The sequence below is a fragment of the Pantoea sp. Lu_F5_004 genome, from assembly GCF_051136245.1.
In the GTDB taxonomy this organism is placed as follows: domain Bacteria; phylum Pseudomonadota; class Gammaproteobacteria; order Enterobacterales; family Enterobacteriaceae; genus Pantoea; species Pantoea agglomerans.
In genome coordinates this window covers 626,383-741,725 of sequence record NZ_CP194946.1, presented here as the reverse complement: position 1 = coordinate 741,725, position 115,343 = coordinate 626,383, and the positions used below count along the sequence as shown (strand labels likewise).

Below are 115,343 nucleotides of genomic sequence, written 5' to 3'. Positions count from 1 at the left end.
GCCAGCCGTGGCTCTCGCCATCGTCATCAAACATTTCGCCTTGTGTCTGCACGCCTTCGGGGGCAGGCCATAGCTGCCATTGCCGCACCGTATCGCGCCGCGCATCGGTGGTGCTTTCGCACTCGCCCAGCGGGATCACCGCACCGGCCCGCACCAGTAGCGGCAACCGATCCAGCGGCGCATCCAGCGTGATGGTCTCACCGCCCGCAAATGCCTTGCCGCTGTGCCAGTCATACCAGCCGCCGCGGTTACGGGGCAGATAGACTTCACGACTGCGCGCGCCCTGCTCTACTACGCTGGCGACCAGCAGATCGCGCCCCAGCATAAAGTCATCACACTCCTGATAGGTCAGCGGATCCTGCTCGTGATCGAGGAAGGTCGGGCGCAGCATCGGCTCATCTTCCACGCTGGCCTGCCACGCCAGGTTATAGAGGTAGGGCATCAGGCGATAGCGCAGCCGGATCGCCTCGCGGATCATCGGTGTGACCTCCGGGTACATCCAGGGCTCATTCACCGTGTGATCGTCATTCCAGGAGTGGATAGTAAAGCGCGGGTGCATCACGCCATTCTGAACCCAGCGCACAAACAGCTCGGCATCCGGCTTATCGCCCGAGAAGCCGCCGACATCGTGCCCGACGTTAAACAGCCCGGAGAGGCTCATCCCCAGTCCCATGCGGATGTTGTAGCGCAGGGTTTGCCAGCTGGTGCGGTTATCGCCGCTCCAGGTCTGTACATAGCGCTGCATCCCGGCGCAGCCGGAACGGGAGATCAGATAAGGGCGTTTGTCCGGTGCAAACCGCTGCTGGGCTTCCATTGAGGCGCGCATCATCAGCAACGGCATTACCGGCCGGATATGCTTGATGGCGATCGGCTGACCAAAACCGTGACAGCGCGCTTCGCCATCCCACACCTCATATTCGTTGTTGTCATTCCAGGTAGAATCGATGCCCTTTTCCAGCAGCTGCCGGGTGACATTCTCCTGCCACCAGCGCACCGCCTGCGGATGAGTGAAGTCGAGGTGCGATCCCTCATCGTCCCAGAACACCGAACGCTCAGGACGATCCTGCTCAGAGTCACGAATAAATAGCCCCTGCGCGGCCACTTCCTGATAGCGCGGATGATCCTGCAGCAGGCAGGGCTTGATGTTGGCCGCCAGCTTCATTCCGGCAGTATGAAACGCGTCGCTCAGCGCATTGGGATTCGGGACTTTGTCGAAGTTCCAGTTGAAGACGTAGCGCTTGTTGTTAATCGAGGTGTAACCCGAAGAGAGCTGGAACGAGTCGCAGGGAATTTCATGCTCGCGACACAGACGGATAAAGGATTGCAGCTGTTGTTGTGCGTCGGGCGCGTCGGTGTAGTGCATGGTGGAGCCGCTGTAGCCCAGGCTCCACTTCGGCTGAAACAGGGTGCGACCGGTCAGACGCACAAAGGCTTTGGTGACGTCGAGCAGCGTCGGGCCCAGCATCATGTAGTAATCAAGATCGCCCGCTTCGGCGCGGTAGCGACGATAAGGGAGATGGTAGTTATCCAGCTCATTCCCCAGATCGAGCCAGCTGCTGCTCAGGTTGTCATAGAACAGGCCAAAACTGACGCCATCGCGCTGCGTCAGGGTAAACGGAATATGTTTATAGAGCGGATCGGTGCTGGCGGCGTTGTAGCCCATGGCATCCAGATTACGCATCTCAAAACGGCGGTTAACGCGGTTCAGGTCGCCACTCTTCTCGCCCAGGCCATAAACCCGATCCTGCGGCTGGCGACGCTGATAGTGCTCGACCCCGTCGCCGTGCGCATTGAGCAGATAGGCACCGGTGTGACGGTCGGCGGCCAGCGGCTGCCAGCTCTCACCCTCAAACTGTTCCCAGCTCAGGCAGAGCGGCTGATGCACCGTGACACGCAGCCGTTGCGTGCTGATGCGCAGCTGCTGCGCATCGTGTTCAACCTTAAATGCCGGCAGCGTAAAGCCATCCAGCGCCTCACGATCCCGCCCCTGCCAGGGCACGTCGCTGACAGGCGCAATGCTCCAGGTGCGGTTCAGCGCCAGCTCACCGTCGCGCTTCAGCAGCACGCGCATCAGCTTATCCTCCAGCACGTAAAGCCGCAGGAAGTGACGATCTTCGACCTTGAGTTCAACAAAGTGATCGGCCTGCTGATGCAGCGTCCAGTTCTTCAGGGTTTTCATCGCGATATCCTTATGGGTTAGCAGGGCGCTGGCGGCGTTCGGCGACCAGCATCACCAGGAAAACGGCACCAATCAGGTCAAAGAAGCCCATCGCCACAAACAGCGGATTGAAGCCGATGGTATCGGCGGTGACACCGATAATCAGCGAGAAGATAAAGCTGGCGATCCAGGCGCAGGAGCCGCGCATGCCGTTGACCGTGGCCATCTGGCGGCGATCAAAACGCTCCACCACCAGCGCGCTCAGCATGCAGGAGATCACCTGATGGCCGAAGCCACCGACGGAGATCAGGGCGATCGCCAGCCAGGGATCTTTTACCAGCGTCATCAGCGCCAGTGAGACCATCAGCAGTGCGCCAGTCACCGAACTGGCGACAATCGAATTGACGCGGGTGAGACCAAACCAGCGCACATAGATTTTGGTCAGATAGCCGCTGGCGACGCTGCCGAGGTCGGCGGCCAGAAACGGCAGCCAGGCAAACATCACGATCTGCTTGAGATCCATGCCGCGCTCATTGGCCAGATAGAGCGGCACCCAGAAGCTCAGTACCGCCCAGGCCGGTTCGGCCAGAAAAGCCGGGATGGCGATGCCGTAGAATTTCTTCTCTTTACCAATCACTTTCAGCGCGGTGAAGAACGGCAGTTTTTCCCCGATCGCTTCGTTGTCCTGATTAATAAAGGCCCGCTCCTCATCAGAGAGACGAGGATGGCTCTCAGGCGAGTGATAGCCCCACCACCAGAGTCCAACCCACAGCAGGCCCAGCCCGCCGGTCAGCAGAAAGGCGCCCTGCCAGCCAAACGTTATGTGTGCGACATAGATAATCGGTGGCGCCAGCATGGCACCAATCGAAAAGCCGACGCCCGCCCAGCCCGCCGCGACCGGGCGCTCTTTTTTCGGAAACCAGTCACCGATCGCTTTGGCGTTAGCGGGCGTTGCCGCCGCCTCAGAGGCGCCCATGACAAAGCGCAGCAATGCCAGATGCAGCCAGCTTCCCGCACCGGCGTGCAGCAGACAGGTCACCGACCAGATCAGCGCGCAGATCAGGAAGCCCATCTTCAGTCCGATCACATCGATCAGCCAGCCGCAGATTGGCTGAAACAGGGTATAGGCCAGCTGAAACGCCGCCACCACCCAGGAGTACTGTTCGGTCGTCATGTGCAGACTGTTTTTAAGTTCCGGTGCCAGAATGCCGAGCGAGTTGCGGGTGATGTAGTTGACGGTTACACCCAGCAGGAACATTCCCAGCATCCACCAGCGTAAATTTTTAATCACGCGCACCGTGCGGGATGCACTGATGGGTTTGGTTGTTGATTCGAGGCTCATTGTGCCACTCCTGATTGCCATTGATGACGCACACCGCCTGCTGGCGTACCGCGTGTCCTGTAACGAACTTAGAAAAGTGCGAAACGTGGGTACAGACACTTTTTTGCAACGCTTTTCATGGCAGGCTGAATCCCGGCAGAAAATGGCACTGAAACGCTTATATGACGCGATTCAGCAGGTTATGAAAAATTTTTTATCAGTGGATTTGAAGGCGATCACAGAATGAAACAAAGGCTGAAAGTAAGCGAAATTGCGGCACTCAGCGGCGTCTCCATCAGTACGGTGTCACGGGTGCTGGCGGGTAAAGCCAATACCCGGCCCGCCACCCGAGACAAAGTGCTGGCCGTGGCGCAGCAACAGGGCGTACTTAACAACCTGCACAGTGGTCGCCTGCTGTTGAATAACCTGATGGTCTTTGCCCCGCCTCGCGCCTTTGATGTACGCAGTGACATCTTCTACTACAAGGTCATTCAGGGGATCAGCCAGGCGGTGGAGCCGCATGAGGTGCGGCTGCGCTACTGCCCGCTGGAGGAGGTGGAAAGTGATGCCGCGCTGTTTATCGACAAGATGCAGCAGACCGAAGCGGCACTGCTGATCGGCATTGATGATGAGCATATTCATCAGCTGGCGGCGGAGATGAACAAACCCTGCGTGCTGATTAACGCCCGCGATCGCCGAATGCGCCTGCCTTCGGTCTCGCCCCATCATCAGCTGATTGGTGAATTCTCAGCGCGCTATCTGTTTGAGCAGGGACACCGGCAGATCCTGTCGCTACATTGCTTACGCCGCTACACCATGGAGCAGCGATTGCAGGGAGTGCGCGACGCCTGGCATGCCATGAACCTGCGGTTTGACAGCCGCCAGCATCTGCTGACCCTGAACAGCTTCAGCAGCAATGAAGCGGCGGAACGGCTGAGTGAATATCTGCGCCACTGCCCTGATGCGCTGCGCCCGACCGCAATTCTCGCCAGCGGTGATTACATTGCGGCGGGCGCCGTCACTGCGCTGGAGCAGGCTGGCCTGCGGGTGCCGCAGGATATTTCGGTGATGAGTATGGATGGCTTTAACCTGGCCGCTATCCACGATATTCCGCTGACCTCGGTGCAGGTGCCGCGTGATGAGCTGGGCGCAGCGGCAGTGAGAATGTTGCAGGAGATGCGACTGAATCCCGGCACGCCCACCGGCAGCCTGCTGCTGAATGGCAGGCTGGTGGTGCGCGAGTCGGTGCGGCGCATTCGCGATAATCTCAGCCATGCACCGGTCCAGCAGCATGGCCTCTATGATTAACACGGTATGGATTAACCCGGCGCGGATTAACCCAGCGTTTTCAGCCGCAGTTCCGACGGCTGAGGCCGTCCGAACAGGAAGCCCTGGAACAGGGTACAGCCCTCATCGCGCAGCTTAGCGAACTGCTCATCGCTCTCCACCCCTTCGGCGGTAATCTGGATATCCAGACTGCGACTCATGCCGGTGATGGCGCGGATAATCGCCAGCGCCTCGCGGCTGTCACCCATATCATTGATAAAGGATTTGTCGATTTTGATTTTGTCGAACGGGAAAGATCGCAGATAGCTCAGCGACGAATAGCCGGTGCCGAAATCATCCAGCGCAATCTGCACGCCCAGCGCCTTGAGGTTTTGCAGGGTACGGATATTACCCAGCGAATCATCCAGCAGCACCGATTCGGTGATCTCAACCTCCAGCCGCGCCGGATCGAGACCCGACTCTTTCAGCGCGCCTTCCACCACCGGCACCAGCGAGCTGTTTTTAAACTGCAGCGGTGAGAGGTTGACCGAGACCGACTGCTCCCCTTCCCAGCTCGCCGCTTCGCGACAGGCTTCATAGAGTGCAAACGCCCCCAGCATATGGATCAGCCCGGTCTCTTCAGCGATCGGGATGAAGTCGTTGGGCATGATCAGCCCACGAATCGGATGATGCCAGCGCATCAGCGCCTCATAGCCAATGATGGTACGGTTATCACCGTTGGTGATGGGCTGATAGTAGAGCCGCAGATGCCCGCCGCTAATCGCATCGCGCAGATCGTTTTCAATCAGGCGTCGACTGCGCGCCACATCGTCCATCTCCAGCGTGAAATGCTCATAGCGGTTGCGGCCGTTGCGTTTGGCTTCATACAGCGCCATGTCAGCACAGCGCAGCAGCTGTTCCGGCGTATTGGTGATGGTGGTGCTGAGCGCAATCCCCACGCTGAGCCCGACCGACAGATTATGGCCTTCAACGTTGACCGGCGGGCGAATCGCCTCAATCAGGCGCTGCGCGACAATGCTCGCTTCTTCATTACTGGCCACCGAAGGCAGCACGATGGCGAACTCATCGCCTCCGATACGCGCCAGGGTATCCTGATCGCGCAGCGCGTTACGCAGACGCTTAGCCACACTGCGCAGCAACTCGTCGCCAATCTGGTGGCCCAGCGCATCGTTCACATTTTTAAAGTTATCGAGATCAAGGCAGAGCGCGGCGGTCTGGCGCTGTATCTGACCGGCTGTGCGCAGGGCTTCACTCAGACGCTGGCGGAACAGAATGCGGTTCGGCAGGCTGGTGAGGTTATCGTGGTGCGCCATATGGTGAATACGGGCATCAGCAGCGCGCTGGTCAGTAACATCTTCCACCAGCAGCATCAGGTAGTTACGACGCGCATCCTGACCATTAATCGCGGTGGCGCGGGTATGCAGAATGCGTTCGCCGCTGGCGGTCATCAGCAACTGCTCACGCTCATGCATGCCCTCACTGCGCAGCGCAACATCCGCCAGATTATTAAAGTAATCGCTGAGTTCGGGCGACATACATTCGTGCGGGCGCTTGTTGACGATCAGCGCTTTCGACAGGCCAAACAGCTGCTGAGTGCGGTCGTTAACCAGCAGGATCTCGCGGGTGATCGCATCTTCCACAATCACACAGGAGGGAATGTTGGCGATAATGTTATCCAGAAATTTAGAGAGCGCGGTTTTCTGGGTGCTCTGGGCTTCAGCCAGATCCCTGGCGCGCAGCACCTGCTGCTCCTGCTCACGGCGTTCCGTGCGGTCGCGGGTGATCTTAGCGAAGCCGACCAGCTTACCGTCATCATCGTGGATCGCGTCGATGACCACATGCGCCCAGAAGGCGCTGCCATCTTTGCGGTAGCGCCAGCCCTCATCTTCAAAACGGCCGGTCTTAAACGCGATACCGAGATTCGCTTCCGGGATGCGGTTCAGCCGCTCCTGGGAACTGTAAAACAGCGAGAAGTGCTGCCCCACCACTTCATCCGCTTTGTACCCTTTGGCACGCTGCGCACCGGCATTCCAGTTCACCACCACGCCGTCGACATCGAGCATATAGATGGCGTAATCGGTGACCCCTTCAACCAGCAGACGGAAACGCTGCTCCTGCTCCCGTTGCTGGCTGCGGACGCGCTGCTGTTCGGTGCAGTCGCGGGTGATTTTAGCGTAGCCCAGCAGCTTGCCCTGATCGTCGCGGATCGTGTCGATCACCACATGCGCCCAGAAGGCGCTGCCATCTTTGCGGTAGCGCCAGCCCTCATCTTCAAAACGGCCGGTGCGATAAGCGGTTTGCAGGTTCTGCTCCGGGACACGGTTCAGGCGATCCTGGGCGCTGTAGAAGCGGGAAAAATGCTGGCCGACAATCTCTTCCGCCACATAGCCTTTGGCGCGCTGTGCGCCAGCATTCCAGTTCACCACATTGCCGTCATGATCGAGCATATAGATGGCATAATCGGTAACGCCCTCCACCAGCAGGCGGAAGCGCATCTCCTGCTCCCGCTCCTTGCGCTGCTGCTCCTGCTGCTGAGTGCAGTCGCGGGTAATACAGGCGTATCCCACCAGCAGACCGGCGTCATTGCGTATCGGATCGATCGTCTCATGCGCCCAGAAAGCACTGCCATCTTTGCGATAGCGCCAGCCTTCGCTTTCATGGTGTCCGGCTGTGGCAGCCATATCCAGTCCACGCTGCGGCAGGCCCCGGCGGCGATCTTCTTCGCTATACAACAGGGCGAAGCTGCAACCAATCATCTCGTCTGGCGTATAGCCTATCGTGCGCTGAGCACCCTGATTCCAGCTGCCGATGATACCGTCAGGTTTTAGCATAGTGATGGCGTAATCATTCACGCTTTGTACCAGCATGCGATAGATGACATCAGAGTTATTATCCATTGTGATTAGCCTGCTGCTCTGTAGCCGGATAACGGCTTAGGAATGTTCTCAATAGCGTGCGCAGACTACAGCCGAAAAGAGCTGAGATGACAAGCGCATTAAGAAGATTAATCAGTGTTTATAGGGGGTTTATCGGCAGCGGCGAGTAAATGTTCAATGACTCCGTCGTGGCGGCGCGTCAGACGACCCGCTCCCAGCGCGAGGAGAGCGAATAACGGAGCTGCCAGCAGAGCATTGCCGGACTTTGGCTCATCAGCTGCTGGCACTCTTGCGGCGCGACAAACGCCGGGATCACTTTCTGGGCCGCCGTCTGTCTGATCAGCGCCAGCTGATCGTCGAGCGGCGGATGCACATTCCACGGCAGCCAGCGCGCCATGCCGGATTGCAGCATCTCAAAGGCACGGGTGCCGCGGGAAACGTGGCTGCTGAAGATCAGACGAAAGTCGGGCTGATGGCTGAGCTGCGCCGCCAGGCCGCTGTCAGCCACCGCATCCGCCGCGACAATCACCGTATCCGGTCGCCAGCAGTCCGGCGTTGCGACGCGCAATAACCGGGCCAGCGCCAGCATCGCCGCGGCGGGCAGGCTGTTGAGCGCCAGCAACTGCGCCACCTCTTCGCGCACCTGGGGACACATCACCACCGGCAGCCCGCGAGCGCTGAGCTGCAGCGCCATCTCAGGGCCGCGACCGTGCAGCGGCGCGGTGACCACGGCGCCCCCTTGTGCAGCCAGGGCCAGCGCGTCGCTCTGCTGCGCCAGTCGCTGATTCCGGTCGCCATAGGAACCATCGGTAATCAACAGCCGTGCGCGTGGCGGGCAATCAAACGGCAACAGCAGCGATTCGCGACTCCAGTCGCCCATATAGGTGATGCCACCCGCAATCGGCAGATGGAACCAGATCGATCCCGGCGAATGTCCGCTGCGACCGGTAAAGAGATTCAGCGGCCCCAGCGCGCACTGGCCGCGCAATGGCAGGATGCGTCGTGCCTGAGCCGGCACGCCAGCCTCGCCCAGCTGCTGCCAGGTGATCTCACTGGCATAGACCGGCGGTGAACCGATGTCGGCCCAGCTATCCAGCGCCGCCGCGTGATCCACATGGGAATGGGTCAGGCAGAGCGCATCGACCTGGCCGATGGCGGCCACTGCGGGCCGGACGCCCGGCTCCGGCCCGGCACCTAAATCCCATAACAGACGGTACCCCTCTATCTCCAGCAGGAAAGCGGCCGGCAGTTTTCCGCCGACGCCGCTGATCACCGTCAGGCTTGCCATGGCAGGACTCCCTGCGGCAGACGACGCGTCAGCCGTGAGGCCAGCAGCATTAAGCCCAGCACGATCCCAATCATCAGGCATCCGACCGCCGCCGCCAGCGGCGCCGATCCGCCTTCATCCAGGAAAATAATGGTCGGACCAAGCGTCTGGGTTTGCGCGGTAACCAGCAGCACTGAAACCTGTATTTCATTCAGCGCGGTGAGGAACACCAGCAGCGCACCGGCCAGCACAGAAGGCGCCGCCAGCGGCAGCAGGATGTCAGTCATCCGCCGCATCAGACCTGCGCCGCATAAGCGCGCCGCCTCATCCAGTGACGGTTCGATTTGCGCGAACCCGGCCAGCGTCGGCCTTAACACCAGCGCCAGGAAATTGGCCAGATAGGCAGCGAGAATAATCCACACCGTTCCGTAAAGAGAAAATCCCAGCAGCGGCAGCGGCCGCAGGAAAAACAGCATCGCCGCTACACCAGTGACAATGCCGGGCAGCGCATAGGTCAGCTCGCTGGCGAATCCCAGCCCCCGCACCAGCCGGGTACGATGCCAGCTGAGAAAGAAAGCCAGGAACAGTGCCATGACGCTGAGCAGCAGCGCCGTCAGGCCGGTGAGCCACAGGCTGGTAAAGAACGCCTGCCGTATCGCCGGATAGCCCCACAGCGCCTGCTGAAAATTCTCCAGCGTCAGGGTTTGCCAGTTCAGAGCCTGACCGAAACCGCGGGTTAAGGCGGTGGTCAGCAAGGCGCTGAGCGGCAGCAGCAAGGTCATCACCATCCACAGCCAGGCGATGATTTCGCCCGGCAGTCGCGCGCGCCGCAGCGGCTGGTGCCAGGGTCGTGGCGATCCGCTGACCCGGACATCGCGTCGTCCGCCCAGCCAGCTGCTAATCAGCATCCCGGCGAGGGTGATCAGCGCAATCAGCATCGAGTAGACGGCGGTATTGGGCAGCGCACCGGGGCCGAGGGTATTGAGCTGCTGATAAACCAGCGTAATCAGCGTTGGCACCCGCGCCGGAATACCCAGCATCGCCTGGATACCGAAATTCCCGACCGCAGCGACAAACGCCAGTGCCGCCCCGGCGAAGATCGCGGGGCGCGCCAGCGGCAGGATCACCGTGAACAGAATCTGCCGGGGTGATGCGCCGCTGATACGGGCCGCCTCCACCAGTTCGGCGGGGAGTCGACGCAGGCCAGCCCGCACCGTGAGGAACACCAGCGGCGCATTGTGCAGACCCAGCAGCAGCACCATGCCGGTCGCGGAATAGAGCGGTTGCTGACCGGGTGCCAGCCACGTCCCGCCCAGCGCACTCACCGCATTGGCCAGCAGACTGCCCGGTGCCAGCGCCTGTATCCAGGCCAGCGCAGTCACCTGCGGCGGGATCATCAGCGGCAGGATAAAGGCGAATACCCAGGCCGCTTTGGCACGCAAATCGGTGAGCGCCACCAGCCAGGCGGCCACCGTTCCCAGCAGCAGCGACATCAGCGTTGCGCTGATGCCGATCGCCAGGGTATTCAGCGTGGCGCTGAGCACCCGGCGGCTGGTCAGCAATCTCAGCAGGCGATCGCTATCCAGTATGCCATCCGGTGCCAGCGCGGTTCCCATCAGCCGGGCAAAGGGTGCCACCGACAGCAGGCCGATCACCAGCACCAGTACGCCCAGCACCAGCGGTTCCGCCCGCCATCTGCGATGCCTGGCAGCCTGGCCTCTTCGGCATTCGTTGCCCAGCACGCTCACGATCAGCCGCCAAACAGTTCAGTAAAGGTTTCGCGGACCTGAGCATCCTCGGCCACCGCCTGGGCCACGTCCGGCGTCAGCAGCGTGATTTGCTCAATCGGCGCAAAGCCACCGGGTGCCGCCACGCGGGCATCGACCGGCCGGTTGCCCTGCTTCGCCACCAGTTGCTGCCCCGCTTCCGACAGCATGAAATCAACAAAGGCTTTGGCGGCCGGCAGATTATGCGCCGACTTCATGATCGCCACCGGCTCGGTCACATAGGAGACGCCCTCCTGCGGATAGACCAGATCGATGGGCGATCCCTGCTTTTTGGCGCGGATAATATCGGCATCCGTGATCACGCCATACTTATCCATGCCGCTGGCAACCGCTTTCAGCGCCGGTCCATTGCCACCCTGAGGCGCAATGCCGATGGCGGCCAGTTGCTGATAGAACGCCCAGCCAATCGACGGGGTATGGATATCGGTATGCAGCTTATAGAGCGCAGCACCGGAATAGAGGGGACTGGGGACCGCAATCTGGCCTCTGTTTGCTTCTACTGCCAGCGCTTTCCAGCTACTGACCGGCTTCGCACGCTGGGTGTTATAGGCGATCACCGTGGCGATAATTTTGGTACCAAAAAAGGTTTTATCCGCATCGTAATAGGCAGGCTTCAGGTGGCTGACCGGGGCGGCCGGGTAAGCATAGAGCTGCCCCTCTTTCTTGAGCGCGCCCAGATTGATCGCGTCGGCCACCAGCAGCACATCGGGTTTGACCTGGCCGCTCATCATCTCCGTGTGCAGCACGTTCATCAGTTGAGTGGTGCCGTTGCGGGTCCACTCCACCTCCACCGCCGGATACGCGGCCTTAAACGCATCGATGGTCTGTTGCGCAATTTCAGGTGCCTGCGACGTGTAAACCACCAGCTTGCCGCCGGGCGCGTCGGCCGCCTGCAGCAGGGTTGAGGCCGCGAGGCCCGATAGCAACAACAGCGCGTGAAGCGGAGTACGAAAAGCCGTTTTCATGGTTTCTGAAACCCTTTATGCAGGAAGAATCCAGCCGTCATCGACGGCGACGCCGACGGTGTCATCCACCGCCAGTAATGCAGCATCGTTAAGTGTCAGCGACAGGCTGACATCCGGTTGATTAAGCGGTCGAAGATTGATCTGATGGTAGCCACCGCGAAAGATGATGCGCTCAACGCGGGCGGCAAACTGCCGCTCTCCCTCAGCGGCGAGGTGAAAACTGACGCTGTGGAAGCTGGCTTTGCCGTATGGCAGCGGGCGCTGGTGAGGCGAGCAGCGCAGCAAAACCCGCAGCCCGCAGAGCGTGGCGGTCGCCTGACCCGGATCGAGTGGCTCAATGTCGCTGACCGGCAGCACCCGCCCCTCATCAATAAAGGCCGCCACCATCTCATTAGCCGGTTCGCGCCACAGGGTCTGCGGGCTGGCGAACTGCATCACTCTGCCGTGTTCGAGCACCACGATGCGGTCGGCCAGTGCCATCGCTTCGCGTTGATCGTGGGTGATATAGAGTAAGGTGGCGCCACTGTGACGATGGAAGCGGCGGAACTCCTCTTCCATGGTAGCGCGCAGATGGACATCGAGGTTAGCCAGCGGCTCATCCAGCAGCACCAGCGTAGGCCGTGCCACCAGGCAGCGAGCCAGCGCCACGCGCTGGCGCTGGCCGCCGGAGAGATCGGCGGGTCGGCGGTCGGCGAAGCGATCCAGCCCGACCAGCGTCAGGGCCTGGGTGGTGCGCAGTTCGCGTTCTGCGCGCGCCACACCGTTCACCTTCAGGCTGTAGGCGACGTTCTCCGCGACCGTCATATGCGGCCACAAAGCGTAGTTCTGGAACACCACGCCGAGCTCGCGGGCTTCCGGCGGCAGGTGCAGCCCGTCTGCGGCAACCTGACGATCACCGATGCGGATTTCACCGCTGTCGAGCGTTTCAAAGCCGGCCAGCAGGCGCAGCAGGGTGGTTTTGCCGCAGCCAGAAGGCCCAAGAACGGCGACAAACTCGCCCTGGTTAATCTGTAACGAAATCGCGTCCAGTACCGGCTGCGCGCCGAACGCTTTGCTCAGTCCGGTTAACGATATTGCCGCCATCTTACTCTGCCTTTGCCGTTAACATGCTGGGCAAAACGCTACGACAGTTTGATGACAGCCCGGTGACAGCCCGGCTTACGGGACGCGAAAGCCGGGCAGCATCGGGGCGTGCTCGCCCCGTGGCTTACTGCTGGGCGGTGAGCGCCGCAATCGGCTGCCAGATCTCGGTTAATGCGCCCTCTTTGCCGGTAAAGGGGTCCTGTGTCGGGAACGGCACTTTTTTCACCTGCTCCTGGGCCATTTTCAGCTTCGCGGGCTCATCGCGCAGCGTCTCCGGCGACATTCCGTGCGGATAGGCGCCAATCACCATAAAATCTTCGCTGGCGCTGACCTGCCGGTGGCCGACACCGGCCGGAATCAGGACTGCATCGCCTGCGCGCAGGGTCACCATCCGGCCACTGTCGCCGCCAAACAGCACTTCCGCCCAGCCTTCAGCGACGCCCAGCAGCTCATGGGTATTAGGATGATAATGGGTGTATGGGAAGATCGGATAGCGCCAGGCGGGTGGCCAGCCGTTCTCCTCGAAGGTTTTCTCAAACCACGCAGCGATCTCCTCCTCTTCCGGCACCACGCGCGGCCAGATAATCAGAGGTAACGGGTTATTGGGCACGCCGCCCGATGGGCTGGCGAGCATCAGATGCTGAGGATTGTCAGAAGCCCCGGCCGAGAAGGTGCCAGCGGCAAAGGACATCATTAATAGCAGACTGGAGGATGAGGCACGCATACAGGTTCTCCGATGTTTTTCTAAGTGTGGCAAACCCGCGACACAATGCAATGTGCGCCAGACGACACAATTGAGATAATTGACTGATATTGCTGACTAAAGCCAAATGTGTCGTTAACTATAGGGCCGGAGTGTGCCTGTGCGACAGAGGGTAGCGGTTCTTACTGCGGCAAAGTGTTGCAAAATGTCAGGCGGCAAGTCTAAAGGCGCAGCAGCCCGACGCCCCGGTTACTGTTGTATAAACTGTTATATAAAAAAAGCACAGATCTGTTTCTGATATGCTTGACTGTTATCTGTTGTAATAGCTAACAGATGACAGTGAGGTAACAAATGGACGCTATTAAACAAATCCTGATTGACGAGATCGCCCTGCTTAACCGCGAAGAACGTCGCGACAATTTGCCGCGTTTCAGCCTCTCGTTTCTGAAGAACCACCCTGGTCTCTGGGCAGTAATGTATCTCTGCTACGGCCTCTGCGTGGCGCTGATTTTCACTACCGAGATGCTCGGCTGGCCCGCCTTCTGGTTCGCCACCGTGTTTGTGCTGGTGATGAGTGTGCTGATGCTGCTGGATATCAACCCGAAATATCGCTTTGAAGATATCGATGCACTCGACCTGCGCGTTTGCTACAACGGCGAGTGGTATTACATTCAGCCGGTGCGCGAACAGGCAATCTCACGTATTCTGTCGCTGCCTGAGACACCAGAACGCGTGAAGAGCGGTATCCAGCGTCTGCTGACGCAAAAAGGGGAAGTGGACTTCTATGATGTCTACTACCTGACCTGGGGCCATCAGGAAGCGGCGCGGGTCTAATCCGCCAGTCCTTCCGCCATCAGCTGACCCAGCTTCACGATTGCCGCCTCGGCCCGACTATCCCACGGCCAGGCGGTATTTAACCTGAAGCAATGCCTGAACTGCTCACCTGCCGAAAATAGCTGCCCCGGTGCAATACTGATCCCCTGAGCCAGCGCCCGCTGATAGAGCCGGGTCGTGTTGATGCTTTCCGGCAGCGTCACCCAGAGAAAATAGCCGCCGCGTGCTTCGCTGACCGTGGCCTGTGGCGGCAGCACCTTCATTAACGCCTGGCGCACCATCTGCTGTCGCTTCGCCAGAATCTGCCGCAGCCGCTTCAGATGGGTGTCGTAACGCCGCGTGGCAAGAAAATCGGCCAGCGCCAGCTGCATCGGCGCACTGGTAGAGAGCGTGCTCATCAGTTGCAGCCGCTGAATACGCTGCGCATGCTGCCCCGCCGCGACCCAGCCGACGCGGAATCCTGCCACCAGCGACTTTGAAAATGAGCCGCAGTGCAGCACGTTCCCCTGGCGATCCCAGGCTTTCGCCGGCAGCGGCGGCGCATCACCCGCCCAGAGTTCGGCATAGACATCATCTTCAATCATCGGCACCTGATAACGCGCCAGCAGTGCGACCAGCTGCTGTTTGCGTTCCGGCGTTAAGGTTACGCTCAGCGGATTCTGCAGGGTGGTCATCAGCCAGCAGGCTTTCACCGGCCAGCGCTGCAGTGCCTCCTCCAGCTGGACGAGGTCGATGCCATTTCTGGCATCGACCGGAATCGCCAGCGCCTTGAGCTTAAGCCGCTCTATCGCCTGCAGCGCGCCATAAAAACTCGGCTGTTCAATCACCACATAATCGCCCGGCTCGGTCAGGGATTGCAGACTGAGGTTCAGCGCCTCCAGCGCCCCGCTGGTGATGACTATTTCATCCGGCGACAGGGTGATGCCCTGACGCGCATAGCGCTGCGCCAGCAGCTGTCGCAGCGTAGCGTTGCCGGGCGGCAGATTGTGCAGCGCATCGGTTGGGGTCAGATGATGAGAGACGTTAGCCAGCGAGCGCATCAGCTGGCGCTGCGGAAAGAGTGCGGGATCGGGAAAGGCGGAGCCAAACGGCACGATGGCCGGATCGCGCGTGGCCTGCAGAACATCAAACACAAAGTCGTTGATATCGACCTGTTCACTGATCGCCACGCTCAGCGGTGCGGGTGCTAAGGCACGCGGTGCAACGTAGTAACCCGACTGTGGACGGGAGACGATCCAGCCCTGACTCTCCAGCAATTCATAGGCATGCAGCACCGTCATCAGGCTGACGCCCTGCTGCGCGACCTGCTGACGCAACGACGGCAGACGTGTGCCTGGCAGCCAGATACCGGCCTCTATCTGCTGCTGAATCTCATCCATCAATCGCTGGTATTTCGCCACGGGTGACCGCTCCTTGTTATACCGTGAATAGTCTGACCGCGAGACTTTACCACGCACGGCGACCAATGACAGGCGGCGCGAATCGCTTTATCCGATTGCGCTGATTCTTCACGGCTTCAGGCAGGTCAGATCACAGCGACCTGCGGCGTCAGCGGCTGCCCGGCTTCGGCTTCGGCATTCAGACTCACTTCCGCAACCGCCTCTTTAATTTCCGCCACCACATAATCAGCCAGTTCCGGCACCCGCTCCGGGGGAACCGGCTTGCCCAGCAGATAACCCTGCAGCGTATTACAGCCCAGGCTGGTCAGGAAGGCCTGCTGCTCAGCGGTTTCAACGCCTTCGGCCACCACTTTCAATTGCAGCGACTGCGCCAGCGCCACTATCGCCGACACGATGGTGGCATCTTCTGTGTGATGCTGCAGTTCGTTCACAAAGGCCCGATCAATCTTGAGTTCACTGGCCGGTAGCCGTTTCAGATAGAGCAGGCTGGAGTAGCCAGTGCCAAAGTCATCAATTGAAGCTTTCACCCCGAGCTGAGTCAGCTCAGTCAGAATACGCACGCTCTCATCGGGATCGCGCATCGCGGTGGTTTCCGTCACCTCCAGCGTCAGCAGTTCGGCCGGAATCTGATGTTTTTCCAGCGCATCCACCACCGTCTTCACCAGATTCGATTGCTCAAACTGCAACGCCGACAGGTTCACCGCCACCGACCAGTCCGGATGGCCCTTCAGATGCCACTGGCGCAGCTGGCGACAGGCTTCATGGATTACCCAGTTGCCGATATTGACAATCATTCCGGTCTTTTCTGCCATTGGCAGAAATTTATCCGGCGACAGCAGGCCGCGCTGCGGATGCTGCCAGCGCAGCAGCGCCTCAAAACCGAGAATCGGACCGCTCGGCGCGCAATATTTTGGCTGATAGAACAGGCGCAGTTCATCATGATCCAGCGCCTGCCAGAGATCGTTATTCAGCTGAAGCTGGCTCTGGGCCTGAATGTTCATTGAAGGCTGAAAGAAGGTGTAGCCGTTGCGGCCATTATTTTTGGTGTGGTACATCGCCGCATCGGCGTTGAACATCAGTTCGCGCTCATCCACGCCATCGCCGGGATAGACTGCGATACCAAGACTCAGCGAGACCACCAGCTCATAGCGTGAGATATCAAACGGACGATCCACCGCTTTGACCAGCTTATCGGCGATGGCCGCCGCATCATTGGGATCGTGGATCTCCACCAGCAGCACAAACTCATCGCCGCCAAGCCGCGCCAGCGTGAAGTAGCCGGTCATCTGCTCGCTCATGCGCTCGGTCACGCCAATCAGCAGGCTGTCGCCAATGTGGTGCCCGAACGCGTCGTTGACCGCCTTAAACCCATCGAGATCCATAAACATCAGAGCAAACTGCCTCTGCTCACGGTTCGCTTTGTTGATCGCCTGCTCCAGCCGATCCTCCAGCAGGATGCGGTTGGGCAGCCGCGTCAGGTTGTCGTGCAGCGCCAGCTGTGCCAGCTCGCGATTGGCTTCAGCCAGCGAACTGGCGAGAATCGAGGTACGCGCCTGCATCCGCGCATCCAGCATCGACACCAGCAGAGTAATGCCCAGAATCGAAATAGTGACCACCGTGACCAGGATCGCCAGCCAGTTGCTGTTGACGCCCTGCCCGACCGGATGACTGTGGACGGGAAACTCTGCCGCCATCATGCCGGTGTAATGCATGCCGGCAATCGCACAGCCCATCACCACCGATGCGCCAATGCGCAGCAGGGTGACCCGGCTGGTCTGTCCTTCCCGCAGGTTAAACGCCAGCCACAGCGCGGTGCCAGAGGCGGCCAGGGCGATCGCCACCGACAGCGCCACCCAGCCCCATTTCCAGACGATACCGGGAGAGAACATCAGCGCCGCCATGCCGGTGTAGTGCATCGCGACTACGCCGCTGCCAAGGATCAGCGCGCCACCCGCCAGGCGCGGCAAAGGCAGATCGCCACTGCAGACCAGCCACAGCGCAAATATCGACGCACAGACCGCGATGGCCGCAGAGAAGGCGGTGAGCCCGGCGTTGTAGCTCATGACCATCTCCATGTTCATCGACAGCATGCCGATAAAGTGCATCGCCCAGATGCCGATGCCCATGGAAAAACCGCCGCCGAACAGCCAGACCAGCGCAACTTTGCCGGTTGAATGCACCACCCGTCCCGCCATATCTAAGGCGGTAAACGAAGCCAGCATCGCGACAAGAACGGAGACGATGACGATAAAAGAGTCGTATGAGGTCGCTAACATAGTGCATTCCCGCGAAAGCAGAGCTTGTGGTTGGGCAGAGGATTTTAAAATTATTCTCTTAGTTATCGGCACAGCCCGGCGGTTAATGAGCCGCGAACCCTGCATCCTTCCACTCATTCTGAGTGATGAAATCTATCGTTGCTGTCAACACAGTCAGCCGGGCAGTGACGCCACCGGCTGTCGCAGTGAGGGAAAACTCAGCGCCTCAACCCGGTCCGCTGGCGTCGGCTTACCCAGCAGATAGCCCTGCAACGCATCAAAGCCTAAGCTGGTGAGCAAATGCTGCTGCTCTTCAGTCTCCACCCCTTCCGCCACCATACGCAGATTGAGGCTCTGCGCCAGGGTGAGCATGGCACTGACCACGGTCGCATCTTCACTGCCGGGCCGCAGGCAGTTAATAAAGCTGCGATCAATTTTGAGCTCACTGGCATCCAGATCTTTGAGATGCAGCAGGTTGGCATAGCCGATGCCGAAGTTATCAATCGCGACGCTGACACCCGCCTGCTGCAATTCACGAATGCGCTGCTGGCTGAAAGCGGGATCGCGCATGGCAATCGCTTCAGTGATCTCCAGCATCAGCGCGCTGCCTGACAGCTGGTAACGCGCCAGGGTCTGCGTCAGGATAGTCAGCAAATCACGCTGGTGAAACTGCAACGCGGAGAGATTCACCGATACCGTCCAGTCACTGTGGCCCTGGTTGTGCCATATCCTGAGCTGACGGCAGGCCTCCCCGATCACCCAGTTACCCAGCGCAATAATCTGACCGGTTTTTTCGGCACGCGGCAGAAACAGCTCTGGCGTCAGTAAACCGCGCTGCGGATGCTGCCAGCGCAACAACGCTTCGAATCCCATTAACCTGGTGCCGCCGGAACAGAATTTGGGCTGATAAAACAGCCGCATCTGCTCGCGCTCTATCGCCTCCCACAGATCGTTCGCCAGCTCCAGCTGATGCTGCGTCGCGGCGCTCATGGCCGGTTCAAACAGGCACCAGCCGTTTCGTCCGCTGTGTTTGGTGTGATACATCGCAGCATCAGCATTAAACAATAGCTCCTGCCGGTTGCGACCGTGCAATGGAAAGATCGCAATGCCCGCACTGAGTGAAACGTGCAGCACATAGCGGTCAAGTTCAAACGGCGAACTGATAACTTTAACCAGTTTTTGCGCCAGCTGGCGGGCTGCGCTGATATCGCACTCAGCCATCAGCACAAATTCATCGCCCCCCAGACGCACCAGCAGCATCGTGTTGCTGAGCTGGCTGCGCAGCCGTTCCGCCACCGCCACCAGCAACCGGTCACCGACGTGATGTCCCCATGTGTCATTGACCGCTTTGAAGCCATCGAGATCCATATAGATCACGGCAAAGCGATGCTCATTAAGCATCGCCTGTTTAATGGCGAGATCGAGCTGCTGCTCCAGCATCACACGATTGGGCAGCGTGGTCAGGTTGTCATGCATCGCCAGCTGACGCAATTCCTGGTTAGCGCGATTGAGGCGGGTCGCCAGACGCGCGGCGCGCAGTTGCGCATCCAGCATCGAACTCAGCAGAGTGATACCCAGAATAGTCAGGGTAATCAGCGTTACCCACACCGCCAGGCCCGCATTACTGACGCCGTGCGGCTGCATCATACTGCTGTGGCTGAACTCTGCTGCCGCCATACCCACATAGTGCATACCGGCGATGGCGATACCCATGACCAGAGAGGCCAGCCCACGCATCAGCATCAGATGATGATCGCCCTGGCGCAGATGAAAGGCCAGCCACAGCGCCAGGCCAGAGGCCGCAAACGCAATCAGCACAGAGAGCGCCACCAGCAGCGCATTCCACTCCGGTTGCGGTTCAATCAGCAGGGCATACATACCAAGATAGTGCATTATCGCTACACCCGCGCCCAGGATCAGCGTGCCGCGCAGCAGCCGCTGGCGGGTGAGATGCAGGCCACCCACCGTCTGGCCAAAAGCCAGCACAGACGCCAGGATAGCCACCAGCAGCGAGAGGATCGTCAGCCGCGTGTCATAGCGCATCATCATCGGCAACATCATCGCCAGCATCCCGATAAAGTGCATTGCCCAGACGCCAATCCCCATTGCGATGCCGCCCACCAACAGCCAGAACCGGGCGCTCCAGCCACGGGTTACCGCCACCCGTCCGGCGGTATCCAGGGCTGTAAAAGAGGCAATGAACACCACGATCAGCGAAACGCAGATCAGGACGCTATCCCAGGTGACAGGCAACATGTGCAACTCCTCACCACCCGCAGAGAAACGGATGCTGTGTACAGTCTGAAAAGTGATCTGAAAACACCCGATGGGTGAAAGTAATTAAATTTCGGTATTTTCTGGTCCTGACGGCCAGGCAAAACGCGCCCGCCGACGCTGGCCATTTATAACCTGCATCTTATTAACCGCCCGCAGAGCAAGCCGGTAAACCGTTATTATGTCTGATTGGTACAGGAACATATCACCGAAGCAGAAAGCTTGCCAGAGCCCGAAAAAACTAAGAATTTTGTTTTATCGACTCGACTTCGCGCCTTGCTGTTACTGGGTTATCGGCCGGGGTGACGTTTTGATTAGTCAAAAATAAACAGCAATGCTTCGCGTAACGCTTTAGCTGATCTATAGTAAGTAAAACTGATATAAATCAGTATTCTTAAGTCTAAGATTTCTCTTAAGATAGCGGCACTGCACTGCCTTGTTATTTTTATTTCCTTATTCTGGATTGAATCGTTAATAAACACCGGGTGAAAAAGCACTGACTCTGGATAATCCGTAAGGAAATATTATGAAACTCAAGCTTTTTCTGTTTGCCGCTGCAGGATTAACTGTCGCTATTCCGTCATTAACCCAGGCGGCGACGACCTCGGGAACCATCAATGCCACGTTAACTCTGACCACCGGTTGTCTGGTGAACGGTCAGTCGGCTACGGCGGGCGTTAACTTCGGTACCCTGAACTTTGGTAGCAGCGCTGCCACTTTCGATACCCTGAACGCCACACTGGTCGGTGCGGCTGGTAACGGTATTTTTGTGCGCTGCACCACCGGTCAGGACTACAACGTGGTGGTCACCAGCAGCAATACTGCACCGGCGACCATCTATGGCACCGCCTCTGCATCGCCGCGTTATCTGGTGCTGGGATCGGATAATGCGCAGGGCATTGCCTATACCCTCTACAGTGACGCCTCCTTTACCACGGCGATCGCCAACAATACGCCTATCGCCGCCAGCGGTACCACCGATCCGACGCTGGGGACCAACTACGCCATCTATGGCCGGGTAGTCGGCGGCGGCTTTAACCCCCTGATCCCTGCCGGAACCTATACCGACACGATTAACGTTGCCGTGAACTATTAACTGCTGTCGCAGGTAAATACGGGTGGTTCTCTGGCGATCCTGCCTGACGATCGCATGCGGTCTGCCCCTGCTGACAGGGAGTATCAGCACCTGGAGTCTGCCAACCAGCACCTTCCAGGTTACCGCGTCGATTGTGGCAGGCTGCGTGATATCCGGTACCAATACCGGCGTCTTTGGCACGCTTAATTTCGGTACGCAGTCTGGCGTAGCGGCGAATACCGTCAACGCCAGCTTTCTGCAGAGCACCTCGATTAATCTCGCCTGTACGCCAGGCACAACGCTGAGCATGAGCATTAATCAGGGCAACAATTTCACCACGACCCGTAACCTGAAGCTGCCCAATTTCAGCAATACCGTTCCCTATACGCTCTTTAGCAACGCCAGCCGCACTACGGTGATCCCCGTGAACCAGGCGGTGCCGCTGAGTTATAGCAATGCCAATAACATTACGCTGCCGATCTACGGTCAGCTACAACTGCCCGGCACTGCGCGCGCCGGTGTTTATACCGACACGCTGACCGTCACCCTGAGCTGGTGAGGTGATAGAAAACAAGGATATGATCATGAAGCCACTGCGCGCCCTGTTGCTGCTGCTAAGTTCCACCCTGCTCTCCCCGGCCTTCGCCGCGAATTCGGTCATGATCTGGCCCATCGATCCCGCCATTAATCCCGAAGAGAAAGCCAGCGAACTCTGGCTGGAGAATCGCGGTAACAGCACTACCATGATGCAGATCCGCGTCTTCAGCTGGCAGCAGCACAATGGCCAGGAGCAGTATCAGACTCAGCAGCAGGTGGTCGCCAGCCCGCCAATGGTGCGCATGGAGCCAGGCCAGAAACAGCTGGTCAGGCTGATTAAACAGACGCCGCCTGCGGCCGGTAAAGAGCTGGCCTATCGGGTGGTGCTGGATGAGATCCCCACCCCGCGTAACCCCGGCGAGAATCAGGCCGGGCTGACCTTCCAGATGCGCTATTCGGTGCCGCTGTTTGTTTATGGTACCGGGCTGAACACAGACAGCGCTCGCCCGGCTCTGCGCTGGCAACAGATCAGCGAGGGCGGCAGGCGCTGGCTCCAGTTAACCAACAGCGGCAGCGGTCACGCCCGGCTGAGCAATGTGGCGATTGGCGGTCACAAACTGGGCGAAGGCTTATACGGCTATGTGCTGGCTGACAGCTATCACCGCTGGCCGCTTACCTCGCCAGTGAGCGGCGAACTCACCGCAGAGGTTAACAAGAGCCAGTGGCGCAGCGCTGCCCAGAAGTAAGCGCTGAATGAGACCGTTTTCCCTGCATCCCTGCGCGCTGGCCGTGGCCAGCGTCATTTACGCTTTTACGCCGGATCCTGTGCTGGCGGAGACTTACTCATCCCTGCCCCCGCCGCCCAGCCTGCAGACCAACAGCAACGGTCAGCAATATATGCTGGAGCTGGTGATTAACCAGCAGGAGAACGGCAATATTGTGCCGGCAGAGCAGCGCGATGGTCATTTCTGGATTCGCAGTGGCGATCTGCAGCGTGCCGGCCTGCCAGCGGATAAGCTGGGCCAGCAGCCGCAGGTCGATGTCAGCAGCCTGCAGCCCATCAAAGTAGAGTATGACGCTGCGCGACAGCGTCTGCTGCTGACCGTACCGCCTGAATGGCTGCCCGGTCAGGTGATTGGCGAGGCGAAGAACGGACCGCGCTATCCGGGCCGTACCAGCAGCGGCGCGCTGATTAATTATGATCTTTACGCCAGCCGCACGGATAACAGTGGCTCCCGCCTGTCCGCCTGGAACGAACTGCGGCTGTTTGGTGATGCCGGTCATTTCTCTACTAATGGCGTCTGGCAACAGCAGCTGGAAGGCAGTACCACTTATCAGGATGATGGCTATATCCGCTACGACACCTGGTGGAGCAATGAAGATGAGAATGCGGCGGTGAGCTGGCGGGTCGGCGATCTGGTTACCGACTCGCTGGCCTGGAGCAGCAGCGTTCGGCTCGGTGGCATCCGCATTGGCCGCGACTTCAGCGTCCGCCCCGATCTGGTGACCTATCCGCTGCCCGCCTTTTCCGGTCAGGCCGCCGTGCCTTCCACCGTTGATCTCTTTATCAACGGCTATCGCTCCAGCCAGGCGAACGTGCAGCCTGGCCCCTGGTCGATGACCAATGTGCCATTCGTTAACGGCGCGGGTGACGCCGTGATCACCACCACCGATGCGGTTGGCCGCCGCGTCACCACCACCATGCCGTTTTACGTCTCCAGTAACCTGCTGAAATCGGGGCTGTCGGACTACGCCTTCTCTGCCGGGGCAATCCGCGAAAACTACGGCATAAAGAACTTCGATTATGGTGAGGCAGCGGCCAGCGGCTCTTATCGTTACGGTATGACCGACTGGCTGACGCTGGAGAGCCACGCCGAAGGCAGCGAAACGCTGGCGATGGGCGGGCTGGGTGGTCAGCTGCGCGTCGGCAGCTGGGGCGTGGTCAACGGCGCGGTGGCGCAAAGTCAGCTCGATGGCGAGAGCGGCAGGCAATATAGCTGGGGATATCAGTACAACAACCGCTGGTTCAACATCGGCACTCAACAGACCCAGCGCAGCAGCGACTTCGGCAATCTGGCGCTGGTCGGCAGCCGTGCCGGTAGCCAGGCGGATAGCCGCTACGCACTCTCACGCCGCAGTGCTCAGTACAGCGCCAGCGTCTCGCTGAACCGCTTTGGCAGCGTCGGTGCCGCCTTCATCGACATCACCGACGGTCAGGGCGATCGCACCCGGCTGTGGAACCTCTCATGGAGTAAAAACCTGTGGGGTAACAGCAGCCTCTATGTCTCGGCCAGCCGCGATCAGCAGGAGAAAAGCTGGACCGGGGCGATTTCGCTGGTGATCCCGTTTGGTGAACAGGGCAGCGTGGCCCTCAGCACCGAACGCGATCAGCGTAGCCGCGACAGTCAGCGCGTTTATGCCTCACGCGCCATGCCCAGCGACGGCGGGTTCGCCTGGGATGCCTCCTGGGCGAATCAGAGCGGAGACAGCGGCGATTATCGTCAGGGCAGTCTGCGCTATCGCAATAACCAGATCGACACCTCAGCGGGCTTCTATGGCGACGATGACAACCTTACCCAGTGGGCCGATCTCTCGGGTGCGCTGGTGTTAATGGACAACAGCGTCTTTGCCGCTAACGAGATCAACGACGCCTTTGTACTGGTGAAGACCAACTATCCCGACGTAAACGTGCGCTACGAGAATCAGTCGATGGGACGCACCAATCAACAGGGCTATCTGCTGGTGCCCGCCATCAGCAGCTACTACCCGGCCAAATATGATATCGACACCCTCGACCTGCCGGCAGATATGACCACGCCACGGGTTGAGCAGCGCTTTGCGGTGAAACGCCAGAGCGGCTATCTGCTCAACTTCCCGGTGGAGAAACTGCGCTCCGCCAGCGTAATCCTGGTCGATGCGCAGGGCCAGCCGCTGCCGGTATCAAGCCTGGTACAGCGTCCCAGTCATCCCACCGAGTATGTCGGCTGGGATGGCATCGTCTGGATGGAAGATCTCACCGCCAGTAACCCGATGCAGGTGGTGACGCCCGATGGCCGCCAGTGCGAAGCCGAACTGCGCATCGCCAGCGGTCAGCCGCAGGCGCTGAAAACTTACGGCCCCCTGACCTGTGCGCTGCCCGCCCCTGCAGCAGGCAGCGCCCCCTCTCCCGCTGAATCTTTTACGTCCGGAAACCGACCATGATGAAATCTGTAATACTGGCTGGCCTGCTGCTGTTACTGCCGTCGCTGGGCTACGCCGCCTGCGCCCTGCCCGCATCGACCGCCAGTTTCGGTTCAGTTACGACCTTTGTGGCGAACACCACCGTCAGTTCCACCACCACGAATGCCAACGTCAACTGTGGCGCGGGTGCCGGGCTGTCGCTGCTGGGCAATAACCAGATCACCTTTCAGCTGACGGGCGCGACCAATAGCAACGGCACGCGCGGTACGCTGAAACGCAGCGGTGATACCGGCAGCGATAATGTGCCGGTGCGGCTCTGCACCGACACGGCCTGCGCGACTGAACTGACGATTGGCGGCACACCGTTTGTCTATGGTTCGCAGACCCTGATCAACCTGGCGGGCTTGCTGGGCAGCCTTAACTTCGCTATCCCGGTCTATCTGCGCACCGTTCCCGGTCAGGTGGTCGCCGCCGGGACGTACCAGCTGACGCTGAATATGGCCGTGACTTATCGCATCTGCACCAGCATTGCGATTGGCAATATCTGTTTAAGCGAGCAGAACGGCAGCGGTGTCATCCCGATTAATATCACCGCCATTCTTACCAATGACTGCACCACCATTACCGCGCCGAATATCAGCTTTGGCAGCGCGCCGCTGGTCGGCAGCTTCTCCGCCGTATCACAGACCATCAACGTGTTGTGCAGCAAAGGCAGCACCTATACCGTCGGGCTGAGCAACGGCAGTTATCCGGTGGGCAGCGTCAGGAATATGGCGAGCGGCGCGAATCGGCTGAGCTATGAAATTTATAAAAGCACCACCAGCAATCGCTGGGGATCGGCAGGCACTGAACGCTGGAGCAGTACCACCTCGACGGCGGTATCCACGGATGGACTGACGCGCGGTTTTAACTACACCGCGCGCATCCTGACCACGCAGAACACGCCGCCAGCCGGGAACTACAGCGACAGCGTGGTGGTCGATTTGTCGTTTTAGAGTGAAGCACTGACCGGCGTGCCGCTGTGACGGATCTGATACTGCTTCACCATCCGGCCAATCAGCAACGTGCCGATCAGCCCACAGACTGCGGCAAAGGTCAGCCAGACGCCCGGCATCGCTTTGTCACCGGTGGCATGGATCAGGTAGCTGGAGATGGCAGGCGTAAAGCCGCCAAACAGCGCCGTCGCCAGGCTGTAAGCCATAGAGAAACCGGCTGCGCGCACCTCAGCAGGCATGATCTCCGCCAGATAGACCACCATCGCACCGTTATAGCTGGCATAGAGAAACGACAGCCACAGTTCCGCTTCCAGCAGGTGGGCGAAGCTGGCCGATCCCACCAGCCAGTGCAGCACCGGCCAGGTGGTGACAATCATCAGCAGGGTAAAAATGATTAGCAGCGGACGGCGTCCGACGCGGTCTGACAGCGCCCCCATCAGCGGCAGCCAGAAGAGGTTTGAGACACCGACACAGAGCGTCACCAGGAACGCCTGCTTGTCACTCATCATCAACACCGTTTTACCAAAGGTCGGAGTAAAGGCGGTGATCATGTAGAACATCACCGTGGTGGTGACCACCATCAGCATCCCCGCCAGCACCAGCGCCCAGTTGCTGGCCACCGACCGCATGATTTCCGTCATGCTGGGATGATGTTTACGTTTGCTGAACGCTTCTGTCTCTTCCAGCATCCGGCGGATATAGAACAGGAATGGCACAATCAGACAACCGACCACAAACGGGATACGCCAGCCCCACTCCGTCACCGCCTCTTTCGCCAGCAGATGATTCAGCATCAGACCCAGCAGAGCAGCAAAGATCACCGCAATCTGCTGGCTGCCCGACTGCCAGCTGACGAAAAAGCCTTTGCGTCCTTTGGGTGCGACTTCGGCCAGATAGACCGACACGCCACCCAGCTCAACGCCCGCCGAGAAGCCCTGCAACAGCCGTCCCAGCAGGATCAGAATCGGCGCTGCCACGCCCAGGGTGGCGTAGCCCGGCACCAGCGCGATGGTCAGGGTGCCCATCGCCATTAAGCCCAGCGTCAGCAGCAGCCCTTTGCGACGACCATGATGGTCGATGTAGGCACCGAGGATGATCGCCCCCAGCGGGCGCATCAGGAAGCCGGCACCAAAGGTCATCAGGGTCAGCATCAGGGAAGCAAACGGGTCATCACCGGGAAAGAAGGTTTTTGAAATGGCGGTGGCGTAGTAGCCAAACACCATAAAATCGTACATCTCCAGGAAGTTACCACTGGTGACGGTGAAGATGGTTCGAGCGGCACTTTTCGGCGGCTTTTGTAAAGACGGGGTGTGACTCATAACGGCTTCCTGTTGTTTTTTAGCCGTTTTAGCCTGCCTGATGCGGGATTAATGTGACCTGGCTCACCATTGCACTTTACAAATATATGTACATAAGTAACAACAAATTAACAATTCAGCTCAGGCAGCATAAGTGATTAGCCTGGCCCTGATTTGCCTGATTTTATAGGGCTGGAGAGCAGCCATAAAAAAAGGCGACCTGAACAGTCGCCTTTTTCCTGAACCGGATAAACCGCTATTTCTTCACGGTTTCCATGCCCATCAGACCAATTTTCAGATAGCCCGCCGTGCGCAGCTTATCCATCACGCTCATCAGCGTTTCATAATCGACCGACTTATCCGCCTGGAGGAAAATGGTGGTCTCTTTGTTGCCCTGGGTCTGGTTAGTCAGCACGTTAACCAGCGACTCCGGCGTGACCTGATCGTTACCGACGTAAAGCTGCTTATCCGCTTTAATCGACAGGTAAACCGGCTTTTCCGGGCGCGGCTGCGGCGCGCTGGTTGAGGCGGGCAGATTGACGCGTACGTCGACCGTGGCCAGCGGCGCGGCCACCATAAAGATGATCAGCAGAACCAGCATGACGTCGATAAACGGCGTCACGTTGATCTCATGCATTTCACCATCGGTTTCCAGATCGTCGTTTAATCGCATTGCCATAAGAACTTACCCTAAGCGCAGTTTCTGAGCCGTCGCAGGACGCGGAACATCAGTCGCGACGGTGCCCAGATCGATATCACGGCTCTGCAGCAGCATCACCTGAGCGGCGACATCACCCAGCGAGGCTTTATAGTTGGCGATCATGCGGGCAAAGACATTGTAGATCACCACCGCCGGAATCGCAGCGATCAGGCCAATCGCCGTTGCCAGCAGCGCTTCGGCGATACCCGGTGCAACAACCGCAAGGTTCGTCGTCTGGGTTTTAGCGATGCCGATAAAGCTGTTCATGATGCCCCATACGGTGCCGAACAGGCCGATAAACGGCGCAACCGAACCGATGGTCGCCAGGAAGCCATTGCCCCGGCCTGCATGGCGGCTAAACGCAGCGACGCGGCGCTCAAGGCGGAAACTGGTGCGATCTTTAATCCCGTTGGTATCTTCCACGCCAGCCGACAGTTCAAGTTCATTCTGCGCATCATTCAGCAGCACCACACTGTGGCTGTGACCGGTAAACGACTGGGCAATGCGGGCGGCGTCGTTCAGATTGCGGGCTTCGCCCAGCGCCAGATGCTCGCGCTTCAGGCGGCGCTTAGCGGCGCTGAGTTCGGCATATTTGCCGAAGAAGATCGCCCAGGTCACCACTGAGGCCAATAACAGGCCAATCATGACCACCTTTACCACGATATCGGCATGTTGATACATGCCCCAAACGGAGAGGTCCGTTTGCATCAAATCACTGGCTACCACGCTGCTTCTCCAACTTCTGATTCAGGGATGCGAGACAAGCGCGAATAATAGCAAAATGACGGCGAATTGATAGTAGTTCTCATTAGTATTTACAAAGCTGATCGCCGCCATTTACCCGCAATTGACCAGGTTTAAACACTTTTAAGAAGGATGTTTCGAAAATGTGAAGTTGCATGAAAATTTATTAAAACATCGTTTCAAAATGTGATGGCATTCATTCAATCAGCATTGCCGTATTTTACTGGCGCGCGTTTTCACTATGCTGGCTCCACACGGTTCTCTCCGGTTAGCCCCCGACGCCGGACGCCGTCCTACCTCAGCGGGAGACAAAATAATGAGAATGACGAAAACATGCCTGGCCAGTGCCCTGGCGGCGATGATGATGAGCGCCACCGCCACGGCACAGGTGATCAAAGTGGCTGAAGTCCAGCCTGCCGGTTATCCGACCGTGGTCGCGCTGCAGCACATGGGCGATAAACTCAAACAGGCCACCGATGGACGGCTGGAGATGAAGCTCTATGCCGGTGGCGTGCTGGGGGACGAAGATCAGACGCTGCAACAGGTGCAGCTGGGCGCAATCGACATGATCCGTGTGTCGCTGGCGCCGGTCACCTCGATCGCCCCGGAAACCAGCGTGCTGACCCTGCCCTATATTTTCCGCGACATTGACCACATGCACAAAGTGCTGGATGGCGAGATAGGCCGCGAAATTGCCGACAAGTTCGATAAAGATCCCAACGCCCGCATGGTGTTTCTGGGCTGGACTGATGCTGGTGAGCGCAACATGATCACCAAGAAGCCGCTGGCAAAACCGGAAGATCTGAAAGGCATGAAGATCCGGGTGCAGAACAGCGCCATCTCGCTGGCGACCCTGAAAGCGATGGGCGCGAATCCGGTGGCGATGGGCGTCAGTGAAGTGTTCAGTGCGATGCAGACCGGTGTGGTCGATGGCACCGAGAACAACCCGCCTACTTTTGTCGCCCATAACTATATGCCGGTGGCGAAGTACTACACCCTCAGCGGCCACTTTATCCAGCCAGAGATGATCCTGTTTTCAAAACGCGCCTGGGATCGCCTGAAACCTGAGGATCAGGCGCTGCTGAAGAAGCTCGGCAAAGAGGCGCAGGATGAGGAGCGTCAGCTCTGGGCGACCTATACCGAGCAGTCGATCGCCAAAATGAAGGCAGGCGGCGTCACCTTCCAGCAGACCGACCGCGACTACTTCGTCAAAGCGACCCAGCCGGTGCGCGATCAGTTTGGCGGCAAATATCAGGATCTGATGACCCGGATCGCTGAGGTGAAATAACCCTTCCGCGCCACACTGCCGTGTGGCGTGCTTAATCAGGTATCAATTATGGCTGCTTATACACGTCTGATGGATGGGCTCTATCTGCTGTGCATGCTGATTGCCGCCGTGGCACTGATGATTATGGTGACGGTGATCCCGATTGGGATCTTCGCCCGCTACGTGATGAACGGTGCACTCTCCTGGCCGGAACCGGTAGCCATTATCTGCATGATTATTTTTACGTTTATTGGTGCACCGGTCGGACTGCGGGCCGGAACGCATATCTGCGTTTCCATGATGACCGATCGCCTGTCGCCGGTACGGCAACGGTTGCTGCTGCTGGTCTGCGATGTGCTGATGATCCTCACCTGCCTGGTGATCTTTCAGGCCAGCTACAGCCTGTGTGAAGCGATGTGGGTCCAGACCCTGGCCTCGCTGCCCGCCGTTACCTATGGCGAGATGTACCTGCCGATCCCGATTGGCGCGATCTTTACCCTGCTGTTTGTTATTGAGCGATTGCTGACAGGCGATCAGAGCCAGCGGCCGATTGTCACACTGGGTGGCACCCACTAATCCGGAGCAGAAGATGGATGCATTGATTTTGTTAGGCAGTTTGCTGGTACTGCTGCTGGTGGGGTTTCCGGTGGCATTTGCGGTCGGCCTGAGCGCATTTATTGGTGCATGGTGGATCGATCTGCCGCTGGAAGCCGTGGTGATTCAGATTACCAACGGCATTAACAAATTTTCGCTACTGACTATCCCGTTCTTTATTCTCGCCGGGGCGATCATGGCGGAGGGCGGCATTGCTCGCCGGCTGGTCAACTTCGCCTATATCTTTGTTGGTTTTATCCGCGGTGGCCTGTCGCTGGTGAACATTGTCGCCTCGACCTTCTTCGGCGCGATTTCTGGCTCATCGGTGGCGGATACCGCCTCGATTGGCTCGGTGATGATTCCGCAGATGGAGGAGAAAGGCTATCCGCGTGATTTCGCTGCCGCAGTAACGGCGAGCGGCTCAGTGCAGGCGGTGCTGACGCCACCCAGCCACAACTCGGTGATCTATTCGCTGGCGACCGGTGGGCTGGTAACTATCTCTTCCCTGTTCGTGGCGGGTATCCTGCCTGGCCTGATGCTGGGTGGCTGCCTGATGGTAATGTGCCTCGGCTTTGCCCATAAACGCGGCTATCCCAAAGGGGAGCGTATTCCGTTTCGTCAGGCGCTGAAAATCTTCTTCGACGCGTTCTGGGGACTGTTTACCGTAGTGATTATTATGGGTGGCATCCTCTCCGGCATCTTTACCGCCTCGGAGTCCGCCGCGATTGCCTGTATCTGGGCCTTTTTCGTCACCATGTTTATTTATCGAGACTTTAAATGGAACCAGCTGCATATCCTGCTGTTCCGCACCATTAAAACCGTCACCATCGTGATGGTGCTGATCGCCTTCGCGGCCGGATTCGGCGCGGTGATGACCTTCATGCAACTGCCAACGATTATCACTGAGGCGTTTACCAGCCTCTCCGATAACAAATATGTGATCCTGATGTGTATCAACATCCTGCTGCTGGTGGTGGGGACGCTGATGGATATGGCGCCGCTGATCCTGATCCTGACGCCGGTGCTGTTGCCGGTCGCTACCGCGCTTGGCGTCGATCCGGTTCACTTCGGCATGATCATGCTGACCAACCTCGGGATCGGCCTGATCACCCCGCCTGTCGGTACGGTACTGTTTGTCGCCAGTGCGGTCAGTAAGCAGAAAATCGAGCAGGTGGTGAGTGCCATGCTGCCGTTTTACGGCATGCTGTTTATCGTGCTGATGCTGATTACCTATATTCCGGCTATCTCCCTCTGGTTACCGCGCCTGATGGGCGTGATGTAGCGTCGGCAAAATCGGGTCCGGTAGCGGACCCGATTTTCATCCTGCGACGCACTCTGATAATCACCATTGAGTCTCAACCCTGCTGGTCGTTTCGTGGTAACGTGAGGGCTTAGTCAGAAGCGGCAAAGGCGACTCATGACCACCAGAAAAATTGATACCACGCTCGTCAGTGCAGGACGCAGCAAGCGTTATACCCAGGGCTCGGTGAACAGTGTAATTCAACGGGCCTCCTCGCTGGTTTTTGATACGGTCGCGGAGAAGAAACGCGCCACCGCCGGTCGGGCAAAAGGCGAACTCTTTTATGGCCGTCGTGGCACCCTGACGCACTTTGCGCTGCAGGATGCGATGACGGAGCTGGAAGGCGGCGCAGGCTGTGTGCTCTATCCCTGCGGCGCGGCTGCCGTGGCGAACGCGATTCTGGCGTTTGTCGAGGCGGGCGACCACGTGCTGATGAGTGGCGCAGTCTATGAACCGACCCAGGATTTCTGTACTAAAATCCTGACTAAGCTGCAGGTTTCAACGGGCTGGTTCGATCACTGCATCGGCAGTGAAATCGGTGAGCTGGTGCAGCCCAATACCCGGGTCGTTTTCCTGGAATCGCCAGCCTCTATTACGATGGAAGTTCAGGATATTCCGGCGATTGTGGCGGCGGTTCGCGCTAAAGCGCCCGAGGCGATCATCATGATCGACAACACCTGGGCGGCCGGTATCTTATTTGATGCGCTGGCGCACGGCATCGATATTTCGATTCAGGCGGGCACCAAATATCTGATTGGGCACAGCGATGCGATGATCGGCACGGCGGTCGCCAATGCGCGTTGTATCGATCAGCTGCGCGAGAACTCCTATCTGATGGGTCAGATGGTCGATGCCGATACCGCCTACATGGCGAGTCGGGGTCTCCGCACGCTGGGCACCCGTCTGCGTCAGCATGAAGAGAGCGCGATTCAGGTGGCAGAATGGCTGGCCGCGCGTCCCGAAGTGGCGCGGATTAATCACCCGGCGCTGGCGCAGAGCAAAGGTCATCAATTCTGGCAGCGTGATTTTAACGGCAGCAGCGGCCTGTTCTCTTTTATCCTGCAGGAAAAACTCAGCGCGCCCCAGCTGGCGGAATATCTCGATCACTTCCATCATTTCAGCATGGCCTACTCCTGGGGCGGCTATGAATCGCTGATCCTGGCGAATCAGCCGGAAGAGCTGGCCGCGATTCGTCCGGCGGGTGGAGTCGATTTCACCGGTACGCTGGTGCGACTGCATATTGGTCTGGAGCACGTTGACGATCTGCTGGCCGACCTGGACGCCGGTTTTGCGCGCCTGACGCGTTAATAAACTCAGGTAAAAGATAAACAGACGCTAAACAGAAGATGAACCGGGTAGCGGCCACCCGCAGAGTTTGCCGGGCTGCTGCTCATTTATTGTTAAAATTTATCCCAGACCGTTCAGGTCATCAGTGAGGTCGCTGCATTTATTGCGCAGCGCCGCGACCGATTGCCTGAATGCAGACGGATAGTTCCTTGTGACGTGATGGAATAGCAAATGGGTGTTTTACACGAGATTGTCCACGCGCTCTGGCATCAGGATTTTGCCGCGCTGGCAAATCCGGATGTGGTGTGGGTGGTGTACGGCGTGATGTTCCTGACGCTGTTTCTGGAAAATGGGCTGTTACCCGCCTCTTTCCTGCCGGGCGACAGCCTGCTGCTGCTGGCGGGTGCGATGGTGGCAAAAGGGGTAATGGATTTTGTGCCGACGATGGTGATCCTCACCACCGCCGCCAGCCTGGGCTGCTGGCTGAGCTATCTGCAGGGTCGCTGGCTGGGGAATACCCGGCTGGTGAAGAGCTGGCTGATGCATCTTCCGGCGCAGTATCACCAGCGCGCCTGGAATATGTTTAACCGTCACGGCCTGATGGCGCTGCTGGTCGGCCGTTTTCTGGCCTTCATCCGGACGATCCTGCCAACCATGGCGGGCATTGCGGGCTTACAGAATGGTCGTTTTCAGCTCTTCAACTGGCTCAGCGGCGTGCTGTGGGTTGGCATCGTCGTGACGTTTGGCTATGGCATCAGCCAGGTGCCGTTCATCAAGCGTCATGAAGATCAGGTGATGGCGATCCTGATGATACTGCCGATGGTGTTGCTGTTTCTCGGGCTGTTTGGCAGCATTCTGGTTATCTGGAAAAAGCGTCGGCAGAAACAGGCCTGACGTCAGCGTGTAGCATCAGGATCCGCCGCCACTCAGGCGGACGGATCCGCTACCGTCTGCCGCACACGATTCACCTCTTCCCCCGGTGTCACGCCAAAATAGCGCTTAAATTCCCGCGAAAACTGTGAGGGACTTTCATAGCCAACCCGCACCGCCGCCGCACTCGCTTTCAGTCCATCGTGCAGCATCAGCAATCGCGCCTGATGCAGGCGATATCGCTTGAGATATTGCAGGGGCGACGTCTGCGTAACCGCTTTAAAGTTATGGTGAAAGGCTGAAACGCTCATGTTCACTTCCGCCGCCAGCGCATCGACGCTGAGGTTTTCCGCATAGTGATTCTCAATCCGTCGCAGGGCACGCGCGATCAGGCTGAATTGCGTCTGTCGGCTTACCAGTGAGAGCAGCGCACCACCAATCGGGCCAGTCAGCACGTAGTAGATAATCTCCCGCACGATGTGCGGCCCCAGCACCCGCGCATCGCGCGGCTGGGTCATCACATCAAGCAGCCGCTCAGCAGCACACAGCATCGGTTCCGTCAGCCAGGCCGAGTGGATCCCCGAGGTCTGCGGCTGCGGCTGAAACTGATCGTCATCGCCGATTTCAATCAGCAGATCCTGCAGGCTGGCGGTATCGACATTAAGACACAGCCCGGCAATCGGCACCTCTGGCGAGGCCCAGGTTTCGCACTCCACCGGCAGCGGCACGGTGATCATCAGGTACTTGCTGGCGTCATACTGAAACACGGTGCTGCCGAGATAGCCGGTTTTGCTGCCCTGAAACAGGATCACAATGCCGGGCTGATACATCATCGGCGTACGGGGACGATATTGATTAGCGTAAATCAGCGACACATTTTCGACCGGGCAAAGACGGTCGTGACCGTGGGTCATTAACGTGACGACCTGCTGCGCCAGCCGGTGACACAGGGCATCGTGCGCCATAGCGACTCCTTTTACGGGCAAAAAGCCAGTGTGCCGTGCAAATGTCTGAATCACCAGTGAATTGGAGAATCAGGCGCTCGTTTACGTCACTGAAATGTTGCAAATCGTTTTTATCATGCAGCCCGATGCGTCTGTCCGCAAGCCGCTTCGATCAGAAGTTGTAGATAACTGAAACTAATAATACTTTAGGGTTTTCTAAGGTGCTTACAGTCACCATTTGCTGAGGTTCATTACCGATCCAACATACTGCTTCAATGTGACAATCCTTCTGCTTTTTATATCCCAGAGAAATCAAATAGGCGTCAATTTCGCCTGAATTATCTGTGTCATAATATTTTATTGCATAAACCTGTGAAGCTGGCCCCGTAATATTGGCAAAGTCAAAATTATATCGCGGAGAAATTCGTGGCATTTTTTTCAGGATATCGGGGGTATAGAATTCATATTCTCTCACATCCTGCTCGGTATAGCTTGCGCTTCCGGAGAATTCCATTTTTATATAAGGCCATATCCAGACCAGCACTGACATAATAACAATAATAATCATTGATACTATTTTAAATGACTTACGCATACGGTAATACCCCACCGGTTGCCTTATCTATATATGAACCATCAGTGCTGGCAATACCGACGATTCCCGAATGGAAGTCACTCCACGGTCTGACTGTCGTCATAAAATCCGGCAGAACACCTTTTCGGGGTTTCGCATTGGGGAATTTTTCAGGATCGGGGAATAAAAGTGGCGAAAAGGAGTCGTTCTTCCAGGAACCGATCTTACCGTAATAATCCCATCTTTTTAGCGCCTCTGCTTTGCTGACGGGACGCAGCAGCTCAAAGAGATCATACAGGGTGATTACACGGTAAAAACCCAGCAAATCTGACACCAGATCTTCTCCACTGAAACCACTGTCTGTAATGCTAGTGCTGGGAAATGATGCCTGCAATCCTTCAAACTTCCGGGCCAGAGACATCATCATGGCCAGCGCAATGCTTTTGCGTTCAAAATGGGAACGACCGTGTTTGATACGCCAGGTAATAAATTTACCCATCCTCATAGTTCTGGTCGGGTCAGTCATAGACTGCGAATAGGTAACATCGTAATATTTCTTGCTTGAAGCCTCTCCGGAATCAATACTTCTCAAAAGCGTTCTTATATCGCTACCCTGAGCATGTCCCAGATCAATCCAGCCCAGTACTTCCGTATAAACCAGTCCATAGGGGACTCTGGCAGCAGCAGTTCCATCAATGATATCACTTCGTTTACTCATCTTTTACTCTCCCTATTTAACTAATGAGTTTCAGCAAAGCGTAATCATGCCACAGGAGAGAAATCACTTTAAGAAAAATGCGCTGGATATTTTCTTATCTGGCCGGGAATGTTAATTATCATTAACCTGTCTTCTTATTTTGATATACATTAAGAGAGACGTGTTGTCTTATTCGGGATTCTGTGTCGTCTGAAATTACTGTGCTATCACCCTCGCGAGACTAACGATACCGCTTTATTGTTATGGCACTACGACTATGCCCGTATTGCCGCTCGCAAGCAGAATTTCCCGCTTCAGATATAAATGCTATGGGTCCCTGGCAAAACTGGACTATATCCTATAAGCAAGCCGGTTTAGTTCACGCCTGCAGAAAACCGGCATAAATACGATTCGGGCCAATTTCGAGCATGATTCGCTATAGCTAAGCAGGCTGAGAATTGTTGGCTAGACTTAAGCACAGTGAAATCTCACGGATTAACCGCAACGGAAAGGAGCAACTATGGCAGACCAACCCATTATCAAACTGCGCGATGGCAATATGATGCCGCAACTCGGACTCGGCGTGTGGCAGGCCAGCATTGAAGATGCACGTCATGCGGTGCTGAAAGCGCTGGAGGTCGGCTATCGCTCAATCGATACCGCCGCCGCCTATAAGAATGAAGAGGCGATTGGCCAGGCACTGCAGGAAACTGACGTGCCACGTGAAGAGATTTTCGTGACCACCAAACTCTGGAACGACGATCAGCAGAACGTTCAGCAGGCGATGGAAACCAGCCTGGAGAAACTGAAACTGGAGCAGGTCGATCTCTATCTGATGCACTGGCCGTGCCCGGAAAAAGACAATTATGTCGATGCCTGGAAGAAGATGATTGAACTGCAGCAGCAGGGGCTGACCAAAAGCATTGGCGTCTGTAACTTCCATGAGGCGCATCTGAAGCGACTGCTGGATGAAACCGGTGTCACGCCGGTGGTGAACCAGATTGAGCTGCACCCGATGCTACAGCAGCGCACGCTGCATGCGTGGAATGCACTGCATCAGATCCAGACCGAATCCTGGAGTCCGCTGGCGCAGGGCGGCAAAGGGGTCTTCGATCAGGAGATCATTAAGTCGCTGGCGAAGAAATATGGCAAGACGCCGGCACAGATCGTGATCCGCTGGCATCTGGATAGCGGCCTGGTGGTGATTCCGAAGTCGGTGACACCAGCCCGCATCGAAGAGAACTTTAAGGTATTCGACTTCCGTCTGGACAAGCATGAAGTGAGTGATATTGCGAAGCTGGACAGCGGCAATCGTCTGGGGCCGGATCCGGAAACCTTTAACTAAGGCCTGGCGTCATCGGATGACCTCACCTTATCTGCCCTGCGGCTGGGGCAGCTAACGATTAACGCGGTCAGGCGGGCTCTCCCTGCCTGACCGCGCTGTTATGCGCTGGGCTGCACCACCAGCTGACCGGCAGTACCGCGGTCGGCCAGTTCAAGCGTCTGACTGTAGTAGACGAACGGGAAGTGATCTGACGAACTTTGCGGGAAAGTGACCATCAGTTCCACGCTGCCATCGACCCACACCGTATCTTTCCAGCCACGATCTTCGCCCATCGGCTGCGCACCATTGACACTTTTAATCAGGAACATCACGCCCTGGATATGCAGCGACTGTGGCCGATCAGCATGCAGGATCCAGCGCTCAAAGGTGCCCTGCTGTGCCGTGGTGTCAATGCGGCTCATATCCCAGATCGCGCCGTTAATGCCCGGCATGCTGTCACCGATGCGGAATTCACGGGTGCGAACCGCCACGCCATCCAGAATCTGATCGGCCAGCAGCCGCATCGGCAGATTATCCGTCACCAGCGGCAGCAAGCCGGTTGGCCGCAGCGTCAGGATCAGGGTTGACGTCAGAATGGAGGATGGCTCAAAGAAGCCGCGCAGCCGATCCATAATGCCCGCCGCCGTACCTGCGGTAATCGACACTTCATCGCCCTGCGACATATCCACCAGCACCTCGCGGCGTTCGCCCGGCGCCAGTGACAGGCGCTGCACCGCCACCGGCGCAGGCAGATAGCCCTGATCGCTGGCGATGACCATAAACGGACGATTGTCGCTGAGCACCATCTCGTAACGGCGCGCATTCGACGCGTTCAGCAGACGCAGACGCACCCAGCCGCGTGATACCTCCACAAACGGATTGCGTACGCCATTCACCAGCAGCGTGTCGCCCAGGAAACCACCATCCTGCGGCGGGTCATAGACCGGCGTGGCAAAGTTATCGAGCCGCTTGTCCTGAATGATAATCGGGAAGTCATCGACGCCGTAATGCTTCGGCAACGGCAACTGCCTGCCAATATCATCTTCCACCAGCCACATCCCCGCCAGTCCGTTATAGATGTGCGGAGCCATGCGGTTCGGCGTGTTGGCGTGATACCAGCAGGTTGAGGCCGCCTGACGAATCGGCAGCACCGGCGACCAGTCAACACCGGCTGACATCATACGCGGCGCGCCGCCCATCAGCGCACCCGGCAACTGCAGGCCGCTGATAGTCATGGAGACCGGCTCGTTCAGACGGTTGCTGTAGATCAGCTTAACGTCATCGCCGCTGTAAACCCGGACGGTCGGGCCAAGATAGAGGCCATTAATGCCCCACACCGGCACTTTGTTGTTGTCGCCATTAAAAGACCAGTGGCTGCGCTGCATTGTCAGGAACAGCGGCTGGCCGCGACGGGATTCCAGCAACGGCGGAACCGGAAGTGGCGTGTCGCCATTAGCTGAAGAAGCGGCACGCGCCGCATGAGGTAGTACACTGGCGCTAAGCGCCGCTCCGGCAGAAAGCTGGATGAACTGACGTCTGCTGAAAGACATAAAACTTCTGACCCTTTACGCGTGGCGCTAAGCGCCGACCCTGTTTTTATTGATCTGTTTTTGCTGTGCTGCGTTCACGGCGGGCGGACGTGCCCCGCCGTGCGGCATCCCTGCAGGATAGTTCGGCGAATGGTTCGCCGGTCAGATATTTCCGTTTTTTTCGCGTTCTGCGACTTCGGCGTTCAGCTCTTCCAGCTTTGCCGCCATCAGTTCGCGACAGTGGGTCGCCAGCTTACGCACCGACGACGACTCGAAAGCCTTTACATCAATCGGGGGCAGCATCTCAACGATCACCAGCCCGTTTTTCCAGCGATTGAGGTTGATCTTGCCATGCGTGTTGGAGACCACAATCGGAATGATCGGCACACCCGCCGCCACAGCGGCGTGAAAGGCACCGGTTTTAAACGGTAGCAGGCCACGGCCACGGCTGCGCGTCCCTTCCGGGAACATCCAGATGGAGATGCGCTTACTGTTAAACTCATCCACCAGCTGACCGATCGTGCCGCGTGCTTTTGCACGGTCATCGCGATCGATCAACAGGTTACCGGTCAGCCAGTAGAGCAGGCCAAAAAACGGCACCCACAACAGGCTCTTCTTGCCCACCGTCACCGTGCAGGGCTGCACCATTTTAGCCGCAGTGACCATGTCGTAGTTGTTCTGATGGTTCGCGATGTAGATCGCATTACCATAGTTCTCAGCACCTTCCGGTCTGCGCAGTTCTACTTTGAGGCCAAACACCGTCGACAGTTTGCCGAACAGATGGCCAAATGTGGCGACGTGACGCGGATTGCGCGGTGAAAACAGACACCAGATACAGCCAGATATACAGACTAAGATCGAATAGATGACCACAATAATGGCACGCAGAATCAGTAACATAGTTCCCTCATTGAGCCACGGCTGACGCGGTGTCAGCCGGGTAGTTTACGCTTCGCTATCCGGGCTCGCCGGACGCGCAGGCGCATCCAGTTCAACACGATCAATTTTTTGCAGGCCGCGCGGTAACAGCGTGCCGCGACGTCCACGATCGGCGCGGAATTTTTGTAGCTCTTCACTGCGCAGCAGCATTTTACGCTTGCCCACGTGCAGCGTGATAGCGCTGCCCGGCGGCAAAATCATCAGCCAGGCCAGTTTGTCCTGACCGGCGGCCGCTTCCGCGGATGGAATCGAGATGATTTTGTTGCCCTTGCCTTTCGACATCTGCGGCAGCTCCCCGACCGGGAACATCAGCATCCGTCCCGCCTGGGTAATCGCCAGCAGCATGTCATCTTCATGATGGACGGCCATCGGCGTCATCACACGGGCGTTTTCCGGCAGCGTCAGCAGCGCTTTACCGGCGCGGTTGCGCGACACCAGATCGCTGAAGGTACAGATAAAGCCGTAACCCGCATCAGAGGCCATCAGCAGGCGCTGGTCATCCGGCTCCATCAGCACCTGTTCAACTACCGCACCCGGCGGTGGCGTCAGCTTGCCGGTCAGCGGCTCGCCCTGCCCGCGCGCTGAAGGCAGCGACGTCGGATCCAGAGTGTAGCTGCGGCCGGTGGAGTCGATAAAGGCCACCGGCTGATTGCTCTTGCCGCGTGCCGCAGCCAGATAGCTGTCGCCGGCTTTGTAGTTGAGTCCGGCTGGATCGATATCGTGGCCTTTGGCGCTACGCACCCAGCCCATCTGCGACAGCACAATGGTCACCGGTTCAGACGGCACCAGCTCGGTTTCGCTCAGGGCTTTGGCTTCTTCACGCTCACGCAGCGGCGAGCGACGATCGTCGCCGTAACTGGCGCTGTCAGCCTGTAACTCTTTTTTCAGCAGGGTGTTCATCTTGCGTTCAGAGGCCAGCGTGGCCTGCAGCTGATCGCGCTCTTTTTCCAGCTCCGCCTGCTCGCCACGGATCTTCATCTCTTCCAGTTTTGCCAGGTGGCGCAACTTCAGTTCGAGGATCGATTCGGCCTGGGTTTCGCTGATGCCAAAGCGTGACATCAGGACCGGCTTAGGCTCATCCTCAGTACGGATGATCTCGATCACTTCATCGATGTTCAGGAACGCAACCAGCAAACCTTCCAGGATATGCAGGCGGCGCAGCACGCGATCCAGGCGGTGATTCAGACGACGTTTGACCGTATCGCGGCGGAACACCAGCCATTCGGTCAGGATCTCATGCAGGTTTTTAACCGCCGGGCGGTTATCCAGCCCGATCATGTTGAGGTTAACGCGGTAGCTCTTTTCCAGATCGGTGGTGGCGAACAGATGGTTCATCACCTGATCGAGATCGACGCGGTTGGAGCGCGGAACGATCACCAGGCGGGTCGGGTTTTCGTGATCCGATTCATCACGCAGATCCTCCACCATCGGCAGCTTTTTATTGCGCATCTGGTTCGCAATCTGCTCCAGCACGCGCGCGCCCGACACCTGATGCGGCAGCGCGGTAATCACCGCCTCGCCCTCTTCCTTCTTCCAGACTGCACGCTGGCGAATCGAGCCGCGACCGGTCTGATAGATTTTGCGGATTTCGTCACGCGGCGTGATGATCTCCGCCTCTGTAGGATAATCAGGCCCCTGGACAATATCCAGCAGCTGTTCCAGCGTGGTTTTCGGCGAGTCGATCAGCGCGATGGCGGCCTGAGCCACTTCGCGCAGGTTGTGCGGCGGAATATCGGTCGCCATACCCACGGCAATCCCGGTGGTGCCGTTCAGCAGAATATTGGGCAGGCGCGCCGGTAACATCTTCGGCTCCTGCAGCGTGCCATCAAAGTTCGGCTGATAATCGACCGTCCCCTGACCCAGCTCACCCAGCAGCAGCTCGGCATATTTCGACAGGCGGGATTCGGTGTAACGCATCGCCGCGAATGACTTGGGATCATCCGGTGCACCCCAGTTACCCTGGCCATCGACCAGCGGATAACGGTAGGAGAACGGCTGCGCCATCAGCACCATCGCTTCATAGCAGGCGCTGTCGCCGTGCGGATGGTATTTACCCAGCACGTCACCTACGGTACGCGCCGATTTTTTGAATTTTGCGCTGGCGCTAAGTCCCAGTTCGGACATGGCGTAGACGATACGTCGCTGAACCGGCTTTAATCCGTCGCCAATGTAAGGCAGGGCGCGGTCCATGATGACGTACATCGAATAGTTTAAGTACGCATTCTCGGTGAATGTGTGCAGGGCAAGACGCTCTGCACCATCCTGAGTCAGTTCACTCATTAATTTCTCATCCTCACATCGTGGCCCACAACGGCGGGACACCCGGCGGTGGTTTGGCGAGGATAGTACCTTATTCGCTGGTGTTAGTCACAGGGGAAGCGCGGGAGAGCAGGCGTCCCGCCGCGCAATTTTATGTGTCAGAGACACGCCGGATTCAGACCGGCAAGTGTCTGACCTGTCTGCGGAAGTGGATCAGGGCTTTGCGCCCATCCACTGGCGGGCAATGTCACGATATTCGCCGGTGGCGGTGCTGAGATGCAGCCACTGATCGACATAGAGCTTCCAGCTGATATCGTCACGCGGAATCATGTAAGCCTTCTCGCCATACTGCAGCGGTTTGTCGGGATTGATCGCACAGAGCGTCGGGTAATGCTGCTGCTGAAAACGCGCTTCAGAGGCATCGGTGATCATCACATCCGCCTTGTTGTCCACCAGCTGCCGGAAGATGGTGACGTTATCGTGGAACAGCGTCAGTGAGGCCTGTGGCAGGTGGCTGTGCACAAAGGCTTCGTTGGTGCCGCCTGCCGGTTCAATCAGCCGCACGTCAGGCCGGTTGAGCTGTTCGATGGTCTGGAAGCGCTCTTTATCGCTGCAGCGCACCAGCGGGATTTTGCCATCCACATCCAGCGGCCGGGCAAACCAGGCGGTCTGCTGGCGTTTCAGCGTGACGGAGACGCCGCCGACGGCGATATCACACTGCTTTGCCAGAAAATCGGGCATCAGGTTTTTCCAGCTGGTTGGCACCCACTCCACTTTCGCGCCGAGCGAGGTAGCCAGCGCGTTCGCCATACTGATATCCAGCCCTTCATACTGACCATCGGGTCGCAGGTAGCTGTAAGGCTTGTAATCGCCGGTGGTGCAGACCTTAAGCGTTTTAGAACTGAGGATGGTGTCGAGATGAGATTGTGCCTGGACAGCACCGGTGGCCAGCAGCAAAGAGAGGACAATTTTTTTCATTTTGCGTTTTTCTATAATTGTTTTCACAGTGAGTTTGCCTGCCGATGGTGCCATAAACCGGCGCATTGTTGCTTCCACAGCAAAAGTGTTGTGATCAACCTCCCATTTTTCTGCGACCGCAGCGCGCGTAAGCTAAGCGCCATATTCAGGAAATGAGGCAAACGATTCATGAGCAAGATTTTAATTATCGATGGCGGCAAAACCTTTGCCCACTCTAAAGGTGAACTGAACCACACGCTGACCGACGTTGCGGCCAGCCAGTTGCGTGACATGGGGCATGAGGTGTCTGTGACCCTGGCTGACAGCGACTACGTGGTCGCCGATGAAGTGCAGAAATATGTCGATAGCGATGTGGTGATTTATCAGATGCCTGGCTGGTGGATGGGCGAGCCGTGGACGGTGAAGCGTTATATCGATGAAGTCTTTACCGAAGGCCACGGCTCACTCTACGCCAGCGATGGCCGTACCCGTTCTGATGCGGCGAAGAAATATGGTTCCGGCGGTCTGCTGCAGGGCAAAAAATATATGCTGTCGCTGACATGGAATGCGCCGCTGCAGGCCTTTACCGACCCGGAGCAGTTCTTTGAAGGCGTCGGCGTCGACGGTCTTTATCTGCACTTCCACAAAGCCAACCAGTTCCTGGGTATGGAAGCGCTGCCGACCTTTATCTGCAACGATGTGATTAAAGCGCCGGACGTGCCACGCGATATTGCCGCTTATCGGACCCATCTTAGTCGCGTTTTTGCGTAAGATGGCTGGGGGATACCCCCTATTTTCCCACGAAAGAGGAATTCGCGAATGTTAACAGTCGTTGCTGAAATTTGTGTCAAACCCGGTCGCCGTCAGGCCGTGCTGGATGCGGTGAAAAAACTGATCCCGCTGGTTTTAGAAGAAGATGGCTGCCATCAGTATGACGCGCTGCTGGACCATCAGGCGCAGGTGCCGTGGAAGCAGAACTCGCCGGACTCCATTTTTATGCTGGAACAGTGGGAAACGCTGCGTCATCTGGAGCAGCATCAGCAGATGCCGCATATGGATGCGCATCGCGCCATCATTAAAGATGATGTGGTGGATGTGAAGATTCTGGTGCTGGAACCCAGCGCCTGATTCGTGCTGAAGGCTTAACCCCTTTTCGGTAAAAGGGGTCAGGCTGCTGACAACCTCAAACCTGAGTGCCTCTGGCAGCAATGAATTAGCTCAACGCGAAGGGAACACGGTCAGAAGAGGAAAGCGTCCCGCGCCAGGGATGGCGCGGGTAGAGCGACCAGGGACTGGCTTGAGCGTCTTTCCGATCTGGCCGTGTTCCCTGTGCAAGCACAATCTCACAGCGAATCCGGCCAGACTTGCCAGCATCTCCAAACCCCTGCCCTATGACAGGGGTTTTTTATTATGCCAGGAGAGATCACAGCAGCTGACGCCGATCAATCTCGGTGCGGAGAAAATCCAGGAAGCAGCCGATACGCGAAGAGAGCGTGGTGTTACGGTAATAGACCGCATGCACCGGCAACCGCAGCTCGCGGGTTTCAGCGGGGAGAACCGGCACCAGCCGTCCTGTCGCGCAATCTTCCCGGCTGACAAAGTCGGAGAGGCGTGCGATCCCCTGTCCTGCCAGCGCCAGCTGCCGGATGGTTTCGCCGCTGGAGGCAGAGATTGTGGGCTTAATGCGCATGAAATCGCCATCAGGCTGCAGGACCGGCCAGACGTTGAGGGATTCAGGATGGCTGAAGCCGATGATTTGATGCTGCGCGAGATCGGCCACGCTCTGCGGGGTGCCCGCTTTCGCCAGATAGGCCGGACTGGCCATCAGCCGGATCGCACTGCTGCCAAGCATCCGGGCGCGTAGCGTAGAGTCGCGCAGTTCGCCGATGCGAATGGCAATGTCCGTTTGCTGCTCCAGCAGATCGATCAGGATATCGTCGGTATTTAGTTCAAGCTGGATCAGGGGATAGCGGGCGCGGAAATCGTCCACCAGCGGCACAATTACATGCAGCATAAAAGGGGTGGCGGCGTTTACCCGCAGCCGTCCTGACGGCATCTCGCGCCGCAGGGCTATCTGCTCTTCGGCCTGCTCAACCGAGGCCAGGATCTGGCGCGCATGCTCCAGAAAAACCTGTCCCTCTTCGGTCAGCGCCAGCCGTCGGGTGGTGCGATGCAGCAGGGTGGTCTGCAGCTTACTCTCCAGCCGGGACAACGCCCGGCTGATGCCCGAACTGGTCTGCGCCAGCTGGGATGCTGCCGCGGTAATGGAACCGCTGTCCACCACCGCCACCCAGGCGCGTAGCTCTTCCAGGGTAATTTTCACAAGGGTTACTGTCTCTGCTCTGAATCTGCCGGGTTCTCTGGGAATGTGCTGGCTGAAGCACAAAGAGAACAGGACGCTTTCGCGTCCTGTTTTTTTACACTTCGATATCGGCCTTGTCGCCTTTTTCCTGCAACCAGTTACGCCGGTCTTCGGAACGTTTCTTCGCCAGCAGCATATCCATCATACGCAGCGTCTGATCGATATCCTCTTCACTGATGGTCAGTTGTACCAGACGGCGGGTATTCGGATCCAGCGTCGTTTCGCGCAGCTGCAAAGGGTTCATCTCGCCCAGTCCTTTAAAGCGCTGAACGTTAGGTTTACCTTTTTTGCGTTTCAGCTGCTCAAGCACGCCCTCTTTCTCATCTTCATCCAGCGCGTAGTAGACCTCTTTACCGAGATCGATACGGTAGAGCGGCGGCATGGCAACGTAGACGTGTCCGTTTCTGACCAGTGAACGGAAATGTTTCACGAACAGGGCACACAGCAGCGTGGCGATGTGCAGACCATCGGAGTCCGCATCCGCCAGAATGCAGATCTTGCCGTAGCGCAGCTGTGAAAGATCTTCGCTGTCGGGATCGATGCCGATCGCCACGGAAATATCATGCACTTCCTGCGACGCCAGCACCTCATCGGAAGAGACTTCCCAGGTGTTCAGGATCTTGCCCTTAAGCGGCATGATCGCCTGATATTCACGATCGCGCGCCTGCTTGGCCGAGCCGCCTGCCGAGTCCCCTTCGACCAGGAACAGTTCTGTTTTATTCAGATCCTGCGCGGTGCAGTCCGCCAGTTTGCCCGGCAGAGCCGGACCGCTGGTGAGCTTTTTACGCACCACTTTTTTGGCTGCCCGCATACGTCGCTGGGCGCTGGAGATCGCCAGCTCAGCCAGCTGCTCTGCGATCTGGATATTCTGGTTCAGCCACAGGCTGAAGGCATCTTTTACCACGCCAGAGACAAAGGCTGCGCACTGACGTGAAGAGAGGCGCTCTTTGGTCTGCCCGGCGAACTGCGGATCCTGCATTTTTACCGACAGCACATAGGCGCAGCGATCCCAGATATCTTCAGCGGAGAGCTTCACGCCACGCGGCAGAATGTTGCGGTATTCGCAGAACTCGCGCATCGCATCCAGCAGCCCCTGACGCAGGCCGTTGACGTGAGTCCCGCCCTGCATGGTCGGGATCAGGTTAACGTAGCTTTCAGTTAACAGTTCACCGCCTTCCGGCAGCCACAACAGCGCCCAGTCAACCGCTTCCACATCGCCAGCAAAGCTGCCGACAAACGGTTTTTCCGGCAGCGTCGGTAAGCCATTCACCGCTTCGCACAGGTAGTCAGTCAGGCCATCTTCGTAGCACCAGGTCTGTTCGGTATTGTTCAGCTTGTCTTTAAAGACAATCTCAACGCCAGGACAGAGCACCGCTTTGGCTTTCAGCAGATGTGATAAGCGTGACACCGAAAAACGTGGGCTGTCGAAAAAGCTTTCATCGGGCCAGAAATGGACGCGCGTGCCGGTGTTGCGTTTAGCCACCGTGCCGGTGACCGTGAGATCCTGGACTTTGTCGCCATTCTCAAACGCCATGTCATAGATTTCACCATTACGGCGCACCGTGACTTCGACGCGTTTTGACAGGGCGTTCACCACCGAGATGCCAACGCCGTGCAGGCCGCCCGAGAACTGATAGTTTTTATTGGAGAACTTGCCGCCCGCGTGCAGACGACACAGGATCAGCTCGACGGCAGGCACGCCCTCTTCCGGGTGAATATCCACCGGCATGCCACGACCATCATCAATAACTTCCAGCGACTGGTCAGCGTGCAGAATCACTTCAACCCGCTTCGCGTGGCCGCCCAGCGCCTCATCGACGCTGTTATCAATCACTTCCTGACCCAAATGGTTGGGCCGCGTCGTATCGGTGTACATCCCCGGGCGACGGCGAACAGGCTCAAGGCCAGTCAGGACCTCAATGGCATCCGCGTTATAGTTAGATTGACTCATCGTAAATGTCTGATTAGAAGGGTGAAATGGGGTGCGATTTCCGCATTACTCAGGGATGATTCAGACCGAGAAAGTCCAGAATCTGCGGGAAATGGCGCTCGAATCCAGTAAATGCATGATTTCCGCCCTCTTCTACCGTGTGACGGCACGCGCTGTAATAGTCGAGCGCCTGACGGTAATCGAGAACTTCATCGCCGGTCTGTTGCAGCAGCCAGAGTAAATCGGGCGCTTCCAGCGGTTCAATCTGCATTACTTTCAGATCGTAAATGTGGCGTGACTCTAACACATATTGCTGGCCGGTGTAGGGATTCTGATTTTCGCCCAGGAAATCCGCCAGCAGCTCAAAAGGCCGTACCGCGGGATTGACGACCACAGCAGGCAGCATAAAGCATTGCGACAGCCAGGTGGCGTAATAACCGCCCAGCGAAGAGCCCACCAGCCCCAGCGTTTCGCCGCTGCGGCTCAGTACCAGATCTTCCAGCATTGCGGCGGCATCGGCCGGAAACGTCGGCAGCTGGGGCACGATCATTTCGATCTCCGGATGCTGCGCCTCTAACCATTGCCGGAACTGCGTCGCCTTTGCCGACTGCGGCGAGCTGTTAAAACCGTGCAGATAGAGTAATGCCGCCACGCGTCAGTATCCTTCTGAGTCTAAATCGGGACGAAAAGCGTCGGTGTCGAGCCGGTTAACCTCGGTCTCAAGGCCGCCATCCGGATACAGCGTGAACCAGCGCCAGCCTGGTGCCACGGTGTCAATCGTAAAGCTGGTGCAGTGCGGTTTGAACTGAACGCAGGTTGAAGGGGTGGCCAGCACACGACGACCGTGCCACTCAAGGTCCAGCTCCTGGTGAATATGACCACAGACCAGCGTCCGGGCTAACGGGTAATGCTGTAACACGGCATCGAGCTGATGTGAGTTGCGCAGGCTGTGCTGATCGAGCCAGGTACAGCCAGAGGCCAGCGGATGGTGGTGCAGCAGGACCAGCGTATGACGTTGCGGATAGCGGGCCAGCGCGTTATCGAGCCACTCCAGCTGATAATCGCTCAGCATGCCGTGCGGCACACCTGAGACCTGGCTGTCCAGCAACACAATCTGCCACTGCTCACCCACCAGCACCTGCTTGTGGGCATTGATATGAGCGGCTGCCAGCGTGTCGAACATCGCGGGCTGAAAATCGTGATTACCGGGCAGCCAGACGCAGGGCCGGGGCAAACGTGAGATGCCCTCAGCAAAATGCTGATAGGCTTCGATAGAGTGATCCTGGGCGAGATCGCCGGTGGCGATAATCAGGTCGTAGTCACGATGTTGCGCAATAATCGCATCCAGCACCGCTTTATAGCTCGACCAGGTGTTCACCCCAAGCAGCGATTCATGTTTTCCCGCGAACAGGTGGGTATCCGTGATTTGCAAAATCCTGATTTCGGAACCGTTCGCTGCAGGAAGAGTTAGCAGGCTATCCAAAGCGTTTCCTTCGTCTCCACGCCATTTACTGCATTATACGCATCAGCAGACCGGAACTGCCATCGCACCATGTGCAAGGCAGTAGCGCAGCCAGTCTGCGAGAAACTGGTTTATCTGATGTTTTTCATCGCGCTGGTGCAATTTTTTATTAGGATAATCATAGCGCGCTTTGAAACGATAGATCTGTTGAGTTGAACACACTTCGGCGACCATCGCATCGTGATAGAGCCTTACCGACATCGAGGGCAGACTCCAGTAACTCACGGCAGGCGCGACCTGGCGGATCTCCACCAGCGTGGTGTAGCGTGTCGACTCCTGAATCGTCAGCTGATAACGGGCGCCACTCACCTGATAGATCACCGATTCTCCCGCCTCATCGTTACGCGGCAGCAGGCGGCGTAACTGGGCGAAATTGGTTTCGCAGAGCCGCATCATTTCGGGAAAGTCAGGGGTATAGCGCTGTTTCATTTTTGTATCCACTCTTCGCGTAGTTTCTCATGGTGCAACGCCAGCCATTGCAGGGCGATGACAGACGCCGCATTGTCAATTATCCCCTCTTCCACCCAGCGGTAAGCCTGTTCGCGGCTCACCACATGGACAAGAATATCCTCATTCTCTTCCTCCAGACCATGGCATCCCTCTGCCTGGCTGGCATCCACTTCCCCAATCAGCACCGACAGACGTTCGCTGGTGCCGCCAGGGCTGGCCAAATAGCTAAGCATGGGCTTAATCCGGCCGACCTCTAATCCTGCTTCTTCAACGGCTTCACGGCGCACGACCTGCTCAACAGATTCACCGGGCTCAATAATGCCGGCGACCATCTCCAGCAGCCAGGGCGAAATACTGCTGTCATAAGCCGGGATGCGGATCTGTTCAATCAGCACCACTTCATCGCGTAAGGGATCATAAGGTAGCAGCACAGCGGCATGTCCGCGCTCAAAAACTTCGCGCTGTACTTCTCCACTCATTTCGCCGTTAAACTGGCGGTGGCGGAAGCGATAACGTACGACGGAAAAAAAACCATCATAGACGGTTTCGCGTGCAATAATTTCTACATCGTTTTTTGTGAAAGTCACAGGGGATTTTTTTTCTTCCGGCATCATCGGGTTCCTTATGCAGATTGAGGTGGAGCGAAAAAAGCCTGTAACCGTGCTCCATGTAAGTGGTTCTTTCTGAATTATTTACGTAAATTAGGGGGAGAAGGCACGTTCAGCCAACTTATCTCACAGTTGCCCTCTGCTAGAATCGGCGATAATTTTTTGGCTTACCCGGCAGCGCACCCACTGCAATTTGCTGCAACAAAAGGAATGCAAATGAAAAAACTGCTCCCATTTTTTATTGGGCTGAGCCTGGGCGGTTTCAGCTTCGCCAGCCAGGCCGAAGACCTGCTTCAGGTTTATCAACAAGCACGTCTGAGCAACCCGGATCTGCGCAGCGCCGCTGCCGATCGCGATTCTGCCTTTGAGAAAATCAACGAAGCGCGTAGCCCATTATTACCCCAGCTCGGCCTGGGTGCAGACTACACCTATAACGGCGGCTATCGCGACAGTAGCGGTCTCCATTCCAACACGACCAGCGGCTCGCTGCAATTAACCCAGACTATTTTCGACATGTCGAAATGGCGCGCGCTGACCCTGCAGGAAAAAGCTGCCGGTATCCAGGATGTGACCTATCAGGTGGCGCAGCAGGATCTGATTCTGAACACCGCGACCGCCTACTTCAACGTGCTGAAAGCGATTGATACCCTTTCTTACACCGAAGCGCAGAAACAGTCGATCTATCGCGAACTGGATCAAACCACTCAACGCTTTAACGTTGGACTGGTTGCCATCACTGACGTACAGAACGCCCGTGCGCAATATGACAGCGTGCTGGCTAACGAAGTGACCGCGCGTAATAACCTCGATAACAACGTGGAAACGCTGCGTCAGATTACCGGCATGGACTACATGTCGCTGGCTTCGCTGAGCATTGATCGCTTCAGAACCGATAAGCCCGAGCCGGTCAGCGCGCTGCTTAAGCAGGCGGAAAGCCGTAACCTTTCGCTGCTCTCTGCGCGTCTGAACCAGGATTTAGCCCGTGAGCAGATCCGTCAGATGGAAGCGGGTCATATGCCCACTATTGGTCTGACAGCCTCTACCGGCATGTCGAACAGCAAATATGGCGGCAGCCGTGCGAACCAGAGCCAGGGCTCTACTGACTCCATTAGCGGTACTAACCAGGTGGGTCTGAGCTTCTCACTGCCACTCTATAGCGGCGGCAGCGTCACCTCTCAGGTGAAACAGGCACAGTACAGCTTCGTCAGCGCCAGTGAATCGCTGGAAAGCGCGCACCGCTCTGCGGTTCAGACAGTCCGCTCATCGTTTAACAACGTGAATGCTTCTATCAGCAGCATCAACGCTTATAAACAGGCCGTGGTCTCTGCGCAAAGCTCTCTGGATGCGTCAGAAGCGGGCTATCAGGTTGGTACGCGTACTATCGTTGATGTGCTGGATGCAACCACCGTGCTCTACAACGCTAAGCAGCAGCTCTCCGATGCGCGCTATAGCTATCTGATTAACCAGCTGAATATCAGCTATGCGCTGGGTACGCTCAATGAGCAGAGCCTGCAGAAACTGAACAGCCAGCTGGGTAAAGAGATCCCGACGTCACCGGAAACGGTAGCACCGGAAAATGCACAGCAGACCGCGCGCGTGGATAGCGGTCCGGCAGCAACCGGCTCTTCTGAGGCAGCACGTCCTGCGGCTCGCCACAGCAGCGGTAATCCTTTCGGTAATTAATGAGCGGACGGGCTGCTTTGCGGCCCGTCTCTCTGTTGAACGTATAACTAAGTAAAGATCCCTGTTGTATCAGGCCTCCAGCTTCAATTTTACCCCCCATCCCCTATTCTATGCGCTACCTTTGGGCACAGGATAATCATAATGAAACGCACAAAATCTATTCGCTATGCCGCTTTTCGCAAAAGCTGGCAGGCACGCCATTTAACGCCCGTTGCTATCGCCGTTTCGGCGGTATTTATGCTGGCTGGCTGTGAACAGAACGACGAAACAGTTTCGATGTACCAGAACGCTGATGACTGTTCAAAAGCCAATCCGGGCCAGAGTGCGCAATGTACTACCGCATTCAATGAAGCCAAAAAAGAGGCGGAACGCACCGCGCCTAAATATGCCACGCGTGAAGATTGTGTCGCTGAATTTGGTGAAAACCAGTGTCAGCAGACACCGGCTCAGGCGGGCGTGGGCACCACTAATGCCGAATCGCAGCAGAGTGGCGGCAGCTTCTGGATGCCACTGATGGCAGGTTACATGATGGGTCGCATGATGGGCGGTGGTTCGGGCTTTGCACAGCAACCGCTCTTCTCACCGAAAAATGCCCGCAGCCCGGCCAATGGTCAGTTTGTTGATGCATCAGGCCGTAATTATGGTGCAGCAACATCCGGCAAAAGCATGACCGTGCCGAAAACGGCGCTGGCACCAAAACCGGCTACCACCTCCACCATTACCCGTGGTGGCTTTGGTGAAACCGTCGCGAAGCAGAACAGCATGCAGCGTAGCAGCGCCAGCGGCACTTCCAGCCGCTCAATGGGAGGCTAACGCCCCGATGGAACGCATTGCCATTTCAGAGCGCCCAGGCTGGCGCGAAAAAGCCACCGAGTTCGGTTTTCGTTTTCACACCATGCATGGTGAACCCTACTGGTGTGAAGATGCTTATTACCAGTTCACGCTGGCGCAAATCGAGCATCTGGAAGATGTGACCGCTGAATTACATCAAATGTGCCTGCAGGTGGTTGAAAAAGTGGTTAACAGCGAAGCGCTGCTGACTAAATTCCGCATCCCCAAACACACCTGGGACTTCGTGCGCGATTCATGGCATCAGCGTCAGCCTTCGCTTTACTCTCGTCTGGATCTCGCCTGGGATGGCAAAGGCGATGTAAAGCTGCTGGAGAACAATGCCGATACGCCGACCTCGCTGTATGAAGCGGCATTTTTCCAGTGGCTGTGGCTGGAGGACCAGCTCAACGCCGGTCAGCTCCCCGCAGGCAGCGATCAGTTTAATAGCCTGCAGGAAAAGCTGATTGAACGCTTTGCCGCGTTACATCAGCAGCACGGCTTCAACTGGCTGCACTTCGCCTGCTGCCGTGATACCGACGAAGATCGCGGCACCGTGCAATATCTTCAGGATTGCGCCACCGAAGCGGGACTGCCGAGTGAGTTTCTCTACATGGATGAAATTGGACTGGGCGAAAAAGGGGAATTTACCGACGCCCAGGATCAGGTGATTAGCAACCTGTTCAAGCTCTATCCGTGGGAATTCATGCTGCGTGAGATGTTCTCCACCAAGCTGGGCGATGCTGGCGTGCGCTGGCTGGAACCGGCCTGGAAAAGCATTATCTCGAATAAAGCCTTGCTGCCGTTGCTGTGGGAGATGTTCCCGAATCACCCTAACCTGCTGCCCGCCTGGTTCGCGGAAGATGACGTGCCGCACATGGACAAATATGTGGTGAAACCGCTGTTTTCACGTGAAGGTGCCAACATCCGCATCGTTGAAAATGGTCAGGAGATCGCCCGCGTCGATGGACCCTATGGCGAAGAGGGAATGATCGTCCAGCAGTTCCATCCGCTGCCTAAGTTTGGCGACAGCTATACGCTGATCGGCAGCTGGCTGATTGACGATCAACCGGCCGGTATCGGCCTGCGGGAAGATCGCGACCTGATCACGCAGGATCTTTCCCGTTTCTATCCGCACGCTTTTATCGGTTAATGCACCGCGATAATCTCCGTTTGGTTTAGCGGTTAGACCGAGCCTGCGCAAAGAACACGGTCAGATCGGAAAGACGCAAAAGCCGTCATCCATGACACGCTCGGCCCGCGCCGTCCCTGGCGCGGGACGCTTTCCTCTTCTGACCGTGTTCCCTGCACAATAAGCTCTTCTATGGCTGTCAGCTTCGCCCTAACCTACCTGAACCGACAACATGCTGATCGCCCCCATCTCCATGCCATCAACCGGAATGCTGATGGCGTCATCCGGCTGACGTGCGCCAAGTACATAGAGCAGCGGCAGATAGTGCTCAGGTGTCGGATTAGAAAGCGCCGCACCAGGATGATCCATAAAGTTAACCAGCGGATGAGAAGCAGCATCGCTCTGCACCGCCAGGTTATCGCGCACGAACTGTTCAAAACTGCTGGCCCATGGATAAACTTCGCTGTTGCCATCCCAGCGCACTTTACGCAGGTTATGTACCACGTTGCCGCTGGCGACAATCATCACACCCTGATCGCGCAGTGCAGCCAGTTTCTGGCCCATCTCAAAGTGCCATGCCGCGGGTTTGGTGCCATCAATGCTTAGCTGCACCACCGGAATATCGGCATCCGGATACATCTTGATCAGCACACCCCAGGAACCATGATCCAGTCCCCACTTGTGATCCAGCGTCACCGCAACGGGCGCTAACTGCTCCACCAGCTGCTGCGCCAGTTCAGGCGATCCCGGTGCCGGATAGCGCGTATCAAACAGCGCCTGCGGAAAGCCACCAAAATCATGAATGGTCTCAGGCTGTGCCATTGCCGTCACGGCGGTGCCACGCGTATACCAGTGCGCCGAAACCGCAATAATCGCGCGTGGACGTGGCAGAGTATCGCCCAGGTGACGCCATGCGGCGGTATAGCGATTCTCTTCAAGGGCATTCATCGGGCTGCCGTGACCCAAAAACAGCGCTGGCATTCGTAACTGGCTCATGTGATCCCCGGGATCGAGTATTTGATAGCCATTAAGATACGCGCATCCGCTGCTTTATCACGCGGATAACCATGATGGTGATCATCAGGAAATTTGAATGAAATTTTACGTGGCGGGTTTAACAGCGCTTTCGGCATGAAGGAGAGAGGAGAAGTCAGCGGTCAGGCCGCGCCATCCCGGGCGTCAGGAAGAAAAACAGGCCCGGGAGGGGCCTGTTTATCGCGGCAGCCAGATTAGCTGGCGTGGCGTGTTTCGTGCGCGCGACGCCAGGCGATCAGATCTTCGATGGTCACCACCGGCATGTTGTGCTGACGGGCGAACGCAATCGCTTCTGGCGCATGGGCCATGGTGCCATCATCGTTGGTCAGTTCGCACAGCACACCTGCGGGCTTAAAGCCGGCCAGGGTGACTAAATCAATAGTCGCTTCGGTATGCCCGCCACGGGTTAATACGCCGCCTTCACTGGCACGCAGCGGGAAGACGTGACCAGGGCGATGCAGATCGGTGGGTCTGGCATTGTCGGCAATGGCGGCGCGGATGGTGGTGATACGATCCTGCGCGGAGACGCCCGTAGTGACGCCTTCTGCGGCCTCAATGGTCACAGTGAAGCCAGTGCCGAAAGAGCTGGTATTGTTTTCCACCATCATTGGCAGATCGAGCTGCTGGCGACGCGCTTCGGTCAGGCAAAGGCAGACGATGCCGCTGCCGTGACGGATAGTCAGTGCCATCTGTTCAACGGTCATGGTTTCTGCGGCGAAGATCATGTCGCCTTCGTTTTCGCGATTTTCATCGTCGAGTACCATCACACCGCGTCCCTCACGCAGGGCGGCGATAGCACGTTCTACACGCTGTTCAGGCGTGCCAAATTCAGAAAGTAGCGTCTGATTCATGGTAATAAAAACCTTAAAATGTATGGGTTACCAGAATCAGGGCGTGCTTAGGAGTGACGTCAAAAAGACGTGGCAATAACGTGAAGCAGACACAATTGTCCGACAGATGTCGTTACCCTCTCCCATCCGGACTGTAACCGTCGGCCCCGGAATTACACCGGATCTGCTGACCTTTACCTCTCTTTTCATCAAGATAAAGCGCTCGCGGGCTTTCAGCCGAAGCTGATTTACCGCCGGTGGGGAATTGCGCCCCGCCCTGAGAATAAGCACTTTAACTATAACGCCGATCGTTTGAGGCGGCAATCATCAATAGCGCAATTGCTTTTGCATTTCCTGCGTTACCGATTTGAGGTTTATCCTTTTCATTTCTGGCATTACACTTAACACTTATTACGTTGGTAAACACGCTGACACAGCTCCCCGTAACCAGGAAATCATCATGATCGACACGAAAAAAATTGAACAACTTGCCCGTCAGGTTCACGAAGCGATGCCTAAAGGTGTTCGTGAGTTTGGTGATGATGTCGAAAAGAAAATTCGTCAGGTTCTTCAGGCGCAGCTGACCCGGATGGATCTGGTCAACCGTGAGGAGTTTGATGTGCAGACGCAGGTATTACTGCGTACACGTGAGAAGCTGGCGGCGCTGGAGCAGCGTCTGGCACAGCTGGAAAGTCAGGGTTCATCAGCCGGTACGCCGCCGACGGCAACCGCACCGGTAACGCCTGTTGCTGCGACCACACCATCAGCCGCCGTAGCGACCTCACCCGCAGCCTCGCCGTCACCGGTTGCGGACGTGGTGAAACCCGTCGCGGACAACAAGCCAGAATAAGCCTTTAAGCGGGAGCCCGGCTCCCGCTTACGCCGCGCTTTAGCTGCCGCGGATGGTTTTGATAATGTTGGTAGTAGAGATACCATCTTCGAAGTTCAGCACCTGAACGTCGCCGCCATTTGCCCACACTTCTTTGCTGCCCGCGATATCTTCCGGCTTATAATCTCCCCCTTTGACCAGCAGGTCAGGGAGAATGCCCGCAATCAGCCGCTGCGGCGTATCCTCTTCAAAGACCACCACCCAGTCGACCGCTTCCAGCGCGCCCAGCACGATCATCCGGTTTTCCTGTGGGTTCACCGGACGGCTTTCGCCTTTCAGACGTTTAGTCGACGCATCGCTGTTCACCGCGACAATCAGTCGATCGCCGAGCTTGCGGGCATTTGCCAGATAGGAGACATGACCGGCATGCAGAATGTCGAACACGCCGTTGGTCATTACCACTTTTTCGCCACGGCGGCGGGCCATCTCCACGGCGGCTTTTAACTGCGCTTCGGTCATGATGCCGAACCCCTGTTCCGGGCGGGCATGAATCGCATTTTCCAGCTCAACGGTGCTGACGGTAGACGTACCCAGTTTACCCACCACCACACCCGCAGCCGCGTTGGCCAGGAAACAGGCTTCTTCCAGCGAATCACCGGCCGCTAATGCCGCCGCCAGCACGCCAATCACCGTATCGCCGGCACCGGTCACGTCATAGACTTCCTGTGCCTGGGTGGGCAGATGCAGAGGCGCTTTGCCCGGCTGCAGCAGCGTCATGCCATTTTCTGAACGGGTCACCAGCAGCGCGGAGAGGTCAAAATCGGCGATCAGCTGGGTGCCACGCGCCACAATTTCCTCTTCGTTTTTGCATTTGCCGACCACGGCTTCAAATTCAGAGAGGTTCGGCGTCAGCAGCGTCGCGCCACGGTAGCGCGCAAAATCGGTGCCTTTCGGATCGATTAATACCGGTACGCCCGCTTCGCGCGCCAGAGTAATCATGGTCTGCACGCTGGAGAGCGCGCCTTTGGCGTAATCAGACAGCACCAGCGCACCCGCGGCGGCCAGTGAATCACGCATTTTCTGGTGAATCGGCTCCGGATCGACCTGATCAAAGCCCTCTTCAAAATCGAGACGGATCAGCTGCTGATTACGGGAAAGCACGCGCAGTTTGGTAATGGTCGGATGGCTTTTGACCGCCACGAAGTCACAATGCACGTTGACGTCTTTCAGCGTGTTACTCAACACTCGCGCCGCATCATCTTCGCCAGTCAGGCCAATCAGGCGCGACGCGGCACCGAGTGCTGCAATGTTCATCGCCACGTTTGCCGCGCCGCCAGGGCGCTCTTCAACCGTGTCCACTTTCACCACCGGAACCGGCGCTTCAGGGGAGATACGGCTGGTTGGGCCATACCAGTAACGATCCAACATTACATCGCCAACAACCAGCACTGAGGCTTGGCCGAACGCGGGCAGAGTCACTTTCATTCCAGACACTCCAGACTGCATTAAAAATAGTGCGCGGATGATAGCACAGTTGCGATTTGTGCTATCAGCATCACGCCAGGATAGACGCAGGCGTTATCAGCCAGCGCTGCCAGCTGCTCAGAACCGTCTGCCGCTCCGCTGCATAGGCCTCTGGCTCAACGTGACCGGGCTGTTCCTGCAGGGCGCGATGGTGCAATGCGTCGCGCAGCGTCACATAAGCCTGCGTCAGCGCCTGTGCTTCATCGGCGGGCATTTTATGGTACTTCGCCATCAATTCGAAAATGCGCACATTGTCAGACCAGCGCGTCAGTTCAGGCTGCTCAGCGGCGTAGCGTAAGACAAGATATTGGGCGATGAATTCAATATCGGTAATGCCGCCCGCGTCGGCTTTAATATCCCAGCGACCTTTATGTTTGTTGCTGAGGTGAGCGCGCATCTTTTCACGCATCTCACGCACTTCAGTTTGCAGCGCTTCCGCGGCACGTGGCAGCGACAGAATCGCCTGACGAATTACGCTGAAACGTTCACCCAGTGCCGCCTCGCCAAAGACGACGCGTGCCCGGACCAGCGCCTGATGCTCCCAGGTCCAGGCTTCACTGCGCTGATACTCTTCAAAGGCCTCAAAGGTACTGACCAGCATGCCCGCTGCGCCCGAAGGACGCAGGCGCGCATCCACTTCGTAGAGAATGCCGGAGGAGGTGCGGGTACTGAAGAGATGCATGATGCGCTGGGCGAGGCGCAGATAGAACTGACGGCCATCGATGCTACGCTCTCCTTCTGTCACCGCGTCTGCCGGGCAGTCATGCAGGAACACCAAATCGAGGTCAGAACTGTAACCCAGCTCCCAGCCCCCCAGTTTGCCGTAGCCCAGCACGGCAAAACCGCGTTCATGTTCATTACTCAGATGCGAAGGACGCCCGTAACGCTGCACCATCATATTCCACGCCTGGCGCACCACAGATTCGATAATCGCTTCTGCCAGCCAGGTGAGATGATCGCTGACTTTCATCACCGGCAGCGTTCCGGCGATGTCGGCGGCAGCAATACGCAGATGCTGTGCCTGCTTAAACTGCCGCACCGCTTCCAGCTGCTGCTCTTCGTCCTCGGTAGGGATGCGCAGCAGATACTGACGCAGCTCATCGCGATAAGCATCGGTGGCGGTTGGCTGATAGAGCGTGGCGGGATCGAGCAGTTCATCCAGCAATAAGGGGTGACGCGCCAGTTGACTGGCCACCATCGGTGAGGCGCCGCACAGGCGAATTAAGTGGCGCAGCGCACCGTGATATTCGGTCAGCAGCTCCAGATAGGTGCTGCGGGTCAGCACGCCGAGCAGCAGCGGCGTCAGGCGGCTGAGCGTCACCGCCGCATCTTCACGCGGGCAGACTTCGCTCAGCAGACGCGGCATCAGCTGGTCCAGCGCCTGACGACCACGCGGGCCGATGGTGCGCCGGTTGATATCCTGCCGAAACGCCTCCAGCGTCTGGTGCAGCGTAAGCCGCTGCTCGTCACTGAGCTGCGGCACCAGCGGCGCCAGTTCACTATCTTCCAATTGGTCCTGCCACAGCACCTGAAACTCCGCCAGCTCACGCTGGTCGCCAATTTCGGGGGTATCTTCGCCAATCAGCTCGTCGAAGATAGCGCGCACCGCCGCCATCTGGCCGTCGAGCCGGGTCATCAGAGCAGGCCAGTCGGCACAATCCATCGCCCACGCCAGCCGGGCACGATGCAGTTCATCCTCTGGCAGGGTCTGGGTCTGCTCGTCGCCCAGGCTTTGCAGCAGATTCTCCAGCCGCCGCAGGAACAGGTAGGCAACACGCAACGCATCGACCTGTTCCGCGGGTAGCAGGGCCAGGGTTTTGATCGCCTCCAGCGTCGGCAGCAGTGAACGCAGCTGTAATGAGCGCTCACGCCCGCCGCGAATCAGCTGGAATACCTGAACGATAAATTCGGTTTCACGGATGCCGCCCGCACCCAGTTTGATATTGTTTTTCAGCCCGCGTCGCCGCACTTCACGGCTGATCATCGCTTTCATGTTTCGCAGCGACTGGATCACGCTGAAGTCGATGTAGCGGCGATAAACGAATGGTCGCAGCATCTGCTGCAGTTCAAGGCTCCAGCGATCGTGGTCATCACCCATCAGCCGCGCCTTGACCATAGCGTAACGCTCCCAGTCGCGTCCCTGCTCCTGGTAATAATCTTCCAGCGCGGCAAAGCTCATCACCAGCGGGCCGCTGTCGCCAAACGGGCGCAGCCGCATATCCACCCGATAGACAAAGCCATCCATGGTGGGTTGATCCAGCACTTTGATCAGCCGCTGTCCCATGCGGGTAAAGAACTGAGCGTTATCGAGTTCACGCCGTCCGCCACGCGTTGTGCCGTTTTCCGGCCAGGCAAAGATCAGGTCAATATCAGAGGAGAAATTGAGTTCGCCGCCGCCCAGCTTGCCCATGCCCAGAATCAGCATCGGCTGCGCGTCGCCGTCCGCATTACAGGGCGTACCAAAATCACGACAGCAATCCTGATAAACCCAGTCACGCGCCCGGCTGATCAGCACTTCGGCTAATGCGCTGAGCTGTTGCAGGCTCTGTTCGGTTGTGGCGTGCTGCAGAGACTGCATCCAGGCGATGCGTACCAGCATACGGCGACGAAACAGCCGCAGTTCACGCATCAGGCTCGCTTCACTGTCGATGCCGCTAAGCGCCTGATTGAGCCACGCAGCATAGTGTTGCCACTCATCAGGCTGCGGCGGTTGGTCGAGCATCGCCTGCCACCAGTCGGGATGTTGTTGCAGGTTTTCCAGCACAAAATCGCTGAAAGCCAGTCCGGCAGCCTGCTCCGGGCTTAACGAAGCCAGCGGAACCCCAAGCTGTCGGGCGGCCTCTTCGGCCTGGTCGCGTAGCAACGCGGGAAGTGCTGACAACATAACTCCCTCCTTGATGGCGTGACGGAATGCCCGTTAGCGGCCAGCGCCGCTGGTGAGCCAGAACGGAGGCTGTTTCAGCGCCTGCATCGCCAGCCAGGCTAACCCGGACGTCTGTTTTTCATGAATTGCCGACAGCAGCTGTTGCCACGGGTCGAGCCAGCTGACGACCGCTTCAGACGGATAGAATCCCGCCAGCAGGTGGACGGTAAGCAATTGACGCGCCAGACGGGTGGCTTTGTCCTGATACTCGTTGGGTTGTTTTACCGTGATGAACGTTTCTCTCAGATCGGCATTGACGCGGCTCAGCATAATGTCGCTGAAGCGTTTATAGGACCCCTGCAGCTTGGCTTCCCCTTTGGCATCGATCCACTGACGCCACTGAGACTCAGCCAGCCAGTGTGTCAGCGCCAGCTGCGTCTCAACCGAGAGGGAAGATAAGCAGAAAGTGGCAGCATCCTGCTCTTCATTCACCAGCGTCTCTTCCAGCGTGGTCAGCTGCTGACGCAGCGCACTGCTGGCTTTACGCGGCACCAGCGCACCAAACAGGCTGAACGCCTGACGCAGCAGATCCAGCGCTTCGCGCACCGCATCCTGAGCCGCCGCGTTGCCGCGCAGCCAGACTTCTTCATGATATTGCCAGTGATGAAGTCCTGCTGACATCGCGGCCACCATGCCCTGCTCTACGGTGGCTTTGGCGCCCGCTTTCAGCAGCGGGAAAGACTGTATCTGGCGCGGCGGATTACCCTGCGCCAGCTGATAGCCGCGGGCGGCTTTGCTCAGGCTGCCCATACGCAGACCGCCCAGCGCCACCAGCTGCTGTGCGAAGGCCAGCAGATCCTGCCGTTCGCCACGTTTCAGCTCCAGCTCGATCTCGCACAGCGGTTCGCTGAGATCACCTGCCGTGACCTCGCCCTGATCAAACGCCACTTCAATTTCACTGTTGCCTGTGGTGATCAGCCAGATCTCGCGCTGGAAATGAGTGGTAAACAGGGGCTGCAAGCGCGGCTGCAGCGCCGCGACATCAGTGCCCTGCGGCCAGATCTCTGCTGGCAGGCGTGCAATGTCCAGAACCGGTTCGCTGAGCTCAACGTTGTATTCCGGGCGCTGATGCAGTCCGCCGAGCGTCTGCCCCGCCGCTTTCAGCGTCATTTCATAACGCTGGTCAACGCCGCGGATACGCAATCCCATATCCCAGCGTCGTAGCTGGTTGTCGTCGGTTTCAAAGTAGATGTTGGTCAGCTCGCGAGCAGCCTGATGCTGATGCGGCAGAGTGGAGAGCAGTTCAGCCAGTTTCCCGGCCGCCTGTGGAGTTGCAATGAACTTTAGTTCGATTTCGATGGTCATAATTTTTTATTCACTACGCCGCTGGCACTTAAGAGGGTGTTTCCTGCATATTTCAGGCGATTATCAGCAGGTTACTCAAGCTGTCGCCTGGAGGGCAAGGGGTTATCAGGCGAAGATTAATGCACAGAAGCCGCGCTGTCTCTGCTTTCTTTGCTCTTTCGCAGACCTTTTCGCACTCTCATGAGACCAGGATAGTTCTCATTCAGATTTATGCGAGGCCTCTCCAGACTGTGCCGGTAAATTTTTAGTCAGACTAAGCCAAACGAAATCGAATGAAAAAAATTACTCTCGCTGGACTCACTTTGCTGGCCCTTAGCACCCTTGCACCTGCCCATGCCGACGAAAAACGCTATGTTTCTGATGAACTTTCAACCTGGGTTCGTAGCGGACCGGGCGATCAGTTTCGCCTGCTCGGTAAGCTGAACGCCGGGGAAGAGGTGCAGCTGTTACAGACCAACAATGACACGCATTATGGCCAGATCCGTGATTCGGAAGGCCGTACTACCTGGATCCCGCTGTCGCAGCTCAGTGCTAATCCGAGCCTGCGCACCCGGGTGCCTCAGCTTGAGCAGCAGGTGAAAGATCTGACCGCCAAACTGGATAACATCGACAACAGCTGGAACCAGCGCACGGCTGAGATGCAGAACAAAGTCGCCAGCAGCGACGGCGTTATCAACGGGCTGAAAGGCGAGAATCAGAAGCTGAAAAATGAGCTGATCGTCGCGCAGAAGAAAGTCAGCGCCGCTAACGTTCAGCTGGATGATAAGCAGCGCACCATCATCATGCAGTGGTTTATGTATGGCGGCGGCGTGCTGGGCGTCGGACTGCTGCTGGGCCTGTTACTGCCGCACATGCTGCCGCGCCGTAAGAAAAGCGATCGCTGGATGAACTGACACCATTTAGCCGGATTTGAGCAGGGGATCGCAGGATCCCCCTTTTGGCATGTCTGCAATCCGGGGAATCTGTGCAACAATAAAATGAGATGCACCGCTGTTTTCAGGCGCGGGACGCGCCCGGCGTGCAGGTTATTTCTTTTTCTCTGGAGTTTTGCGTGAAGACGTTTCTTGTTGGCGGTGCGGTGCGTGATGCGCTGCTGAATCTGCCGGTTACAGACAAAGATTGGGTGGTGACAGGTTCCACGCCCGAAGCCATGCTTGAGCAGGGCTATCACCAGGTCGGTCGCGATTTTCCCGTTTTCCTGCATCCCGTCAGTCGCGAAGAGTATGCGCTGGCACGTACCGAGCGGAAAAACGGGAAAGGCTACACCGGCTTTGTCACCTGGTCCGCGCCCGACGTGACGCTGGAGCAGGACTTACAGCGCCGCGATCTGACCATCAATGCGATCGCGCAGGATGAAAACGGCGAGCTGGTCGATCCTTATAATGGCCAGCGTGATATTGCCCTGCGCCTGCTGCGTCACGTCTCCGACGCCTTCAGTGAAGATCCGCTGCGGGTACTGCGCGTTGCGCGCTTTGCGGCGCGTTTTGCCCATCTTAACTTTCGTATTGCCCCCGAAACCCAGCAGCTGATGCAGCAGATGACCGAAAGCGGCGAGCTGTCGAATCTCACTGCTGAGCGGGTGTGGAAAGAGACGGAAAAGGCGCTGAGTTCCCGTAATCCGCAGGTCTATTTTCAGGTCCTGCGCGACTGCGGTGCGTTGCAGGTGCTGTTTCCTGAACTGGATAATCTGTTTGGTATTCCTGCGCCGATTAAGTGGCACCCGGAGATCGACACCGGCGTCCATACGCTGATGACACTGGCGATGGCCGCCGCCCTCTCCAGTGAGATCGAGGTGCGCTTCGCCACGCTGTTCCATGACGTCGGCAAGGCGCTGACGCCGCCTGAGCTGTGGCCCAGCCACCACGGTCATGGCCTGGCGGGCGTTCCGCTGGTCGGGGCGCTGTGCCAGCGACTGCGGGTGCCAAACGCGATTCGCGATCTGGCGCTGATTGTGACCGAATTTCACGACGTGGTGCACACCATTGAACGGCAATCCGCCGCGTCACTGGTGGCACTGTTTGACCGGATCGATGCCTGGCGTAAGCCGCAGCGCGTTGAGCAGATGGCACTGACCAGTGAAGCGGATGCGCGCGGGCGAGCCGGACTGGAGAGCATGCCTTATCCGCAGGGCGACTATCTGCGTCGTGCTTTTGCGCTGGCGCAGGCGGTGCCGACTAAAGCGGTGGTCGAAGCGGGATTTAAAGGTGCAGAAGTGCGGGAAGAGTTGACGCGACGACGGATTGACGCCGTCGCGCAGGGTCTGGCGATTACGCAGCCTGACTAGCAGGCTGCGTGGGCTTTACATGAAGACCATGTAAACCGCGGCTGCCACAATAAAGCGGTAGATCGCGAACGAAACAAACGAGATGCGTTTGATCAGCTGAAGGAAAGCTTTAATCGCAATCAGCGCCACGATAAACGCCGTGACAAAGCCCACTGCGAACATCGGGAAATCCGCCATCGTCAGGAAGCCGATGCTCTTGTACATATCCAGTACGGTCGCACCCATCATCATTGGCACCGCCAGGATGAAGGAGAACTCAGACGCGGCATAGCGGCTCACGCCCATCAGCATGCCACCGGAGATGGTTGCACCGGAACGTGAGAAGCCCGGCCACAGCGCTAAGCACTGGAAACAGCCAATCATAAACGCCTGACGATAGGTAATATCATCGACGCCCACCGCTTTCGGCTGTTTTGGCTTAAGGAACTCTGCTGCCAGCAGCAGCACACCACCTACCACCAGGGCGTACATCACGTTGATCGGATTAAACAGCGTTTTAATCTGATCGTGCAGCACCAGACCCACGACCACCGCCGGTACCATACCCAGCAGGATATGGATCAGCGACAGACGGCCAGTACCGACGCCTTCATGTTTGACTTCGCCAAAGTGGATGCCGATCAGGCCAAACAGACGGCGCCAGAACATCACTACTACAGCCAGAATCGATCCTAACTGGATCACAACTTCAAAGGTCTCGGCTTTTTCACCCTCAAAGCCCAGCAGGTGACCCACTATAATCATGTGCCCTGTGGAAGAGACCGGTAAAAATTCGGTCAGTCCTTCCACAACGCCCAGGATTGCAGCTACCCAAAGCTGATGAATATCTGCCATCAAATGTTTCCTCTATCCGTTTCAAAACCATTAAAAAGGCGGTAGCGCGTGGCTATCGCCTGAAATCATGCCGCTATCAGCCTGAATTAAACCTTAAGGTCTACACCATTTCGCCTGCTGTAACGAAACGGTACACGCTATGACAGACAGTAATTTGGTTTGGTTTCATTGTGATGGCAATCACATCGTATTTATTTAGGAATAGTCCCGCGCTCAATTCGCACGCCAACCTGTGCTGCCTGGGCTACAGCCCCCGGTTTGCTTACCTTTATGCGGACGCCAGGTGAATTGAAACGGTTCATCAACAGATCCGCGATTTCTTCAGCAACCCGTTCAACCAGCGCAAAACGACTGCCGGTAAGATGCGTCAGAATCGCCGAGGAGACATCCGCATAGCTAAGACAATCTTTCACATCGTCGCTGCTTGCCGCCAGACGGTTATCCCAGGCCATTTCGACATCGAGCACCAGCTTCTGTTGTATGCCCTGTTCCCAGTCGTAAACGCCAATGGTGGTGAAAACCGTGAGTTGTTCTATAAATACGATATCCATGATGAGAGTCTCTGTTTTTGGCTAAGCCGGATACCACTTCCGGCTGATTATGCGTATTATCCACGGTTAAAGAGATCAAAACGACCCTAAAGGGAACGGTACGGTGTTATGAGTGCTTTCGCGCTTGGTATGATTATTTTCGCGTATCTTTGCGGTTCGATTTCCAGTGCGATTCTGGTTTGCAAACTCGCTGGCCTGCCCGATCCGCGCACACACGGTTCCGGCAATCCGGGTGCCACCAACGTCCTGCGTCTGGGCGGTAAAACCGCAGCAGCCAGCGTATTAGTGTTTGATGTGCTGAAAGGGATGGTGCCGGTCTGGCTGGCCTATCTGATGCACGTGACTCCGCTCTATCTCGGTCTGACCGCCATTGCCGCCTGTCTGGGTCATATCTATCCGGTGTTCTTTCACTTTCGCGGTGGCAAGGGTGTGGCGACGGCATTTGGCGCGATTGCGCCGATTGGCTGGGACTTAACCGGGCTGGTCACCGGCACCTGGCTGTTAACGGTCTTACTCAGCGGCTATTCCTCGCTGGGTGCCATCGTCAGCGCGCTGATCGCGCCTTTTTATGTGTGGTGGTTCAAACCGCAGTTCACCTTCCCGGTTTCTATGCTCTCCTGTCTGATCCTGCTGCGTCATCACGATAATATTCAGCGGCTGTGGCGGGGTCAGGAAGGCAAAATCTGGAAGCGCAAAAAGAAATCTCAGCCATAAAAAAAGCCGGCAAGCCGGCTTTTTTCACATCAGATGGCGGGCAGTTCCGCCAGCGGCCAGCGCGGTCGCACGCTGACGCTTAACTCTCCCCGCGTTCCGCCTTTTAACCGCACCATGCCCGCATACGCGATCATCGCACCGTTATCGGTACAGAACTCCGGGCGGGCGTAGAACACTTCGCCGCCGCGCTTTTGCATCATGATCGCCATCTGCTCGCGCAGTGTGCGGTTAGCGCTGACGCCACCGGCAATCACCAGACGCTTAAAGCCGGTCTGATCCAGCGCACGCTTACATTTGATCGACAGCGTATCCACCACCGCATCTTCAAAGGCGCGGGCGATGTCAGCACGGGTCTGAGCGTCATCATCATTGGCGCGGATGGTATTGGCGGCAAAGGTTTTCAGGCCGGAGAAGCTGAAATCCAGGCCCGGACGATCGGTCATCGGACGCGGGAAGGTAAAACGTCCCGCCGTGCCCTGCTGCGCCATCTTCGACAGCATTGGCCCGCCCGGATAATCCAGCCCAAGCAGCTTGGCCGTTTTGTCGAACGCTTCACCCGCGGCATCATCGATCGATTCACCCAGCAGCGCGTATTCACCAATGCCGGTGACGCTAATCAGCTGCGTATGCCCGCCCGACACCAGGAGTGCGACAAACGGAAATTCCGGCGGATTCTCTTCCAGCATCGGCGCCAGCAGGTGGCCTTCCATATGGTGGACCGGCACGGCGGGGACTTTCCAGGCAAACGCCAGGGCACGGCCAATGGTGGCACCGACCAGCAGCGCACCGACCAGTCCAGGGCCTGCTGTGTAAGCCACCGCGTCGATCTGCTGCGGCTCCAGACCGGCCTCTTTCAGCGCAGCCTGAATCAACGGCACGGTTTTACGCACGTGATCACGTGAGGCCAGTTCCGGCACCACACCGCCATAATCGGCGTGCAGTTTTACCTGGCTGTAGAGTTGGTTAGCCAGTAATCCGGCCTCGTCATCATAGATTGCGATGCCGGTTTCATCGCACGACGTTTCAATACCCAGAATTCGCATTGCATCACCTCATTCTTGCGGCGCGCAGTTTATCACAGCAATTGGATGTGCAGCGCGGGCATCCACCGTAAAAAGTCATTTTCTGTCGGCTAAAGAGTGCGCTATACTCCCGCCCCTGGAAAAACCGGCAGCCGCACAGGCAAACGCTCCTGTTGGTTTCAAATTATCCATGGTGCTTTACAAACCAACTTGAGTTGGAGTAAAATGCTGCACCATTTTGAAATGTGCTGGCGCCGCAGTCAGCAGCAAAAACCGAATTTTATCGAGGTGAGAGTTACATGCCGGTAATTAAAGTACGTGAAAACGAGCCATTTGACGTAGCACTGCGTCGCTTCAAGCGTTCATGCGAGAAAGCAGGCGTTCTGGCTGAAGTTCGTCGTCGTGAGTTCTATGAAAAACCGACTACCGAACGTAAGCGCGCTAAAGCGTCAGCAGTTAAGCGTCACGCCAAGAAACTGGCTCGCGAAAACGCACGCCGCACTCGTCTGTACTAAGTCGTTCCGGAGGTCCGCCTCCACCGCGTGATTCACGCAGACAGAGTCAAGTAAAAGGCCGTGCTTTCCGAAAGGAAGCGCGGCTTGTTGCCGTTTATGAGCTGAAAATCTGGGGCGTATGGCTGGACGAATTCCACGCGTATTTATCAACGATTTACTTGCCCGCACGGATATCGTGGATCTTATCGATGCCCGCGTTAAGCTGAAAAAGCAGGGTAAGAATTTCCATGCGTGCTGTCCTTTCCATAATGAAAAAACGCCCTCTTTCACCGTAAACGGCGAAAAGCAGTTCTATCACTGTTTCGGCTGTGGTGCACACGGCAACGCTATCGACTTTTTAATGAACTTTGATCGTCTGGAGTTTGTGGAAAGTATCGAAGAGTTAGCCACTTCCCACGGTTTAGACGTGCCTTACGAAGCAGGCAGCGGGCCCAGCCAGATGGAACGCCATCAGCGCCAGAGCCTGTATCAGCTGATGGAGAACCTGAACGGTTTTTATCAGCAGGGTCTGCAGCAATCCAGTGCGCAGCCAGCACGCGACTATCTTGATCGTCGTGGTCTGAGCGCCGAAATCATCAATCACTTCGCCATAGGTTACGCGCCAGCTGGCTGGGATAACGTTCTCAAGCGTTTTGGTAAGCAATCGGAAGATCGCGAGTCATTGATGGAAGCGGGCATGCTGGTCAGCAATGACAAAGGCCGTACTTATGACCGGTTTCGCGACCGCGTCATGTTTCCGATCCGCGATAAGCGTGGACGCGTCATAGGTTTTGGCGGACGCGTGCTGGGTAACGATACGCCGAAGTATCTGAACTCGCCGGAAACACCTATTTTCCATAAAGGCCGCCAGCTCTATGGCCTCTATGAAGCAGTTAAGAACCATCCTGAACCCGCCCGCCTGTTAGTGGTTGAGGGATACATGGACGTGGTTGCGTTGGCGCAGTACGGGATAGATTATGCCGTTGCGTCATTAGGCACCTCCACCACTGCTGAACACATTCAGTTGCTGTTTCGCAGTACCGACACCGTGATCTGCTGTTACGACGGCGACAGGGCTGGTCGTGAAGCGGCATGGCGTGCACTTGAAACCGCATTGCCTTACATGAATGATGGTCGTCAGCTACGCTTTATGTTTTTACCCGATGGTGAAGACCCGGATACGCTGGTACGCAAAGAGGGTAAAGACGCCTTTGAAGCGAGGATGGAGCAGGCGATGCCGCTCTCTTCGTTTTTATTTGATAGCCTGCTGCCGCAGGTGGATCTGAGCTCACGCGACGGAAAGGCGCGCCTGAGCACGCTGGCTTTACCGCTGATTACACAGATCCCTGGTGAGACCTTACGAATTTATATGCGTCAGGAACTGGGGAATAAGCTGGGTATTCTTGACGACAATCAGCTTGAAAAGCTGATGCCGAAGCTGGCCGCAAGCGGAACGATGCCGGTAGCGCCACCGCTCAAGCGTACCACTATGCGCGTGCTGATCGCGTTGCTGATTCAGAGTCCGCAGCTGGCCACCCTGGTGCCTTCGCTTGATGGGCTGTCTGAGTCAAAAATGCCGGGTTTACCGCTATTTATTGAATTAGTGGGCCGTTGTAATGAGAATCCTGGATTGACCACCGGTCAGCTACTAGAGTTATATCGCGGAACAAATTTTAGTCAGACGCTTGAAACACTGGCGATCTGGAACCACATGATAGTAGATGAGGAAGCCGAAGCGGTGTTTCAGGACTCGCTGGCCAGCATCTACGACTCTGCTCTTGAAGAGCGCCTGGAGTTTTTGATTGCGCGTGAACGCACCCAGGGACTGAGCGCCGATGAGCGCCGTGAACTCTGGACTCTCAGTCAGGCGTTTGCCAGAAAGTAACTGTTTTCAGCACGCTGCCCGTTCTGACAGAGGAAAGGGCAGATTGTCTGTTTTAGTGCTGCCAGCTGTTTCACTACCGTGAACAGTCCGGGATCGAAATGGCCCGCAGCACCAGGTTTAAAGGCCTCTGGCGTAGAGCCGGGTCATTAGCACACATTTTAAAGGCCAGGCGTCAAAGTCAGTCTGGTCACCGCCAGCGCACAGCTTCCGGAGCGTACTGAAGTACGTGAGGAAAGCGAGCACTGCCGGAGAGCAGAATGGCGAGTAAGCCAGGCCATTAGCACAGAGTTTATACAAGCGGCTTAAGTGCCGAATACTGATGGGCAAAGCCCACGCCGCGACGAAGGCAGCGGCAAGAATTAAATGCCTTTACTGCTATTGTTGGCTCGCTGCCGACCGACACCAATCTAATTTAACAGAAGTGTGGATACCGTCTTATGGAGCAAAACCCGCAGTCACAGCTCAAGCTTCTTGTCACCCGTGGTAAGGAGCAAGGCTATCTGACCTATGCTGAGGTCAATGACCATCTGCCGGAAGATATCGTCGACTCAGATCAGATCGAAGACATCATCCAGATGATTAACGACATGGGTATTCAGGTGGTTGAAGAAGCCCCGGATGCCGACGATCTGATGCTGAACGAAAACAGCTCCGATACTGACGAAGATGCCGCGGAAGCTGCCGCTCAGGTGTTATCCAGCGTTGAATCTGAAATCGGGCGTACCACTGACCCGGTCCGCATGTATATGCGTGAAATGGGTACCGTTGAACTGCTGACGCGCGAAGGCGAAATTGACATCGCTAAGCGTATTGAAGACGGTATCAACCAGGTTCAGTGTTCTGTAGCCGAATACCCTGAAGCGATTACGTATCTTCTGGATCAGTACGACAAAGTTGAAGCAGGCGAATCACGCCTCTCCGATCTGATCACCGGTTTCGTCGATCCTAACGCAGAAGAAGATATCGCCCCAACGGCAACGCACGTGGGCTCTGAACTTTCTGAAGCCGATCGTAAAGACGATGAAGAAGAAGATGAGGAGGATGATGACAGCTCCGACGACGATAACTCAATCGATCCGGAACTGGCGCGCGAGAAGTTTTCTGACCTGCGTAAGCAATATGAAACTACCCGCGCAGTGATTAAAAGCAAAGGTCGCAGTCATGCTGCCGCCGTTGCTGAAATCCAGAACCTCTCTGATGTCTTCAAGCAGTTCCGCCTGGTACCGAAGCAGTTCGATTACCTGGTAGGCAGCATGCGCACCATGATGGAACGCGTCCGTACGCAGGAACGTCTGATCATGAAGCTCTGTATTGAGCTGTGCAAAATGCCGAAGAAAAACTTCATCACGCTGTTTACCGGCAACGAAACCAATGAAACCTGGTTCAAAGCCGCACTGGCCATGAACAAGCCGTGGTCTGAAAAGCTGCTGGAAGTGCAGGATGACGTGACACGTTCCCTGCAGAAGCTGGCGCAGGTTGAAGAAGAGACCGGTCTGACCATTGAACAGGTCAAAGACATTAACCGTCGCATGTCGATCGGTGAAGCTAAAGCACGTCGCGCCAAGAAAGAGATGGTGGAAGCTAACCTGCGTCTGGTTATTTCGATTGCCAAGAAATATACCAACCGCGGTCTGCAGTTCCTTGACCTGATTCAGGAAGGTAATATCGGCCTGATGAAAGCGGTAGATAAGTTTGAATATCGCCGTGGTTACAAGTTCTCGACCTATGCGACCTGGTGGATCCGTCAGGCTATCACCCGCTCTATCGCCGACCAGGCGCGTACCATCCGTATTCCGGTGCATATGATTGAGACCATCAACAAGCTCAACCGTATTTCACGCCAGATGCTGCAGGAGATGGGCCGCGAACCTACGCCGGAAGAGCTGGCTGAACGTATGCTGATGCCAGAAGATAAAATCCGCAAGGTGCTGAAAATCGCTAAAGAGCCGATCTCTATGGAGACGCCGATTGGTGATGATGAAGATTCACATCTGGGCGATTTTATCGAAGACACCACGCTGGAGCTGCCGCTGGATTCTGCTACCTCAGAGAGCCTGCGTTCTGCGACCCATGACGTGCTGGCTGGCCTGACCGCGCGCGAAGCGAAAGTGCTGCGCATGCGTTTCGGTATCGATATGAACACTGACCATACGCTGGAAGAAGTGGGCAAACAGTTCGACGTTACGCGTGAACGTATTCGTCAGATTGAAGCCAAAGCTCTGCGTAAACTGCGCCATCCGAGCCGTTCGGAAGTGCTGCGCAGCTTCCTCGACGATTAAGTCAGACAAAACCCCGGTTCGCCGGGGTTTTTTATGCCTGCCTGTTACCGCCTCTCCCCTGCCCTGCCCTGCGCAGATTCATTCGTTCCCCGCATGCAGTTCCACATAGAGCTGACGATACGCCTCTACCATCTCTTCCAGAGATGAGCGATTAAGGCCGCTGGGATTCGGCAACACCCACACCTGCGTTTTCCCCATGTATATCGGCTGTTTGCCCCATTCGACTTTGCTCTGTTTAAAAGCACGACGAAACGCATCCTTACCCAGGATAGCCAGCGCAGCCGGCTGGTAATCCAGTACCTTTTCCATCAGCCGTTTGCCGCCATCGCGCAGCTCATCAGGCGCTAACTCACTCGCCTGTACCGTGGGCCGCTCAACCAGCATGGTGATGCCGCAGCCGGTCTCCGTTAAGCGCTGCTCCTCTTCCGGCTTCAGCTGCTGCTGGGTGAATCCCGCCAGATGGATCACTTTCCAGAACCGGTTGCCGGGATGCGCAAAGTGAAACCCCTGATGGGCCGTTGACTGACCCGGATTAATACCACAGAACAGCACATCAAGACCGGAGGTGATGATGTCGCGGATAGCGTGTTCACTCATGCCGCCACCTCCAGTGTGCGCTGCTTCAGCGCTTCGCGGCTGCGTTGCAGCATCTGGCTGGCCTGCTCAGCATCCGGACAGGCGCGCGCCAGCGCCAGCGCGCCAACCATCTCTGCGAGCATGCTGGAGGCCAGCGCTTCCGCATCGGGCAGCCTCAGCTCACGCAATATCTGCGCCAGACCGGCATGCATCGCGTTAAAGCCCTGTGCGAAGATCTGCCGCGTTGGCTGTGGAAGATGAGCTACTTCACTCACCAGAGCGGCTAATGGACAGCCCTGCGCCGGCGCATTGCGATGCGCCTCGGAAAGATAGCTATCAATAAAATCTGCCAGCTGCTGCGCTGGCTGGGTCACGGACTCCGCGGGCGTTAAGGTATCGGCTTCAGCAAACATATGCTTCAGCACCTCCTCAACCAGCTCCTCGCGTGAGGTAAAATGCGCATAAAAACCGCCGTGTGTCAGGCCGACCCGCTTCATCAGCGCCGCTACACCAATTCCTTCGGTGCCGGTTTCACGCATCACGCGCGCCGCCTCATCAAGGATACGCTGCCGCGTATGCGCTTTGCTGCTCTGCTTCTCCATCTCATCTCCTGCGGTGTCTGCTACGTAGCGTCTGGCTATTATAGTAATTATTACGGTCATCATATTCCAGCTTGACGACAGATATGATGGTCGTCATATTGATGGCTATTATGACGATCATCATACGAGGAAAAAAAGATGTCACAATCAGGCACAGCTTTAATCACCGGCGCATCCAGCGGTATCGGTGCGACCTATGCAAAACGACTGGCAGCACGCGGTTATGATTTGATTCTGGTCGCGCGCGATCAGGGGCGGCTCACCACCCTGGCTGACGCACTGGCAAAGCAGCACGATATTCGGGTGACGGTTATGGCGGCTGACTTAACGCACGAGCAGGATCTGCAACGCGTGGAGTCGGAACTCGCGAACAACGCACAGATTACGCTGCTGCTGAACAACGCGGGCATGGGCGTTGAGGGTGAGTTTCTGGAGGCGGACATCACACGCATAAAAACCATGCTGGCGTTAAATATTCTGGCACCCACCCGTCTGGCACAGGCAGCTGGCCGGGCTTTCAAAGCGCGCGGAAATGGCATCATTATCAATATCGCCTCAGTGCTGTCACTGGTGCACGAGATGTTCAACGGCGCTTATAACGCCACTAAGTCTTACGTACTGACTCTGACGCGTGCGATGCAGCGTGAACTTGCAGAGAGCGGCGTGCAGGTACAGGCGGTGTTGCCCGGTGCGACCCGTACGGAGATTTTCGACCGCGCAGGCCAGTCTATTAATGACATTCCGGCTGAAATGCTGATGGACGTTGATGAGATGGTGGACGCCGCGCTTGCCGGACTCGACAGCAAGGAGACGGTAACCATTCCGGCGCTGGAAGATCTGCAGATGTGGCACGACTACGATCAGGCACGTGGCACAATGGTTCCCCACCTTTCGCGGAATCAATCAGCATCACGTTATCGTCAGCGCTGAGTCAGCCGTCAGCCATAACGACTGAAGTCCGGTTTCACTAAAGGCACGGAGAAGCATGATCCGTGCCTGTTTGCGACTTCAGGATCGCGGTTCGCCAGATTTGTTATAGAAATCAGCAGGTAAATCACTGCTGCTTATTTCAGCAACCGATGGCTGAGTGCTGGATTGCCCTGAAGAGATACTTTATAATCCCCGCTCCGCTGGCCCCTTAGCTCAGTGGTTAGAGCAGGCGACTCATAATCGCTTGGTCGCTGGTTCAAGCCCAGCAGGGGCCACCAAATTTTTTTATTGATTTCATCTAGTTAAGCCACCTTATTGCAGGTGGCTTTTTAGTTTAAAGAAGCAAGTGTCGCACTAGTTTTGGCCCCCTCCCTTCTAATCGAGTTTTTTCAAACTAAGCAGGAAATGGCAAAGGCATGAAAATCCAAGGCGCAAAGGTCAAAGAGTTAATGCAAAATGCTCAATTTTTTTTCAGAACCAATCCGCATTTAGGCCCTTCTCTTTTCCTCTTTTGCTTAGGCATGATATTTCTTTCAACTACAAAGTACACCGCCGCATCCGGAGCATTATTCGGAGCTGGAGCATCATTATTAGGTGCATGGATTTCAGAGTTTAATTCAAGAAAAAAAGATGCGGCCTCTAAACAACTAAAGGAAGTTGAAGCTGTTAGTTATCTCAGTCCAGAATTGATTAGAACAATCAAACGGCTTATTTATATTCAACACAGAGCTATTGTTAACTACAGCATGAATGCATCTGAAAACAATAACAGAATAAAATCTGGCGGCTCACTTAGCTCAGGTCACCATGAACCCGTAGCATTAGGAGACCAAAAAGAAGACTTTCTTCCTTACTTACCCCTTCTTTATCCTCAGGCTCCGCAGCTTCAACACTTATCAGGCAACAAAGCCGTAAAGTTAGTCATTTACTATGATTCACTATTTGAGCTGGAAATGTTTGTTAAAGATTGGTGGAAAAGAGAGGGCCAATTAGCATCAAATATATTTAACATGATTAGTCACCAATCAGAGATAAGCCTGAAACTTGCCTCGGATTGCATAATTGAATTAGGTGTCGAGCAAAATGATAGTAACAACATCGATGAAAACTCTTTGCTTTCGCAAATTAATAAATCTCTTGAGAGTGCAATAAAAACCAGAGAGCGCTGTTATAAAGACTTTGAAGAAGCAACTAGCCATAAAAAGCTCACTAAATAGTTAGCTATTAAATTTTTATTTGATGGTAAACAGGCAGCTCATTCCAATGTGAATAAGCTGCCTGCCAAGCCTCTCCTTAATTCGCAATTGGTCCATCTGCAACGGGTAACCATTCCAGTTTTCCATTTTCAACTTTTTTAAATCGTACATCCCAAAACTCACCCCGCGGCCAAAACACGTATCTGTTATGCGGTCCCCATGCTTCATTCCAGATCGCATCTTCAGTTAGTTTTTCACCTCGCGCCATGCACAAAAAAAGCGCGCCGTTAATGGAAATTTTCTTCATTCTGTTATCCTCATACACAATTAATTACTGTATATAATAACAGTAATTTTATTTCGTGCTTTTCAGTTGCCCTTAGCGCTCTGTAATTCCCCAACCCCCTGCCACTGCTGGATTTTGTTGGATAATGGCTTTAACCAACTGAGATCTCTTAAAGATCCAATAGCGACACAAATAGACAATATCCTTAAATTTCAAGCTCATGCATTTTTATTTAGATCCATTCGAGATCCTTAAAACTGAAAAACACTGAAATCTCTTTCAAAGTTTTCAGTTGTCGAACTCCGGAATAAAGCCAGCAGCAGCGCGCTCTGCCATACCGGTTTGTAGAAAAATAAAACTGAAGAATTTTCATGATGCAAAACCTGCAGGCGGGAACGGTGTAGCGCCGATTTTGTCTGCGCAGCGATTATTTTGTCGGGGCTGACGCGTAGCCAGAGCCGCGCTATGCGGATGATCTTTTTATGGTTGTTGTGCGTGATGGGCGCGCCTTTGCGTGGCGCATCGTGCGTCTGAGGCGTTCTGGTGACGGGCAATAAAAAACTCGCTGCTTGCTGGCTGGCTTACTTGCCGATGACGGGTGAGTATTTCGTACTAAGCGCGGCGGCCTGCTGGCCACTCTGTGCGATGGCACTGCTGTTCGTGGGCTGGCCGGTTGAGGGGTACGTATAGCTGGTCAGCCAGCGGCTGCACAATCGCCACGGTATCGAGCATCAGCTGGGCCACATTAATCTTTGCTGAACCTATCCACCCCACCGGCGCGATAATTTCCTGACGCGCCCCGGCAATACTCTGGCGCAGCTGGCCAATTTTTTCAGTCAGTGCCTGACCAACATTTATCGTCACGCTGACGGTGACGTCCGTTTCCGCATTGCCGCCCACTGTAATCAGCTGATTCTGCTATGCAGCCACGCTGTAACTGCCGGTAGTTACGTGCTGAATTGCTCCGGCCATCAGTGACGCCGTTCCAATCACCGTGGCCCTGTCAGTGGCTTTGACTGTCGTATCCCTGCTGACCAGCTCACACGTTTCCGTATCGGCTTTAACTTCCCTGCTCATGGACGTTTCACGGATAGCCTGGTCGGTCTGGCGCTCCCAGTATCCGACCTTGCCGCTGAAGGTGAGTATGTCGGTTAACAGTACCGGGCGGTTTAGCGAAAAGGTGGCCGCGTCGCCGCCGCCGGTACAGATCAGCCCGACAATCGCGGTGCTAGCGGTGGTGATGGTTCGCGTGCCTTCGTTGATTTCCTCAACGCGCATGCCGTGGTGATAATCCTGTGACATGTGGCGGTTCTCCTGTGAAGGGGTTCCGCGATGGTCAGATTTTAGGGAAGGGAAATCATGCTGTTGTCACTGTGTGGCAGCTGACACAACGGACAAACCTGCTGCCCGCAGACAGTGACTAAAAGAGCCAGCGACCGGCAACAGCTGACTCAATAAACATGCGTATAGTCAGGGGGGCTTTACCCTGCTTTACTGGCGCGCGCGTGAAAAAAGAACGGGTTTTCCAGGGGAAATAAGTGGCGAGCGTAAAACCTGCTGGCTGTACGTTAAAATCACGAAAAAATTTCTCCGATACCTCTGCAATATCTTCTGCTTCAAAAAGTTCCTGCAAAACATCATCGTCACCGATTTCAATCTTTTTTAAAAGAAGCGTGGTTACCAGCGGCAGTTCGCGCAGGATATATTTGCGCACCAGGTCAGGAGTAGTCGTCATATCATTCACCAGATTTTATCCTCCGGCCTCACAATCATGTTATAGCGATGTACGGTGCGAAAACTGATTTGCGCAACATCATTTGCCAAGATAACCCACCCTACAACCGGCACGGCCCTGCCCACAAAGGCTCCCAGATTATTCACCCAGAAAATTTTCAGCCCGCGCAGGCTGAAGGATTTTAAGGTCAGAGTCGGGAGAATGCGCCGCCGGAATCTATAGGACATATACCTGCGGAAAAAGAGTGACACAACCGACGTGCCTGGCGTTGACGTGAGCGGTTTCCCCGGCACGTCGATATTATTGTTACCGAGAATGATGCTTGCAACGGCTACAATATCCTGCACGCCCAACTGTTCCTGGGTTTCATCCAGCAGCACCCAGAATAATAATTCCTGCGGTGTCAGGTTCGGCACGCCGTGGTAAAAATAGGTTCCGTTCAGTTGCTCAGTCGTATCCATCGCCTCAGATCCCTCTCATTGGATGGTCAACAAATTTTAACTCTAACATCTGCGCGACAGCTTGTTAATCCGTTACCGCTTTGCCCGTCAGACGGGCTTTTCCGGCCAACTGATATCCGGCGCGCCCGACACGTCGATGGCCGGTACCACCTTCCTGCACTTCATCCAGACACTGTGCCGCCATTTGAACGTGTTTCAAAGCACTATGGCTAACCGCATAATGCGTGGGAACTTTCCTGCTGATTGGGTTTTGATTTGCTCTATGGAAACCTGTACTTCGCTGGAGTGGCTAACGTATGGCCGCGGTGATTCAAACATCACAAACCAGGAAGCTTGATCAACCAAAATCGAACTCAGAAAAATCACAGATGGGAACTTTTCATCATCTGATTGGGTTAAATATGATGCGCAATTCTACCCAGTAATGTTAAACCTCCTCTGTTATTACATTTTGAGAAGCAGAACTACCTGGTTGATATGACCGCCGCAGAGATCACCGATGGGGTGTGGCTAATCGAGATCGATAAGCTCATCAGCGTTAAGGAGCTATATCGTTTTCCTGGAGGACGTATTCGTGTTGAGAACGGAAAAACCTCATTCGAATGCAAAGCAGATGACATCAGGGTTTTGGGCAAAGTCGTTGCCCGCACTGAGTACCTTTGAAGGCTAAGCATGGCGATAAATAAATTACCCAGCGGGAAATGGCAGGTGCAGGTTTTTCCCAATGGCCGAGACGGCAAAAGGATTCGCCGACAGTTTGCGACGAAGGGCGAAGCACAATCCTATGAGAAGTTCGTAAAAGATCAGGCTCAGGATAAGCCCTGGCTTGGAGAGAAAACAGATAAGCGCCGGGTAATCGAGCTGGTTGAATTATGGTTCAACACACATGGCATCACCTTGGCGGATGGCGAGAAGCGGCGAACTACAATGGCATTCGCCTGCGAAGCGATGGGAAATCCACTGGCTACCGAATTCAACGCGAAAATTTTGGCGTCTTATCGTGAGCAGCGATTAAGCGGGAAGATCACCCGTTCCATCCGAGTGAAGACGGTTACGCCGCGCACTGTTAATTTAGAGCTGGCGTATTTCAGGGCGATGTTTAACGAACTACGCCGGTTAGATGAATGGACGGCACCGAACCCATTAGAGAACGTGCGCGAGTTTAAAATCAGTGAATCAGAAATGGCGTATCTCACCATTGAGGAAATTAGAACCCTCCTCGCCGAATGTGAGAACAGCCGATCTAAAGATTTGACGACCATTGTGAAAATCTGCCTGGCAACAGGTGCACGATGGAGTGAAGCCGAAGGCTTGAAGGGCAACCAAATCCGCGCCGGTCAGATCATCTACGTGAAAACTAAAAGCAAGAAAAACCGAGCGGTGCCGATAACTGAAAAATTACAGGCTGATCTGCCTTTGAGCAGGAAAGCGCAGTTGCTCTTTAGACAATGCTATTCAGCTTTTAGAAAGGCCATGCAACGCGCCGGTATCGAGACATCTGCAGGGCAGCTGACGCATCTTTTGCGTCACACCTTCGCGTCTCGCTTCATGATAAACGGAGGAAACATCCTTGTGCTTCAGCGAATTTTAGGGCATACAGATATTAAGGTGACGATGCGATACGCGCATTTCGCGCCAGACCATTTAGCTGAAGCGACACGGCTTAATCCTATTAATTATATCTAACTCTTCCATATGAAAAATTGATATAATCAATATCATTACTGCCATTAAACGCCTCAAACTAATAACCAAATTTTCAAGAGAAAATGTGAATTTAAATTAGGATAACGCATGGATGATTTTTTAGTTACTCCAAAAGGTGAATTACACGTACATTTCAATGGAGCTTTGCCTCCAGAAATAGTTGATAGAATTATTGTAGAAAATAATTCTGCTGATAGATTGATTGAAATTAATTACCATTGCAGTAAATTGTTAGTTAATAAAAAATCTTCAGGGCTGATAGAGTATCTTAAGCCTTGGGAATTTCTTCGGCTTATCCCTATAAACAAAGATCAATTAAATACTATGATTGAGGCTTTTTTTATAGCCATGGTAGAAACAAACATAAAATTTGTTGAGATCAGGCACACGGTAATCCATTTAGCTAGAAATTGTGGGATTACTTATCTCGAGGCATTAGATTGGCTTCTAGAAGGCATTACAATTTATAGCTGCAAATATCAGATAAAAGCTGGGTTAATTATTACAATTGGGAGAGGCGAAGAGGCCATGTACCATATTAAACTCGCCATCACTAACATTCCTTTATCAAGCTCACAGAATAATATCGTTGGCATTGATCTGGCTGGAGATGAGGATGCTGAACTGGACAATAACATCTACAACCTGTTTAAGGAATGCAAATATGATTTAGGATTAGGAATTACAATTCATGCAGGCGAGACTGGCAATGTCGATAATATTAAAAAAGCCATAACTCATTTCGATGCAGATAGAATAGGCCACGGAACTTGCGCTAAAAACGATAGATATGTATTAGAAATGCTAAGTAAGAATCAAGTTTGTGTTGAAGTATGCCCTTTAAGCAACGTGATGACAGGTGCTACAAATATAGCCAAAGGACATTCTCTTCAAGAGTTTTTGAATTTCGAAGTTCCCTTTGTTGTTTGCTCAGACAATCCGGGGATACAAGAGACAAGCCTTATTGATGATTACGATTATTGCAATAAAGAAATTACAATCCCTAACTTCTCTAAAAAGATGTATGAATATCAAAAACAATTTACCTTTATTAAAGGAATACTATGAGACTACATTTCCTGAGTAACAATCCGAATAAAATCAAGGAAATAAATGATATCTTAGGTGATCGAGTGGAGGTAGTGAGTGCCAATATAAAAATTGAAGAAATACAGAGTAAAGATACGCAGGATTTAGTTAGAGATAAATTATTAAAAGCTTTTAAGCAGATCGGAAGGCCAGTATTTGTAGAACATACTGGTTTATATTTAAAATCATTAAAAGAGTTACCTGGCGGGTTAACTCAAATATTTTGGGATGATCTTGAAGCGGAAGGGTTCATATCACTACTCAACTCTCATCAAGATAAGGCTGCAATTGCTAAAACAGTAATTGGCTATTGCGATGGAAAGAAAATACATTTTTTTGAAGGCGAAGTTGAAGGAACGATATCAGATTCACCATTAGGAAACCGAGATTTTCAGTGGGACTGTATATTTATACCAAATGGTTACCAAGAAAGCTTTGCTGAGATGGGCGATAAAAAAAATGAAATATCCATGAGGAAATTAGCATTGGATAAGTTTTCGTCACATTTACTGGAGGAAAAGTGATGTTAGATCAAGAGTTATTGGATGCTTATAAAAATGATAATCTCATTCTTTTTATTGGAGCTGGCGTTTCAAAAAACCTTAATCTTCCAGACTGGAAGGAACTGATTAGTGAAATCGCAAATGAACTTGAGTTCGACGACGATGTATTCCTTACATACGGTGATTACTTAAGTCTAGCTGAATATTACTTATTGAATAATAACAATAAGATCGGGAAATTAAGAAGTTGGATGGATACAAAGTGGCATAGTGGTGATATAAAAATCGAAGACTCTAAAATCCATAGACATATTGCAACCGGTAATTTTCCAATAATCTATACAACTAATTACGACAGATGGATTGAGCATTCACTTAAACACTATAATAAAAAACATAAAGTTATCGTTGATGTGTCTGATATAGCAGATATAAAAAGCGATGTAACACAAGTAGTCAAGCTTCATGGGGATTTTTCGGATGACTCATCGATTGTGCTTGGTGAATCAAGCTATTTTGATCGTTTAGATTTTGATAGCCCATTAGACATAAAATTTAGAAGCGACATGTTAGGTAAATCAGTTCTTTTTATTGGTTATAGCCTTTCAGATTGGAATATAAAGCTATTATTTTATAAGTTAGATAAGCTATGGAAAAAGAATAGCAACACTTCAACATCCAGACCAAAGTCTTTCGTTTTCTCAACAAGACCAAACCCTGTTCAAGAGAAAATATTAGATGCAAGAGGAGTGAAAATGATTGTCAGTGATGTTCATGAACCATCAGAGGCATTGCAATCTTTTTTAAGTGAACTAGTTAAGAATTCATAAATTTATTATCCCCCGTAAGTGGCAGCAGAGCGCAACGCTATGTGCCACTTTTCATCACCACTCGGCGAAAATAAAGCATAACAATCATTAACTTACTGATTTTACCCTCTTCAAAATGGGACTCATAATCGCTTTATCGCTGGTTCAAACCCAGCAGGAGCCACCAATTTAAGCGGTTAAATCAGCAGATTAAGGTCATCTTGATCCTCATTTTTAAAGCTACTGCATGGGTCTTTCAAAACCCCGATAGAACTAACATTGAAGAAGATCCAGACGGATAATCCACACTTACAAACCATGCGCCAGTTGCATTCATGGTTTTCCTGGGTGAAGAAGAGCTATAAAGAAGATGTTAGTTCTATGGAATACTCCTTCTCATTCAAGTACCTAATGAGACGCCGAATGAAGATATCAAGCCATTAATGAGTAGCCCCCCCCAGCAGTCCTGCATAAACTCACTGCCATAGCGCGCTATTAGTAGCGCTCATATCGATAGCAACCTCTGTATAGTCAGTAGTTTTAACTACTTTCCATTTTCCTCTTTTAATTTTCTACCTAACTTTCTTTATTTTTTATAAAAAACGAACAATCTTTTCAACTGCATCACATTTTAGTAAAGCCACTCCCCCGCCTCAGCGGAATTAATCAGCATCTGAACAGTTAAAGGCTCAGGCTGATGATGATCGGTGCGCAGATATTTTGGCAAAATAGCGTTCGCCAAAAAAGGGATTCCTGAAGCAGGGAAATAGAGACGAAAATCAAATCGCTTCATATCAACACTAAATAGTTCAGCATATTCTTCAAAAAAATCAAAAGCCTCTTCAGGCAAAACGCAATTTTTACCTGTACTCAGGGATGCATCATCTCGCATTTCCCAAAAGTATTTCTTTATCAGACGATGAACATCTTCAACTTTACTCATAACCAGCCTTATCCTTTATCACCTGTAATCAGCATATATCGATGAACAACATTGCGGGTAATAATCGAAAGATCATATGCAGTTAACACAGCGCCAATCCAGGGCACCCAACGTCCAACATATGCCCCGACACTTGTTGTATATGCCCATTCACCGCGCAGCATTTTTTTCCATGTAATAGTACGACGTTTTTTCTGAAAACACTGGCGAATACGCATTCGGCTTGCGAAAGAAAGCGGGCTGGTTCCACGTGTGGTTTGTGGCTTGGTGGTCCGGTTTGCCTCATCGGTCGCGGCGGCGAGTCAGGTGATAGCTTTCAGCACTGCATTTTCAGCTTCCAGTACCTGCACTAAGGTTTCACCTCTCCCTTCCCCCGATTAACCTCACACTCTCTTACCCACTATTTTCCCTGTAAAAGACACCGCTAATCCTCACTCTGATGACCCGACTAATACTCCGGAGTCACTTTTTAACCCTGCAGAGGGTGTATCAGATTATTTTCATAAACCCGCTATATTTACGGATATGAACAAATGCAGTCAAAACGGGCCAATTGAAATCTGCACAACGTGTGCGCTGAGGTCAGATCCACAATTCTGCAGATTAATTTATTGAACAGAAGAGTATGAATAGATTAGAGGTTTATCATGAAAAGTTCATCGAGTGCTGAACTCTGCTGCCGGGTAATTCGTGGAAGAACCATCATGCCGTTGAAGAAAGTTGCGTTGTATCAGGTCGAATTTGAAAATGGCAGATTTGCTGTGTTACGCATTAATAATCTTCTGACGCTTCAGGAAGGCGATATTATCTCAAGAGTTAATGAAGTGTGGTCTGCAGGACCAGATATTATTCAACTTTCACCATTCGAATTTCTCGACCAGGGTGAATCAAAGCGTTATTTCACCGAGTACGAAAGATAATGCAGAATTATCAGCACATTGAAATTAATGTTACGGATAAATTGCCTCAATGAGGGATAAGGTTAAACAGTATGACCTGCTGCTGCCTGCTGTTCGCAACATAAAAATACGACGGACTTTATATAACATACAATGACTTACAGTGAGGGCATAAGACTGCCTGTCCTTTATTCTTTTTAGCTACAGACTGTCTGGAAAACTTTTTACACACCGGGCACTGTGTATTGGTTTCGCTGCTGTGTAGCGCGTCGAAGAGAAAGCTCAACCAGGTCATGTCGTTATCCTCTGAAATATTTTCCTCAGCGTAACACAGTGCAGGTAAATTAATTTTTTTATCTGTCGGCTCTGATGTTAAACAGGGCTAAGGTGAGGAGAAGGCAGCTGTTTATTTTTTTAACTTTATTTTATCGCCATAAAGGAACGCCAGCCGGTTAATCAGGATAGCTACGAATAACGGAAACAGGACTATAATCAATACCATCTACACCTGTTTATCACCTCCAGCCCTTCTTTTGGCTCCTTTTTTGTCATCCTTTCTTTTTTTCCGGATCCAGCTGCTGCGCAAGCGCAAGGAAATGAGTGTGAAAATAAAACTGACGACGTGGTTCAGCCGGGAAAGTGAATTACCCGATGAGCATTTTCCTTTGTTCCCGACTGAAGGTATTTATCAGGCCCACCGGCCAGATATTTTTTCGGCTGAACAAATGGATAACTACGGCGAAAAATTAGCGAAAACGCATAATCTGTCGGGTGGAAAATGGTCCTACCGACTGTTGCAGCAGCTGGCAGATAATGAATTGTCACTGACGCGCAGCGCAGAGATCCTGAGTGAAGGCGATAAACGCAGCCAGACACCGGCGGCCGTCTGGATACTGGATAATTTTTACATCATTGAAGAGCAGATCCGCCTGGTCCGGCACCTGTTACCGGCCAAATTCGGTAAAGGACTGCCCATGCTGGAGGAGTCGGCTCATTACCTGCGCATCCAGGCTATCGCCGAGGAGATGATTAAGCACAGTGATGGCCGCCTGGAAACCAGCGTTCTGCATCCTTTTATCGCTGCCTACCAGCGCGTTACGCCCCTGCTGCTCGGCGAACTGTGGGCCATGCCTGCCATGTTACGGTTTGCGCTTATCAACAATCTGGCCCGGATTGCGGCTGACGTCGCCAGGGTACATCAGGAACGTAATAAAGCGGAGCAGTGGATCAGCGATATCCTCTCCACAGCCGCCGAAGATGCATCAAAAGTTATTCTGGTCATCGCTGATATGGCCCGCCAGAACCCGCAGGTTTCCGGCGCTTTCGTCGCTGAACTTGAACGGCGATTAAGTGGCCAGAACAATACTCTGGCGTTAACCTGGGTCGAACAACAGCTGGAAAATACCGGCCGGAAAACCTCGGAAGTCATTGAGCAGTTCAACCGGCAGCTGGCCCTGAGTCAGCTCTCTGTCAGCAACAGTATTACCGGCCTGCGGCAACTCGGCGAAATTGACTGGCAGGCTTTTGTCGAATCCGTCAGCCTGGTTGAGAAAGTCCTGCAGCAGGATCCCACCGGGACATACCCGCTGATGCATTTTGACAGTCGCGATGACTACCGCCACGTGATTGAACGTCTGGCACGGCACAGTCGCTTTGATGAACGTGAAGTCGCCCAGGCTGTGCTGACGCTAGCCAGCCAGCCTGATCTTCCCCTGCGTCAGCAGCATGTCGGCTATTACCTGCTGGATAAAGGATTTCAGCAGCTGGAACAGCAGCTTGACGTTAAAGTAACGTGGCTGAACAGGAGCCGGCAGCATCTGAGCCAGACTCCTTTACTCTCCTGGTTAGGCAGCCTTTTACTGCTGACAACCGCGTTTACCGCCGAGATGCTCTACAGCACCCATCAGGCGGGCATGGCATCTTTATTGTGGTTGCTGGTGCTGCCCGCCATCATTGTCAGCAGCCAGCTAGCCTTGCAGATGCTGAGCGAGTTAACCACCCGTAGCCGCCATCCCCTTCCCCTGCCCCGACTCGATTATTCTCTGGCGGTACCGGAGCATGACCGCACACTGGTAGTTATCCCCTGTTTACTCAGCAGCAATGAGGGAACAGACGCCCTGCTGCGCTCTCTGGAAATCTGCTATCTCGGTAACGCCTTAGCGAATATCAGTTTTGCGTTGCTGACCGACTTTACCGATAGCGCCGAACAGGACCATCATCATGACGCCGCGCTTATCCGTTACGCCGTGCTGAAAACGGAAGCGCTGAATCGGCGCTACAGCGGGGGTAAATCGGATATTGCGCTGTTCTCCCTGTTACACCGTGACCGCACCCATAATATTTCTCAGGGCGTCTGGATGGGGTATGAACGCAAGCGCGGTAAGATCCATGCCCTGAATCGCTGGCTTCAGGGTGAAGAAAACGCCTTCAGCGTCACGGTAGGTGCCACGCAGACGCAGCTGCACAGCGTTAAATATGTGATTACTCTCGACAGCGACACAATACTGCCGCGTGAGACAGCGCATAAGCTGATTGGCGTCATGGCCCACCCGCTCAATGCGCCGGTATTCGACGATATCAAAAATCGGGTGGTTGAAGGCTATGCCATCCTGCAGCCTCGTCTGGCTGAAGAGATACCGGTTAACGGTCAGAGCCGCTATGCCCGGCTGTGCAGCAGCATTCCGGGGAATGATGCTTACTCCTCACTCTCATCCGATATTTATCAGGATCTGTTTGGTGAAGGCTCATTTGTCGGCAAGGGTATTTACGATGTCGCTGCCTTTAGCCGGGCGATACGCAATACCTGTCCGGAAAATCTGGTGCTGAGCCATGACCTGCTTGAGGGGTGCTATGCCCGCTCCGGTGTGGTCAGTAACGTCGTCCTGTATGAACAATATCCGGATAGTTACCTGAGCGATGTTGCCCGCCGTTTTCGCTGGGTGCGGGGCGACTGGCAGCTCCTTAACTGGCTACGGTTGCAGGTGCGGCAGGAAGATTGCAGTCGTCAAAAGAACCCGCTCAGTGCGCTTTCCCGCTGGAAATTAACAGACAATCTGCGCCGCAGCCTGGTGGCGCCAGCCCTGCTGATGCTGGTGTTTATGCTGTGTACGATAGTACCGAACCCGGTATTCTGGGTCGGATGCATCATGCTCTTTCTGCTGCTTCCGGGGCTGCCAGCGTTGGTAATCGATGGGGTGACGAAAAGTAAAAAGCGTGCCTGGCGGCAGCATTTATCCATGCTTGTCACCGATGCCTTTAACCGCCTCTCCCGCGCTGGCCTGGCGCTGGCCATTCTGCCTCACGAGAGTTACTGGTCGCTGAAGGCGATTATCGTAACCTTATGGCGCCTGACTATCAGCCATCGCTTTCTGAACGAGTGGAAAAGCGCTTCATCACAGAAACCTGTCGAGCCTGATGTGCGCCATTTCTACCGCCGCATGTGGATTAATCCGGTAGCAGGCGCGGTTCTGGTATTTCTGACCAGCCTGAGCATGCCGTCGATGACGCATGTCGCACTGGCGCTCGCATTATTGTGGGCCGTCGCCCCCGCGTTACTGAGCCGCATGAGCCAGCCTAAACGCGCTCAGCCAGGCAGCCTTTCAGCGGAACAGCGCATCTTTTTGCGTCGCACCGCGCGTAAAACCTGGGCCTGGTTTAACGAATTTGCCAGCAGTGATAACAACCATTTGCCGCCGGATAATCTGCAGGAGATTCCGGAGTCGCGGGTGGCCAACCGGACCTCACCGACCAACATTGGCCTGTCGCTGCTGGCAAACCTGACCGCCTGGGATTTTGGTTATATCAGCCAGAATCGGGTCATCAGCCGGACGCTCGACACCCTCGATACCCTTGATCGAATGGAGCATTTCAGAGGTCATCTTTATAACTGGTATGACACCCAGACGTTAAAACCGCTGAACCCACGCTACGTCTCAACCGTAGACAGCGGTAATATGGCGGCTCACCTTGTGACCCTTCAGGCTGGCCTGGCGCAGTGGAAATACCAGCCGGTGATGTCTCTTCCCTGTATCCTGGAAGGTCTCAGCGACACCTTCTCACTGCTTAAAGACCAACTGAGCGACACCCGCAGCGACATAGTGGAACAAATCGATGCGCATTTAAGCCAGATGCAGCGCGCTTCGCCCGCCGATTTTCACGCCGGGATGCAGGCTCTGCTGGCGTTAAGCGTGGTGGCAGAACAGGCGTATCTTCCGACAACGCAGGTGAACTGGCCGGCGCTTTTCCACCAGCAGCTGGTCGATTTTACTCAGGAGTGGGCCCTCCTTTTCAGCTGGGTTAGCCCGGATGCACCACTGCCTGCCGAGATTCCGTCATTGCTGTGGCTCGCTGAGTTGAACCTGAACCGCCCCGGACTCCCGGAAAAACAGGCAGAGACTGCGATATGGGCCGCCCGCGAACGGATGGCTGCCCTGCTGGAGCTGGACAGCCGCCTTAGCGATCACGCCAGTATGGACTTCCGCTTTCTCTATTATCCGGCCACGTCTTTACTCAGCGTGGGCTACAACATGGACAGCGGTCTGCTGGACGCCAGCAAATATGACCTTTTCCCTTCAGAAGTCCGCCTGACGCACTACTTTGCAATCTCCACCAGTCAGCTTCCTGCCAAGAGCTGGTTTGTACTGGGTCGCTTATTTACTCAGCTTAATAACCAGCCCGCCGTGATGTCATGGAGCGGCTCAATGTTTGAATACCTGATGCCGCACCTGGTCATGCCGGTTTACCCCGACACGCTGCTGGAAAAGATGGCGTTATCGGCGGTCAGGCAACAGATTGCCTCGGGTAACAGTACTGATACGCCCTGGGGTGTTTCGGAATCGGGTTACGCTGCGTTTGACGTCAATCATAACTACCAGTATCGGGCATTTGGCACGCCAGAACTGGGGCTGAAACGCGGCCTGAATGACAATCATGTTGTTGCGCCCTATGCGACGCTGCTGGCGCTGATGGTGCTGCCGCATGAGGCGACGGCTAATCTGATAAGACTTAAAAAAATGGGTGCCAGCGGTGACTACGGTTATTACGAAGCGCTGGATTTCACTGCGGATCGACTGGCTCCCGGTCAGCCATTTGCGATCGTCAAATCGTATATGGCTCATCATCAGGCGATGGGATTGCTTGCGCTCTCTCACCAGCTGCTGGATGCGCCCATGGTCGCGCGCTTTATGTCCAGCGCACTGTTTCAGTCGTCGCGTTTGCTGCTTCAGGAAAAAGTGCCTGATGATATTGAGCTCTATACCCCACGCCGCAGTTTTGTCGAAAACAGTGACCCTAAACAGCAGCGCAGCATTCCCGACCAGCGTGAATTCAGTGGTTCAGATCCGCGCCAGCCACAACTTCAGCTGCTTTCCAATGCAGATTATCATCTGATGGTGACGCACGCGGGGACAGGCTACAGCCAGTGGAAGGGGCTGGCACTCACCCGCTGGCGTGCGGATAGCACCAGCAACAACTACGGAACGTTCTGCTACGTTACCGATCAGCAATCCGCCGAAGTGATTGCTCACAGCTATCAGCCGACCTGCTGCGAGCGTCCGCATTATAAAACCCGTTTCAATGATGCCGGGATTGAGTTTGACGCTTCAGGCACCACCTTCAGCATTCACACGCATATTGTGGTCTCCCCGGAAGATGATGTGGAGATCAGACGCATCACGGTCACTAACCGTTCCCGTCAGACCCGCCCGTTTGATATCACCAGCTACACCGAAGTGGTACTGGCGCCAGCAGCCAGCGATATGGCCCACGCTGCGTTCAGTAATCTGTTCGTCCAGACTGAGATCGTTGACAGGCTGGAAGCGATTCTGGCTCACCGTCGGCCACGTGAAGAGAAAGAAGTGACGGCATGGATGTTTCACGCGATGGCGATACATGGCAATACCGGCCGCCAGACCTCATTTGAAACCGACCGGGCTCGTTTTCTCGGGCGCGGCAGGACTCCAGCCGATGCTCAGGCGCTGATGCCGGGCAGTGAATTAACGGGTCAGCAGGGAGCGGTGTTAGATCCCGTGTTATCAATTCGCCAGTCAGTGACGTTAAAAGCGGGAGAGACCGTCACCATCGATATGCTTTACGGTGTGACACTTCAGCGTGACACCACTATTGCGCTGATTGAGAAGTACCGTAACCACATCAGCGCCGATCGGGTGTTTGAACTGGCGTGGTCTCATAGTCAGGTCGCCTTGCGTCAGTTGAATATCCGCACCGAAGATACCAGCCTGTTTAATCAACTGGCCAGTGCCGTACTGTTTTCCAGTGCCGAAATGCGTGGCGAATCAGACGCGCTGATGCAGAACCGGCTGGGCCAGGAGTCATTGTGGCGCCATGCGATTTCGGGTGATCTGCCGATTCTTTTGGTTCGGATAGAAAACGATAATCAGCTCGACCTGGTCACCACGCTCATTCAGGCGCACCAGTACTGGCGACAAAAAGGGCTGACGGTCGATCTGCTCATCCTGAACAGCGATCAGGGCGGCTACCAGCAGAACCTGTTCAATCAGCTCACGACCCTGATCCCCGCCGGAGATGAACGACAGCAGGCGGACAAACCTGGCGGCATATTTATCCGCAAAAGCGAAAGTTTTTCTGCTGACGATCTGCAACTGTTGCTGAGCGTCGCGGCGGTCGTGCTGGAAGGCCGGAACGGCAGCCTCGCCGATCAGCTCAGCACGCTGTTAAAACCGGTGCGCACCCCGCCTGCTTTTGCGTTTCCATCGGTCAGTAAGACGCCGCCGCCTGCAGCCGTCACCATTTCGCCGGAGCGGTTGCAGTTTTTCAATGGTACCGGTGGCTTCAACGAGGACGGTAGCGAATATCACATCATTCTTTCCGGCCAGCAGCAGACGCCTGCGCCGTGGTGCAATGTGCTGGCCAACAGCCAGTTGGGCACCGTCATTTCCGAGAGTGGCCAGGGCTATAGCTGGTATGAAAACGCGCATGAATATCGTCTGACGCCCTGGCACAACGATCCCGTCAGTGACAGCTCTGGCGAAGCGCTTTATCTGCGTGATGAAGAGACGGGTGATGTCTGGTCGCCGACGCCGCTTCCGGTTCGCGGCAAGGGCGATTATCTGACCCGTCATGGCTTCGGTTACAGCAGTTTTGAACACACGGAGTATGGTATCAGCAGCACGTTAACGGTGTTCGTGGCAGAAGAGGCGCCGGTCAGACTTTCCCTGCTGACGCTGAGTAACCTCTCTGGCAAAACGCGTAATCTGTCGATTACCGGATACGTCGAATGGGTTCTGGGTGAGCTGGCGAGCCGCTCCGCAAGGCATGTGGTGACCTCCCCTGCCGCTATCGCCACAGGCAGCGCGGTTCTGGCCAGAAACTTTTATAACAGCACGGGCTCTGCGCGGACCGCTTTTTTTGCCGTCACAGGTACCCGGATTGCGTACAGCGGCAACCGGCTTGAGTGTCTGGGTCGTAACGGCACCACACGGCAGCCCGCGATGATGAATGTTCGTGGTCTTTCGGGTAACACCGGGGCAGGAATGGATCCCTGCGCCGCGCTGCAGACGCTGACGACACTGATTGACGGCGACAGCCGCAGCTTTGTTTTTGCCCTCGGCGTCGGGGAAGATGAGGGTGCAGTGACCGCGCTGATGCAGCAGTTCCTCTCCACCGGGGAGGCACAGAACGAGCTGACCAGGGTTAAACAGCACTGGCAGCAGCTACTGACTAAAGTGCAAATCCAGACACCGGCAGCGGAGGTCGATTTACTGGCAAACGGCTGGCTGCTGTACCAGACGCTGGCCAGCCGTTTGCTGGCGCGCAGCGGATATTACCAATCCGGTGGTGCCTTTGGTTTCCGCGATCAGTTGCAGGATACGCTGGCGCTGACCCACGCTGCCCCGCAGCGGCTGCGCGATCAGCTGTTGTTGTGTGCATCCCGCCAGTTTATCGAGGGAGATGTACAGCACTGGTGGCATCCGCCTGCTGGCCGTGGCGTCAGAACCCGCTGCTCCGACGACTACCTGTGGTTGCCCTATGCGCTGTGCCGCTATGTGCAGGCAACCGATGATATGGCGCTGCTGTCACAGCCAGTAAGTTACCTTGAAGGTCGCCTGCTGGCAGAGGACGAAGAGTCTGTCTATGAGCTTCCGGGCGTCAGTAAGATTAATGAAACGCTATGGCAGCACTGCGTACGCGCGGTTAACCACGCCCTTAATTTCGGCCAGCACGGCCTCCCGCTGATGGGCTCCGGGGACTGGAACGATGGTATGAGTACCGTCGGGATTGCCGGCAAGGGTGAAAGCGTCTGGCTCGGCTTCTTCCTCTATACGGTTCTGGACCGCTTTGCCGCGCTGGCTGCGCGGTTCGGCGATACCGATACCGCCCGCCACTGTCAGGAGCACGCGCAGACGCTCAAGACCGCGCTTAACCATGCGGCCTGGGATGGCGAATGGTATCTGCGCGGCTTTTTTGACAGTGGCCAGACGCTCGGTTCACATGCTGACAGTGAGTGCCGGATAGACGCCATTGCCCAGAGCTGGTCGGTACTCTCTGGCGCAGGCGAGGACGCCAGATGCCGGTCAGCGATGGCGGCGCTTTATCAGCATCTGGTTGATAAGGATAACCGGCTGATTAAATTGCTCACTCCGCCTTTCGATGGTGCAGGGCCAAATCCAGGCTACATTCGCGGTTATTTACCGGGCGTCAGGGAAAATGGCGGTCAGTACACCCATGGGGCTCTATGGGCGATTATGGCCTTTGCGGCGATGGGTGAGACAGAGCGCGCCTGGTCCCTGCTCTCCATGATTAATCCGATTAATCATAGTGGCAATCAACAGGATATGGCGATCTACAAAGCGGAACCTTATGTGATGGCTGCGGATGTGTATGCGGCCGAAGGCCACAGCGGGCGAGGCGGCTGGACCTGGTATACTGGTTCATCAGGCTGGGCCTATCAGCTTATCAGTGAGAGTCTGCTTGGGATAAGCCGGCGCGGCAACGCGCTGTCTCTTCGCCCACAGCTGCCCGCTGACTGGTCAGAGATAAAAATTGTCTACCGTGAGGGGGAAGGGATCTACAACATCCGGGTTACTCGCGGTGACAGCACCTATCAGCTGTGGCTGGATGGCAAACGGTGTGACGGCGACGAAATAGCGCTGGAAAGCCATAGCCAGGAACATCAGGTTGAAGTCTGGCTGGGCTCTGCGTCAGATTAAGTTAAACCTGACACTCCGCCTGCATCAGGTGAAAGAGGAGATTCAGTGACCTTTGCGAGCGAGCCGTTGAGCTGCCACCGGCGTCAGCACGGGCAGTTCAACGGCAGCGTTCTGGTGAATGGCGAGGGTTCAACCTGCCCACAATTATCTGTCGCCCTGCCCTGTTTTCCCGCGCGAAGCCCATGCTATCTTGTGGTTTTGATTTTTTCAGTGGGCAAAATTGATGACAAAGTTGCGGGTAGGGATCGTGTTTGGCGGGAAATCGGCTGAGCATGAGGTGTCGTTACAGTCGGCCAAAAATATCCTTGAGGCGATCGACAAAACCAGGTTTGACGTGGTGTTGCTTGGCATCGATAAGCAGGGACACTGGCGTCTTAACGATGCTTCAAACTTCTTACTGAACGCTGAAAATCCGGCGCTGATCGCGCTGAATCACGCCGCTGAAGATGTGGCGCTGGTGCCTGGTACGACTCAGCAGCAGATCATTACCCGTCATAACGCCCATCCGCTGTCGCAGATCGACGTTATCTTCCCGATCGTGCACGGTACGCTGGGTGAAGATGGCTCCCTGCAGGGCCTGTTGCGTATGGCCTCGTTACCTTTTGTCGGTTCCGACGTGCTGGGTTCTGCGGTCAGCATGGATAAAGATTTTACCAAACGCCTGCTGCGCGACGCCGGCCTCAACGTCGCGCCGTGGGTGAGCGTCACCCAGGCCCAGCGCGCACAGCTGGATGCCAGCGCAGTCATTGCCCGCTTTGGCCTGCCGCTGTTTATCAAACCCGCCAACCAGGGTTCATCAGTGGGCGTCAGCAAAGTGGACAGCATTGAAGAGTTTGATGCCGCGCTGGCGCTGGCCTTCTCCTTTGACCGCAAAGTGCTGATTGAGCAGGGTATCAAAGGCCGCGAGATCGAGTGTGCGGTGCTGGGCAACGATGCCCCCGAAGCCAGCCCCTGCGGTGAAGTGGTGGTGCATGACACCTTCTACTCGTATGACACCAAATATATCTCCGAGAGCGGTGCGCAGACGGTGGTCCCGGCGGCTATTACACCGGAAACCAGCGATGCGATTCGTGAGGTCGCCATCAAGGCCTTTACCGCGCTGGAGTGCTTTGGCATGGCGCGCGTCGATGTGTTTTTGACTGACGATGGCGAAATTATCGTCAACGAAGTGAATACCCTGCCCGGCTTCACCAATATCAGCATGTACCCGAAACTGTGGCAGGCGGCCGGACTCAGCTATCAGGATCTGATCAGTCGCCTGATCGACCTGGCGCTTGAACGCCACCAGCAGGCCAGTACCCTGAAAAGCAGCGTCAGCTGACAGAACCCGGCGGCGTGGCGTTATGCCACGTCGCTGGTGATGGCACGGTAGTTAACCGGCGAGGTCTGATTGCGGCCATTGCGTTTCGACAGATAGAGGTTTTTATCGGCTGCGGAGATCAGCCGGTTGATCACGCGGTGCCACTCCGGCGCCTCACCGGCACTGCCATGCGCCAGCCCCAGACTGACAGTGACCGTGGCCGTACTGCCCTGCAGCCAGAACTTCTCTTTCGCCATCTTCTGCCGGATGCTCTCAGCAAGAAAGTAGAGCTTTTCCGGATTCTGGTCGAACAGCACCACCACAAACTCTTCGCCGCCAAAACGGCAGATGCGCCCCTCTTTACCCACGACGCGCTGCATACGGCGGGCGATCTCTTCCAGCACACTGTCACCCGCATCATGACCAAAATTGTCGTTAATCGCTTTGAAGTAGTCGACATCCAGCAGGATCACCCCCGCCCGGCGGTCCGGAAAGATCGGCTCAGCACGCAGACTTTCATAGAGGCCGGAACGCGACAGCAGCCGGGTCAGGAAGTCATAGTTGGCGCGCAACGCCAGACGCTGGTTGAGCTGGCGAATCGCATCCATGCTCACCGCCACAATCAGCGGGCTGATCGCAATGGTCGCCACGCCCAGCCGTGCCGAGGTCAGATGGGTGATCGGCAGCATATTGTCATCGCCCTGGATATTCATCACGCCATGCGAAACCAGAATGATTTCGCTAATGCCGGTGAGCAAAATCACCAGGCTGGTGAGCGGCATCGGCAGCACGATGGCGCACCAGACCAGCGCCGGAACCGGGAACGTCAGGCTGCCTGCGCCGCCCATCATCGCGCCAATCATCAGCGAAAAAATCACGGCGACAACCGGTGCCAGTTTGCGCATCTGCATAAACTGCCGGGGCGACAGCGACGCCCAGTCGCGCGTCAGCAAAAAGGGCAGCAGCATCAGTCCGGTTGAGAACTGTTCGCTGAACCATTCGCCCCAGGCCGTCACCAGCCCGCTGTTGAAATCGGCCTGCTGCGCCAGTGCCCCCCAGCTGGCGCAGGCCAGTCCGGCCAGCAAACAGGCCGGAAAAATGCGCAGCACGCTGGTTATACGCTCGCTGCCGGAGTCGTGCTGAAGATGTTTTACCAGCAGCGTCACCGCCACCAGCACAAACAGAAGATTCGCCATATTGAGGGTAAAAGCAGAGAGCGCCCAGCCTGAAAAAACGGTGTCGTTAAACACCATCGCAGCAAAGGTGGCCAGGTAATAGCGGGTCTGATGCAGAAAAGGATTCCGGACGATCACGCCAGTGACGATCGCGTTGACCGGCCAGAACAGCGACAGCTCCTGTGGAAAGCGCAGGTGTCCGCCGATAAAGCAAAACAGCAACGTGATTAAAAACAGTGAAAATGCGTTCTTCTTAACGTTGTGCTCTTCAAACAGCTGTATGCGCATACATCCGGACCTTGTCACAGAGAGGCTGGCTGTCCACGCCAGCCTGGACAGGCGCGTGGTGTCAGAATGATTAAATCCTGAATATCCTCAATGTCATCCGGCGATAAAACCTCGTTTCATGGGCTAACTAAGAAAAGTTACCGTTTTGAGGCTAAACCCATCAGATGACAGCAGAAACTGGGGCTCTATTATGCATCGCAAATAAAAAAATCGGATATCCGAGATATCCGATTTTTGCTGTTCTGACGACTTTACCGTTGCGCTAACGCTATTTTACGGCAACCGGCCACTGACTCAGGCGAATGCCGCGTTTGTCGGCGTTATCGCCAAAATCTTTCAGCACCGCTTTGACGTCGGGATCGATATATTCCGCATTGTCATTATCAACGATGACTACGCTGTTCTCCGGGATCTCATCCAGCAATCCCTGCAGCTTTGGATTGTGCATAAAGGTCAGGTTCTGCTGAAAGCGCAGCACGTAGTGGTCGTCATAGCGGGTAAGCTGCAGCGCGTTGCGATGGCTTTTATAGATGCTATAGAGGATCTGCGTGGCGATGCCGATACCAATCCCGACCAGCATGCCAAGCGTGATAATACCGACGATGGTGGCCAGAAACGGCACATACTGCTGGGCGCCCATCCGGAACTGCTCAATAAACAGTTTGGGTGTTGCCAGCTTGTAGCCGGTATAGAGCAGTACGGCAGCGAGGCTGGCCAGCGGAATGGCGTTCAGCATCTCGCTGAACCACATACCGCAAATAAGCAGCAGCACACCGTGAATGAAGATCGACAGTTTGGTCTGCGCGCCCGCACTGACGTTAACCGAACTGCGCACAATCACCGCCGTGATCGGCATCGCGCCAAGGAAACCGGCCGCCAGGTTACCGATACCCTGCGCGAACATCTCTTTGTTGGGCGACGGCGCGGGCGTCTGAGGACGCAGTTTTTTCAGCGCTTCCTGACTCAGCAGCGTTTCCAGACTGGCGACCAGGGCTAAGGTCACCGCAACGACCCAGACCTGCGGATTCTTCCAGGCCATCCAGTCGGGCGTTTCCAGCTCTGCCACCAGCGCGGAAATGCTGTCAAAAGCGGGCAGCGAAATGCGCGCCAGACCGCTGGTCATCTCCGGGAACAGCCGTCCACCCACCACGGTAGCAAGGCAGCCTATCAGCACGGCAATCAGCGGCCCAGGGATCCAGGCCAGCGCTTTGATCCGTTTCACCGGTGCGGTGGTCCAGAGACATAAAATGGCCAGCCCGACACCCGCTACCAGAATCGCGGGCAGCGAGAAGGTCATCTCACCGGTCACCAGTGAAACCAGCTCCGCATCGCCCGCGGCACCCAGCGCCACCGGGATCTGCTGCATGATGAGCAGCAAACCGATCGCCGCCAGCATCCCTTTGATGACGCTGCCCGGCACCAGCGAAATAAATCGTCCGGCACGCAGCAGGCCAAACAGACATTGCAGTGCTCCAGCGATAATCAGCGCGGTGAGAAAGGCAGAGAAGCTGCCCAGTGATGCCATTGAGGCGACGACGATGGTGACCAGGCCTGCCGCCGGGCCGCTGACGGCAAACCGGGACGGACTCAGTGATGTGACCACCAGGCCGCCAATCACACCGGTCAGCAGACCGGCAAACGGCGGTAATCCGCTGGCCTGTGCGATGCCAAGACAGAGCGGTAAGGCGACCAGAAACACCACCAGACCCGCAGGAATGTCGCGACGCAGGGTATCGAGGTTCATAATGAAGGTTCCTCTGCAGATTGATGAATCAGCTCTTTAAGATGGCCGGAGCGCAGGTCATAAACACAACCAAACACCTCCAGTTCCTGGCCCGATTGCCAGATTTGCCGGACCGGTTCAGATTTCACCAGTCTGGCGAATTGCGCCTTAACGTTGGCCTCAACCAGCCGATCGAGCTGTTCACCCGGCTCCGCGTCTGAAGGGGGGCTTTCCGCCAGGCCATGCTGAATATCATGACGCAGCGTCTGAATGCGTCTCGCCAGCGCGCTCTCCTGCCCGTCCAGCACGCTGCCCGGCAGATTCTGCGCGGCTTCCACTCCACCGCAGCCATAGTGACCGCTTAATACAATGCGTTTTACACCGAGAAAAAAGAGCGCGTATTGCAGCACGCTCAGTAAATTGTCATCGTCCTCAATCACCATGTTGGCGATATTACGATGCACAAAGAGTTCGCCAGGATGGGAGCCGGTTAAGACTTCTGCCGGAACGCGACTATCAGAACAACCTATCCAGAGTGAGTGCGGCTTTTGCTGATGAAGGAATTTTTTAAAGTAGTCTGGATTACGCTGGCGGCGCTGTAATGCCCAACTGCGATTTTTCGCTAATAAGGGTTTAAGTGTCGTCACAATCATCTTCTCTCTACTACCGGGATGTCGCATCCTGGCTAACCACAAAGTGTATCGGCTCACAAATAAAGCATGAGCCGCCAGGTAAATAAGAACTGAGTCACAGAAAAAGGTTATAGCCGCTAACCATTACCAATGCACGAGCAATATTTCACAGCACTTTAACATCATGCTATTTGTCAATCCGGCGTCAGTAAGAGTCAGGGTTAAGTAAATTTAATTAAGCAGAAGAGAAGTGAAATAATTAGCGGTAATCATTTTAAATCTAACAATATCAATACATTAAAATATAAAAGATAATAAACTAAAGTTACTGCTGACAAAAAAATACAATCATTAAACAAGGGGATATTCACTGCCATACCAAACGCCCTGCTTTTTACCAGGAATACTCTTAATTAAAAAATTAACCATTAGCACGATCAACCGGCTTAATTGCTGATAGCCAGTCAGATATGCCTGATTTCAGATAAGAATGAAGCAAGAGATAATTAATTTAATTTGCAGCAAAATAGTGACGGGAGAAAGTAAATCAGGACCACGATTTAACAGAGCCTGACCCGGTCAGGCTCTTTTTCTTGACGAATTATTTACCGTTCCAGCTTTGCAGGCGCGATTCCCGCACTGACAGCTGCTGTTCCGGTGTCAGTTTATTGTAGTTTTCCGCCATTCCGCTCTCCCAGTCGCCGTAGAGCGGATTCGGCAGCACGATGAACTGCGTTCCAAACTGCTGATGGTTAAGATTCACAAAATCACGACGCGTCTGATTGCCCTGATGCCAGGTCGCGCCACCAAAATCGTTGAGGTTATCGCCTACGTAGAGCACCACGTTATAGCCGGCATTTTTAATGGCATCGAAACGCGCCTGCTTATTGGAGCTGTCAGTATTCAGACGTACCGTTTTATCGCTGACGTTGGGGAAGCCGAGCTGCTGCATATTAGCAACCGTGGCCGCGTAATCTTTCTGATCGCGGTTCGACACATAGAACAGCGTGCCGCCATTCTGTGTGACATGACGCGCAAACTCTATCGCGCCCGGCACCGCTTTCGCCTGCCGCGCCTGCGTCCAGGCTGACCAGGTTTTGCTGCTGAACGGCTGGCCGTTCTTCGCCTGCCACGCGCTGTAGGCGCTGTTATCCAGCATCGTTTCATCCAGATCGACAATCACCGCTTTGGGTTTGCCGGTCAGCGAGGGGGCCTGATCAAACGCCATACGCGCGGTATTAAATGCCTGCCAGGTCAGCGCCTGATATTCACCAGACTGCTGGAACCAGTTTACCGCCAGCACCGATTGCTGGCCGAGTTGCTGTTGCGCGGTCTGATGTGACGACGAGGCGCAGCCGGTAAGCAGCAGCGCGACCAGTCCGGATGCAGCCAGTTTTGCGGAGGTTTTCATCATTTCATCCTTAAGGTGAGAAAGGTCTGAGGAGAAGCTTCAAAAATGTAGCAGTTAACGTAAGCTGTGGGCAGCCCAACGCACGCTGTTATAACAGGAGATTCCTATGGCCGTGATCCCGCGCTCGCCATTGCTCGATTCGCTGGAGTGGCTCGAATATGCGTTTCAGCCAGCCGGAGAGCCACCACCCGCTGAGGCCGCCTATGGACATCAGCGCCACAGCGCGACCGTGGTCACCGATATCGAGAACATCCCACCCAAAAGCTGCGAGTCTGACGGCGTGATCGGCAGCGGGACGCGCCCGGTGGCGGTCTACACCGCCGACTGCCTGCCAGTGCTGTTCGCCGATCGCCAGCAGCGGATCGTGGCCGCGGTTCATGCCGGACTCAAAGGTACGCTGGCGGGTGTGCTGATCCGCGCGGTTGAAAAACTCTGCGAACAGGGCTGCGAGCCGCAGAACCTGATGGTGGCGATCGGTCCGGCGATGGGCCCCTGCTGTTATGAACTGGCCGAACCGCAGCTGGCGGAGATTACTCAGAACCCGGCATTGGCCAGCGGGCTGCGCTGGCACCAGAACCAGCCGGTTAATCCTCTGGCGCAACGTCCACAGGCCGCTGCCCGCCAGCAGGGTGTCTGGTTCGATCTGCCTGCGCTGGCAACACATTTGCTGGTGCAGGCGGGTGTGCCGGCTGCGCAGATCGATAACGTCAATGTCTGCACCTACTGCATGGCCGAGAGCGGTTCAAGCTACCGCTTCAATACTCACCACGGCAGCGGCTATCGCTCGCGCTATTCGTGGATCCGTCGACGTTAATGGGTTTTCTGGCATCGCGCTGACAGCAGATAGCGGAACCTGCACTGAGACGGGCGCTGACGCCTGTCGCAAAGCCACGCGGGCCATGGATGGCGGTCTTCACCTCTTTGCGCCAGGCACGGGCTAGCTCCGCCCACTCTTTGTCACTCACCTCACTCGCCTGCCGTTGTTTATGATTTCACTCACACCCTGACATTCTTTCACTTTTTTTTAACGCAGAAGTGGCTAGAGTGAACTCATCCGACCACTTTACCGTGAGTGATTATCATGTCCGTCAATCCTGACTATCCTGCGCTATTTACGCCGCTGGACCTTGGCTTTACCCGACTGAAAAACCGCTTTCTGATGGGGTCGATGCACACCGGACTGGAAGAACATCCGGATGGTGCAGCCCGGCTGGCGGCTTTTTACGGCGAGCGGGCGCGTGAAGGTGTCGCGCTGATCGTCACCGGCGGCATCGCCCCCAATGCGCAGGGTGTCACCACCGCGCATGGCGCGATGCTCACCGACGAGACGCAATGTGACTGGCACCGGCAGATCACGGAGGCGGTGCATCAGCACCAAGGCAAAATCGCCCTGCAGATCCTGCATACCGGCCGTTACAGCTATCAGCCCGATCTGGTTGCGCCCTCGGCACGCCAGGCGCCGATTAACCCGTTTACGCCACAGGCGATGAGCGAGGCGGCGATTGAACAGACCATTGATGACTTTGCCCGCTGCGCCCGACTGGCACAGCAGGCGGGCTACGATGGCGTGGAAATCATGGGTTCCGAAGGCTACCTGATTAATCAGTTTCTGGTGAAGCACACCAATCAGCGCACCGACCGCTGGGGTGGCGACTTCCGGCAGCGGATGCAGTTTGCGCTGGCGATTACCCGCGCCGTTCGCGCCGCGACCGGCGACGCCTTTATCATCATCTTCCGGCTGTCGATGCTCGACCTGATCGAAGAGGGCAGCACGCTGGAGGAGACGCTGTTGCTGGCGGGCGAGCTGGAGCAGTACGGCGTCACGCTGTTCAATACCGGCATTGGCTGGCACGAGGCGCGCATCCCGACCATCGCCACCTGCGTGCCGCGTGCGGCCTTTGCGTGGGTGACGCAGCGCCTGCGTGAACAGGTGAAGGTGCCGGTCATCGCTACTAATCGCATCAACCATCCCGCCGTCGCCGAGCAGCTGTTGCAGTCGGGCTGCGCCGATATGGTGTCGATGGCGCGCCCTTTTCTCGCCGATCCCGCCTTTGTCACTAAAGCCCAGCGCGGTGAACCGGACAGCATCAACACCTGCATTGCCTGTAATCAGGCCTGCCTCGATCAGGTGTTCGCCGGTAAAATCACCTCCTGCCTGGTCAATCCGCGCGCCTGCCACGAGTCGCTGATGCCGGTCATCGCCAGCACCGCCCCGCGCAGGCTGGCCGTAGTGGGTGCCGGTCCGGCCGGCATGGCGTTTGCGCTGCAGGCGGCCCAGCGCGGCCATCAGGTAACACTCTATGAGGCCGCGCCGGAGATAGGCGGCCAGTTCAATCTTGCCCGGCTGATCCCCGGCAAATCGGAGTTCAGCGAAACGCTGCGCTATTTCCGGCATGAGCTGGCGGCCGCAGGCGTGACGGTTCAGACGGGCAGTCGGGTGACGGCGGATCAGCTGAGTGACGCCGATGAAGTGGTACTGGCGACCGGCATTCAGCCGCGTACGCCTGACATTCCGGGCATCGACCACCCCAGCGTGCTGAGCTACCTGGAGGTGCTGCGCGATAAGCGCCCGGTGGGTAAACGGGTAGCGATTATCGGCGCCGGCGGGATTGGCTTCGATGTGGCGGAGTATCTGTCACAGCCATCCCATGACGAAGATCTGGCGGCGTTTTATGCCGAATGGGGCATCGACCACAGCCTGACGCAGCGTGGCGGTGTGATGAAACCCGAGCCGCCTGCCGCGTTACGGCAAATCTGGCTGCTGCAACGCCGATCGGGAAAACCGGGTGCCGGGCTGGCAAAAACCACCGGCTGGATCCATCGCGCCAGTCTGCAGGCGCAGGGCGTTGAGATGTGGGGCAGCGTTGAGTATCTGGCGATTGATGACAGCGGCCTGCATCTGCGGCGCAACGGCGAAACGCTGTTGCTGGAGGTCGATAACGTGATTATCTGTGCCGGACAGGAGCCGCAGCGCGAACTGGAAGCCGCGCTGCGTGCAAAAGGACAGAGGGTAACAGTCATCGGCGGTGCGGATGTGGCGCAGGAGCTGGATGCGCGCCGTGCGATTGCGCAGGCGACGCAACTGGCATTAACCGTCTGACTAGCGCATTTTCACCGCGCGCAGCACCACGAACTTCTGGTTAGAGGCGATCAGCGTACAGTTACCAAACAGCTTCTTCAGCTTGTGGTGATAATCGAGGTGGCGGTTGCCGACAATGCGCAACTCGCCGCCATACTGAAGGCAGCGTTTGGCATCGCGGAACATCTGCCATGCCAGGTGATCGGTCACCGCGTGCTGCTGGTGGAACGGCGGGTTGCACAGCACCGCGTGCAGCCGATCCGACGGATAGCCACTCAGCACATTGTTCACCAGGAACTGACAGCGTGACAGATCCTCAGGACGGTTCACTTCCACATTAAGCTTGCTGGAGGCGACCGCCATGTAAGACTCATCAAGGAAATGCACTTCGGCCTGCGGGTTCTGCTCCAGCGCCACCAGCCCCACCACGCCGTTACCACAGCCGAGATCGACAATCTCGCCCTCAATGTTTTCCGGCAGATGCTGCACAAAGAGCCGTGCACCGATATCCAGCGAAGCGCGCGAGAAGACGTTGGCGTAGTTGTGAATCTGATAAGGGGTACCATCCAGCGGCCAGACCAGCGTCGGCGTGGCCTCACGCAGTTCAGGCTTGCTGAACTGGCTGTAGATCAGACGCGCTTTTTTCCACGCCAGTGAGGTTTTGGTTTCACCAATGATCTGTTCGAACAGCTGCAGGGTAGAGTTATGGATCTCTTTGGCGCGCGCCGCCGCCAGAATCACCGTATCAGGCGTGACGACTTCGCGAATGGCGCGCAGCTGGTGCTCAAGCAGCGCCAGGGTTTTAGGCACCTTGATCAGCACAGCCGCAGGTGAAGCAGGCAGTTCAGCCAGGCTATCAACAAAGTGAACGTCGCTGTCATCCAGCCCATTAAAGGTCAGATTCTGACGGGCGGCCTGCTGGCTCAGCCAGGAGTCGCTGACGTGCCAGACGGTACGCGGATTCAGGGCGCAGGTTAATGCCCCGAAACTGTCGTTGAAGACCAGCACCGGCCCCTCTGGCAGCGCCTGCTGTAACAGATATTCATCAGCCGCATCCCAGGCTTGTAATGGACTTTCGTCACGCATCTGCGGGAAGCGATGCAGGATCAGTGTGCGATCGTTCAGTTCAAGTTGGCTCATGAATTCTCCGGCGTGGTACACTTTGGTTGATTTTCGCCCCAAAATCGGGGGCGCAGTATACTGTCTTTCGCCTGGAATCCCTAATGTCCTCACTGATCTACCTTCAGGGTTATCCTGCACCCCTTCTTGAGCAGGTTCAGTCGCTGATCGCCCATCAGCGCTTAGGTGCGTTCCTGCAGGAACGTTATCCCGACACCCACGACGTGATGAGTGATAAAGCGCTGTATGACTACACGCAGGCGCTGAAAAATCGCTATATGCGCAATGCGCCGCCGATCAGCAAAGTGATGTGGGATAACAAGATTAAGGTGATGAAGCATGCACTCGGGCTGCACACAGCCATCTCACGGATTCAGGGCGGTAAGCTTAAGGCGAAAGCGGAAATTCGTATCTCGACCTTTTTCCGCCTCGCGCCAGAGCCGTTTCTGCGGATGATCGTGGTGCATGAGCTGGCACACCTTAAAGAGAAAGATCACGATAAGGCGTTCTACCAGCTCTGCTGCCATATGGAGCCGGATTATCACCAGCTCGAATTTGATGCGCGACTGTGGATGACGGACCAGGCGATGCGCGGCAACGCGGCTTAAAGAAACTCCTGCGCTTTCTGAATCAGGCTGGTTTTGGTCAGCGCGCCCAGAAAGCGCCGTTCCTGCGGATTGTTGAGCACCGGCAACCGCTCCAGCGTCACCGCCGCAAAGGCTTCCCATCCCTCACGCATACTCTGATTCTGATACACCACCGGGAAATCCTGATCCATCACGCACTCCACCGGTGAGTCGAGGGTGATCTCCTGTGCCAGCACCCGGCGCGAAATTTCATGAATCGAGACCACGCCGAGGAAAGCGCCCGCGGCGTTGATCACATAAACATAGCGTTCACGCTTCAGGGAGCTGACCGCCAGCGCCTGCCCCACCGACTCCTCCGGCTGCAACGCCGCACCCGCAATAATCAGCTCGGCAATGCGCATATTATCGAAATCATATTTCGCTTCTGAACGGCTGAAGTGATGACTCACGATCGGATAGGTACTGGCGGATTGCAGGCGATAGACCACCATCGACGCCAGCACGGTAGCGATCATCAGCGGAAACAGCAGGCTGCTGTTGAGCGTCATCTCCAGCACCATCAGCATCGCCATCAACGGCGCCTGACTGACCGCCGCCAGCACCGCCGCCATACCAATCGCGGCATAGAGCAGCACATTGCCAAGCGGCAGATGCAGCGCCGCCCCCACCGTCGCGATGATCACCCCCAGCAGCGCGCCAATCAGCAGCGAAGGGGTAAAGAGTCCGCCGACGGCGTTCGAGCCTACCGACAGGCTGGTAGCAAGGGTTTTCAGCACCAGCAATAGCAGCAGACCCGGCAGCAGGTAGTGCCCTGCCATCACTTTGACGATCACCTCGTAGCCGTTGCCGAGGATATCAGTGGAGATCAGCGCCAGTAAGCCGACCGCAAAGCCGCCCGCCCCGAGGCGCAGCGGCAGTGAGGCGACCCGGCTGAACAGCACTTTGCTGCGGGCGATGCATTTAATCACGATCCAGCCCGCCAGCCCGGCGCACAGACCAATCACCACCGTCATCAGCAGGCTGCTGAGATCCATAGCGAAGTTCGCGTCTGCCAGCGGATAGAGCGCGCTGCGAAAACCCAGCGTCCACATGGTCATCACTGCCGTGGCGGCTGCGATGATCAGGGGGATCAGCCGCTGCAACGCAGAAATGCCGAAGGCGATTTCCGCCACAAAAATCGCCGACGCCAGCGGCGCATGGTAAACCGAGGCGAGGCCCGCCGCCGCCGCCATCGCCACCACGTCACTGTTTTTCAGGTTAAGTGAGGCCGGTAACAGGCGACCAATCGCACTGCCGCACAGTGCCGAGAGCTGCACCATCGGCCCCTCTTTACCTATCGACGCGCCGCTGCCAATACTGGCAATCGACGATAAGGCGCGGAACAGTGAGGTCCGGGTCGGCACCGCATCGAGCCGGGCGTTGATCACTTCAAGGTAATCCGTTTTCACCGTCTGCTGCTGCTCAATGGCAACGGCATAACGCAGAAAATAGCCTGCCAGAACGCCGCCCGCCCCCACCAGCAGGGGCCAGAAGATCCACGGCCAGAGATGCAGGGATTCGGTTATTTCGCCACTGCGGGCAAACAGCAGATGGTTGATCAGTTCAATCACGCCGCGGAAAGCCAGCGTCACCAGCGACGCCGCACACCCGACCGGAATGGCGATCAGAAGTGTGGTCCAGTTTAATGCGTGCTTACTTGCTTTCACCTGCGCTCCCTGGTTGGTACATAAACATCATCGCTTCCGCATATTATTGGAATGCGGATCGCAGGATCAATCCCTGCCCGCCCGGCACCATTGCACAGCGTGGGTGAGATGTTACTCTGCCGCTTTACAGTTGCCGGAGAGATGACGTGATTCGTTTTGCCATTGTGGGAACAAACTGGATTACACGCCAGTTTATTGATGCCGCTCATGAAACCGGAGCGATGAAGCTCTGTGCGGTCTATTCACGCAGTCAGCAGCAGGCTGAAGCCTTTATCGCCGATTATCCCTGCAAACAGGCCTTTACCTCACTGGAAGCGCTGGCCGCCAGCCCGGAGATCGATGCGGTCTATCTGGCCAGCCCCAACGCCCTGCACTGCCAGCAGGCGCTGCTGTTTATGTCGCACGGCAAGCATGTGATTTGCGAAAAACCGCTGGCCTCTAACCTGGCAGAAGTGGAGCAGATGATCGCCTGCGCCCGTGAGCATCAGGTGGTGCTGTTTGAGGCATTTAAAACTGCCAGCCTGCCGAATTTCCTGCGGCTGCAGCAGGCACTGCCTGACGTGGGTAAACTGCGAAAAGCGCTGCTGAATTACTGCCAGTACTCCTCACGTTACCCACGCTATCTCAACGGCGAGAACCCCAATACCTTTGATCCGCGCTGGTCGAATGGCTCAATTATGGATATCGGTTATTACTGCCTGGCCTCGGCGGTGACGCTGTGGGGCGAGCCAGATCGCGTGCAGGCCAGCGCGACTTTGCTTGCAAGCGGCGTGGACGCGCACGGCGTGGTGGTGCTGAGTTACGGTGATTTCGACGTGACGATTCTGCATTCGAAGGTGAGTGATTCCAGCCTCCCCAGCGAGATTCAGGGTGAAGCGGGCGCGCTGGTGATAGAGAAGTTATCGGAGTGCCAGCAGCTGACTTTTGTGCCACGGGGCGCGGAAAAGCAGACGCTGAACCAGCCGCAGCATATCAATACCATGCTGTATGAGGCCGCCGCTTTTGCCCGGCTGGTTGAGCAGCGCCAGGTGGACCACCCTTCGCTTGAGGTTTCGCGGATTACTGCATCGCTGCTGACTGAGATACGCCGCCAGACCGGCGTGATCTTCCCGGCCGACCAGGCTGCTGTGTAAATATTTCTAAATATGTCTGAGAGGTGTTGCTTCCTGTGCAGCTAAACCGTAACTTACCCTCCTGCAAAGGGGAGTAACTTGTAAGCTGATTGATCGTCATTACGATGCGAAAGCATCCGGTCATCAGGCAACCCGGAATCAATTTCTGTGTTGTAAGTGAGACCTTGCCGGAAGGCGAGGTTTGCTTACACAAAAATAAGCGGCTGACGTCTTCTGACTTCAGCCGTTTTTTTTTATTTTTCGGACAGGATACGAATATGCAAACTGTGGGTACGCCTTTACTGTGGGGCAGCTTTGCGGTTGTGGTGCTTATCATGCTGGCTATCGACCTGCTGTTGCAGGGACGCCGTGGCGCGCAGACCATGTCTTTCAAGCAGGCGGCTATCTGGTCGCTGATCTGGGTTTCAGTCTCACTGCTGTTCAGCGCCGCCTTCTGGTGGTATCTGGAGGGCAGCGCAGGACGTGAAGTTGCTAACACGCAGACGCTCGCCTTCCTGACCGGTTACGTGCTGGAAAAAGCGCTGGCGGTGGATAACGTCTTCGTCTGGCTGATGCTGTTCAGTTACTTCTCTATTCCGGCCAATCTGCAGCGCCGGGTGCTGATCTATGGAGTATTAGGCGCTATCGTGCTGCGTACCATCATGATCTTCGCCGGTAGCTGGCTGGTCACGCAGTTCAGCTGGATCCTCTATGTGTTCGGTGCCTTCCTGCTGTTCACCGGTGTGAAAATGGCGCTGGCGAAAGAGGATGACGGCGCGGTGGGCGAAAAACCTGTGGTGCGCTGGCTGCGTAAGCATCTGCGCATGACTGACGATCTCGACGGCGAGAAGTTCTTCACCCGCAAAAACGGCGTGCTGTTTGCGACGCCACTGCTGCTGGTGCTAATCATGGTGGAAATCAGCGACGTGATCTTTGCGGTCGACAGTATCCCGGCGATCTTCGCCGTGACAACCGACCCGTTTATTGTGCTGACCTCAAACCTGTTCGCTATCCTGGGTTTGCGTGCCATGTACTTCCTGCTGGCAAACGTGGCGGAACGGTTCTCAATGCTGAAGTATGGCCTGGCGATTGTGCTGGTGTTCATCGGCTTTAAGATGCTGATTGTCGACCTCTACCATATCCCGGTCGGTATCTCGCTGGGTGTGGTCGGTGCCATTCTGGCATCAACTCTGCTGATTAATGCCTGGGTTAACCGCTAAAGAGACCAGAAAAAGCTCGCACCATAATTACCTGCAGGGGCAGCGGATGCCCCTGTTTTATTTTGTGGCAGCCTGTCACGCCATTTCATCCCTCTGTCACACTTCCACTATCCAGCATAATAAAAATCTGACCTGCTCCACAGTGACAGAACTTTCTCTTTTCTCGTCCGATCTTTTCCTTATACTCCGCCGGGCAAACCGTTTTAGCCGATGCAAAACATCGCGTCTGAAACTACATCCGCGACAAAATATAGAAAATATTATGCAGAAAACTCTCTCCGCACGTCTGGGTACGCTGCTCGCCGGTAGCCTGGTGAAGCAAATCATGATTGGGCTGATCGCCGGTGTGGCGCTCGCCTGGATTTCACACGATGCCGCGATCGCGGTCGGTCTGCTGGGTGAACTGTTTGTCAGTGCGCTGAAAGCGGTCGCGCCATTGCTGGTACTGATGCTGGTGATCGCCTCGATTGCCAACCACCAGCAGGGCCAGAAGAGCAATATCCGGCCGATTATTATGCTTTATCTGCTGAGCACCTTTTTCGCGGCGGTGGTCGCGGTGGTCTTCAGCCATCTGATCCCGCAGACGCTGACGCTGGCGGTGGGCACCACGGAAATCACACCACCATCCGGCATTACCGAAGTATTACGCGGACTGCTGATGAGCATGGTGTCGAATCCCATCACGGCCCTGATGAACGCCAACTACATCGGCATTCTGGTGTGGGCAATTGGGCTCGGGCTGGCGTTCCGTCACAGCAGTGACACTACCCGCGCCTTTCTCAATGATGCCTCGCATGCGGTGACCTGGCTGGTACGCTGCGTGATTCGCTGCGCGCCGATCGGTATTTTCGGTCTGGTGGCCTCGATCCTCGCGTCTACCGGCTTTGGCGCGCTGTGGCAATATGCCCATCTGCTGACGTTACTGATCGGCTGTATGCTGCTGATGGCGCTGGTGGTGAACCCGCTACTGGTGTTCTATAAAATCCGTCGCAACCCCTACCCACTGGTCTTCACCTGCCTGCGCGAAAGCGGCGTGACCGCCTTCTTTACCCGCAGTTCTGCCGCCAACATTCCGGTAAATATGGCACTGGCGAAACGTCTGGATCTGGATGAGGATACCTATTCGGTGTCGATTCCGCTGGGCGCAACCATCAGTATGGCGGGGGCATCGATTACCATTACCGTGCTGACGCTGGCCGCGGTGCATACGCTGGGGATCAGCATTGATGTGCCGACGGCAATTCTGCTGAGTCTGGTGGCGTCACTCTGTGCCTGTGGTGCATCTGGCGTGGCGGGCGGTTCGCTGCTGCTGATCCCGGTGGCCTGTAACATGTTCGGCATTCCGAATGATCTGGCAATGCAGGTGGTGGCGGTCGGCTTTATTATCGGCGTCCTGCAGGATTCGGCGGAAACCGCGCTGAACTCTTCAACCGATATTCTGTTTACCGCAGCTGTCTGTCAGGCAGAAGCGGAGCGCGAAACCAGCCGGGCTTAACCTTTCAGATAGCTCAAAAGCTCAAAGAGTGGGTGGTAGAGTCCGAAGAGCAAAGCGTCCCGCGCCAGGGAAGGCGCGGGCCGAGCGAGCAGGGATGCTTTAAGCGACTTTGCGATCGGACTCTGCCACCCACGAAGGGCACAGGATTAACCGACGGTAATGACAATATCAGGATCGCCATTGTTTGCCTGACAAACTATAGCGTCACACCGCTTTTGAAAATCGCCAGCTCGCGGAAATCGTTCTTCTCGTTGTTGGTCGGCTGACCGCTGGCAATCGCCACAATGCTGTCGACAAAGTCTTCCAGCATCGCATCCATACTCATTCCCTCGATCAACCGTCCGGCATTAAAGTCGATCCAGTGCGGCTTCTTCTCCGCCAGCGGTGTGTTGGTGGCCAGCTTAACCGTCGGCACAAAACCGCCATAAGGCGTGCCGCGTCCGGTACTGAACAGCACCATGTGGCAACCGGCACCTGCCAGCGCACTGGTGGCGACCGCATCATTGCCCGGCGCACTCAGCAGATTCAGCCCCGGCGTTTTTAACCGTTCGCCATACTTCAGCACATCGACCACCTGGCTCTGCCCCGCTTTCTGAGTACAGCCCAGCGACTTCTCCTCCAGCGTGGTGATACCGCCCGCTTTGTTGCCTGGCGACGGGTTTTCGTAGATCGGCTGCTGGTGATCGATAAAATACTGTTTGAAGTCGTTGATCATCGCCACCGTTTTGCTGAAGGTCTCCTCGTCGCGACAGCGACTCATCAGAATCCGTTCTGCGCCAAACATTTCCGGTACTTCGGTCAGTACGGTGGTGCCGCCATTAGCGATCATCTGGTCCGAGAAACGTCCCAGCAACGGATTGGCGGTGATGCCAGACAAACCATCTGAACCGCCGCACTCCAGACCAAACTTCAGCTCGCTGAGTTTGCCCGGCTCGCGCTGGTCGTGACGCATTTTTTCATACAATGCGTGCAGCCGCTCCAGCCCGGCTTCCACCTCATCGTCATGCTGCTGGCACACCATAAACTCGACCCGGTCGCTTTCAAACGCGCCGAGGGTGTCACGGAAAGCATCAACCTGATTGTTTTCGCAGCCGAGACCAATCACCAGCACCGCGCCAGCATTAGGATGGCGCACCATATTCTGCAGCATGGTGCGGGTGTTTTCGTGATCCTGCCCCAGCTGCGAACAACCGAAGGTATGGCTGAACAGGAACGCGCCATCGATATCTTCTGCATCCTGCGTCTCCTTCAGAAAGCGCTGCAGGATCTGACGCGCAATGCCGTTGACGCAGCCGACGGTCGGCAGGATCCACAGCTCATTGCGGATGCCAACCTCGCCGTTAGCACGACGGTAGATCTGCACCTCACGGTCACCCGGCTGCGGCGGCAGCGTCACAAACTCGGGCTGATACGCATATTGATCCAGATCGCTGAGATTGGTGCGGGCGTTCTGCGAATGGATTAACTCACCGGCGGCCACAGGCTGCGTGGCATGGGCAATCGGCAGCCCATATTTGATCACCAGCTCATCCTGCGCGATAGGCTGCAGGGCAAATTTATGCCCGCGTCCGACCGCCTGTTGCACCGCCACACGCAGTGGCGGCAGCTCTATCGTGGCGCCCGCGTCTAAATCACGTAACGCCACGGCGACATTGTCGCGGGGATCAATTTTGATTGCGTCTTGCATAGCGTTATCTCAGTTGGCTCAGCGCCTCACGCATTCCGTGGGCGATGATATTTTGCAGGTGTTGGGTGACAGCCGCAGCCAGTCCGGGCTGACGGGTTAAATCTTCACCCCAGTGTTGCGCGTCGCTGAGTACGCCGTTCACCAGCTGTTGCGGTGACAGCTGATCCGCATCAAGTGCTTTCCAGGCGTCGGCGTAGCGCTGTAACCACTGCGGCTCGTCCTGCAATGGCCAGCTCTTGCCAGCTGACTCGCCGCGATAAAAAGCGATCAGTGCGGCCAGCGCAAAGGTGATGTGTGTCGGCCACTCGCCGGTTTGCTGATGCGCGGCAAGGAGTGGCGTCAGCAGACGGGTGCGGAATTTAGTCATGCCATTAAGGGCAATCGACAGCAGCGCGTGGCGAATAAACGGATTGCGGAAACGACGCTGTACCGCATCGGCAAACGCGTGCAGTTCATCGGCAGGCAGATCCAGCGTCGGGATCACTTCGTGACGCAGCAGGTTATCCACAAATCCGGCGATAGCCGGATCGGCCATCGCCTCTCCCACACTCTCAATACCGGCCAGAAACGCGACCGGCACCATTGCAGTGTGCGCGCCATTGAGAATGGCCACTTTCTGCGCTTTATAGGGCGCGATGTCATCCACATGCCGAACCTGCGGCGACAGTGCCGCCAGCTTCAGTTCATTAAACAGCGCCGACGGCCCCTGAATCACAAACTGATAGTAGACTTCGCCCGCCACCAGATAGCGATCTTCATAACCCAGCTCGCGTTGCAGCTGCTCGCTTTCCGCCGGGAAGCCGGTGACGATGCGGTCGACCAGAGTGTTATAGAACGCGCAGTGCTGATGAACCCAGGTTTTAAATTCTGAGGGCAGATGCCACTGATCGGCGTAGCGCAGCACCAGATCGCGCAGCGTGTCGCCGTTATGGTCAATCAGCTCGCACGGCACCACCAGCCAGCCCCGGTCGCTGGCGCCATTGAAGTGGGAATAGCGCGCCCACAGCAGTTGCGTCAGTTTGCCAGGGAAACTGCTGGCGGGCTGATCGGTAAGCTGATCCTTGCCGACAAAGGCGATGCCCGCTTCGGTGGTATTGGAGAAGACCATGCGCAGATCAGGATTACGGGCCAGCGCCATAAATTCGCCGAACTGCTGCCAGGGCTGGATTTCACGGTTGAGGCTGCGGATCAGCCGGGTTTCGCTGACCTGCTCGCCCTGATCGTTCAGCCCGCGGATCAGCGTGGTGTAGAGTCCATCCTGCTGATTCAGGCTGTCGCTGACTTCACGGTTGCGCGGCCGCACCACCACGATCCCGGCATCGGTGCCCTGATGTTCATTCAGCCAGTCGATCTGCCAGTCAATAAAGGCGCGCAGGAAGTTGCCTTCGCCGAACTGGATCACCCGGTCGCGATAGACGGCGCCCGGGAAGTCGTGACGGTTTAGCCTTTTCATTATCAGGCTCCCAGCTCGATGCCGAAGTAATCGCGGGCATTGTTGAAGCAGATGTTCTGTACCATCTGGCCTAACAGTGCTTCATCGGCTGGCGCTTCACCCTGCTCCACCCAGCGTCCCATCATCTGGCACAGCAGGCGGCGGAAATATTCGTGGCGGGTGTAGGAGAGGAAGCTGCGGCTGTCGGTCAGCATGCCGACGAAACGGCTCAGCAGACCAATCTGCGCCAGCTGCGTCATCTGACGCTGCATACCATCCAGCTGGTCGTTGAACCACCAGGCTGAACCGAACTGCATCTTGCCCGCCTGACCTTCGCCCTGGAAGTTGCCCGCCATGGTGGCCAGCACTTCGTTGTCGCGCGGGTTCAGGCAGTAGAGAATGGTTTTAGGCAGCGCATTATTGAGATTCTGCGCGCCCAGCAGGCGTGCCAGCGGTTCCGCCAGCGGCTGGTCGTTGATCGAATCGAAGCCGACATCAGGCCCCAGCAGCTGGTACTGGCGCGGATTGGTGTTGCGGAGTGCGCCAATGTGATACTGCTGGACCCAGCCACGGCGGGCATATTCGCTGCCCAGCCAGACCAGCACCGCCGTTTTAAACTGTGCCGTTTCCTGCGGGTTGGGCGCGGCGCCGCTTCGACGACGCGCCAGAATCGCATCCAGCGTGGCGTCATCCGCCTCGGCGTAGCAGACCACATCCAGCGCGTGATCGGAGACTTTACAGCCGTGCGCCGCGAAGTGATCCAGCCGCTGATGCAGTGCGCTGCGCAGATCGTCAAAACGCTGCACGCTGATGTCCGTCAGCTGCTCCAGCGTCTCGATCCACGGCAGGAAGGTTTCCGCTTCGATATTAAACGCTTTGTCCGGACGCCAGCTCGGCAGCACTTTAACGCTGAAGCTGGCATCGTCTGCCAGCGCGCGGTGATGGCGCAGGTCATCCAGCGGATCGTCAGTGGTGCCCACCATCTTCACCTTCATCTGCTGCATGATGCCGCGCGTGGTAAAGCTATCCTGCGCCAGCAGTTCATTGCAGCGATGCCAGATGCTATCAGCCGTTTTCTCAGAAAGCAGCGTATCGGTGATACCGAAAGGCCGGCGTAACTCCAGGTGGGTCCAGTGATAAAGCGGGTTGCCGATAGTGTGTGGCACGGTGCGCGCCCAGGCGTCAAATTTTTCACGATCGCTGGCGTTACCGGTACAGAACGCCTCAGCCACACCGTTGGCGCGCATGGCCCGCCACTTATAGTGATCGCCCTTCAGCCAGATGTCATAAAGGTTGGCGAAGCGATAATTTTCGGCAATCTGCTGCGGCGGCAAGTGGCAGTGATAGTCGAAAATCGGCTGATCCTTTGCATAGTCGTGATAGAGACGACGGGCGAATTCGGTATCCAGCAAAAAATCTTCGGTCATGAAACGTGACATACATGCTTCCTCATCGACTGAACCACTGATGGCCCAAAGTTATCATACCAATTTTAGTGCGTTACGGATTTATTTGCGATCCTGCTCACATAAACGGCGGTAGCTGGCTGCCGTTATGGACGTTTTTGTCGCCCGTATCGCGCTAAATGGCTGTCATTACGCAGGTTTCCAGTATCCCACAGTGCAGAAAGGGTTTTTGTGATGGCTCTCAACTTTTAAAGTTGTATAACAAGTTAGGCTCTCGCCCCATCGTGAGGTCGTTAGCGACTCACAAATGGCAAGGTTATAACAGGGTTGCTTTTACAGAACCTGCGGGCGTGAGCAGAGCTGCATCACGTGCTGTCCCGCTCCAGATAACAACAGCGGCAAGACCGCATACAGAACTGGAAGAGGTAGAGGATGCGTAAGATCAAAGGGTTACGCTGGTACATGATTGGACTGGTGACGCTCGGTACGGTGTTGGGGTATCTGACCCGTAACACCATTGCCGTGGCGGCCCCGACATTAATGTCAGAGCTGCATATCACCACGCAGCAGTACTCCTACATAATTGCGGCCTATTCAGCCTGCTACACGCTGATGCAACCGGTGGCAGGTTATGTACTGGATCTGCTCGGCACCAAGGTCGGCTACGCGGTGTTTGCTATTATGTGGGCGATTTTCTGTGCCGCTACGGCGATGGCGGGCAGCTGGGGCGGACTGGCGCTGGC

At 55.9% G+C, this 115,343-nt stretch carries 98 protein-coding genes, 1 tRNA gene, 2 pseudogenes and 1 riboswitch (2 of these 102 only partly in view); of the genes and pseudogenes, 45 read left to right on the top strand and 56 right to left on the bottom strand.

Features of this window, described 5'->3' with window-relative positions; all coding sequences use genetic code 11:
* Positions 1 to 2,179, bottom strand: partial view of a TIM-barrel domain-containing protein gene (locus tag ACR8BN_RS03550; protein WP_434747338.1) — the 5' portion only. The gene continues 185 nt to the left of window position 1, outside the view; the window shows 2,179 of its 2,364 coding nt (coding positions 1-2,179); its start codon is at positions 2,177 to 2,179; its stop codon lies off the left edge, out of view.
* Between the two features lie 10 nt (positions 2,180 to 2,189).
* On the bottom strand, positions 2,190 to 3,500 hold the full coding sequence (locus tag ACR8BN_RS03545) for an MFS transporter (protein ID WP_031593879.1): 1,311 nt from the start codon (positions 3,498 to 3,500) through the stop codon (positions 2,190 to 2,192).
* Between ACR8BN_RS03545 and ACR8BN_RS03540 the strand changes: the two genes are divergently transcribed.
* Both ACR8BN_RS03540 and ACR8BN_RS03535 read left to right on the top strand, forming a co-directional pair.
* On the top strand, positions 3,472 to 3,726 hold the full coding sequence (locus tag ACR8BN_RS03540) for a hypothetical protein (protein ID WP_434747337.1): 255 nt from the start codon (positions 3,472 to 3,474) through the stop codon (positions 3,724 to 3,726). The genes ACR8BN_RS03545 and ACR8BN_RS03540 overlap by 29 nt on opposite strands.
* Complete coding sequence (locus ACR8BN_RS03535; RefSeq protein ID WP_010248992.1) at positions 3,723 to 4,787, top strand: LacI family DNA-binding transcriptional regulator; 1,065 nt, start codon at positions 3,723 to 3,725, stop codon at positions 4,785 to 4,787. The genes ACR8BN_RS03540 and ACR8BN_RS03535 overlap by 4 nt, the downstream gene beginning before the upstream one ends.
* A gap of 26 nt (positions 4,788 to 4,813) precedes the next feature.
* Here ACR8BN_RS03535 and ACR8BN_RS03530 read toward each other — a convergent pair whose 3' ends face one another.
* From ACR8BN_RS03530 to ACR8BN_RS03505, 6 genes are all read right to left on the bottom strand, one after another.
* Complete coding sequence (locus ACR8BN_RS03530; protein ID WP_434747336.1) at positions 4,814 to 7,663, bottom strand: sensor domain-containing protein; 2,850 nt, start codon at positions 7,661 to 7,663, stop codon at positions 4,814 to 4,816.
* Positions 7,664 to 7,841: 178 nt separating this feature from the next.
* The gene (locus ACR8BN_RS03525; protein ID WP_434747335.1) at positions 7,842 to 8,930 is read right to left on the bottom strand and encodes an MBL fold metallo-hydrolase; all 1,089 of its coding nucleotides are present in this window, start codon (positions 8,928 to 8,930) and stop codon (positions 7,842 to 7,844) included.
* Positions 8,918 to 10,657 carry an ABC transporter permease gene (locus ACR8BN_RS03520; RefSeq protein ID WP_434747334.1) on the bottom strand — a complete coding sequence of 580 codons (1,740 nt, stop codon included), beginning with the start codon at positions 10,655 to 10,657 and terminating at the stop codon, positions 8,918 to 8,920. The genes ACR8BN_RS03525 and ACR8BN_RS03520 overlap by 13 nt, the downstream gene beginning before the upstream one ends.
* Positions 10,658 to 10,659: 2 nt before the next feature.
* The gene (locus tag ACR8BN_RS03515; protein WP_410009554.1) at positions 10,660 to 11,661 is read right to left on the bottom strand and encodes an ABC transporter substrate-binding protein; all 1,002 of its coding nucleotides are present in this window, start codon (positions 11,659 to 11,661) and stop codon (positions 10,660 to 10,662) included.
* Between the two features lie 15 nt (positions 11,662 to 11,676).
* Complete coding sequence (locus ACR8BN_RS03510; protein ID WP_434747333.1) at positions 11,677 to 12,744, bottom strand: ABC transporter ATP-binding protein; 1,068 nt, start codon at positions 12,742 to 12,744, stop codon at positions 11,677 to 11,679.
* Between the two features lie 124 nt (positions 12,745 to 12,868).
* Positions 12,869 to 13,468: a cupin domain-containing protein gene (locus ACR8BN_RS03505; protein WP_031593886.1), complete on the bottom strand. Its 600-nt coding sequence runs from the start codon at positions 13,466 to 13,468 to the stop codon at positions 12,869 to 12,871.
* A gap of 330 nt (positions 13,469 to 13,798) precedes the next feature.
* Between ACR8BN_RS03505 and ACR8BN_RS03500 the strand changes: the two genes are divergently transcribed.
* On the top strand, positions 13,799 to 14,281 hold the full coding sequence (locus ACR8BN_RS03500) for a YlaC family protein (RefSeq protein ID WP_010249002.1): 483 nt from the start codon (positions 13,799 to 13,801) through the stop codon (positions 14,279 to 14,281).
* Here the strand turns inward: ACR8BN_RS03500 and ACR8BN_RS03495 are convergent.
* From ACR8BN_RS03495 to ACR8BN_RS03485, 3 genes are all read right to left on the bottom strand, one after another.
* Positions 14,278 to 15,681 (bottom strand): PLP-dependent aminotransferase family protein, encoded by a 1,404-nt coding sequence (locus ACR8BN_RS03495; protein ID WP_039388141.1) that lies wholly within the window; start codon positions 15,679 to 15,681, stop codon positions 14,278 to 14,280. The genes ACR8BN_RS03500 and ACR8BN_RS03495 overlap by 4 nt on opposite strands.
* Positions 15,682 to 15,806: 125 nt before the next feature.
* Positions 15,807 to 17,957, bottom strand: a complete 2,151-nt coding sequence (locus ACR8BN_RS03490; RefSeq protein ID WP_434747332.1) for a putative bifunctional diguanylate cyclase/phosphodiesterase — start codon at positions 17,955 to 17,957, stop codon at positions 15,807 to 15,809.
* Between the two features lie 153 nt (positions 17,958 to 18,110).
* On the bottom strand, positions 18,111 to 20,192 hold the full coding sequence (locus ACR8BN_RS03485) for a putative bifunctional diguanylate cyclase/phosphodiesterase (protein WP_434747331.1): 2,082 nt from the start codon (positions 20,190 to 20,192) through the stop codon (positions 18,111 to 18,113).
* A 544-nt stretch (positions 20,193 to 20,736) separates the two neighbouring features.
* Here ACR8BN_RS03485 and ACR8BN_RS03480 point away from each other — a divergent pair.
* Genes ACR8BN_RS03480 through ACR8BN_RS03460 form a run of 5 tightly spaced genes read left to right on the top strand, consistent with a single transcriptional unit; the run spans position 20,737 to position 25,997 of the window.
* Positions 20,737 to 21,306 (top strand): spore coat protein U domain-containing protein, encoded by a 570-nt coding sequence (locus ACR8BN_RS03480; RefSeq protein ID WP_010249006.1) that lies wholly within the window; start codon positions 20,737 to 20,739, stop codon positions 21,304 to 21,306.
* A 22-nt stretch (positions 21,307 to 21,328) separates the two neighbouring features.
* Positions 21,329 to 21,844, top strand: a complete 516-nt coding sequence (locus tag ACR8BN_RS03475; protein ID WP_031594441.1) for a Csu type fimbrial protein — start codon at positions 21,329 to 21,331, stop codon at positions 21,842 to 21,844.
* A gap of 25 nt (positions 21,845 to 21,869) precedes the next feature.
* Entirely contained in the window at positions 21,870 to 22,568 is a 699-nt protein-coding gene (locus tag ACR8BN_RS03470) for a fimbrial biogenesis chaperone (RefSeq protein ID WP_434747330.1), read from the top strand.
* A gap of 7 nt (positions 22,569 to 22,575) precedes the next feature.
* Complete coding sequence (locus ACR8BN_RS03465; RefSeq protein WP_434747329.1) at positions 22,576 to 25,023, top strand: fimbria/pilus outer membrane usher protein; 2,448 nt, start codon at positions 22,576 to 22,578, stop codon at positions 25,021 to 25,023.
* The gene (locus ACR8BN_RS03460; RefSeq protein WP_031594443.1) at positions 25,020 to 25,997 is read left to right on the top strand and encodes a Csu type fimbrial protein; all 978 of its coding nucleotides are present in this window, start codon (positions 25,020 to 25,022) and stop codon (positions 25,995 to 25,997) included. The genes ACR8BN_RS03465 and ACR8BN_RS03460 overlap by 4 nt, the downstream gene beginning before the upstream one ends.
* Here ACR8BN_RS03460 and ACR8BN_RS03455 read toward each other — a convergent pair.
* From ACR8BN_RS03455 to exbB, 3 genes are all read right to left on the bottom strand, one after another.
* Complete coding sequence (locus ACR8BN_RS03455) at positions 25,994 to 27,316, bottom strand: MFS transporter (protein ID WP_031594444.1); 1,323 nt, start codon at positions 27,314 to 27,316, stop codon at positions 25,994 to 25,996. The genes ACR8BN_RS03460 and ACR8BN_RS03455 overlap by 4 nt on opposite strands.
* 235 nt (positions 27,317 to 27,551) lie before the next feature.
* Positions 27,552 to 27,974 (bottom strand): TonB system transport protein ExbD, encoded by a 423-nt coding sequence (gene exbD / locus ACR8BN_RS03450; protein WP_434747328.1) that lies wholly within the window; start codon positions 27,972 to 27,974, stop codon positions 27,552 to 27,554.
* 6 nt (positions 27,975 to 27,980) lie between these two features.
* Positions 27,981 to 28,703 (bottom strand): tol-pal system-associated acyl-CoA thioesterase, encoded by a 723-nt coding sequence (exbB, locus tag ACR8BN_RS03445; RefSeq protein WP_022623877.1) that lies wholly within the window; start codon positions 28,701 to 28,703, stop codon positions 27,981 to 27,983.
* A gap of 352 nt (positions 28,704 to 29,055) precedes the next feature.
* Between exbB and ACR8BN_RS03440 the strand changes: the two genes are divergently transcribed.
* The 5 genes from ACR8BN_RS03440 (at position 29,056) to ACR8BN_RS03420 (ending at position 34,081) form a co-directional block, all read left to right on the top strand.
* A complete protein-coding gene (locus ACR8BN_RS03440) occupies positions 29,056 to 30,027 on the top strand; it encodes a TRAP transporter substrate-binding protein (protein ID WP_031594445.1) in 972 nt (323 codons plus the stop codon).
* A 48-nt stretch (positions 30,028 to 30,075) separates the two neighbouring features.
* Positions 30,076 to 30,582, top strand: coding sequence for a TRAP transporter small permease (locus ACR8BN_RS03435; protein ID WP_039388122.1), 507 nt, complete (start codon positions 30,076 to 30,078; stop codon positions 30,580 to 30,582).
* A gap of 13 nt (positions 30,583 to 30,595) precedes the next feature.
* Entirely contained in the window at positions 30,596 to 31,882 is a 1,287-nt protein-coding gene (locus ACR8BN_RS03430) for a TRAP transporter large permease (protein ID WP_039388120.1), read from the top strand.
* Positions 31,883 to 32,017: 135 nt separating this feature from the next.
* Positions 32,018 to 33,208, top strand: coding sequence for a cystathionine beta-lyase (gene metC / locus ACR8BN_RS03425; protein WP_191918176.1), 1,191 nt, complete (start codon positions 32,018 to 32,020; stop codon positions 33,206 to 33,208).
* A 210-nt stretch (positions 33,209 to 33,418) separates the two neighbouring features.
* Complete coding sequence (locus ACR8BN_RS03420; protein ID WP_010249020.1) at positions 33,419 to 34,081, top strand: DedA family protein; 663 nt, start codon at positions 33,419 to 33,421, stop codon at positions 34,079 to 34,081.
* A gap of 32 nt (positions 34,082 to 34,113) precedes the next feature.
* Here ACR8BN_RS03420 and ACR8BN_RS03415 read toward each other — a convergent pair whose 3' ends face one another.
* From ACR8BN_RS03415 to ACR8BN_RS03405, 3 genes are all read right to left on the bottom strand, one after another.
* Positions 34,114 to 35,022 carry an AraC family transcriptional regulator gene (locus ACR8BN_RS03415; RefSeq protein ID WP_031590853.1) on the bottom strand — a complete coding sequence of 303 codons (909 nt, stop codon included), beginning with the start codon at positions 35,020 to 35,022 and terminating at the stop codon, positions 34,114 to 34,116.
* Positions 35,023 to 35,173: 151 nt separating this feature from the next.
* Positions 35,174 to 35,596 carry a hypothetical protein gene (locus ACR8BN_RS03410; RefSeq protein ID WP_031590854.1) on the bottom strand — a complete coding sequence of 141 codons (423 nt, stop codon included), beginning with the start codon at positions 35,594 to 35,596 and terminating at the stop codon, positions 35,174 to 35,176.
* Positions 35,589 to 36,293 carry a hypothetical protein gene (locus ACR8BN_RS03405; RefSeq protein ID WP_434747327.1) on the bottom strand — a complete coding sequence of 235 codons (705 nt, stop codon included), beginning with the start codon at positions 36,291 to 36,293 and terminating at the stop codon, positions 35,589 to 35,591. Before ACR8BN_RS03405 ends, ACR8BN_RS03410 begins: the two co-directional genes overlap by 8 nt.
* Positions 36,294 to 36,792: 499 nt before the next feature.
* Between ACR8BN_RS03405 and dkgA the strand changes: the two genes are divergently transcribed.
* Positions 36,793 to 37,617, top strand: coding sequence for a 2,5-didehydrogluconate reductase DkgA (gene dkgA, locus ACR8BN_RS03400; RefSeq protein WP_010249022.1), 825 nt, complete (start codon positions 36,793 to 36,795; stop codon positions 37,615 to 37,617).
* 98 nt (positions 37,618 to 37,715) lie between these two features.
* Here dkgA and ftsP read toward each other — a convergent pair whose 3' ends face one another.
* The 4 genes from ftsP to ACR8BN_RS03380 form a co-directional block, all read right to left on the bottom strand.
* Positions 37,716 to 39,146 carry a cell division protein FtsP gene (ftsP, locus tag ACR8BN_RS03395; protein WP_010249023.1) on the bottom strand — a complete coding sequence of 477 codons (1,431 nt, stop codon included), beginning with the start codon at positions 39,144 to 39,146 and terminating at the stop codon, positions 37,716 to 37,718.
* Positions 39,147 to 39,287: 141 nt separating this feature from the next.
* The gene (locus ACR8BN_RS03390) at positions 39,288 to 40,025 is read right to left on the bottom strand and encodes a 1-acylglycerol-3-phosphate O-acyltransferase (RefSeq protein WP_010671121.1); all 738 of its coding nucleotides are present in this window, start codon (positions 40,023 to 40,025) and stop codon (positions 39,288 to 39,290) included.
* A 45-nt stretch (positions 40,026 to 40,070) separates the two neighbouring features.
* Complete coding sequence (gene parC, locus ACR8BN_RS03385; RefSeq protein ID WP_434747326.1) at positions 40,071 to 42,344, bottom strand: DNA topoisomerase IV subunit A; 2,274 nt, start codon at positions 42,342 to 42,344, stop codon at positions 40,071 to 40,073.
* A 192-nt stretch (positions 42,345 to 42,536) separates the two neighbouring features.
* A complete protein-coding gene (locus tag ACR8BN_RS03380; protein WP_143991118.1) occupies positions 42,537 to 43,355 on the bottom strand; it encodes a transporter substrate-binding domain-containing protein in 819 nt (272 codons plus the stop codon).
* Between the two features lie 114 nt (positions 43,356 to 43,469).
* Between ACR8BN_RS03380 and ACR8BN_RS03375 the strand changes: the two genes are divergently transcribed.
* Together ACR8BN_RS03375 and ACR8BN_RS03370 are read left to right on the top strand one after the other, a co-directional pair.
* Positions 43,470 to 44,051 carry an NAD(P)H-dependent oxidoreductase gene (locus ACR8BN_RS03375; protein WP_010249028.1) on the top strand — a complete coding sequence of 194 codons (582 nt, stop codon included), beginning with the start codon at positions 43,470 to 43,472 and terminating at the stop codon, positions 44,049 to 44,051.
* Between the two features lie 48 nt (positions 44,052 to 44,099).
* Entirely contained in the window at positions 44,100 to 44,408 is a 309-nt protein-coding gene (locus tag ACR8BN_RS03370; RefSeq protein ID WP_031590861.1) for a putative quinol monooxygenase, read from the top strand.
* A gap of 295 nt (positions 44,409 to 44,703) precedes the next feature.
* On the opposite strand, the gene ACR8BN_RS03365 is transcribed toward ACR8BN_RS03370, so the two are convergent.
* The 6 genes from ACR8BN_RS03365 to nudF all read right to left on the bottom strand — a co-directional run bounded on the left by ACR8BN_RS03365 (position 44,704) and on the right by nudF (position 50,155).
* Positions 44,704 to 45,603, bottom strand: coding sequence for a LysR substrate-binding domain-containing protein (locus tag ACR8BN_RS03365; protein ID WP_191939033.1), 900 nt, complete (start codon positions 45,601 to 45,603; stop codon positions 44,704 to 44,706).
* A 94-nt stretch (positions 45,604 to 45,697) separates the two neighbouring features.
* Positions 45,698 to 47,593 carry a DNA topoisomerase IV subunit B gene (gene parE, locus ACR8BN_RS03360; protein ID WP_010249031.1) on the bottom strand — a complete coding sequence of 632 codons (1,896 nt, stop codon included), beginning with the start codon at positions 47,591 to 47,593 and terminating at the stop codon, positions 45,698 to 45,700.
* Between the two features lie 49 nt (positions 47,594 to 47,642).
* Positions 47,643 to 48,224, bottom strand: a complete 582-nt coding sequence (gene yqiA / locus ACR8BN_RS03355) for an esterase YqiA (RefSeq protein WP_010249032.1) — start codon at positions 48,222 to 48,224, stop codon at positions 47,643 to 47,645.
* 3 nt (positions 48,225 to 48,227) lie between these two features.
* The gene (gene cpdA, locus ACR8BN_RS03350; protein WP_022623882.1) at positions 48,228 to 49,055 is read right to left on the bottom strand and encodes a 3',5'-cyclic-AMP phosphodiesterase; all 828 of its coding nucleotides are present in this window, start codon (positions 49,053 to 49,055) and stop codon (positions 48,228 to 48,230) included.
* A 42-nt stretch (positions 49,056 to 49,097) separates the two neighbouring features.
* Complete coding sequence (locus tag ACR8BN_RS03345; RefSeq protein WP_008925735.1) at positions 49,098 to 49,523, bottom strand: DUF1249 family protein; 426 nt, start codon at positions 49,521 to 49,523, stop codon at positions 49,098 to 49,100.
* Positions 49,520 to 50,155: an ADP-ribose diphosphatase gene (nudF, locus tag ACR8BN_RS03340; protein ID WP_434747567.1), complete on the bottom strand. Its 636-nt coding sequence runs from the start codon at positions 50,153 to 50,155 to the stop codon at positions 49,520 to 49,522. The genes ACR8BN_RS03345 and nudF overlap by 4 nt, the downstream gene beginning before the upstream one ends.
* 213 nt (positions 50,156 to 50,368) lie before the next feature.
* Between nudF and tolC the strand changes: the two genes are divergently transcribed.
* The 3 genes from tolC (at position 50,369) to ACR8BN_RS03325 (ending at position 53,816) form a co-directional block, all read left to right on the top strand.
* Entirely contained in the window at positions 50,369 to 51,835 is a 1,467-nt protein-coding gene (tolC, locus tag ACR8BN_RS03335; RefSeq protein ID WP_039390667.1) for an outer membrane channel protein TolC, read from the top strand.
* A 141-nt stretch (positions 51,836 to 51,976) separates the two neighbouring features.
* On the top strand, positions 51,977 to 52,648 hold the full coding sequence (locus ACR8BN_RS03330) for a DUF1190 family protein (RefSeq protein WP_010249037.1): 672 nt from the start codon (positions 51,977 to 51,979) through the stop codon (positions 52,646 to 52,648).
* 7 nt (positions 52,649 to 52,655) lie between these two features.
* A complete protein-coding gene (locus tag ACR8BN_RS03325) occupies positions 52,656 to 53,816 on the top strand; it encodes a glutathionylspermidine synthase family protein (protein WP_039390665.1) in 1,161 nt (386 codons plus the stop codon).
* Between the two features lie 189 nt (positions 53,817 to 54,005).
* On the opposite strand, the gene ygiD is transcribed toward ACR8BN_RS03325, so the two are convergent.
* Positions 54,006 to 54,791 (bottom strand): 4,5-DOPA dioxygenase extradiol, encoded by a 786-nt coding sequence (ygiD, locus tag ACR8BN_RS03320; protein WP_031590876.1) that lies wholly within the window; start codon positions 54,789 to 54,791, stop codon positions 54,006 to 54,008.
* Positions 54,792 to 55,024: 233 nt separating this feature from the next.
* Positions 55,025 to 55,681, bottom strand: coding sequence for a 3,4-dihydroxy-2-butanone-4-phosphate synthase (gene ribB / locus ACR8BN_RS03315; protein WP_031590879.1), 657 nt, complete (start codon positions 55,679 to 55,681; stop codon positions 55,025 to 55,027).
* Positions 55,682 to 55,791: 110 nt separating this feature from the next.
* A riboswitch (FMN riboswitch) is annotated at positions 55,792 to 55,949 on the bottom strand.
* A gap of 171 nt (positions 55,950 to 56,120) precedes the next feature.
* Here ribB and ubiK point away from each other — a divergent pair.
* Positions 56,121 to 56,510, top strand: coding sequence for a ubiquinone biosynthesis accessory factor UbiK (gene ubiK / locus ACR8BN_RS03310; protein WP_033772624.1), 390 nt, complete (start codon positions 56,121 to 56,123; stop codon positions 56,508 to 56,510).
* A gap of 39 nt (positions 56,511 to 56,549) precedes the next feature.
* On the opposite strand, the gene hldE is transcribed toward ubiK, so the two are convergent.
* The 3 genes from hldE to ACR8BN_RS03295 all read right to left on the bottom strand — a co-directional run bounded on the left by hldE (position 56,550) and on the right by ACR8BN_RS03295 (position 62,241).
* On the bottom strand, positions 56,550 to 57,974 hold the full coding sequence (gene hldE, locus ACR8BN_RS03305; protein ID WP_010249049.1) for a bifunctional D-glycero-beta-D-manno-heptose-7-phosphate kinase/D-glycero-beta-D-manno-heptose 1-phosphate adenylyltransferase HldE: 1,425 nt from the start codon (positions 57,972 to 57,974) through the stop codon (positions 56,550 to 56,552).
* 70 nt (positions 57,975 to 58,044) lie between these two features.
* Positions 58,045 to 60,897, bottom strand: coding sequence for a bifunctional [glutamate--ammonia ligase]-adenylyl-L-tyrosine phosphorylase/[glutamate--ammonia-ligase] adenylyltransferase (glnE, locus tag ACR8BN_RS03300; RefSeq protein WP_434747325.1), 2,853 nt, complete (start codon positions 60,895 to 60,897; stop codon positions 58,045 to 58,047).
* Between the two features lie 33 nt (positions 60,898 to 60,930).
* Complete coding sequence (locus ACR8BN_RS03295; RefSeq protein WP_182687483.1) at positions 60,931 to 62,241, bottom strand: inorganic triphosphatase; 1,311 nt, start codon at positions 62,239 to 62,241, stop codon at positions 60,931 to 60,933.
* Positions 62,242 to 62,513: 272 nt separating this feature from the next.
* Between ACR8BN_RS03295 and ACR8BN_RS03290 the strand changes: the two genes are divergently transcribed.
* Both ACR8BN_RS03290 and ACR8BN_RS03285 read left to right on the top strand, forming a co-directional pair.
* Positions 62,514 to 63,134, top strand: a complete 621-nt coding sequence (locus ACR8BN_RS03290) for a TIGR04211 family SH3 domain-containing protein (RefSeq protein ID WP_008925741.1) — start codon at positions 62,514 to 62,516, stop codon at positions 63,132 to 63,134.
* Between the two features lie 158 nt (positions 63,135 to 63,292).
* Positions 63,293 to 64,525, top strand: coding sequence for a multifunctional CCA addition/repair protein (locus tag ACR8BN_RS03285; protein ID WP_208443242.1), 1,233 nt, complete (start codon positions 63,293 to 63,295; stop codon positions 64,523 to 64,525).
* A 15-nt stretch (positions 64,526 to 64,540) separates the two neighbouring features.
* On the opposite strand, the gene bacA is transcribed toward ACR8BN_RS03285, so the two are convergent.
* A complete protein-coding gene (bacA, locus tag ACR8BN_RS03280; RefSeq protein WP_031590888.1) occupies positions 64,541 to 65,359 on the bottom strand; it encodes an undecaprenyl-diphosphate phosphatase in 819 nt (272 codons plus the stop codon).
* A 191-nt stretch (positions 65,360 to 65,550) separates the two neighbouring features.
* A complete protein-coding gene (folB, locus tag ACR8BN_RS03275) occupies positions 65,551 to 65,910 on the bottom strand; it encodes a bifunctional dihydroneopterin aldolase/7,8-dihydroneopterin epimerase (protein WP_010249061.1) in 360 nt (119 codons plus the stop codon).
* A gap of 108 nt (positions 65,911 to 66,018) precedes the next feature.
* Between folB and plsY the strand changes: the two genes are divergently transcribed.
* Positions 66,019 to 66,624: a glycerol-3-phosphate 1-O-acyltransferase PlsY gene (plsY, locus tag ACR8BN_RS03270; RefSeq protein ID WP_010249063.1), complete on the top strand. Its 606-nt coding sequence runs from the start codon at positions 66,019 to 66,021 to the stop codon at positions 66,622 to 66,624.
* Between the two features lie 29 nt (positions 66,625 to 66,653).
* Here the strand turns inward: plsY and tsaD are convergent, their stop codons facing one another.
* Entirely contained in the window at positions 66,654 to 67,667 is a 1,014-nt protein-coding gene (gene tsaD / locus ACR8BN_RS03265; RefSeq protein WP_010249066.1) for a tRNA (adenosine(37)-N6)-threonylcarbamoyltransferase complex transferase subunit TsaD, read from the bottom strand.
* 278 nt (positions 67,668 to 67,945) lie between these two features.
* Here tsaD and rpsU point away from each other — a divergent pair, with 278 nt between their 5' ends.
* The 3 genes from rpsU to rpoD all read left to right on the top strand — a co-directional run bounded on the left by rpsU (position 67,946) and on the right by rpoD (position 72,304).
* Positions 67,946 to 68,161, top strand: coding sequence for a 30S ribosomal protein S21 (gene rpsU, locus ACR8BN_RS03260; protein WP_001144069.1), 216 nt, complete (start codon positions 67,946 to 67,948; stop codon positions 68,159 to 68,161).
* Between the two features lie 118 nt (positions 68,162 to 68,279).
* Positions 68,280 to 70,025 (top strand): DNA primase, encoded by a 1,746-nt coding sequence (dnaG, locus tag ACR8BN_RS03255; protein ID WP_250863205.1) that lies wholly within the window; start codon positions 68,280 to 68,282, stop codon positions 70,023 to 70,025.
* Between the two features lie 437 nt (positions 70,026 to 70,462).
* On the top strand, positions 70,463 to 72,304 hold the full coding sequence (gene rpoD / locus ACR8BN_RS03250; protein WP_010699749.1) for an RNA polymerase sigma factor RpoD: 1,842 nt from the start codon (positions 70,463 to 70,465) through the stop codon (positions 72,302 to 72,304).
* 78 nt (positions 72,305 to 72,382) lie between these two features.
* Here the strand turns inward: rpoD and mug are convergent, their stop codons facing one another.
* Both mug and ACR8BN_RS03240 read right to left on the bottom strand, forming a co-directional pair.
* Positions 72,383 to 72,901, bottom strand: coding sequence for a G/U mismatch-specific DNA glycosylase (gene mug / locus ACR8BN_RS03245; protein ID WP_434747324.1), 519 nt, complete (start codon positions 72,899 to 72,901; stop codon positions 72,383 to 72,385).
* A complete protein-coding gene (locus ACR8BN_RS03240; protein ID WP_434747323.1) occupies positions 72,898 to 73,482 on the bottom strand; it encodes a TetR/AcrR family transcriptional regulator in 585 nt (194 codons plus the stop codon). The genes mug and ACR8BN_RS03240 overlap by 4 nt, the downstream gene beginning before the upstream one ends.
* Positions 73,483 to 73,620: 138 nt before the next feature.
* On the opposite strand from ACR8BN_RS03240, the gene ACR8BN_RS03235 reads away from it, so the two are divergent.
* The 3 genes from ACR8BN_RS03235 to ACR8BN_RS03225 all read left to right on the top strand — a co-directional run bounded on the left by ACR8BN_RS03235 (position 73,621) and on the right by ACR8BN_RS03225 (position 75,629).
* On the top strand, positions 73,621 to 74,412 hold the full coding sequence (locus ACR8BN_RS03235) for an SDR family NAD(P)-dependent oxidoreductase (protein WP_434747322.1): 792 nt from the start codon (positions 73,621 to 73,623) through the stop codon (positions 74,410 to 74,412).
* Between the two features lie 202 nt (positions 74,413 to 74,614).
* Positions 74,615 to 74,690 (top strand) — tRNA-Ile (locus tag ACR8BN_RS03230).
* 138 nt (positions 74,691 to 74,828) lie between these two features.
* Complete coding sequence (locus tag ACR8BN_RS03225; RefSeq protein WP_434747321.1) at positions 74,829 to 75,629, top strand: hypothetical protein; 801 nt, start codon at positions 74,829 to 74,831, stop codon at positions 75,627 to 75,629.
* A gap of 76 nt (positions 75,630 to 75,705) precedes the next feature.
* Here ACR8BN_RS03225 and ACR8BN_RS03220 read toward each other — a convergent pair whose 3' ends face one another.
* The 7 genes and pseudogenes from ACR8BN_RS03220 to ACR8BN_RS03190 all read right to left on the bottom strand — a co-directional run bounded on the left by ACR8BN_RS03220 (position 75,706) and on the right by ACR8BN_RS03190 (position 78,289).
* A complete protein-coding gene (locus ACR8BN_RS03220) occupies positions 75,706 to 75,915 on the bottom strand; it encodes a hypothetical protein (protein WP_434747320.1) in 210 nt (69 codons plus the stop codon).
* Between the two features lie 230 nt (positions 75,916 to 76,145).
* The gene (locus tag ACR8BN_RS03215; protein ID WP_434747319.1) at positions 76,146 to 76,448 is read right to left on the bottom strand and encodes a hypothetical protein; all 303 of its coding nucleotides are present in this window, start codon (positions 76,446 to 76,448) and stop codon (positions 76,146 to 76,148) included.
* A gap of 58 nt (positions 76,449 to 76,506) precedes the next feature.
* Entirely contained in the window at positions 76,507 to 76,794 is a 288-nt protein-coding gene (locus ACR8BN_RS03210; protein ID WP_434747318.1) for a hypothetical protein, read from the bottom strand.
* A 147-nt stretch (positions 76,795 to 76,941) separates the two neighbouring features.
* A pseudogene (locus ACR8BN_RS03205) lies at positions 76,942 to 77,196 on the bottom strand (phage tail sheath family protein); the annotation flags it as partial.
* 118 nt (positions 77,197 to 77,314) lie between these two features.
* Entirely contained in the window at positions 77,315 to 77,638 is a 324-nt protein-coding gene (locus tag ACR8BN_RS03200) for a DUF1493 family protein (RefSeq protein WP_010256605.1), read from the bottom strand.
* On the bottom strand, positions 77,635 to 78,090 hold the full coding sequence (locus ACR8BN_RS03195) for an STM2901 family protein (RefSeq protein ID WP_434747317.1): 456 nt from the start codon (positions 78,088 to 78,090) through the stop codon (positions 77,635 to 77,637). The genes ACR8BN_RS03200 and ACR8BN_RS03195 overlap by 4 nt, the downstream gene beginning before the upstream one ends.
* Before the next feature lie 64 nt (positions 78,091 to 78,154).
* Entirely contained in the window at positions 78,155 to 78,289 is a 135-nt protein-coding gene (locus ACR8BN_RS03190; protein ID WP_262406461.1) for a hypothetical protein, read from the bottom strand.
* On the opposite strand from ACR8BN_RS03190, the gene ACR8BN_RS03185 reads away from it, so the two are divergent.
* The 6 genes from ACR8BN_RS03185 (at position 78,227) to ACR8BN_RS03160 (ending at position 82,219) form a co-directional block, all read left to right on the top strand.
* On the top strand, positions 78,227 to 78,427 hold the full coding sequence (locus ACR8BN_RS03185; protein ID WP_341576216.1) for a helix-turn-helix domain-containing protein: 201 nt from the start codon (positions 78,227 to 78,229) through the stop codon (positions 78,425 to 78,427). The two genes, ACR8BN_RS03190 and ACR8BN_RS03185, sit on opposite strands and share 63 nt — an antisense overlap.
* Positions 78,428 to 78,501: 74 nt before the next feature.
* Positions 78,502 to 78,753, top strand: coding sequence for a hypothetical protein (locus tag ACR8BN_RS03180; protein ID WP_434747566.1), 252 nt, complete (start codon positions 78,502 to 78,504; stop codon positions 78,751 to 78,753).
* Between the two features lie 9 nt (positions 78,754 to 78,762).
* Complete coding sequence (locus tag ACR8BN_RS03175; RefSeq protein ID WP_434747316.1) at positions 78,763 to 79,776, top strand: phage integrase; 1,014 nt, start codon at positions 78,763 to 78,765, stop codon at positions 79,774 to 79,776.
* A gap of 108 nt (positions 79,777 to 79,884) precedes the next feature.
* The gene (locus ACR8BN_RS03170) at positions 79,885 to 80,865 is read left to right on the top strand and encodes an adenosine deaminase (RefSeq protein ID WP_187491946.1); all 981 of its coding nucleotides are present in this window, start codon (positions 79,885 to 79,887) and stop codon (positions 80,863 to 80,865) included.
* The gene (locus ACR8BN_RS03165) at positions 80,862 to 81,410 is read left to right on the top strand and encodes a non-canonical purine NTP pyrophosphatase (protein WP_187491947.1); all 549 of its coding nucleotides are present in this window, start codon (positions 80,862 to 80,864) and stop codon (positions 81,408 to 81,410) included. The genes ACR8BN_RS03170 and ACR8BN_RS03165 overlap by 4 nt, the downstream gene beginning before the upstream one ends.
* The gene (locus ACR8BN_RS03160; RefSeq protein WP_187491948.1) at positions 81,410 to 82,219 is read left to right on the top strand and encodes an SIR2 family protein; all 810 of its coding nucleotides are present in this window, start codon (positions 81,410 to 81,412) and stop codon (positions 82,217 to 82,219) included. The genes ACR8BN_RS03165 and ACR8BN_RS03160 overlap by 1 nt, the downstream gene beginning before the upstream one ends.
* Before the next feature lie 610 nt (positions 82,220 to 82,829).
* Here ACR8BN_RS03160 and ACR8BN_RS03155 read toward each other — a convergent pair.
* Positions 82,830 to 83,141, bottom strand: a complete 312-nt coding sequence (locus ACR8BN_RS03155) for a DUF1493 family protein (protein WP_434747315.1) — start codon at positions 83,139 to 83,141, stop codon at positions 82,830 to 82,832.
* Positions 83,142 to 83,149: 8 nt separating this feature from the next.
* Positions 83,150 to 83,395 (bottom strand): annotated as a pseudogene (locus ACR8BN_RS03150) (STM2901 family protein); the annotation flags it as partial.
* A gap of 393 nt (positions 83,396 to 83,788) precedes the next feature.
* On the opposite strand from ACR8BN_RS03150, the gene ACR8BN_RS03145 reads away from it, so the two are divergent.
* Positions 83,789 to 84,061, top strand: a complete 273-nt coding sequence (locus ACR8BN_RS03145; protein ID WP_223566104.1) for a hypothetical protein — start codon at positions 83,789 to 83,791, stop codon at positions 84,059 to 84,061.
* A gap of 118 nt (positions 84,062 to 84,179) precedes the next feature.
* Here the strand turns inward: ACR8BN_RS03145 and ACR8BN_RS03140 are convergent, their stop codons facing one another.
* Positions 84,180 to 84,335 carry a YnfU family zinc-binding protein gene (locus ACR8BN_RS03140; RefSeq protein ID WP_216844881.1) on the bottom strand — a complete coding sequence of 52 codons (156 nt, stop codon included), beginning with the start codon at positions 84,333 to 84,335 and terminating at the stop codon, positions 84,180 to 84,182.
* Between the two features lie 307 nt (positions 84,336 to 84,642).
* Here ACR8BN_RS03140 and ACR8BN_RS03135 point away from each other — a divergent pair, with 307 nt between their 5' ends.
* Positions 84,643 to 93,228 carry a GH36-type glycosyl hydrolase domain-containing protein gene (locus ACR8BN_RS03135; protein ID WP_434747314.1) on the top strand — a complete coding sequence of 2,862 codons (8,586 nt, stop codon included), beginning with the start codon at positions 84,643 to 84,645 and terminating at the stop codon, positions 93,226 to 93,228.
* A 223-nt stretch (positions 93,229 to 93,451) separates the two neighbouring features.
* Positions 93,452 to 94,549, top strand: a complete 1,098-nt coding sequence (ddlA, locus tag ACR8BN_RS03130) for a D-alanine--D-alanine ligase (protein ID WP_134161571.1) — start codon at positions 93,452 to 93,454, stop codon at positions 94,547 to 94,549.
* A gap of 20 nt (positions 94,550 to 94,569) precedes the next feature.
* Here the strand turns inward: ddlA and ACR8BN_RS03125 are convergent, their stop codons facing one another.
* From ACR8BN_RS03125 to ACR8BN_RS03110, 4 genes are all read right to left on the bottom strand, one after another.
* Positions 94,570 to 95,991: a diguanylate cyclase gene (locus ACR8BN_RS03125; protein ID WP_424996654.1), complete on the bottom strand. Its 1,422-nt coding sequence runs from the start codon at positions 95,989 to 95,991 to the stop codon at positions 94,570 to 94,572.
* 268 nt (positions 95,992 to 96,259) lie between these two features.
* The gene (locus ACR8BN_RS03120) at positions 96,260 to 97,735 is read right to left on the bottom strand and encodes a SulP family inorganic anion transporter (protein WP_434747313.1); all 1,476 of its coding nucleotides are present in this window, start codon (positions 97,733 to 97,735) and stop codon (positions 96,260 to 96,262) included.
* Positions 97,732 to 98,367: a carbonic anhydrase gene (locus ACR8BN_RS03115; RefSeq protein WP_029519418.1), complete on the bottom strand. Its 636-nt coding sequence runs from the start codon at positions 98,365 to 98,367 to the stop codon at positions 97,732 to 97,734. The genes ACR8BN_RS03120 and ACR8BN_RS03115 overlap by 4 nt, the downstream gene beginning before the upstream one ends.
* Before the next feature lie 580 nt (positions 98,368 to 98,947).
* Positions 98,948 to 99,757: a 5'-nucleotidase, lipoprotein e(P4) family gene (locus ACR8BN_RS03110; RefSeq protein WP_010256579.1), complete on the bottom strand. Its 810-nt coding sequence runs from the start codon at positions 99,755 to 99,757 to the stop codon at positions 98,948 to 98,950.
* 106 nt (positions 99,758 to 99,863) lie between these two features.
* On the opposite strand from ACR8BN_RS03110, the gene ACR8BN_RS03105 reads away from it, so the two are divergent.
* Both ACR8BN_RS03105 and ACR8BN_RS03100 read left to right on the top strand, forming a co-directional pair.
* Positions 99,864 to 100,571 carry a polyphenol oxidase family protein gene (locus tag ACR8BN_RS03105; protein ID WP_434747312.1) on the top strand — a complete coding sequence of 236 codons (708 nt, stop codon included), beginning with the start codon at positions 99,864 to 99,866 and terminating at the stop codon, positions 100,569 to 100,571.
* A 267-nt stretch (positions 100,572 to 100,838) separates the two neighbouring features.
* Positions 100,839 to 102,857 carry an FAD-dependent oxidoreductase gene (locus tag ACR8BN_RS03100; RefSeq protein WP_434747311.1) on the top strand — a complete coding sequence of 673 codons (2,019 nt, stop codon included), beginning with the start codon at positions 100,839 to 100,841 and terminating at the stop codon, positions 102,855 to 102,857.
* Here the strand turns inward: ACR8BN_RS03100 and rlmG are convergent, their stop codons facing one another.
* Complete coding sequence (gene rlmG / locus ACR8BN_RS03095) at positions 102,858 to 103,976, bottom strand: 23S rRNA (guanine(1835)-N(2))-methyltransferase RlmG (RefSeq protein ID WP_033772684.1); 1,119 nt, start codon at positions 103,974 to 103,976, stop codon at positions 102,858 to 102,860.
* Positions 103,977 to 104,059: 83 nt separating this feature from the next.
* Here rlmG and ACR8BN_RS03090 point away from each other — a divergent pair, with 83 nt between their 5' ends.
* Positions 104,060 to 104,563: a M48 metallopeptidase family protein gene (locus ACR8BN_RS03090; protein ID WP_010256568.1), complete on the top strand. Its 504-nt coding sequence runs from the start codon at positions 104,060 to 104,062 to the stop codon at positions 104,561 to 104,563.
* On the opposite strand, the gene ACR8BN_RS03085 is transcribed toward ACR8BN_RS03090, so the two are convergent.
* On the bottom strand, positions 104,560 to 106,248 hold the full coding sequence (locus tag ACR8BN_RS03085) for a chloride channel protein (RefSeq protein ID WP_425000799.1): 1,689 nt from the start codon (positions 106,246 to 106,248) through the stop codon (positions 104,560 to 104,562). The genes ACR8BN_RS03090 and ACR8BN_RS03085 overlap by 4 nt on opposite strands.
* 146 nt (positions 106,249 to 106,394) lie before the next feature.
* On the opposite strand from ACR8BN_RS03085, the gene ACR8BN_RS03080 reads away from it, so the two are divergent.
* The 3 genes from ACR8BN_RS03080 (at position 106,395) to sstT (ending at position 110,075) form a co-directional block, all read left to right on the top strand.
* Positions 106,395 to 107,381 (top strand): Gfo/Idh/MocA family protein, encoded by a 987-nt coding sequence (locus ACR8BN_RS03080; RefSeq protein WP_064704044.1) that lies wholly within the window; start codon positions 106,395 to 106,397, stop codon positions 107,379 to 107,381.
* Positions 107,382 to 107,638: 257 nt separating this feature from the next.
* Positions 107,639 to 108,580: a TerC family protein gene (locus ACR8BN_RS03075; protein WP_434747310.1), complete on the top strand. Its 942-nt coding sequence runs from the start codon at positions 107,639 to 107,641 to the stop codon at positions 108,578 to 108,580.
* Positions 108,581 to 108,842: 262 nt separating this feature from the next.
* Positions 108,843 to 110,075, top strand: coding sequence for a serine/threonine transporter SstT (gene sstT, locus ACR8BN_RS03070; protein ID WP_163637537.1), 1,233 nt, complete (start codon positions 108,843 to 108,845; stop codon positions 110,073 to 110,075).
* Positions 110,076 to 110,271: 196 nt separating this feature from the next.
* Here sstT and ACR8BN_RS03065 read toward each other — a convergent pair whose 3' ends face one another.
* The 3 genes from ACR8BN_RS03065 to uxaC are packed head-to-tail and all read right to left on the bottom strand — an operon-like array spanning position 110,272 to position 114,633.
* Positions 110,272 to 111,762, bottom strand: coding sequence for a UxaA family hydrolase (locus ACR8BN_RS03065; protein WP_031590941.1), 1,491 nt, complete (start codon positions 111,760 to 111,762; stop codon positions 110,272 to 110,274).
* A gap of 4 nt (positions 111,763 to 111,766) precedes the next feature.
* A complete protein-coding gene (locus ACR8BN_RS03060) occupies positions 111,767 to 113,215 on the bottom strand; it encodes a tagaturonate reductase (protein ID WP_031590943.1) in 1,449 nt (482 codons plus the stop codon).
* 2 nt (positions 113,216 to 113,217) lie between these two features.
* Positions 113,218 to 114,633, bottom strand: coding sequence for a glucuronate isomerase (uxaC, locus tag ACR8BN_RS03055; RefSeq protein WP_033780649.1), 1,416 nt, complete (start codon positions 114,631 to 114,633; stop codon positions 113,218 to 113,220).
* 399 nt (positions 114,634 to 115,032) lie between these two features.
* Here uxaC and ACR8BN_RS03050 point away from each other — a divergent pair, with 399 nt between their 5' ends.
* Positions 115,033 to 115,343 carry the 5' end (the start) of an MFS transporter gene (locus ACR8BN_RS03050; protein WP_010699779.1) on the top strand. The gene runs 994 nt beyond the window's last position, so only the first 311 of its 1,305 coding nucleotides appear in the window; the start codon lies at positions 115,033 to 115,035; its stop codon lies off the right edge, out of view.

Excerpts from the sequence above, each read along its gene's own strand:
- ACR8BN_RS03540 (WP_434747337.1), top strand. The coding sequence starts at position 3,472 with ATGGGTTTGGTTGTTGATTCGAGGCTCATTGTGCCACTCCTGATTGCC.
- ACR8BN_RS03545 (WP_031593879.1), bottom strand. The coding sequence starts at position 3,500 with ATGAGCCTCGAATCAACAACCAAACCCATCAGTGCATCCCGCACGGTG.
- ACR8BN_RS03535 (WP_010248992.1), top strand. The coding sequence starts at position 3,723 with ATGAAACAAAGGCTGAAAGTAAGCGAAATTGCGGCACTCAGCGGCGTC.
- ACR8BN_RS03530 (WP_434747336.1), bottom strand. The coding sequence starts at position 7,663 with ATGGATAATAACTCTGATGTCATCTATCGCATGCTGGTACAAAGCGTG.
- ACR8BN_RS03525 (WP_434747335.1), bottom strand. The coding sequence starts at position 8,930 with ATGGCAAGCCTGACGGTGATCAGCGGCGTCGGCGGAAAACTGCCGGCC.
- ACR8BN_RS03515 (WP_410009554.1), bottom strand. The coding sequence starts at position 11,661 with ATGAAAACGGCTTTTCGTACTCCGCTTCACGCGCTGTTGTTGCTATCG.
- ACR8BN_RS03510 (WP_434747333.1), bottom strand. The coding sequence starts at position 12,744 with ATGGCGGCAATATCGTTAACCGGACTGAGCAAAGCGTTCGGCGCGCAG.
- ACR8BN_RS03505 (WP_031593886.1), bottom strand. The coding sequence starts at position 13,468 with ATGCGTGCCTCATCCTCCAGTCTGCTATTAATGATGTCCTTTGCCGCT.
- ACR8BN_RS03500 (WP_010249002.1), top strand. The coding sequence starts at position 13,799 with ATGGACGCTATTAAACAAATCCTGATTGACGAGATCGCCCTGCTTAAC.
- ACR8BN_RS03490 (WP_434747332.1), bottom strand. The coding sequence starts at position 17,957 with ATGTTAGCGACCTCATACGACTCTTTTATCGTCATCGTCTCCGTTCTT.
- ACR8BN_RS03485 (WP_434747331.1), bottom strand. The coding sequence starts at position 20,192 with ATGTTGCCTGTCACCTGGGATAGCGTCCTGATCTGCGTTTCGCTGATC.
- ACR8BN_RS03480 (WP_010249006.1), top strand. The coding sequence starts at position 20,737 with ATGAAACTCAAGCTTTTTCTGTTTGCCGCTGCAGGATTAACTGTCGCT.
- ACR8BN_RS03470 (WP_434747330.1), top strand. The coding sequence starts at position 21,870 with ATGAAGCCACTGCGCGCCCTGTTGCTGCTGCTAAGTTCCACCCTGCTC.
- ACR8BN_RS03465 (WP_434747329.1), top strand. The coding sequence starts at position 22,576 with ATGAGACCGTTTTCCCTGCATCCCTGCGCGCTGGCCGTGGCCAGCGTC.
- ACR8BN_RS03460 (WP_031594443.1), top strand. The coding sequence starts at position 25,020 with ATGATGAAATCTGTAATACTGGCTGGCCTGCTGCTGTTACTGCCGTCG.
- ACR8BN_RS03455 (WP_031594444.1), bottom strand. The coding sequence starts at position 27,316 with ATGAGTCACACCCCGTCTTTACAAAAGCCGCCGAAAAGTGCCGCTCGA.
- exbD (WP_434747328.1), bottom strand. The coding sequence starts at position 27,974 with ATGGCAATGCGATTAAACGACGATCTGGAAACCGATGGTGAAATGCAT.
- exbB (WP_022623877.1), bottom strand. The coding sequence starts at position 28,703 with ATGCAAACGGACCTCTCCGTTTGGGGCATGTATCAACATGCCGATATC.
- ACR8BN_RS03440 (WP_031594445.1), top strand. The coding sequence starts at position 29,056 with ATGAGAATGACGAAAACATGCCTGGCCAGTGCCCTGGCGGCGATGATG.
- ACR8BN_RS03435 (WP_039388122.1), top strand. The coding sequence starts at position 30,076 with ATGGCTGCTTATACACGTCTGATGGATGGGCTCTATCTGCTGTGCATG.
- ACR8BN_RS03430 (WP_039388120.1), top strand. The coding sequence starts at position 30,596 with ATGGATGCATTGATTTTGTTAGGCAGTTTGCTGGTACTGCTGCTGGTG.
- metC (WP_191918176.1), top strand. The coding sequence starts at position 32,018 with ATGACCACCAGAAAAATTGATACCACGCTCGTCAGTGCAGGACGCAGC.
- ACR8BN_RS03420 (WP_010249020.1), top strand. The coding sequence starts at position 33,419 with ATGGGTGTTTTACACGAGATTGTCCACGCGCTCTGGCATCAGGATTTT.
- ACR8BN_RS03415 (WP_031590853.1), bottom strand. The coding sequence starts at position 35,022 with ATGGCGCACGATGCCCTGTGTCACCGGCTGGCGCAGCAGGTCGTCACG.
- ACR8BN_RS03410 (WP_031590854.1), bottom strand. The coding sequence starts at position 35,596 with ATGCGTAAGTCATTTAAAATAGTATCAATGATTATTATTGTTATTATG.
- ACR8BN_RS03405 (WP_434747327.1), bottom strand. The coding sequence starts at position 36,293 with ATGAGTAAACGAAGTGATATCATTGATGGAACTGCTGCTGCCAGAGTC.
- dkgA (WP_010249022.1), top strand. The coding sequence starts at position 36,793 with ATGGCAGACCAACCCATTATCAAACTGCGCGATGGCAATATGATGCCG.
- ftsP (WP_010249023.1), bottom strand. The coding sequence starts at position 39,146 with ATGTCTTTCAGCAGACGTCAGTTCATCCAGCTTTCTGCCGGAGCGGCG.
- ACR8BN_RS03390 (WP_010671121.1), bottom strand. The coding sequence starts at position 40,025 with ATGTTACTGATTCTGCGTGCCATTATTGTGGTCATCTATTCGATCTTA.
- parC (WP_434747326.1), bottom strand. The coding sequence starts at position 42,344 with ATGAGTGAACTGACTCAGGATGGTGCAGAGCGTCTTGCCCTGCACACA.
- ACR8BN_RS03380 (WP_143991118.1), bottom strand. The coding sequence starts at position 43,355 with ATGGCACCATCGGCAGGCAAACTCACTGTGAAAACAATTATAGAAAAA.
- ACR8BN_RS03375 (WP_010249028.1), top strand. The coding sequence starts at position 43,470 with ATGAGCAAGATTTTAATTATCGATGGCGGCAAAACCTTTGCCCACTCT.
- ACR8BN_RS03370 (WP_031590861.1), top strand. The coding sequence starts at position 44,100 with ATGTTAACAGTCGTTGCTGAAATTTGTGTCAAACCCGGTCGCCGTCAG.
- parE (WP_010249031.1), bottom strand. The coding sequence starts at position 47,593 with ATGAGTCAATCTAACTATAACGCGGATGCCATTGAGGTCCTGACTGGC.
- ACR8BN_RS03345 (WP_008925735.1), bottom strand. The coding sequence starts at position 49,523 with ATGAAACAGCGCTATACCCCTGACTTTCCCGAAATGATGCGGCTCTGC.
- nudF (WP_434747567.1), bottom strand. The coding sequence starts at position 50,155 with ATGCCGGAAGAAAAAAAATCCCCTGTGACTTTCACAAAAAACGATGTA.
- tolC (WP_039390667.1), top strand. The coding sequence starts at position 50,369 with ATGAAAAAACTGCTCCCATTTTTTATTGGGCTGAGCCTGGGCGGTTTC.
- ACR8BN_RS03330 (WP_010249037.1), top strand. The coding sequence starts at position 51,977 with ATGAAACGCACAAAATCTATTCGCTATGCCGCTTTTCGCAAAAGCTGG.
- ACR8BN_RS03325 (WP_039390665.1), top strand. The coding sequence starts at position 52,656 with ATGGAACGCATTGCCATTTCAGAGCGCCCAGGCTGGCGCGAAAAAGCC.
- ygiD (WP_031590876.1), bottom strand. The coding sequence starts at position 54,791 with ATGAGCCAGTTACGAATGCCAGCGCTGTTTTTGGGTCACGGCAGCCCG.
- ribB (WP_031590879.1), bottom strand. The coding sequence starts at position 55,681 with ATGAATCAGACGCTACTTTCTGAATTTGGCACGCCTGAACAGCGTGTA.
- ubiK (WP_033772624.1), top strand. The coding sequence starts at position 56,121 with ATGATCGACACGAAAAAAATTGAACAACTTGCCCGTCAGGTTCACGAA.
- hldE (WP_010249049.1), bottom strand. The coding sequence starts at position 57,974 with ATGAAAGTGACTCTGCCCGCGTTCGGCCAAGCCTCAGTGCTGGTTGTT.
- glnE (WP_434747325.1), bottom strand. The coding sequence starts at position 60,897 with ATGTTGTCAGCACTTCCCGCGTTGCTACGCGACCAGGCCGAAGAGGCC.
- ACR8BN_RS03295 (WP_182687483.1), bottom strand. The coding sequence starts at position 62,241 with ATGACCATCGAAATCGAACTAAAGTTCATTGCAACTCCACAGGCGGCC.
- ACR8BN_RS03290 (WP_008925741.1), top strand. The coding sequence starts at position 62,514 with ATGAAAAAAATTACTCTCGCTGGACTCACTTTGCTGGCCCTTAGCACC.
- bacA (WP_031590888.1), bottom strand. The coding sequence starts at position 65,359 with ATGGCAGATATTCATCAGCTTTGGGTAGCTGCAATCCTGGGCGTTGTG.
- folB (WP_010249061.1), bottom strand. The coding sequence starts at position 65,910 with ATGGATATCGTATTTATAGAACAACTCACGGTTTTCACCACCATTGGC.
- plsY (WP_010249063.1), top strand. The coding sequence starts at position 66,019 with ATGAGTGCTTTCGCGCTTGGTATGATTATTTTCGCGTATCTTTGCGGT.
- tsaD (WP_010249066.1), bottom strand. The coding sequence starts at position 67,667 with ATGCGAATTCTGGGTATTGAAACGTCGTGCGATGAAACCGGCATCGCA.
- rpsU (WP_001144069.1), top strand. The coding sequence starts at position 67,946 with ATGCCGGTAATTAAAGTACGTGAAAACGAGCCATTTGACGTAGCACTG.
- dnaG (WP_250863205.1), top strand. The coding sequence starts at position 68,280 with ATGGCTGGACGAATTCCACGCGTATTTATCAACGATTTACTTGCCCGC.
- rpoD (WP_010699749.1), top strand. The coding sequence starts at position 70,463 with ATGGAGCAAAACCCGCAGTCACAGCTCAAGCTTCTTGTCACCCGTGGT.
- mug (WP_434747324.1), bottom strand. The coding sequence starts at position 72,901 with ATGAGTGAACACGCTATCCGCGACATCATCACCTCCGGTCTTGATGTG.
- ACR8BN_RS03240 (WP_434747323.1), bottom strand. The coding sequence starts at position 73,482 with ATGGAGAAGCAGAGCAGCAAAGCGCATACGCGGCAGCGTATCCTTGAT.
- ACR8BN_RS03235 (WP_434747322.1), top strand. The coding sequence starts at position 73,621 with ATGTCACAATCAGGCACAGCTTTAATCACCGGCGCATCCAGCGGTATC.
- ACR8BN_RS03225 (WP_434747321.1), top strand. The coding sequence starts at position 74,829 with ATGAAAATCCAAGGCGCAAAGGTCAAAGAGTTAATGCAAAATGCTCAA.
- ACR8BN_RS03220 (WP_434747320.1), bottom strand. The coding sequence starts at position 75,915 with ATGAAGAAAATTTCCATTAACGGCGCGCTTTTTTTGTGCATGGCGCGA.
- ACR8BN_RS03195 (WP_434747317.1), bottom strand. The coding sequence starts at position 78,090 with ATGGATACGACTGAGCAACTGAACGGAACCTATTTTTACCACGGCGTG.
- ACR8BN_RS03185 (WP_341576216.1), top strand. The coding sequence starts at position 78,227 with ATGGCCGGTACCACCTTCCTGCACTTCATCCAGACACTGTGCCGCCAT.
- ACR8BN_RS03175 (WP_434747316.1), top strand. The coding sequence starts at position 78,763 with ATGGCGATAAATAAATTACCCAGCGGGAAATGGCAGGTGCAGGTTTTT.
- ACR8BN_RS03170 (WP_187491946.1), top strand. The coding sequence starts at position 79,885 with ATGGATGATTTTTTAGTTACTCCAAAAGGTGAATTACACGTACATTTC.
- ACR8BN_RS03165 (WP_187491947.1), top strand. The coding sequence starts at position 80,862 with ATGAGACTACATTTCCTGAGTAACAATCCGAATAAAATCAAGGAAATA.
- ACR8BN_RS03160 (WP_187491948.1), top strand. The coding sequence starts at position 81,410 with ATGTTAGATCAAGAGTTATTGGATGCTTATAAAAATGATAATCTCATT.
- ACR8BN_RS03155 (WP_434747315.1), bottom strand. The coding sequence starts at position 83,141 with ATGAGTAAAGTTGAAGATGTTCATCGTCTGATAAAGAAATACTTTTGG.
- ACR8BN_RS03145 (WP_223566104.1), top strand. The coding sequence starts at position 83,789 with ATGAAAAGTTCATCGAGTGCTGAACTCTGCTGCCGGGTAATTCGTGGA.
- ACR8BN_RS03140 (WP_216844881.1), bottom strand. The coding sequence starts at position 84,335 with ATGACCTGGTTGAGCTTTCTCTTCGACGCGCTACACAGCAGCGAAACC.
- ddlA (WP_134161571.1), top strand. The coding sequence starts at position 93,452 with ATGACAAAGTTGCGGGTAGGGATCGTGTTTGGCGGGAAATCGGCTGAG.
- ACR8BN_RS03125 (WP_424996654.1), bottom strand. The coding sequence starts at position 95,991 with ATGCGCATACAGCTGTTTGAAGAGCACAACGTTAAGAAGAACGCATTT.
- ACR8BN_RS03120 (WP_434747313.1), bottom strand. The coding sequence starts at position 97,735 with ATGAACCTCGATACCCTGCGTCGCGACATTCCTGCGGGTCTGGTGGTG.
- ACR8BN_RS03115 (WP_029519418.1), bottom strand. The coding sequence starts at position 98,367 with ATGATTGTGACGACACTTAAACCCTTATTAGCGAAAAATCGCAGTTGG.
- ACR8BN_RS03110 (WP_010256579.1), bottom strand. The coding sequence starts at position 99,757 with ATGAAAACCTCCGCAAAACTGGCTGCATCCGGACTGGTCGCGCTGCTG.
- ACR8BN_RS03105 (WP_434747312.1), top strand. The coding sequence starts at position 99,864 with ATGGCCGTGATCCCGCGCTCGCCATTGCTCGATTCGCTGGAGTGGCTC.
- ACR8BN_RS03100 (WP_434747311.1), top strand. The coding sequence starts at position 100,839 with ATGTCCGTCAATCCTGACTATCCTGCGCTATTTACGCCGCTGGACCTT.
- rlmG (WP_033772684.1), bottom strand. The coding sequence starts at position 103,976 with ATGAGCCAACTTGAACTGAACGATCGCACACTGATCCTGCATCGCTTC.
- ACR8BN_RS03090 (WP_010256568.1), top strand. The coding sequence starts at position 104,060 with ATGTCCTCACTGATCTACCTTCAGGGTTATCCTGCACCCCTTCTTGAG.
- ACR8BN_RS03075 (WP_434747310.1), top strand. The coding sequence starts at position 107,639 with ATGCAAACTGTGGGTACGCCTTTACTGTGGGGCAGCTTTGCGGTTGTG.
- sstT (WP_163637537.1), top strand. The coding sequence starts at position 108,843 with ATGCAGAAAACTCTCTCCGCACGTCTGGGTACGCTGCTCGCCGGTAGC.
- ACR8BN_RS03065 (WP_031590941.1), bottom strand. The coding sequence starts at position 111,762 with ATGCAAGACGCAATCAAAATTGATCCCCGCGACAATGTCGCCGTGGCG.
- ACR8BN_RS03060 (WP_031590943.1), bottom strand. The coding sequence starts at position 113,215 with ATGAAAAGGCTAAACCGTCACGACTTCCCGGGCGCCGTCTATCGCGAC.
- uxaC (WP_033780649.1), bottom strand. The coding sequence starts at position 114,633 with ATGTCACGTTTCATGACCGAAGATTTTTTGCTGGATACCGAATTCGCC.